Below are 115,343 nucleotides of genomic sequence, written 5' to 3' on the forward strand. Positions count from 1 at the left end.
TAGGGAACTGCGTCGCCCAACCCAAATACGGAATTGCCAACTTCATTGAGACGAAAATGACCAGATCTGTCTCACTAAACATGGCAAAACCCCACGTCAGCGTTGCCAACAATACTGAGACCGGACATCCTGTCAATTGTCCCGAAGCGACGATAGCCGAGGAGCGCTCACCGGTGCTCCCGCCTACCGAGGCTAAGTGCGGTGCCCTTACTAATGAAGCTCGGGTTCAGATCGGACGGCCGGTAGTGGCGGGATCCCTCGCCGCTCCACGTCGTGTCCGATTGCGCCACGTTGCGGGCCGATGTGTGATTGCCGGGAAACGGATCCCCTTCGGTCACAGTCATTGACGCCGGCCCACCAACGAAGGCGTTAACGAGGCTGCACTGCAACCCGGTTGATCGGGATCGACAGTATCCACTCGCCCATACCGGCCGGTCCGCCTGCAATGTGGGTCTTCAAAAATGGCGGGCACGCTCGCATACTGGGTTGACGAGACCGCTTGCGTCACGGGCGGCCGAAATGCTGGACACGTCAACGCAGGAGTCCCTCATGAACGGCAAAGACAAATCGCAGTCCATCATGCGGCGAAAGCCCATCGACGAGATCGAGGAAGAGAACAAACACAGCGGCCTGCACAAGTCCCTCGGGCTGTGGCAACTGACCGCAATCGGTGTCGGCGGCATCATCGGCGTCGGCATCTTCTCCCTGGCCGGACTGGTGGCCCACGGCAGCGGCACCGAACCCGGCGTCGGTCCCGCCGTCCTGATCTCCTTCCTGATCGCCGGACTGGCATCCGCGGCCGCTGCCCTGTCATATGCGGAGTTCGCCGGGATGATCCCACGCGCCGGCTCCGCCTACACCTACGGCTACGTGGCGCTTGGGGAAATCATCGGCTGGTTCATCGGCTGGGACCTCTTGCTGGAGTACATCGCCATCGTGGCGGTGGTGGCCATCGGCATCTCCGGCTACTTCTCCGCCTTCCTCGCCGGGATCGGCATCAACATGCCCGACTGGGCCGCCTCCACCGCCGACGAGGGCCGGGGCGGCATCGTGAACATCCCGGCCATCGTCGTCTGCATCCTGGTGACCTGGATCCTCTCCCGCGGCACCAAGGCCTTCGGACGCTTCGAATTGGTGGCCGTCGCGATCAAGGTCGTGCTGATCCTGTTCATCATCGGCCTGGGCATCTTCTACATCGACACCGGGAACTACAACCCCTTCATGCCTTCCGGGTTCGGCCCGGTGATGGCCGGAGCCGCGACGGTGTTCTTCGCGGTCTTCGGCTACGACGCCATGAGCACCGCCGCCGAGGAATCCACCGACGGCAAGAAGCACATGCCCAAGGCCATCATCATCTCGCTGGTCATCGCGATGCTGCTCTACGTCGCCGCCACGCTGGTGCTCACCGGCATGCAGAACTACCGGGACATCGACCCGACCGCCGGATTCGCCTCCGCGTTCAACGGCGTGGGGCTACCGGTCATCGCCACGATCATCTCCGTGTTCGCGGTCCTGTCCATCCTCACCGTGATGCTGACCTTCCTGCTCGGAGTGACCCGGGTCTGGTTCTCCATGAGCCGCGACGGGCTGCTCCCGGGTTGGTTCTCCAAGACCGACCGCCACGGAACCCCGCAGCGCGTCACCTGGATCGCCGGCATCGCCTCCGCGCTGCTGGCGGGAGTCTTCCCGATCAAGGCCGTCGCGGATTTGACCAACATCGGCATCCTGGCCGCCTTCGTGGTGGTCTGCCTGTCGGTGATCATCTTCCGCTACAAGAGGCCCGAGGCCCCGCGCACCTTCCGGCTGCCCTTCATGCCGGTGGTCCCCGCCTTCGGCATGCTGGCCTCCGGGTTCCTGATGCTGCAGCTGCACTGGGAGACCTGGCTGAGGTTCGTCATCTGGCTGGTGGTCGGCCTGGCCATCTACTTCACCTACGGACGCAAGCATTCGCTCATGGACCCGGACAGCCCCCGGCACGGCGAACGCGTGGTGCTGCCGCAGGCGGACACCTAGGCCGCGTTGCGGCCCAGGTGTCCGATCCCCCGCCGCGGCATCCGGCGACCACGAATCCGACAATTGAATCCCGTCACTTTCCCCGCCTGCTCAACCCCGCAAGTTTTCGGGGTTGTGCAGGCGGGTGCCGGACATCGGTTTCTTGGCACTCCCCCGGATTAATGCCGCTGGCTCCCAGAACACTTTCCCCCGGATCGGAGATGCCGTGAAGGCATCCACGGCACCGGGCCTGGTCATCGTCGTGCACGACCGCCATCTTCGTTTGGCGGCTACGCCACTGCCTCGGCCAACGGCTTCCATGTCCAACTCGGTGAGCCGTTCGCGGATGTGCGCCGATCCACGGGTTCCTGGTGGGTCAGACCGATGGCGTCGGTGACGACGTCTTCCAGTCGCCCGTTTGGTTCGTAGGATTGCCGCTGCTTGGTGGCACCTGTTCCGTGGTTGAAGATCCTGTCCAGGGCTTTTTCGACGTAGGCCGCGTCACCTGAGTCGTTCAGCGCATCCCGGACATGGTCAAGGAGTGCCGACATTACATTCCTCGCGGTGTCCGGCCTGTGGGTTGCGGGGTGGAGCAGGTCGCCGCGGACGCCCCACCGGCTGGCCATCCAGACCCCTTGGCGCAGGACGATGGCTGGAACCCTGTCGGGTTCCACTCCGGCTTCCCACTCCCGGGCGGCGGTCTCCACCAGGGCCCGCACCAGGGCTGCGATCAGGACGGTATCCCGGGGATCAAGGCAGACGTCGGACACCCGAATCTCGACGGTGGGGTGCCGGGCGGAGAGACGGGCGTCAAAATCCGGGTTGATGACCACTGTGGTGGCTGATATGTCCGCCACCAGCGCGTGGTAGGCCCGCGCCGACCCGAAGACCTCCATCGGACCGGCGGAGGACCACCGGTTCCACGCCTGGGTGCGGAAACTGGCGTAGCCGCTGTCCTGGCCGTTCCAGTACGGGGAATTCGAGCTCAACGCCATGAGCGGGGGCAGCCAGGACCTGATGCGATCCAGGACGGCTACGCCCTCCTCATCCGAGACGACCGACACGTGGACATGGAGCCCACAGGTCAGCTGCTCGCGCGCCGTCAGGGCGTACTTTTCCACCAGGGCGTCATAGCGTTCGTTCCGGGTCGGATGGGGCGAGACCGCCAGCGGAGAGGTGGCCAGCGCGACGATCCTCGCACCCGCTTTTCGGGCGAGCGAGTCGGCGTAGGCGCGCCCCTCAAGTATCTCCGTGGCAAGAGAGTCCAGGCTGCTGTGCGGGTGCGTGATGACTTCGAGTTGTTCCTGGTGCAGCTCTGCGGAGAGCATCTGCCGGGCAGAAGGGCCTGCCAACCGCATGCTTGCGCCGTGGAGGTCCATCACCTCCGCGGACAGGGGCAGGGGGACCCCGTTGACGGGGTCCACGATCAGGAATTCTTCTTCAACACCAAAGGTACGCACCTGCTAATTGTGGACCACAAATGCGACGGCGGACGCCACGCCCAGGCGACAAGCCGCCGCCGGTGCGGTGCCTCGGCGAGGAAACCGCTCCATGTCCGACACATGCAGTCCTTCCAGCAAAACCTTGCACACCCGGAACGGGGAAAAGCGGGTGGCAGAAACCAGGCATCGGGTAGGACCGATCGCCCGATGGCCTTCTTCCGCGCTTGGGGTCGACACCACCGATTCGGCCACCTAGAGTGAGCACTATCGGTTCGGCCATTGGGGCCGCATTTTCTATGTCCTTGGGGGGACTCAATGCCTAATCCGTCAAATCACTCTGCCTTCACCCGCCGGCTGGCCGCCGCCATTGTCGTGCCCGGCATCCTGACCAGCATGCTGCTGTTCGCTCCACAGGCAACAGCAGCCTCGGGTTCCACCGGCGCAGCCGCAGGGATCTGCACGGGGGTGGTGAACCAGTTGGCCCACCGCGGGACCGTGCAAGAGAACCTGCTCAAGGCCGCTTCCAAGAAAAACGCCGACATCATCGCCAAGCTCCAGGGCGAGCGGACGGCGCTGCAGGCCAACGCCGACAGCCTGAAGGCCCAGATCGCCGAGGCGGAATCAGCCATTTCGGCGCTGGACGCCGCGGGCCTGGAGCTCGATGCCCAGCTGAAGACCGCCGGTGAGGACCTCGCCGCGCTTGTGGCCGAGCAGGCCAGCACCAACGACGCCGTTCTCGCCGCGCAAGGCGCGCTCGAGGAGCTGCAGGCGCAAAAGCTGGCCACCGAAAACCAGCTGGCACCGCTGCAGGAAGCCGAAGCGCAGGCCAAGGCTGACACCGCGGAGTTGGAGCGCAGCGCCGAGGACGTCGAGGCCCGGATCGCTGCGAAAAAAGCACAGATCAGCGCCGCGGAGGACGAACAAGCAGCACTCAAGGCCGCCGCAACAACGGCAGCAGAAGCGCTTGCGGGGAAAAAGACCGAGATCGCCCAGGCGGAGCGCGAGCTGACGGAACTTTCCGACACGGCAGAGGCTGCCGCAGCCGCCGTTGGCGACGCACAGAAGGCCGTCGGTGACGCCGAGGCCGAACTACAGGATCTTGAAGGGGCAGGCACCGCCGCCCAGGCGGACCTCGACGCCCAAGTGGCCAAGATCGGGGATGCCAAATCGGCGCTGGCCGATGTCCAACGACATGCAGCCGACGCCGCGGCTGCTGTCGCTGCCCAAAACGCCGCGATCTCTGCAGCCCAGGGCGAACTGGCCGCGCTGCAGACGGCGGCGCAGGACGCCGCCGATGCACTCGCGGCCCAGAACACGGCGATCGCCACCGAGCAGGGGCAACTCGATACCTTGCGGTCCGCCGCCGACGACGCTGCCGCGGCCCTCACGGCCAACAGCGACCAGCTCGCCAGCGTGACGGCGGAGATTGCTGAACTGCAGCAGCAGGTCACTGCGAAGAACGCCGAAATCACTGCCAAGCAGGCCCAGCTTGCGACGGCGCAGCAGGAGCTTGCAGCGCTGGCCGCCGGCAAGACTCAGCTGGAAGCCGAGATCAAGGACATCACCACGCAGATCTCGGACATCAAGGGCAACAGCCCCGAGAAGACTCGTCTGCTGGCGCTGCGGAAGGCCAAGCAGGACGAGCTGGCCGCAGTGGAGACCCAGATCAGCAGCAAGAACGCCACAATTTCCGGGTACCAGGGGGACCTGGCCACGCTCCAAAAAGCGGTCAATGCCCTCAATTCCCAACTCCTGTCCAAGCAGCAGGAGAGCAGCACCCTGCAGCAGCAGGCGGCGCTGCTCCAGGCATCCCTGACCGCCGCCAATGACGCCGTCTCGACGAAGCAGGCCGAGATCGCCGCCCTCAAGAACGAAATCCCGGCCCTCCAGGAGTCCGCCACCGAAGCCAACGGTGCTGTCACTGCCAAGCAAGGCGAGCTCGCGGCTCTGCAGGGCGGGCTGGGCACGCTTGCGGACGCCGCGGCCGACGCCGCGGCTGCCGTCACGGCGCAGCAGCAGGTTTTGGCGGACCTCGAGGCGGCACTGCCGACGCTGACCGAGGATCTGGCGGCCAGCAAGGAGGCCATCGCCGCGCAGAAGCTGGTCCTCGACGGGCTGAAGGATGACCTGGCCGGTGCCACTGCTGCACGCACTGCCGCGCAATCCGCCGTCGACACGAAGGCCGCCGAGCTCCAGGGCCTGCAGGGACAGCTGCAGGACCTCGCGAAGGCAGTAACCGATGCCAACGCCGCGGTGGCTGCGAAGCTAGGTCAGATCGCGGGCCTCAATGGCGACATGGACAAGCTGGTGGCGGACCTGACCGGGCTCAACAGCCAGATCGCCACGAAGGAAGCCGAAATCCTGGACCTCCAGACGAGGGTGGCTCCGCTGCTGGCACAGCTCAACGGGCTCAACGGCGAAATCAGTGCCACCGAAAACCAATTGAAGGACCTGCAGGCGCAGCTGACCGGGCTCGACATCCAGGTGACGAACGCCCAGACGGAGCTGAGCACACTTCAGGCAAAGAAGGGCGCAAACAAGGACGCCATTGCAGCGCAGAAGAAAACCGTCATCGGCCTGCAGGACCAGCTCGGCACGGTCCAGAACCAGATCCGGGCCATCGACGGGCAGATAGCCCTCGGGGGCTGCGTCGCCTGATCGGGCGCCAGACGGGTCCGTCCTGCCGGGCGTAGCCGGCGCGTGAACGGTTCGGATGGGCAGGAAGGGATCGGCCGCAATGGCCGGTCCCTTCCTGCGTGCCCGGCGGGCCTGCCCATGACCGGTACGTGTGGCCCCGGTGGGACTGCACTCCCGGGGCCACTGGTACCGGGCCGCGGAGCATTAGCCGCAGGCAAAAGCCGCATTCCGGACCCGGAACGGTGACAGCCGCTACAGGCGGCTCTCGGGGTTGATCCACTGGCCGTTGACAATGACCTCGAGGTGCAGGTGGGGACCGGTCGAGTTGCCCGTGCTGCCGGAAAGCGCGACAACGTCGCCAACCCTGACCTTTTGACCCACGGAGACCTTCAGGACCGAGTTGTGGTTGTAGCTGGTTTCCAGCCCGTTGCCGTGGTCGATCTGCACGCGGTATCCGGAGTGGCCGGCCCATGCGGCCTGCACCACGGTGCCGGAGGCGCTGGCCTTGACGGGCGTTCCCATGGGAACGGCGTAGTCCAAGCCGTTGTGGTTCATGTACCCGGCGCCGGTCGGGTTCTTGCGGTAACCGAAGCGCGAAGTCAACCGGATGCTGTCCACCGGCTGGGCCAAGGCTCCAACGGCGGGGAGCTCGGTGACGTTTCCGCCGGCAGCGGTCGTGGTCGATCCCGGCTTGTCTGCCTTGGCGGCTTCTTTCACGGCAGCGGTGGTGACGGGTGCCGGCTTGACGTACTTGCTGGTCACCGAGGCGCGATCGACCGTGAGCTTGTCGTTGGCCGGGGCGCTGACATCGGCGACAGTGGTCTGGGCGACGCGCTGTGGAGCAGCGACAACTTCTTCGGCTTCCTGCGCGTGGGCTGCGGCGAATGCCAGGCCGGTCACGGCGGCGACCGCGGCGAGCTTGTGCGCAAACCCAAGTCGAGGGCGCCGGGTCCGGGGCGCGGACTTCAGGACGTGGTCCAGCTTGTCGGCTTCGGCAGGCATCGCCAGCGCGACCGGCCGTGCACCAAATGCGGGAGGGATCTCGGTGGCGGCGATGGACGCCGCGTCCGGGGAGGCGGCATAGCGCGGGCCTGCCACAAAGCGGCGGCCCCCGTATTGCTGGGTTTCAGGAGTCTCGGCGGAATCCGGAACCGCGCTTGATGCGCGTCGGCCGGGGCGTGGGGAAGTGCCTGCGCCGTTCGGTGCGGTGTCCACGATCTGCTCCATGGAACCGTTGGCAGGCGAAGCATCAACGGGGTTGGGCGCGCGGCGGCGCCCGGAATTTTGCTGCTGGGTCAAATGATTACCTCTCATGTGTCGCCTGCGAAGTTAGCTGTCGGATTCGAGTCATGAGATCAACTCGGCCGAGCCCGTCAAGGCGGACTCCGCTTCACCCCGAGATCCATGGTCCAAGACCAGGAACGGTTGATTGGGTCCTCCGCCCCTACCGGAAATTCTTGATCCGCGATCCGCCGGTAGGGTTGTGCGATCCGGATCGGGACTGGGTTGCGCAAATGCAACCAGAAGTAAGACCCTACGAGGTACAAGTAAAAGTTACAATTTCGTTATCAATCCATGCATCTGACAAACTCGTGGGCACCGGCTGCGGTCTCAAGCTCCAGCGCGCCTTCGATCCCTGCGCCCGCAAAATGGCGTACTACCGGCTCTCTCAGGGTGACTAGGACCCCCGGCGGACGCCGTCATCGTTGAGCCGCACCGGCGACTCCAGTTCCATCTGGATGAGTTTGGCCGGGCACTCCCCCGGGACCTCAGCGTAAACGTGATCAAGAAGACGCCCAGCCCTGGCTCGGCAATGCTTGTGCCACGACGGAATCCTTCCGGGATGGTTCCCCGAGACCGAACGCACGGAACCCCACAGCGCGTCACCTGGATCGCGGGCATCGCCGCCACGCTGCCCGCGGGAGTCTTCCCGATCAGGGCCGTTGCGGACCTGACCAAGATCGCCATCCTGGCCGCCTTCGTGGCTGTCCTCCTGGCCATCTGCTTCGCCTACCGACGCAAGCACTCCCCCCATGAACCCCCACAGCCCGCGCCGGGGTGAAGGCATGGTGCTACCGCGGCTGCGCGCTGTGGCCTCCGGTCCCCCGCCAACACACCCGTAGCCAGGCATTCGGTGGGGTTCCGGACGTCTGGGTCGCCCGGGGCGATGGAGGCGACCGGTACAAGCCGGTAAGCACGGGGGTAGGCAGGGTGTCGGAAAGTCGCCTACGGTGGGAAGTGGACGAAAGGAGCACTTCATGAAGAAAATCCTCATGGTTTTGACCAGCGTTTCCGAAATCGGCAATACGGGAGAGCAGACCGGCTACAACGTCGCCGAGGCCGCACACCCCTGGAAGGTCTTCAAGGATTCCGGACATTTCGTCGACTTCGCCTCGATCCAGGGCGGCCAGCCCCCGCGCGACACGGTCGATCCCGAAGATCCCATCCAGGTGGCCTTCACCGAAGACGAGACCACGCGCGCCGGCCTCTACAACACCGCCCGCGTCGATGTGGTCGACCCCGAACAATACGATGCCCTCTACCTCGTGGGAGGACATGGCACCATGTGGGACTTCCCGGACAGCGAAGGCCTGCAGCGCCTCGTGGCCAGCGTCTATGACAAAGGCGGCGTGGTGGGCGCGGTCTGCCACGGACCGGCCGGATTGGTGAACGTGGAACTGTCCAACGGGTTCCGCCTCGTCGAGGGCCGAAGGGTCGCCGCCTTCACCAACGACGAGGAAGTCGCCGCCGGGAAGGACAAGGTCATCCCGTTCTTCCTCGCCGACCGCCTCGAGGAACAGGGAGCCACCCACGTGCCGGCCGAAGACTGGGCGGAAAACGTGGTGGTGGACGAACGCCTGGTGACCGGCCAGAACCCCGCCTCCGCCGCCCGCGTGGCCAAGGAAATGGAGAAGCTCTTGGCCGAGGTCATCCACCAGGAAAAGGCGGAGGAACACGACGAGGCCGACGCACTGCGTGCCGAAAAGGACGCGGAAAAGGCCACCAAGAAGGCAGCCGAGGCAGCCGAGGCAGCCGAGGCAGCCACCGAACACTGAGTGCAGCGGTATTGTCCCCCGGCATATGCTGCCCGCCGCCAGGCGACAGGGGAACACCGCCGACCGGGCTCGACATGGCCCGCATGCCCACCCACGGGTGGTCACGGGCCGCGTCGGGACCTGTCCTCTCCCTTCCGGCCTCGCTGCGGCAGCTCCCTCGACCGCCGGGGAACAGCCCCCCTGCAGGCTACCGCCCGCAGGGATTCCCGGTCATGGGCCCGTCACCGGGTGCGGCACGCGCGCGGACCGGTTCCCCGGCAATGCCGCTGGTCCGGTTTGCCCACAAACACCTGGGTCGGACCGTGCGCCAGGTAGCCGGCGGCCCAGGAGGACAGGGCGCGGATCTTCTGGCGGAAGCCCGGGAGCCGCGCAAGGTGGACCGCCAGCCAGGAGACGAAGGCCATCGGGCACTGCAACTGGATGCGCCTGCGTCCGAGTTCGGCCACCGCCGCTCCCCGGCCGACCATGGCCATATGGCCCCTGTCGCTGCAGTCGAACGGCTGCCGCGTGCCACCGGTGACGTCGGCGTGGATATTGCGGGCGGCCCATTTCCCGGATTGCCGGGCCACGGACGCAAGCTGGGGCAATTTGACTCCCGCGGCATCGGTGATGTTGGCCGAGTCCCCCAACACGGAAACGCCTTCGACGCCGGCTGCCCGCAGCTCGTCGGTAACGTCGATGCGTCCGCCCTTGCCCTGCGCCACGCCCGACTCGGCGATGATCCTCCCGGTCTGCAGGCCGCCTGCCCACACCGTGCTCCTGGCGGGAATGACGGTTCCGTCGGCCAGCGCCACCCCCTCGGGATGACCTCGCTCACGCTTTGGCCCATATGCAGCCGCACATCGGGCTTCCCCAGCCGGTCACGTGCGTAGGCCTGGGGCTTCGGGGAAAAGGCGTTGAGCACGTTGGGGACCATGTCCACGAGATGGTCCCGGCAGCGGCCGGCGAGGACCGGAGAGAAATTCTTCGGCACAATGTATTTGATGTTCTCGGCCGGCGCGCCCGCGGTCTCCACCCCGGTGGGCCCGCCGCCGACGACGTCCATGCTGCCGGATTGCACGCGGTCCGCCGTTTCCAGCGTCCGGGTCAACGCGGTGCTCAGTCGCACGGGGTCGGACACCGAGCACAGCGGGTATGCGTGTTCCTCGGCACCGGGGGTGTTGAAGAAGCCTGGAACGGCGCCAGTGGCAATGACCAGGATCGGCCCCTGGGAGCGGGTACCATCCGCAGTGGTCACGGCGCGGGAGGCGGCATCGAGCGCGGTCGCCTCGGTGGTAAGCCCCCGAACGTCCTTCATGCGGCGGAATGCCGAACGCAGCGTCCTGGCCACCGCCGAAACCCCGATCTGCGATGCCGCCATTTGCCAGAGCAAGGGCTGGACCGGGCGATAGTCCTTGGCGTCGGCAAGGAGCACCGAGATCCCCTTGCGACCCAGCTCCCGGGCTGCTGCCATGCCGGCGAACCCGGCGCCGACCACGATGACCTGGTATGTGTGTTCCATACGAGCGCCATACCCGCGTGCACGTCTGCGCAACAGGCCCGCTTCTGACTGGTCAGCGACCGGAAAATCTCCCCGTCGGCGGAACCCCGGTGGACGGGTTCCCGCGGACGGGGAGCAATTCTCGCCGGGGACGGCGGCGGCCTAGTGGCCGGTTACGTCCTTGGCAGCATCCTTGAGATGCTCGCCGGCCTGCTTGGCCTTGGCCGCGGCCTGGTCCTTGGCTCCTTCCGCCTGCAGTCTTTCATTGTCGGTGGCGTCGCCGACGCCTTCCTTGACTTTGCCGGCGACTTCCTGCGCTTTGTTGCCAATCTTGTCGTCGAGACCCATCGGGGCCCTCCTTCGCTGGATGTAACAGGGACAATCCCGGCGATTGGCCCGCATGCGAACCGCTGCCGGGAGCACCCACGTTAATTGAAGAAAGGCCCGGTCGCAAGCATTCCGCAGAGGTGTCGTCTACCGCAGACCATGCCAACGACCGTTACGCTGACCCTCGCTGCGATCGAAGACGACCATACGCGGGAACATCCGGCGGCAAGACAGTACGGGGCGCGCTGGGATGGGCACGGACGCTGCACGGGCAGATAAAAGCAGGTCCCGACCTCGAAAGGCCGGGACCTGCTCTAAATGCAAATGCTATGCCCGCTTGCGCGTCAACAATCCCCAGATAACAAGGACAATCAACGACCCGCCGATAGCCAGCAGCCACGTCGACAATGACCAGAATTCGCTGATATCCACGCTGAACAACGCGGAACCAATCCAGCCACCAACAACGGCACCAACTACGCCGAGCAGCAACGTGGCGAGCCAGCCGCCACCCTGCTCGCCTGGCTTGATTGCCTTGGCAATCGCACCGGCAATCAGGCCCAGAACAATCCAACCAATGAATCCCATGACTTTTCTCCGTTCGGATGAAGTTACTTCGCTCAGCATCAGGATCGCGATGCACTCGAAAGACCATACAGGCATTTGGAAGCTCCGGCGACCGGCGACGGAACATTGGGAGAAATGTCACACCAGACCACGATTTGCCTCCACGGAGCCCTCCCGGGGATGCTCCGGGGACGGTGCGGATGCTTCGATCCAAACGTTCGAGGATCGTCCCAGGTAATAAGCCAACACCGTCTTCGGGCCGACGTACGTACCATCCGGCGGCCAACGGACGGGAGCGAGGATGGACCCGGTCCCGTTGCGCCGCAGCCTGCCGGGCCCCGGACATGGCGAGGTCCACGTGCCCGGACGCCAAGGCGCCTCATGTGCGGCACACTGGATGCCATGGAAGATACGGACACGGTGACAACCCAAGACTCGACGGTTGAGGACTGGACGCGCGCACTGGCGCAGTCCACGGGCTCGCCGGGCGGTGGAGCCGGGACGGGGCTGATGCTGGCCATTGCCGCATCCTTGGCATCGATGGTTGCCGGCTACACGGAACCCGGGGAGGGCGAGCGCGCGGAACTCCACCGCGTACGGATGCAAGCCCAAGCACTGCGCAAGGATGCACTTCGGTTGGCCGACCAGGACGCGGCCGCTTCCCGGACCTTCGGAGCCGCCTTCGGGTTGGAGCCCGGAACCGACCGGGATGATGCGATCTCCCGGGCCTCCGTGGCTGCCGCGAAAGCCTCGGCGGAGCTGGGCATCCGGGCCATCGAAGCGATCGAGGACCTGGCATGGCTCGCGATCCACGGCAACCGGGCGCTCATCGCCGATGTCGTGGTCGCTTTCGGGGCGCTCCGGGCAACGGTCGCCGGAGCACGCACCAACGTCAGCTTCGATCTCGCCAGCCTCACCTCCCACGGCAACACCATGGACCAGATCCGCGAGCAGCACCCGGAGCTCTGGGCGAAGGTCTCAGACCTCAACGCCGCACTCGAGCGGATCGACTCACTTACGGAAGGCATCGACCATCGCGCCGCTCCCACCGACGCCGTGCAGTAGTCCAAGCCCAAACCCCGGGGGTTCGGCCCGGCGCGAGGGCGCTTGGCATTGGTTCGCGGCGCAACCATGGCCCCACCAGCTTCAAACCGTCACGGCCGATACTTGCCCCCTTGATTCCAGGCATGTCGCCCGCGCCTTGCCACACGTACTTTCCAGGGCAACGGAACCAGGATCAGGTGGGTGCCGTTCCGGGGCACGGGCCTCGGCATGGCCGTCTCGTTCGCCGCCCGCGGGACTGGAAAAAAATTCCCCGGCACCCTGTGAAGGGAACCGGGGAATCTCAATCAAACCTAGTGCTAAAAAATTAGCGACGCAGGCCGAGGCGCTCGATCAGCGTACGGTAGCGCTCGATGTCGGTGCCCTTGAGGTACGCAAGCATGCGACGACGACGACCAACCAGGGCCATCAGGCCGCGGCGGGTGTGGTGGTCATGCTTGTGCATCTTCAGGTGCTCCGTCAGATCCAGGATGCGACGTGACATCACGGCAATCTGGACCTCCGGCGAACCGGTATCGCCTTCGCTGGTGGCGTAGGCCTTCATGATTTCCTGCTTGATAGCGGCGTCTAATGCCACAATAACTCCTAGAGTTGTACCGCGTTTCAAAAACACCGTCACCGGCAGGTGCGCTCGCAACCGCGGACTGCAGCGGGCACCGCAGAAAAGTCTATCAAGAACTTGGCCCCTGGCGGCACGCACCGAGACGCAACGCACATGCACCGCGGCCTGCAGGTACCTGTTCAAACCACGCAATTGCGTGCGCTGATAAGGATGTTTCCTGCCGATTTGCCTGCCAGCTCTGGTCACCGGCCCCTTGGATGCCTAGGGTTGGGGCATGGAACCAAGGCCAAAGCACCCATGTCCCGGAGACCGGGCGGTACCCGCACCCCGGGGATGGAACCAGGACCATGCGCTTCACCCCGCCATGCGCCGGCCTTCCCTTGACCCGGTGCCGTAGCCATGCTGGCCCCCGACGAATTCAGCGAAGGACAGCTCAACCCCGCCAATGCCCCGATCCCCGGTGTTGCAAAGCCATCGGGAGGTCTGATCGCCAACCTTCCTCCGGCCTCCTTTTCCTTCGTGATGGCCACCGGAATAGTCTCGACCGGCTTGGACCTCTACGGGGCACCGTTGCCGGCGTTGGTACTTTTCATCATTGCGGTGCTCGCCGGCATCGTGCTTGCCGCGGCGACACTGCTGCGATTGATCGGGACATTCGGCAGGGTGGCGCGCGATATCCGCAGTCCAGGCCGCGCCTTCGGATTCTTCACGATCGTGGCCGCCGCCAACGTGCTTGGCGCGCGATTTGAGATGTACGGCTGGATCACGACGGCCATGGCCATGGCCGTCGTGGGTGCCGTCGTGTGGGTCGTGCTCAACTACACGCTGCCAACGGAGTTGCTTGTCGCCGAGCGCAAGAACCCCATCATCGCGGAAATCAACGGCAGCTGGTTCCTCTGGGTGGTGGGAACCCAGTCCGTTGCCGTGGCAGCAGCCATGGTGGCCCGCTTGGGCGGATCGGAGCTGCTGGCCGCCGCCGCTGTCGGGCTGTGGGGAGTCGGCGTGATGCTATACCTGATCGTCGCCACCCTTGTCACGATACGGTTGCTCACCCACCCCGTGGACCCGGCGTCGCTGAGCCCCACCTACTGGATCTACATGGGTGCCACGGCCATCTCGGTGCTGGCGGGATCCCGGATCCTGCTGCTGCCCGAACGGATGCCCATCTTGGAAACCGCGGCGCCGGCCGTCGCCGGAATCAGCTTCATCCTGTGGGCCCTGGGTCTGTGGTGGATCCCGCTGTTGCTGCTCTTCGGGATCTGGCGGCACGTGCTGCGGCACCGGCCGTTGCGCTATGAAATCAGCCTATGGAGCATTGTCTTCCCGCTGGGCATGTATGCGAGCGCCAGCATGCTCTTTGGCACTGTCGAGGACCTGGACTTCATGGTGGAGATTGGCCGGATCATCATCTGGGTGGCGCTGCTGGCCTGGCTGGCATCCTCCCTCGCCATGGTCCATGCGGCAACCACTTGGCTGCTCCGCCGCCGGAACCTCCGTGGAACGCGACCGGAACCGTCCACGCCCTGAAATCGCCGCCCCGATTCCGGAAACACGGCATGGTCCATGCACCGCTCACTTCGGGCGGCGCGGGATCGTATCCACTTTGTCCCAGCCGCGCCGGTGCGCCCGCGAGCCCTCGTGGGCATCACGGCTGCGATACACGATATAGGGCCGGAAGATGTAGCCCACCGGCGCGGTGAACACGTGCACCAGGCGGGTGAAGGGCCACAGCGCGAACAGCGCGATGGCGGCAATCGCATGGAACTGGAAGCTCAGCGGGGCGCCGACCATCAATTCCGGCTGCGGGTTGAAGTAGAAGATGCTGCGGAACCAGATCGACACCCCTTCCCGGTAGTTGTACTCCCCCGCCACCCCGGAAGCGGTGTTCACCAGTCCTCCCAGGATCACGATTCCGAGCATGAGATACATGATCTTGTCCATCACGGTGGTTGCCCCCATCACCGCCTTGGTGAAACGGCGCCGGTAGAGCAGTCCAACGAATCCCACAATGGTGAAAACCCCGGCAATGGCACCCACCGAGATTGCCATGAAGTGGTAGACCCCATCCGAAATGCCCAAGGCATCCGTCCAGCTCTTGGGGATGCCAAGGCCCATGACATGGCCGAGGAAGACGGCCAGGATGCCGAAGTGGAACATCGGGTTGGCCCAGCGCAGGATGCTGCTCTCGTACATCTGGCTCGAGCGCGAGGTCCACCCGAACTTGTCATAGCGGTACCGCCAGATATGCCCCAAGACAAAGACCGTCAGGCAGATATAGGGGAAAATCAGCCACAGGAACACTGCCCATCCGTTGCCCATCACACGCCTCCTTGAATCGGTGCCAAATCCGGCATTCCATAGGTGTCCAGTCCGACCTGTTCGTCCGCCGGCCCCTCGGCAATCAGCCGCGCCACGATTTCGTGGTCCTTGCCCTTGAGCAGCGGCAGGGTGGAGCAGACCGATTCGATGGCCCCGGTCCATGGCGAACCGGTCTCGCGCAGGTGCAGGCGCAACAGCTCCAGGCCGGCCCGGTTGTCCAGGATGATCTTCAGGCCCGCCTTGGCATCGGTGAGCGCGCCGAATTCCAGGACCACGCACAGGTGGTCCGGCAGCTGCTCCGGGGCCAGTTCCAGGCCGGCCCGGGCGTAGACCTGCTTGATGCGAAGCAGCGCCAACCCCCGCTTCCTGGTCTCGCCGTTGGAGAAATAGGTCAGGAACAGGCAGCCGCGCCGACGGGTGTCGAAGGTGTCAACGTATTGGCTCTGGGTCTGCGCCACCCCGGGCCGGCGCAGGTATTGGATCGTTTCGAGCAGGCCCGTCCCGATCCTGGCCGGCAGGGACGCCGCGACCTCCTCGAGCAGGTCCAGGCGCGAAAACAACTGCTCGTCGGGATAGTCCAAAAGGATGGAGGCACACTGCCAGGCCGCGGTGATTTCCTCCGGGGAGTATTTCAGGGCCGGCACCTTGGGCGTCACGAGGTGCCTCCCGGTGCCGGCGGCGTGCCGGGGAACAACCCGGTGGGCGTGCCCTGGCCGTTCCAGTTCAGCAGGTTGATGCGCACCCGTTCGGGGCGGCCCGGGACATCCGGCCCCTGGCCGCCCGGGTCGGACCCGAAGGAATCATCCATGCCACCCATGCCTCCCATGCCCGGTCCTCCCTCGACATTCAGCGAGCAGTCCGTGGCGATGTTCTCCAGCTTGTGGGCGTCCTCGTAGTGGGCCGCCGGGATCACGTAGCGTTCCTCGTACTTGGCGATGGCCAGCAGCCGGTACATGTCCCGGATCTGCTGCCCGGTCATCCCCACCGATTCGGCGATGGATTCGTCCGGTTCCCATCCCATGTTGATGTCGCGCATGTAGGAACGCATGGCAGCAAGCTTGTGCAGCACCCGGTCCACCGGCACCGTGTCCCCCGCGGTGAAGAGCCCTGCCAGGTACTCGATCGGGATCCGCAGCTTGTCGATGGCGGCAAACAGGTTGTCCTTGCGCTCCGGGTCTTCCCCGGTCTCTCCGACCGCATCCACGACCGGGGACAGCGGCGGGATGTACCAGACCATCGGCATCGTGCGGTACTCGGGGTGCAGCGGCAGGGCCACCTTGTATTCGTTGATCAAGGCCCAGATCGGCGAGCGCTGGGCCGCTTCCACCCAGTCGTCCGGAATGCCGGCCAGCCTCGCCTCGCGAATGACCTCCGGATCCCGGGGATCGAGGAACACGTTGCGCTGGGCCTCATAGAGTCCGTGTTCATCGGTCGTGGATGCCGCCTCCAGCACCTTGTCGGCATCGTAGAGCATCAGCCCGAGGTAGCGCAGGCGGCCCACGCAGGTCTCCGAGCAGATGGTGGGCTGGCCGATCTCGATGCGCGGGTAGCAGAAGGTGCACTTCTCGACCTTGCCGGTCTTGTGGTTGAAATACATCTTCTTGTACGGGCAGCCGCCCACGCACTGGCGCCAGCCGCGGCAGCGGTCCTGGTCCACCAGCACGATCCCGTCTTCCTCGCGCTTGTAGATGGCCCCCGTGGGGCAGGAAGCCACACAGGAGGGGTTCAGGCAGTGCTCGCAGATGCGCGGCAGGTAGAACATGAAGGTCTGTTCGTATTCGAACTTGATCTTGTCCCCGACCTGCTTCAGGATCGGGTCGTTGTGCGTGTTCTGCGTCGACCCGGCCAGGTCGTCGTCCCAGTTCGAGGACCAGGTGATCTTGGTGTCCTGCCCGGTCAGCAGCGACTTGGGCCGTGCCACCGGCATGTGCTTCTGGGCCGGGGCGGTGGTCAGGTTGTCGTAGTCGTAGGTCCACGGCTCATAGTAGTCCTTGATGCCCGGCAGGTTGGGTGCCGCGAAGATGGTCATGAGGTTCTTCAGCCGCCCCCCGGCCTTGAGCTTGATCCGGCCGCGCTTGGTCAGCGTCCAGCCGCCCTTCCACTTGTCCTGGTCCTCGTAGGTGCGCGGGTATCCCTGCCCGGGCCGGGTTTCGACGTTGTTGAACCAGACGTGCTCTGCTCCGGACCTGTTGGTCCAGACCTGCTTGCAGGTGACCGAACAGGTGTGGCAGCCGATGCACTTGTCCAGGTTCATCACCATGGCCATCTGTGACATGACACGCATCAGTACTCCACCTTCTGGCTGCGGCGGCGGATCACGGTGACCTCGTCGCGTTGGTTTCCCGTGGGCCCCATGTAGTTGAAGGCGTAGGTCTGCTGGGCGTAGCCGCCAATCATGTGCGTGGGCTTGATCATCAGCCGGGTCAACGAGTTGTGGTTGCCGCCGCGCTGGCCGCTGGTCTCCGACAGCGGCATGTCGATCAGCCGGTCCTGGGAGTGGTACATGTACACGGTTCCCTCGGGCATCCGGTGCGAGACGATGGCCCGGGCGGTGACGGTGCCGTTGCGGTTGACCGCCTCGATCCATTCGTTGTCCTGCACCCCGATCTTTGCCGCATCGATCGGGCTCATCCAGATCCCCGGCCCGCCCCGGAACAGCGAGAGCATCAGCAGGTTGTCCTGGTACTCGGAGTGGATGGACCATTTGTTGTGCGGGGTCAGGTACCGCACGGTGACTCCCGCCGAGGATGTGGAACCGATCTGCGGTTCATCGAACAGCGCGGTCATGTCCAGCGGAGGGCGGAAGGTGGGCAGCGACTCGCCCAGTTCGGTCATCCAGTCGTGGTCCAGGTAGAAGTGCATCCGCCCGGTGAGCGTGTGCCAGGGCTTGAGCCGCTCGACGTTGATGGTGAACGGGGAGTACCGCCGGCCCCCGGATTCGGAGCCCGACCATTCCGGCGAGGTGATCACCGGCACCGGCCCGCGCTGGGTGTCGGCAAAGGTGATGCGCTTGCCCTCGTGTTCCGAGGCCAGGTCGTGCAGCCTGGTGCCGGTGCGCTTCTCCAGCGTCTTGAAGCCCTCGGTCGCCAGGCGCCCGTTGGTGGTGCCGGAGAGCATCAGGATCATCTCGCAGGCCTGGAAGTCCTTGAGGATGTCCGGGCGCCCGTGGGCCACACCTCCGCGCACGACACCGTTCTTCTTCTTCAGTTCCTCGATCTCGGGGCCCAGCTCAAAGGTGATGCCCTTGGTGGTGGCGCCCAGGGTGTCCAGCAGGGGCCCGACCGACCGCATCTTTTCTCCGATGGCCGTGTAGTCCCGCTCGACCTCGATGATCTTGGGCATGGTGACCCCGGGTTCGGGCTCGCACTCGCCGTACTTCCAGTCCCTGACTTTCCCGTGCGGGGCTGCCATGGCATCGGGGGTGTCGTGGGTCAGCGGCGCGGCGACCACGTCGGTCTGCGTGCCCAGGTGGCGTTCGGCCAGCTTGCTGAAGACCCGGGCGATCTCCTGCCAGGCATCCCAGTCGGTGCGCGCGAGCCAGGGCGGGGAGATGGCGGGGTTGAAGGAGTTCACGAACGGGTGCATGTCCGTGGTGGACAGATCGTACTTCTCGTACCAGGTTGCCGCCGGCAGCACGATGTCCGAGTGCAGGGTCGAACTGGTCATCCGGAAATCCAGCGTGGTCAGCAAGTCAAGCTTGCCGATCGGTGCCTTCTGGTGCCATTTCACGTCCTTGGGCCGGAAACGCTCGGCCGTTTCCTTCGCCGTGATGGTGTGCGAGGCCCCCAGAAGGTGGTTGAGGAAGTACTCGTTGCCCTTGGCCGAGGAACCGATCAGGTTCGAGCGCCACAGCGAAAGCACCCGGGGAAAATTCTCCGGGGCGTCGGGATCCTCCGCGGCGAAGGCCAGGCGCCCGGCCTTGAGCTCCTCGACCACGTAGTCCGCTGCGGTTTGCCCCTTTTCCCGGGCCTGGGCGCCGATGATCAGCGGGTTGCGGTCAAAGGTGGGGTAGGAGGGCATCCAGCCCAGGCGCGCGGACTGGGCGATGACGTCGGCGGTCGTCTTGCCGGCCAGCTGGCCCTTGCCGGTGCGGGCGGTGAGCGCGTCCGCGCCGAATTGGTCGTAGCGGAACTGGTCGGTGTGCAGGTACCAATAAGCGGTCTGCACCATGTTCCGCGGCGGGCGCATCCAATCCAGGGCGTTGGCCAGTTGCGTGTATCCGGTCAGCGGACGGACCTTTTCCTGGCCCACGTAGTGGGCCCAGCCCCCGCCATTGACCCCTTGGCATCCGGTGACCGTGGTCATGGTCAAGAAGGTGCGGTAGATGGTGTCCGAGTGGAACCAGTGGTTGGTTCCGGCACCCATCAGGATCATGGACCGGCCCTTGGAGTCCTCCGCATTTTGCGCGAACTCGCGGCCGATCCGCTCGGCCGCGGCCGCCGGGACCCCGGTGATCTTTTCCTGCCAGGCCGGGGTGTACGGGGAGTCGGCATCGTCGTAGCCGGTGGGCCACTGCCCCGGAAGCCCGGGGCGTCCCACCCCGTATTGGGCCAGCAGCAAGTCAAAAACGGTGGTCACCAGCCGGCCGGCGACCCGGCGTGCCGGAACCCCTCGGCGGATGACCCCGATGTTGCCCTGCCCGGCGTCAAAGCGCGGCATGTCCACACTCACGTTTTCGTCGGCGTTCTCGAGCAGCGTGAGCCTCGGGTCGATGTCCCCCAAATCCAGGTTCCACTTGCCCACGCCCGTTTCGCCGTAGCGATGGCCCAGGGTGCCCGGGGGCACCACCAGGGAGTCGGTCGCCGCATCCACGAGCACCGCCTTGAAGGCCGCGTTTTCCTCTTCATGGGCGATTTCCGTGGTCAGGTCCTCTGCGGTGAGGAATTTTCCGGCGGTGAAGGTGCGCGCCCCGTCCGCGTCTTGCGCTTCGTCCAGGATGACCAGGAACGGCAGGTCGGTATATTTCTTCACGTACCCGGTGAAGTAGGGGGTCTGCCGCTCGACATGGAATTCCTTGAGGATCACATGCCCCATGGCCATCGCCAGGGCGCCGTCCGTGCCCGGCTCGGCGGCCAGCCATTCGTCGGCGAACTTGGTGCTGTCGGCAAAGTCGGGAGACACCACGACCACTTTTTGCCCCCGGTAACGCGCCTCGGTCATCCAGTGGGCGTCGGGGGTCCGGGTCACCGGAACATTGGAGCCCCACATCATCAGGTATCCGGCGTCCCACCAGTCCCCCGATTCGGGCACATCGGTCTGGTCGCCGAAAACCTGCGGGGAGGCGATCGGCATGTCGGCGTACCAGTCGTAGAAGCTCAGCATCGAGCCGCCGATCAGGTTCACGAACCGGGCCCCGGATGCGTGGGAGACCATCGACATGGCCGGGATCGGCGAGAAACCGGCCACCCGGTCCGGCCCCCACTTGCGGATGGTGTGCACATGCGCGGCGGCGACGATCTCGACCGCCTCGTCCCAGCTGGCACGCACCAGTCCACCCTTGCCGCGGGCCTGCTTGTAACGCTGCGCGCGTTCCGGGTCCTCGGTGACATCCGCCCAGGCCAGCACCGGGTCCACCAGGCGCGACTTGGCTTCCCGGTACATCTCCAGCAACACCCCGCGGATGTACGGATAACGCGTGCGGGTCGGCGAGTAGGTGTACCAGGAGAAGGAAGCACCGCGCGGACAGCCGCGCGGCTCGTATTCCGGCTTGTCGGGCCCGGTGGTGGGGTAATCGACGGCCTGGGTTTCCCAGGTGATGATGCCGTCCTTGACGTACACGTTCCACGAGCAGGAACCGGTGCAGTTCACCCCATGGGTCGAGCGGACCACCTTGTCGTGGCTCCAGCGATCGCGGTAGAATGCGTCCCCGCTACGCCCGCCGACCTTGAGCAGGGTGCGTCCGTCGGGGGACACCGCCTCCTTGCTGGTAAAAAACCTTCGGGTTTTGATCAAAGCATCCGTCAAGCCGGAGTTCATGCTGGTGCCCATGATGACCCTTCTCCCCCGGTGCAAGAACGCCGGAATCAATCAGTGCATATGCCCGAACCCAAATGGCAATTACCGGTGTGACCGGGCCCAGAACCTCGAAGTCCACTCACGGTAACACGGAAGGATTGAGACCGCCATCACACCGAAGCCGCTGCCGCGGGCATCAGCCTGCGTTTCCGGCGGAGGAATGCTCCGCCGCCGCCCGGGAAATCGGTGGAGGCGCGGTACCGGGCGGGTCTCCGGGGCCGCATGAGGCGGTGATCCCCACCCGTGCCAAGCCCCCGGCGGCGCACCCTCGACCGCCACGCATGAGGACCCGGAGCACCAACATCTCGGCTCGCCGAAAGACACTCCCGCCGGCTCGAAACCGAACCGAATTCAAGGAATCCGAAGCCCCCGGCCACCGGTGCCCCTGGAGAAGGATCGCGCGTCGCCTATCCGGTACCTGTCGGCCGGAGCCCGCGCCGAGCAGCGGTCCGTGGAAAGCCCACGACCGCGGCGAGCACGACAAAGAGTCCACCTGCCCACCCGGCGACCCGTTCCCGGTAGGGCTGATGCTGGCCAAACAAAGGGGGAATCGACAGGACGAGAACGGCCCCTGCCAGGGCCATTGCCCCGAAGGCAACCAAAAATGTCCTACTCATTCAAGGTCCCGACGAGCTGCTCGCAACGACGATGTTCGGAACACCACCGCTCGCAGCGTACGCGGCGAGGCACGGGCCGGAGCCGGCCCACGGGATTCTAGCTGCGCAGCCTCGCCCGCCACGCGTGGGTCAGGTACGGCAACCCGAACGGCTCCCCCGGCGTATGGCCCAGGTGGTCGTAGAGGTACCAGGACAGGTTGTGCTCAACCCGCGCCCGGGTCGCCGCCCCGGCACGCAGGTAATAGCTGCGGGACTTGGCCAACTCGATGACCTGCTCGGCGCTCAACGACTGCTCCCAGATCCAGGAACCGGACTCGGGGGCATGGAACTCCGGGCCCACCGGCGGGACGAAGTCCGGCCGGTGCACATCCCCGGCATGCATGATCCGGGCCAGCCGATGCACCCAGGGCACCGAGACATCGAGCTGGTTCCACACCAGGGATAATTTCCCACCGGGCTTCAGCACACGGGCAGCCTCGGTGCTGGCAACGTTCGGGTCCACCCAGTGCCAGGCCTGGGCGTAGGTGATGACATCCGCGCTGGAATCCTCCAGTCCGGTCTCTTCCCCGGTCCCCTCCTGCGCCTTGACCTCGGGCAGGCGTTCGCGCAGCACCGCGAGCATGTCTGCCGAGGGCTCGACCGCCGTGACGTTCAGCCCGCGGGCCAATAGTTGTGCGGTGAATATCCCGGTTCCCGCTCCCACGTCCACGGCGTCGCGTGTGGTCGCGGGGACCATGAAGGCAAGTGCGGCATCAGGGTAGTTGGGGCGCACGGCGTCATAGTGGGCGCCGCCGACCTTGAACGCCGTGGCCAGTTCGCGGCGGCGTTTGGCGTCCATGGTGAAGGCGCGGGCGGGCAAACCGGGAACCGGCCGAGGGGCCTGCTCGCCGGTTTTCGGGGTCGAATCAGGCATCTAGCAAGACGGTCCGGGTGCGTGCGACGTCCTCACGCATCTGTTCGATGAGCGCCTCGATGCCGCGGTAGGCCACCATCGGGCGCAGGTGCTCGACGAACTCAACGATGATTTGCTGGCCGTAAAGGTCGAAGTCTTCCACGCCCTCGGCGGGACGGTCGATCACGTGTGCCTCGACCTGGCGGCTGACGCCCTCGAAGGTCGGGTTGGAGCCCACGGAAATGGCGGCGGGCCAGCGCACCTGCGCCTCGTCCACCAGCCAGCCGGCGTACACGCCGTCGGCCGGGATGATGCCGGAGGCCGCGGGGTCGAGGTTTGCGGTGGGGAAGCCCAGCTCGCGGCCGCGCGCGGCCCCGTGCACGACCTCGCCGCGCATGCGGTGCGGGCGCCCCAGGATCTGGGCGGCGGTGGCCACCTCGCCGCGGTTCAGCGCCTCGCGCACCCAGGTCGAGGACCAGCGGCGGTGCTCCCCCACGTCCTCGACGCCAATGACGTCAAAACCATACTGCTTGCCCAGGGCGACCATCACGTTGAAGTCCCCGGAATTTTCCCGGCCGAAGCGCACGTCGTGGCCCACGACCACGGCGCAGGCGTTCAGCGCGCCCACGATGACCTTGGCAACGAATTCCTCGGCGCTGGCCCGGGCGAAATCCAGGGTGTAGCGGATCATCAGCAACCCGTCGAGGCCCTCCTCGGCGAGCGTCTCGATGCGGTCCTCGATCCCCATGATCAGTTCGGGGGCATCGTCGGGGCGGTGCACCTGTGCCGGGTGCGGGTCGAAGGAAATGGCCACGGCCTTGGCATGGCGCTCCCTGGCCGTGGCAACCACGGCGGCAAGCACCTCCCGGTGACCGCGGTGGACCCCGTCGAAGTTGCCAATGGTCACTACCGACGGGCCGATGCCGGGGGGTACGGCTTCGAGGCCTTTCCAATAGTGCACGTTGCTCCTTCGCTGGTGATCCGGGCGGCCGATTCGAGCACGGCCATAACCATTATGGACGACAAATACTCCAAGTGCCGATTCTTGTCCGCAGTGCGGCCCATCGAGGTGGTGTGCGCCATAGGATGGGGCCCAGGGCCCCGAATCCACCGGTCCCCCAATCACAAGGAGCTCTCGATGGCCGACCTGAACGAACTGCTCAACATGATCCCGCTGGACCAGCTCGGGGCGAAGCTGGGGGTCGATGCCGACACGGCACGCGCGACCGCCGCCACCGCCCTTCCCTCGCTGCTGGCGGGCCTGCAAAACAACGCGGCCTCCCCCGACGGCGCCGACGCCCTGTCCGCGGCCATCGCACAGCACGACGCGACATTCCTGGACGGCGGGGTCGACATCGATGCGGTGGACACCGACGACGGGCAAAAGATCGTGCAGCACGCCCTGGGCGAGAACCAGTCTGCCCTCGCCTCCCAGCTCAGCGGAGCCGCCGGCGGCGGGGTGGATCTCGGTGCCCTGGTGCAAAAGGCATTGCCGATCCTGGCCCCGCTGGTCATGGCGTTCCTGGCCAAGAAGGCCACCTCCTCCGCCGGGGGCCTGGGCGGACTGCTCGGCGGCTTGCTCGGCGGCCAGGGTTCCTCCGGCACCCAGGCTCCCGGCGGGCTGGACCTCGGCGGCATCCTCGGCGGGCTCTTCGGCGGCGGGGACACCGCCGGCCAGCAGCAGGCGGGCCAGGGTGCCGGAGGACTGGATCTGGGAGGCATCCTCGGCGGGCTCTTCGGCAAGAAGTAACGCACCTGCCTTCACAACCCAAGCGAGCCGGGTTTCTACCGCCTTTCGTCCCTGACGAATTGGCGGGGAAACCCGGCTCGTGGTGCATCCATGTCTCTGCTTGCTTGGGGAATCTGCGTGTTGGAAGGCTACTTCCCCGCGGTTTGTTCCCGGGCCTGCGGCATCTTGTGCCTGGCCAGCCACCACAGGCCGATCAGCGGCAGCACCAGCGGCACGTAGCCGTAGCCGGAACCGAAGTGCGACCACACCGCCGGGTGGGCGAAGAGCGCGGGCAGCGCGAAGCTGAGCGTTCCCACCACCAGCACCCCGACCAGCTCAAAGAGCACCGCGTACCAGGAGAGCCTCCAGCTGCCGGGCTTCTTCGAGGCCAGCGCGAGGGTCGCGACGATGTACACGGCACCTGCCAGCGCGCTGAGCAGGTAGGCCAGCGGAGCCGCACCAAAATCCAGCAGGATCTGGTAGACGGCACGGACCGTGGCCGAGAGCGCCAGCACCCCGTACACCGCGATGATGATCCGGCCCAGGCCCGAGGATCGCCCGCCATTGGAGCGCACCGGCTTGGTGCTGTCCTTGCGGTTCGCCGCATCCACGATGCGCGAACGCTTCACCGGATTCTTTCCTTGCTCGCTCATGCCGGCAACGCCCCGTCCCAAATCTGTTCCATCCTGTACAACATGACAAAGACTATGGCCCCGGAGACCGCCAGCACGGTGTTGGACCACCGAGATTTGTCGGTCACCGCCCAGACGAAGGCCAGCGCCGGGATCAGCAGCGCGGTGAGCAGGTAGCCCCAGAACTCCCAGGGCTCCCCGTTGATCGCCTGTCCCCCGGCCTGCCGGATGGCCGCGGCGATCCCGTAGACCACCAGGAACACCTCCAGCAGCGCGACCGCGACCAGCGCGAAGTCATCCGGGTAGGTGCGGATGATGGTGGCCAGCACGCCCAGCAGCACGGCCACGGCGCACAGGATGGCACCGGCGATGAAGAATCCGTCAACGATCACGGCGGAAGTTACCCCTTAAAAGTCATTCGTTCACACATGGGTGCGCTGCCAGCCTAGGAAGCGGTGGCGAACACGAGTTCGGGCTTGGCTTCCTTGCCCTTGTTCTTCAGCAGTGCCACCAGGGTCCCGTCGGGGGCGAAGGCCGCCGTCATTTCCTCGGTCTCGTTCGCGCTGATCCGCCGGCCGAAGGAAAGTTCGGAGCGTTCGTGCTCGCTCAAATCCCGGCGGGTGAACAGCGCGTCGGCGGCCAATTCCAGCGGCAGGTACTCGAAGTCCTTGGCCAACTGTTCCAGCGTCCGGGCCCGATCCAGCGTGTAGGGCCCGACCTCGGTGCGGCGCAGCGCTGTCAGGTGCCCGCCCACGGCCAGGTCCTCGCCCAGGTCGCGGGCCAGGGCCCGGATATAGGTGCCCGAGGAGCACTCGACGGTCACATCGATGTCCTGGACCTTGCCGCCGCGTTCGCGGCGGATGTCGTGCACCTCAAAGCGGTGGATGGTCACCGGGCGGGAGGCAAGCTTCACGTCTTCCCCGGCACGCACGCGGGCGTAGGCACGCTCGCCGTTGACCTTGATGGCGCTCACGGAGGAGGGCACCTGCTCGATCGGGCCGGTGAGCTTGGCAATGGAGGCGCGGATCTGCTCCTCGGTGAGCGCCGCGGCGATCCGGGTCTGCACGATCTCGCCCTCGGCGTCGTCGGTGATCGTCGACTCGCCCAGGCGGATGGTGGCCGTGTAGGTCTTGTCGGCGCCCACGATGTAGGTCAGCAGGCGAGTGGCCTTGTTGATGCCCAGCACCAGCACGCCGGTGGCCATCGGGTCCAAGGTGCCCGCGTGCCCGACCTTGCGGGTCCCTGCCAGCCGGCGCGTGCGCCCGACCACGTCGTGGCTCGTCCAACCCTGAGGTTTGTCGACGATGACCAGGCCTGAGCCAATGGCTTGGGTGGGGTTCTCCGGGGCAGTTTTCACGCCCTCCAGTATAGGCCGGTTCGCTGGGGGCTTTTTCCCCCGGAACTTCCGCGATCCTCGGATTTCCGGCCTTCGGGGACCAGCGGGCCGTTGTTGCGTGCCCGGCGACACATGTCCATCGTTCGGCTTGCCATTGACTTGCCCGGGGCCCGGCTCCTACGGTCGGGGCAAAGGCGCCTAGCCCAAAGGGGAGGAAGATCGTGAGCCGGCATGAACGAATCGTGCTGTGGGTGGCCATCCTCTCTTCCTTCGTTGCCTTCCTGGACGGCTCGATCGTCAACGTGGCGCTGCCGGCCATCGCCCGGGACCTGGGCGGAGGCATCACCACCCAGCAGTGGGTGCTTGACGGCTACCTGCTCACGCTCGGGTCCCTGGTCATGGTCGCCGGAAGCCTGTCGGACATCTTCGGGCGGGTGCGGATCCTGCGCACCGGGCTCATCCTTTTCGGCATCGCCTCGCTTCTGTGCGCCGCGGCGCCGACAGGAACCGTGTTGATCGCAGCCCGCCTGCTGCAGGGCGCCGCGGCGGCCCTGCTGGTCCCCGGTTCCCTGGCGCTGATCACCTCCACCTTCGAGGAGGGCCCCCGGGCGGGCGCCATCGGAACCTGGACCGGGTGGACGGGCACCGCGTTCGTCGCAGGTCCCCTGCTTGGCGGCCTGTTGGTGGACACCGTCTCCTGGCGGCTGGTGTTTGCCATCAATGTCGTTCCCATAGCGACCACCCTGGTGCTGTTGGCCCGGCTCCACGACCCGGCCAAGACCGAGGCCCGGACGCCGATCGATTTTCCCGGTGCCCTGCTGGTGGCCTTCGGGCTCGCCGGGACGGTCTTTGCCCTGATCATCCAGGATGGGCCCGGCTGGGCGGAGCCCCTGGCCTACCTGCCATTCACGTTGGGATGTTGTGCCTGGCCGCCTTCATCCGGCGCGAGGCGCGGGCCCGGCATCCGATGATGCCGTTGCACCTGTTCCGCGAACGAAACTTCGGCATCGGGAACCTGTCCACCGCCGCGTTCTATGCCGGCATCTCGCTGGGAACATTCATCATCCCGGTCTTCCTGCAGGAGGCCGCGGGTTTCACCGCCTTGGCCGCCGGGCTGGCAACGATCCCGCTGACGCTCATGTCCCTGGCGCTATCGGCGCTCTTCGGGACGCTGGCAGGCAAGTACGGTCCGAGGCTGTTCATGTCCGTGGGACCGGCGCTGGCAGGAACGGGCTTCGCGCTGATGCTCTTCACCGCGGACCCGTTGGACTACTGGTGGCAGATCCTGCCCGGCGTCGTGGTCTTCGGGCTGGGCCTGGCGGTGACCGTTGCGCCGCTGACCGCCGCGATCCTCGGTGCCATCGACCCGGCGCAGAGCGGCATCGGTTCGGCCATCAACAACGCGGTGTCCCGGGTGGCCGGGCTGCTCGCGATTGCCGCGGTCGGACTGGTCACCGGGCCGGTGCTGGATACCGCGGGCTTCCACCGGGTGGTGCTGGTGACGGCACTGCTCCTGGTCGCCGCCGGCATCGTCTCGGCCCTTGGCATCAGCAACAGGTTGCACGCCGGCGCACCGCCCATCCCGCCCGAGGCCACCGCCGCATGCCACGACCGCATCGTGCCCGACGGACCCGGGCGGGGCCTCAAGCCCAGGTGATCTCGCCGTTCGGCACATGCCCGGCCCGACCACTGCACCCCCTGCGGCAACCAGGCGGCTCGTGGCCGGTAAAGTCCGGAATACTGCTGCAACAACACCGAATCGCTGGCAAAAACTAATAGCGCACGCTTTCCATTGACTTCCTTGCATCCTCGTCCTAGCCTTCTGACTATCTGGCCATGGCCGGATCACATGTGTCGGGCAAGGTGCAGCTGGGGGCGCCAACACCCTCGTCCCGTTTTCACGGCATCCACTCGTAAGATTCTTCATCGGCGTCACTCGCCCGCCATTGACGTTGCCCCGCACCGCCAAATTCCGGCAGCGGCCCTCGGCCCGTTGCCCTGGGCCCTGTCGCGTGATGAAACGAGCCAGTTCAATAGTCCACGCACCGCAACCAAGCGGCGCGTCCAGTTCTCTTGACTAGGACACCCCATCATGAAGTTTCGCGTATTTGCGGCAGTAGCCGCCGCTTCGGCCCTGACGGTGACACTCGGTGTCGCCCCCGCCCAGGCCCACAACAACAAGCACCATCCGCCGGCACCGGCCATCACCAACGTCAAGACCCTGGCCACCGGGCTCGGCGGCCCACTCAAGGTCGCCTTCGGGCCACACGGCAACATCCTGGTTGCCGAATCGATGGCCGGCATGGTCACCTCCGTTTCGCCGTCCGGCAAGAAGACCACGCTCGTCTCGGCACCGGGCAAGGAAATCGTCGGACTCTCCTACGCCCGAGGCACCACGTACTACTTTGAAAACGCGGGATCCGACGGTTCGGAACCGCCGGCCGGTCTCACGCCCGCATTGCTGAAGACCCTCAACCACAAGGGCAAGACCCGCACCGTCACCGACATGGCCGCCTTCGAAAAGAAGCACGATCCCGATGGCAAAACCGTTTACGGGGTCCGGGATGTCTCCAAGTCGTGCCTGGACCAGGCCCCGTACCTGCGTTCCACCGGTGAGCTCTACTCGCACCCGTACTCCAGCGTCCCGGCCCGCAACGGCCTGTACGTCGGTGACTCCGGCGCCAACGCCATCCTGCACGTGAACAACCACGGCAAGGTCTCCCTGGTCAAGAAGGTTCCGGCCGAACCCATCCTCATCACCAAGGCCGTGCAGGCCGCCGGTGCCCAGATGGGCATGGTCGTCCCCGATTGCATGCTAGGCCACAAGTACTGGGCCCAGCCTGTTCCCACCGACATCACGGTCAATGGCAACTGGCTCTACTACACCGTGCTGCCGGGGGTACCGGGCGAATCCATGTCCGTGGGCAAGGTCTACAAGATGAACCTGCATTCGAAGAAGACCTACACCGTCGCCACCGGGCTCAACGCCCCCACCGGCATCGCCCTTGATAACAAGGGCAGTGTCTACGTGACCGAGCTCTTCGGCGGTGGCGTCGCGAAGATCATCAAGGGCAAGGCCGTGACGGTGCTGCCGGCACTGCTGGCCAGCGATGTCGCCATCCACAACCACAAGCTGATTGCCAGCACCGAGGCACTGACACCCTCCGGGAAGCTGGTGACGGCCCGCATCAGGTAGCTCGTGCGTCGTCGCCACAAGGTTGATGTCGCACTGGAGGATCCCCGGCGGAGGTCCTCTCACCAAGGACCGCCTCCGGGGCTTCGTCCTGTCCGAAATCTCTTTCGGGCCGGACGCCCTCTGGATTCCAAGGCCTTGAGGCGAGACGGGCTTCCCGACCTGTCGCGCATCGATTTCTCGACATGACTTGCACCAGGTCCGGGTACACCGCTCGCTCCATGGAACGGGACGGCGCCAGCCACGTTCCGCCGAACTCACCCTGTCCCATGGCTCCCAGATCCCTGGCATCCCACGCGCAGCTGGTGCACGGTAGGGCCGGAACCCACTGTTGCACTGCGTTGCCATTGACAATTCGCCGTCCATTGCGGGCCTTCGGCCAGACCGTGGCCCGCTTCGTGTATCGCTTCATGGGCGTCCCGGAACGCCCGTTGACCTTTCTCAAGGCTTGTGGATACATTGGAGGCAGCTCGTGATATACCCGGCAGGGTTTGGTTTTTATACCCGCCGGGGCTCCACCCCTCAACCCACATAAGAGTTTGAAGGATGTTCACTTGAGTAACGTCGGCCTGCTGTACGTCGGAGCTGTCCTTTTCATCAACGGCCTCATGCTCATTGGCAAGGTGCCCGGGAAGTCCGGCGCCCTGATGAACCTCTTCGTCGGAGGCATGCAGACGATCTTCCCCACCATCATCATTGCCCAGGCCAACGAGGACCCGGCTGTCATCTTCGGTGCCTCGGGGCTCTACCTCTTTGCCTTCACCTACCTGTACGTGGGCATCAACCAGCTGTACGACCTGCCCGGTGACGGGCTGGGCTGGTTCTCCCTTTTCGTTGCGGTGTGCGCCGTCGTCTTCGGCACGGTCTTGGCCGTGCACTTCCAGGATCCGGTCACGGCCGTGATGTGGTATCTGTGGGCGGTGCTGTGGTTCATGTTCTTCCTCCTCCTGGGGCTCCACATGGACAACCTGACCATTGCAACCGGCTGGTTCACGTTGACCGTGGCACACATTTCCGCCACGATTCCCGCACTTTTGCTGCTGACCGGAGCTTTCAAGTCCACCGTTCCCAACGCGCTGTGGATGGCCGCCGCCGGGCTCGTCGCCCTGGGTTTCTCGTTCGCCATGGGCCGCCGCGCATCCAGCAACGCTCCGGCCGAACCGCCGGTCCCTGCGCCCCGGGCCGGTTGATTCCATTCGGCCACCACCACGCACCTGTTCCTTCCGTCCCATCCCACCCGTGTCCACACCAGGAGGTCCACCCATGCCGCTGTATGAGTTCCGTTGTCCCGAAGGCACCCGGTTCGAGGCCTCGTTCTCGATGAGCCAGGCCCCACAGGTGCTGGACTGTCCCTCGTGTGGGCAGGAATCGCGGCGCCGGATCAGTGCACCGAAGCTCTCGATATCAGGCTCGGCGGAGTTCAAGCTCATTGATTCAACCAAGCGCAGCGCACATGAACCCGAGGTGGTCTCAAGCCGGCTTCCCGCCGGCGGCAAGGCGCAGCCCTCCCGGTACACGCACAACCCGCTGCACCAAAAGCTTCCCCGGCCCTAAGCCGCGAAGAACATACCCAGCAAGCAAAGTTCGTTAGGAGAAATGCAATGCCCGAAGTATTGTTCCCTCTCGATTCATCCAAGAAGTTCGAAGACCAGGAGAAACTCGGACACAACCGTTGGCACCCGGAGATCCCGCCGGTGGCCGTGGTCAAACCCGGCGACGTCTTCCGCGTGGACTGCCGCGAGTGGTTCGACGGCGCCATCAAGAACGACGACTCCGCCCAAGACATCCTCGATGCCCCGCTCTTGACCGTGCACAAGCTCTCCGGGCCCTTCCGGGTCGAAGGCGCCCAGCCCGGTGACCTGCTGATCGTAGACATCCTCGATGTGGGTCCGATCCCGCAGGAAGACTCGGGTCCGCTGGCCGGACAAGGCTGGGGCTACACCGGAATCTTCTCCAAGAACAACGGCGGCAGCTTCCTCGTCGACCAGTTCCCCGACGCCTACAAGGCCATCTGGGACTTCACCGGGCAGGTGGCCACGTCCCGGCACGTCCCCGAGGTCAAGTTCGAGGGCATCATCCACCCCGGGCTCATGGGCACCGCACCGTCCGCGGCGCTGCTGGCCAAGTGGAACAAGCGCGAAGGGGACCTGATTGCCACCGACCCGCACCGCATGCCGCCGCTGGCCCTGCCGCCCGAGGCCGAACACGCCATTCTTGGAGGGCTGCCCCGTGACCAGTGGGCCCGGGTGGGAGGGGAAGCCGGACGGACAGCACCACCACGGGAAAACGGCGGAAACCAGGACATCAAGAACCTCTCCAAGGGGTCGCGGATCTTCTACCCGGTGTTTGTCGACGGCGCGAACCTTTCGGTCGGAGACCTGCACTTCTCACAGGGGGACGGTGAAATCACCTTCTGCGGCGCAATCGAGATGGGTGGGTTCATCGACCTGCGCGTGGACATCCTCAAGGGCGGTATGGACACCTACGGCGTATCCGAGCACGCGATCTTCATGCCGGGCCGTGTGGAGCCGCAGTTCAGCGAATGGCTGGCATTCTCCGGAACCTCGGTGACCTTGGACGGGGAGCAGAAATACCTGGATTCGCACCTCTCCTACCAACGTGCCTGCTTGCACGCCATCGACTACCTGTCGAAATTCGGGTACGCCCCGGAGCAGGCCTACCTGTTGCTGGGCGCCGCACCGATCGAGGGCCGGCTGTCCGGCGTGGTTGACATCCCGAACTCGTGTTCAACGGTCTACCTGCCCACGGCGATGTTCGACTTTGATGTGAGGCCGTCGGCATCCGGTCCGCACCAGATCAATCCGGGCATCGGGGCACCGCGGGCGGTCAACAACGGATAGTGCGGCCGAAGCTGGTGACGGCCCGCATCAGGTAGCACCACGGCCGCAGCCTTGCGCACCGAACGCAGAAACCCCGCAACGGGTCCCTGGTTTCCCAGGATCCCGTTGCGGGGCTTCTTGCTGCCCGGGGAACCGGGCGGACGGGATGACGCCTAGGCGTCGTCCTCTTCTTCTTCGTCACGCTTGTACGGGTCGGCGTCGCCGGCGAAGTTCTTGCCTTCCGCCAGCGCGGCAACCTCGGCGTCCTTGGCCTTGGCAACCCGAAGCAGCGCCTCGAGGTTCGAGGCGTTGACCGGGATTTCGTCTGCGACGAATTCCAGGGTCGGGGTCAGGCGAACGGTGACGTTCTTCCCGACCTCCTTGCGCAGGACGCCCTTGGACTTCGCCAGGGCCGCCGCTGCATCGGCCTTGGCTTCGTCGTCGCCAAAGACCGTGTAGTAGATGGTGGCATGCTGCAGGTCGTTGGTCACCCGTGCGTCGGTGACCGTGATGGCCTCCACGCGGGGATCCTTCACGGCCTTGCCCAGTGCCTGGGCTACAACCACCTTGATGCGTTGGGCCAGCTTTGCGGCGCGAGCCGAATCAGCCATGATCACTCCTTCTGTTGACACGTTTTGCGGAACTACGAGGTAATGCGGTTGACGGCAAGGGCCGCAGCCTTTTGGGCTGCGGCCCCCACCGTCAGGGTCTATGCCTTGCGGGGCTTAGACGCGGGGCTTTTCACGCATCTCGTAGGTCTCGATCGTGTCGCCGTCCTTGACGTCGTTGAACGAGCCCAGGCCGATACCACACTCGAAGCCCTCGCGGACCTCCGTGGCGTCGTCCTTGAACCGCTTGAGCGAGTCCACCGTCAGACCCTCGCCGATGACCTTGCCATCGCGCAGGACGCGTGCCTTGGTGTTTCGGCGGATGGTGCCCGAGCGAACGATCGAGCCGGCAATGTTGCCGAACTTCGATGAACGGAAGACCTCGCGGACCTCCGCGGTGCCCAGCTGGGCTTCCTCGTACTCCGGCTTGAGCATGCCCTTGAGGGCCAGCTCGATGTCATCGATTGCAGCGTAGATGACCGAGTAGAAGCGCATGTCGACGCCTTCCTTGTCGGCCATTTCGGCAACGCGCTCGGCAGGCTTGACGTTGAAGCCAATGATGATCGCGTTGTCAACGGTTGCAAGGTTGACGTCGTTCTGGGTGATTGCGCCAACGCCGCGGTGGATGACGCGCAGCTGCACGCCTTCTCCCACGTCGATCTTGAGCAGCGAATCTTCCAGGGCTTCCACGGCACCGGAAACGTCACCCTTGAGGATGAGGTTGAGGGTGTCGATCTTGCCGTCGGCAACGGCCTGGTCGAAGTCTTCCAGGGTGATGCGCTTGCGACGCTTGGCCAGGGCCGCATTGCGGTCCGCGGCTTCGCGCTTCTCGGCGATCTGGCGAGCGGTGCGCTCGTCGTCGGTCACCAGGAAGGTGTCGCCTGCACGCGGCACCGAGGACAGGCCAAGGACCTGGACCGGGCGCGAGGGCAGTGCGACGTCGAGGTTCTCGCCGTTCTCGTCGAACATGGCACGCACACGACCGTGTGCGGTACCGGCAACGATGGTGTCGCCGACGGCCAGGGTACCGGACTGGACCAGCACGGTTGCCACGGCGCCGCGACCCTTGTCGAGGTTCGCTTCGATGGCAATGCCTCGGGCGTCCTTGTCCGGGTTGGCACGCATGTCCAACGCGGCATCGGCGGTCAGCAGCACCGCGTCAAGCAGCTCGTCGATACCGAGCTTCCGCAGTGCAGAGACCTCGATGAACATGGTGTCGCCACCGTATTCCTCCGGAACCAGGCCGTATTCGGCCAGCTGGCCCTTGACCTTGTCAGGGTTCGCGGCTTCCTTGTCGATCTTGTTCACTGCCACGACAACCGGAACACCGGCGGCCTTGGCGTGGTTGAGCGCCTCAACGGTCTGCGGCATGACGCCGTCATCCGCTGCAACAACCAACACGGCGATGTCGGTGACCTTGGCACCACGTGCACGCATGGCGGTGAACGCCTCGTGGCCCGGGGTGTCAATGAAGGTGATCGCACGATCGATGTCTTCGTGGACGTGGTGGATCTGGTACGCACCGATGTGCTGGGTGATGCCGCCGGCTTCGCCCTCGATGACGTTGGACTTGCGGATCGCATCCAGCAGGCGGGTCTTACCATGGTCAACGTGACCCATGATGGTGACCACCGGCGGACGTGCCTCAAGCATGTCATCGGTCTCGGCCTCAAGCTCGGCGTCAAAGTCGATCGAGAACGAGGCGAGCAGTTCGCGCTCTTCGTCCTCGGGGGACACGACGGTGACGACGTAGCCGAGCTCGGCACCCAAGACGTCAAAGGTTGCCTCGTCCAGGGACTGGGTGGCGGTGGCCATTTCTCCCAGGTGGAAGAGCACCGTGACAAGAGCTGCCGGGTTGGCGTTGATCTTGTCGGCGAAGTCGGTGATCGACGAGCCACGACGGAGGCGAACCTCGGTCGTGCCGTTGCCGCGGGGCACACTGACGCCGCCGAGGCTCGGAGCGCTCATCTGCTCAAGTTCCTGGCGCTTGGCGCGCTTGGACTTGCGCTGCTTGCCGCGGCCTGCGCCGCCCTTGCCGAAGGCACCCTGGGTTCCACCGCGACCGCGGTTCGGACCGCCGCCGCCCTTGTAGCCGCCGCCGCCTCCGGCTGCTCCCGGAGCGCCGCCGGCGCCTGGTGCGCCACCCGGACGTGCCGGGCCGCCACGGCCCGGACCACCCGGACGTGCACCGGCCGGAGCCGGACGCTCGGTGCGGTTGGGCATCATGCCGGGAGTAGCGCGAGCGCCTCCCGGGGTGCGCGGACCTGCGCCTGCGGGGCGCGGTCCACCGGCACCGGCCGGACGGGGGCCGCCTGCACCGGCTGCCGGGCGGGGACCGCCGGCGCCTGCTGCGGGACGGGGACCACCGGCAGCGGCCGGGGGACGCGGGCCACCCGGGCGGGGACCGCCGGGACGGGGGCCGCCTGCACCGGGGCCGCCGGAGCGCATGCCCTGCTGGGATGCGAACGGGTTGTTGCCCGGACGCGGTCCACCTGGCTTGGCACCCGGACGCGGGGCCGAAGCCGGGCGGTCCGAACGCTCGGTGCGCTCGGGGCGCGCGTTCTCACCGGCGGGGCGCATGCCCTGCTGGGAAGAGAACGGGTTGTTGCCCGGACGCGGTGCGCCGGGCTTGGCACCCGGACGCGGTGCGGCCGAGGCCGACGGTGCTGCTGCGTCGGCGGCCGGGGCCGGTGCTGCCGGGGCGGCTGGCGCCTCGGTTGCGGCCGGGGCTGCTGCTGCCGGGGCCGGTGCCGGAACGGTGCCGGCCGGCTTCGGTGCGGCTGCGCCCGGGGTCACCGGTGCGGCCGGAGCCTTGGCGGCCGGGGCTGCCTTGGGTGCTGCCGGGGCAGCGTTCGGGAACGCGGTGCGCAGCTTGCGCACGACCGGTGCCTCGATGGTTGAGGATGCGGAACGGACGAACTCGCCCATTTCCTGCAGTTTGGCAACTGCATCCTTTGAAGTGATTCCGAGCTCTTTGGCGAGCTCGTGTACGCGGACCTTAGCCACATTTCTCCTGTCTGAAGGTCCGCACCACTTCTCAAGAAGTTTTTGGCACGAACCAACGTTTGCTGTCTAGCCCAGCATCCAAAACGGATGCCACAGGCGCTGCGACGCATAAGCGATTTTTCATCGTTAGGCGCTCATCGCTTGGAACTCATCGGGTTTCCATCAGATTTCTGACCCGCTTTCAGGTTGGACGTTTGTGAAGGCCGGTTTCCCAGGTTGGGTCCTGTCCTTGGCCCGCCGCTCCGCCACAAGTGAGGAGACATCCACGTTGGTCCGAAAAGACCGAGCGAATGCCCCGCGTTGCACGGCACGTTGGGCACATTCCGGGTTGGGGTGCAGCCAAGCACCCCGCCCGGCGAGACGACGGGTCGGATCGGGCACCGGGACGGATTTGCCGTCCTTCGCCCTCAAGACCCAGCGCGTCAGCTGGTTCTGGTCCACCACGATGCGGCAACCGATGCACGTGCGCTGCGGCTGTTGCTGCAATGACACGTTGGATCTTCTCCCGCATTCGATTTACCACTATGCATAGTGGACCACAGACAAGTCTAGCGCGTTTCGGCATTTCGTGGAGCGTGCCGTGGGACACGTGGACCTCGCTTCGAAGCCGATGGCCCGCAGGCCCTGTCAGGCAAGCAAAAGACCGCCGGCCCCGGGCGGTTGGCTCCCCCCGCGGGGGGTGTCAACGGGCCTGCGGGCGCGGCGGCCTGATGGCTGGATGCTGCTACTCGGCCGGGACGGCGTCCGAGACGATGTCGATGCGCCAGCCGGTGAGCTTGGCCGCCAGGCGGGCGTTCTGCCCTTCCTTGCCGATGGCCAGCGAAAGCTGGTAGTCGGGAACCACGACGCGGGCCGAGCGGGTCGACTCGTCGATGATGGTCACCGAGACGACCTTGGACGGGGACAGCGCCGAGGCGATGAACTTGGCCGGATCGTCGTTGTAGTCGACGATGTCGATCTTCTCGTCGTTCAACTCGGTCATCACGGCGCGCACGCGCGAACCCATTTCACCGATGCAGGCGCCCTTGGCGTTCAGGCCCGGGACGTTGCCCTGCACGGCGATCTTGGTGCGGTGGCCGGCCTCGCGGGCCAGCGCCATGATTTCCACGGCGCCGTCGGCGATCTCCGGGACCTCGAGCTCGAAGAGCCGGCGGACCAGGTTCGGGTGCGAACGCGACAGGGTGACTGCCGGGCCCTTGGGGCCGCGGTTGACGTCGACCACGTAGCAGCGGATGCGGTTGCCGTGGGTGTACTTCTCCCCCGGCACCTGCTCGGGCGGCGGCAGCAAGGCCTCGACGACGCCCAGGTTGACCTGGACCATGATCGGGTTGTTGCCCTGCTGGATCTGCCCGGAGACGATCTCGCCGATCTTGTTCTTGAACTCGCCCACCACGTTGTCGTCCTCGGCGTCGCGCAGGCGCTGCAGGATGATCTGGCGTGCGGTCGAGGCGGCAATGCGGCCGAATCCGGTGGGGGTGTCGTCGAACTCGCCCACGACCGTGCCGTCTTCCTCGGTCTCGGTGGCAAAGATCGTCACGTGGCCGTTGCGGCGGTCGACCTCGGCGCGTGCCTGCGGCATCGCACCCGGGGACTTCTGGTAGGCAATGAGCAGGGCCTGCTCAATGGTGGGGATCAGCACGTCGATCGGGATTTCGCGCTCTTTTTCAAGCATGCGCAGCGCGCTCATATCAATGTCCAACTCAGGCCTCCGCGTTTTCGTCGTCTTCTGGATCAAGCTCTAGTTCTTGCAGTGCCGCGGCCTCGGCCCGGGTGAACTCCACCTCGACGTTGCCGCGGCGGATGGACGAGAAGCCAATGGTGCGGGTCTCGCCCTGCTTGGGCTTCATGCCCTTCTTGACCTCGATCTCCGGGACGATGGTGATGCCGTCCCCGTCCACGGCGGTCAGCCTGCCCAGCAGGTTGTCCTCGCCGATGACGTTGACCTTCACCATGCGCCCGACGTTGCGGCTCCAGTGGCGCGGCAAGGTCAGCGGACGCGAGGTTCCGGGGGAAGATACTTCAAGTTCGTACGGATCCGCGGTGTCGTGCGGGTCCTTGTCCAATGCCTCGGAGATCGAGCGGGAAACCTCTGCCACCGCGTCGAGTTCGATGCCGTCGGTGCCGTCGATCAAATCGACCACCACGTGCACGATGCGCTGGTCCCCGGCGCGGCGCACCTGGACTTCTTCGAGCACCAACTGGTGGGAGGCAACGGTGGGCTCCAGTAGTTCGGTGAGGCGGGCCGCCTCGAGCTGGATGTCTGCCGGCTTGCCGGTCATGAAAGTCCTCCCACATTATTCGATGTTGTGAATCCTAGGGTAGCGACTTTTGGGGCCATCCGTCTGCCCGATTCCCGGTTGCCGCCCCGCGGCCCGGGTCCATGGGATGATCGGTGGTGATGGATCAGCACCCAATGGACCCCAGGCACCCCGTTTCCCCCGCACCCCGCAGGCCCCGCACCACGGTCCGCGTGCTGGCCGTGGCGGCGGTTGTTGCCGTAGCCGCGGCCACCCTCGGCACCGGGGTCTACCTGAACCGGGAATCCCCTACATGGCAACGGATTCTTGGCACCGAACCGATCATCGAGGTGCCTCCGCAGGCCACCGACGAACTGCCCGTGCTGCTCGATTCCGTCGACTACATGCTCGAGCACGCTGCCACCTCCACCGGTGCCAAGACCACCGCCGCGCTGCAGGGTGCCCGGTCCATGCTGGCGGGGCATGTCGAATTACTCACACCCGGCGCCTTGGAGGCCGCAGCGGCCTCAGCCGGCGCCGCTGCGGGCACCGATGCCCCACCCTCCGCGGTTCCCCCGTTGACGCCTGCCGAGTTTTCCTCGCGCCTGGCCGGTGCCGGCAACGGCCTGCTGCACGAGGCGCTGACCGCCCCGGAGCAAGAGGCGCGCAGGCTCTCCGGTGCAGGGTTCGAACTGGTGCTGCAGGCCCGTACCGTGCTCTCCGCCGCGGGGGCCCCGCAGGCGGCCATCGACGCGTTGCCCACCCCGGCCATGGAACTGGCTTCACAGGCAACGGCTCCCTCCTCGGAGGCTTCCCCCGCTTCGGCCTCCTCCACGGGCGCTCCCGCCGCGGGGCCCACCGTGGACAAGGCCGCCGCGGCGAAAATGCCCGGGTTCACCTTCTCCGCCTGCCCGGCCCCGGACCCGGCCGACAGCAAGGCCACCGGATCAACGGATTCGGGGCAACTGCTGGGCGAGGTCATCGATGCGGCCTACCGGATGGGATACGCCTATGACGTTGCCGGCGCACGAACCAGCGCCGGGCTGCGCACCGCTGCCTGGAACAGGTCCGAGGTGCTGGTGGTATTCGCCGACGCCCTCGAGAAGCAGCTTGATGCCGCCCACGACTGCAAACCCTTGCGGCAGCCTGCCTACCAGCTGCCGGCCGATGCCATCTCCAACCCCATGGATGCCGCCCGCAGCGGCGAGGCGCAACTGGCGCTGTTGTTGCGGGACGCCGCCGCCAGCCAGGCCGGGGAACCCCGGGCCTACCTGTTCAACGCCGCCTGGGCCCAGGGCCTGCAGGCCAGGCAGGTCACCGGCAAGGTTCCCGACTTCACCGCCGTGGCCGGAGCACCGAAGCCCGCGGACGGAAGCCCCCCTGCCGGATAGCCGCCGGGGCGGCAATAATCCAGAACGGTGCCACCAAGGCCAGACCCGAATCCTGACCCAGGGACCCCACCTACTGCTGCTGCGTCATGGCCAACTTGGTTTTCTCCCTGCGCCGGCCGTCCACGAATGCGGGCTCGGAGCTTCCGCGTCAAGCAACGTCCCGATTGCCCACCGGCAGGAAAGACTCCACTGCGAAAATTCCTGAGGACCAGGATCCTGAAGCCGGCTCCTTCACATGCCCCAAATCATCTGTGCTCGGGGCTATGGTCGCTGTAGGAGCTCCCGGGGGAAATGGGAGCTCCGATTCGAAACCGTCATCAGCGGGAACCATGTCTGTTCGTTTCAATCCGCCACCGCTCTGGCTGCAGTACCTTCCGGCCGATTTCAAGCCCGCGCCGTCGTGGGTTCCGGAACCGGCTTGGGGTGCCCCGCCGGCCGGTTGGCCCATGTGGGTGGACAATCGCACCGGCCACCCTGCGATGCCGCCTCCCGGGTTTTCGGCCAATCCGTACCTGTACATGTCGGTGATGCCCGGAGCACCCTCAACCGGTGCGGTTCCTTCGCCGGCACCCGGCCCCTCGGATTTCGGACCTTCCGTCAGCGGATTCTCGGCCCCTGCTCCGCAGAAACCGAAGAAGCCGCTGGGTCGGGGTAGGAAGATTGGCATCGGCGTCGTCGGCGTCGTCGTCCTTTCATTCATCGTGGGCTCCTGTGGTGGCAGCGGCGATCCGTCGTCCCCTGCACCTGAAACCACGGCAGCTGCCGTTGCGTCGCCTGGCGTCACCCAAGCCGCTGAGGCTGAGGCCAGTGCAAAGGCCGAAGCCGAAGCCAGCGCCAAGTCGGAAGCGGAAGCCAACGCCAAGGCCAAGGCCAAGGAAGAGGCGAAGGCAGCGGCCAAGGCGGAAGCCGACGCCACTGCCAAGGCCCAAGCGGAAGCCAGCGCCAAGGCCAAGGAAGAAGCGAAGGCCGAGGCCGCAGCCAGCGCCAAGGCAGAGGCGGAGGCTGGAACCGTGAGTCAGCAAAACGCACTTCGGGCCGCCGAAAGCTATCTCGAGTACACCGCATTTTCGCGCAAGGGGCTGATCTCGCAATTGAAGTTCGAGGACTACTCGACCAAGGACGCCACGTGGGCAGTAGACCGTGTGAAAGTGAATTGGAACGAGCAGGCTGCGAAGGCCGCCGAAAACTACCTCGACTACACGGCGTTCTCCCGAAACGGGCTGGTTGAACAGCTGATTTTCGAGGGCTACACGCGGAAGCAGGCAGAACACGGGGTGAGCAAGACCGGCCTGTAGCGATCCTCGGCCGGTCGATCGGCATATCCGTCGATGTCCTTGGTTCCGAGGGCTCCCGCTCTTCACAGGAAGTCCACCCGCTCGTAGCACCGGTCATGTCGCCAACGGTATGACCGGTGCTACCAGCAGCTTCAGGACCGAGACTCCACGCGATACGCGCATGTTGGTCGGGGCGAACCTTCTGGATCCGGCCAAGCAGCCGGGAACAACCCGTCTGAGCCGGGCGTGCAGGACCAGCGCGCACACAGTCGGACGCGGCATTGGCTAGCGGAAGTCCCGCCCGTTCGTACGCTGCCTAATGCCGGCCACGACAAGCACTGCGCCCAGTGGAACCAAGGCCCACAGCCACGTCTCGGGCATGAACACTTCGGGATCCTCAACGCCGGCCACGGCATTCGCGGCCATGGTGGCCAGCGCCCAGATCGGCGCCAAGAATGCCCACCCCAGGATCGCACCCATGACGGGGGCGCGGGTTGCGCAATTCCAGTGCAGGCGCGCGAACAAGCGGGCGGACGCGAATGCAACCACGAAAAAGGGAACTGAAATGCATGTGACCCAGATGGTGTGCAGCACGAATCCGGCCAACAGCATGCCGGCAGAAATCAACAAGGTGAGCCACACTCCCAGTCCGAGGGTAACCATGTAGCTGTCGTCGCGAATGCGCGGGCCGCGGGTCCCCATCGGGTACGCGGCCTTCTCGCCTGCCAAGGCCATCTGCTGCTCCCGGTCGTGCGTCGTGGACCAATCTGGCGTTGCAAGCCCAGCCTACCGAGCGCACCGGATATCCGGTACCTCCCCGGGGCCGGTCAGGCAGCGGGGAACAGCACGTCGTAGCCTAGCTTGAGGATCAGCGCACCCACCACGGACAGGAACACGATCCGGATGAACTTGCTGCCCTTGGTCACGGCCATGCGCGCGCCCAGGTAGCCGCCGCACATGTTGGCCACGCCCAGGACCAGCCCGAGCCCCCACAGCAGGTGCCCGGTGGGCAGGAAGAACGCCAGCGCGCCGAGGTTGGTGGCCATGTTCACGATCTTGGCCTTGGCGCTGGCGGCAAGGAAGTTGTAGCCCATGAACGCGACCATTGCGATGATCAGGAACGACCCGGTGCCCGGGCCGATCAGCCCGTCGTAGCCGCCGATGACCAGCCCGATCACCCCGGCCACCGCGTAGTGCCGGCCTCCGGTGTAGCGCAGCCGGGTCAGTTCCCCCGCGGTTGGCTTGAACAGCGTGAACAGCCCCACGGCGATCAGCGCGGCAATGATCACCGGCTTGATCACCTCCGGAGGCAGCAGCGTGGCCAGGATCGCCCCGCCGAAGGACCCGGCCAGGGCGACCGTCGCCATCGGGATGGCCGTGCGCAGATCCGGGGCGGCGCGGCGGTAGTAGGTGATGGCGCTGGTGGTGGTGCCGAAGATGGAACCCATCTTGTTGGTGGCCAGCGCCTGCACCGGGGAGATGCCCGGCACCAGCAGCAGGGCGGGAAGCTGCAGCAGTCCCCCGCCGCCCACCACCGCGTCGACCCAGCCGGCGGCAAAGCCGGCCAGCACGATCAGCGCAATGGTTCCGGCCGTGAGTCCTTCCAGGCCGGAACCATCAAGCAGCGCCGCCGCGTCGAACATGTCTAGCCCTTGACGAGCGCGATGAGCTCGGACACCACGGTGTCCACTGCCACATCGGTGCGCTCTCCCGTGGCGCGGTCCTTGACCTCCACCACTCCGTCGGCCAGGCCGCGGCCGATGACCACGATGGTCGGCACGCCGATGAGCTCCGCGTCGGAGAACTTCACGCCGGCAGAGACCTTGGGCCGGTCGTCGTAGATGACCTCGACGCCGGCTGCGTGCAGCTCGTCGGCGATCTTCTGCGCGGCCTCGAAGAGCTCGGCCTGCTTGCCGGTGACCACCAGGTGCACGTCGGCCGGGGCGACGTTGCGCGGCCAGACCAGTCCGTTCTCGTCGTGGTTGGACTCGGCCAGGGCGGCGACCGCGCGGGTCACGCCCACGCCGTAGGAGCCCATGGTGACGATCTTGAGCTTGCCGTTCTGGTCAAGCACCTTCAGGTCCAGGGCCTCGGCGTACTTGCGCCCGAGCTGGAAGATGTGCCCCATCTCGATGCCGCGGGCGGTTTCCAGCGGGCCGGATCCGTCCGGTGCCGGGTCCCCTGCGTGGACCTCGACGCATTCGATGGTGCCGTCCCAAGCGAAGTCGCGCCCGGCCACCAGGCCGAAGACGTGCTTGCCCGATTCGTTGGCGCCGGTGACCCAGGAAGTGCCCGAGACCACGCGCGGGTCGACCAGGAACAGGATCTTGGAGGAACCTTCCAGGCCCAGCACGGCGTTGTCCAGGCCCAGGGCCGGGCCGATGTAGCCCTTGATGAGGGTCGGGTGCTTCTTCAGGTCGTCCTCGGTCGCTGCCTCGAGCTCGACCTCGCCACCGGTTTCCAGGTGGGATGAGATGTTGGCCTCGACGCGCTTGAGGTCCACGTTGCGGTCCCCGGGCAGGCCGATGGCCACCAGCCGGCGTTCGCCGGTGGGCAGCTTGGCGGCCAACACCACGTTTTTCAGGGTGTCGGCAGCGGTCCAGGCGCCGTTGGCGCGCGGGGCGACCTCGTTTGCGCAGGCGACCAGGGTCTCGATGGTCGGGGTGTCGGGGGTGTCCTTGACATCGAAGGCCGGGGCGTCGGTGAAGTCGATGTCCTCGGGCACGATCGTGGTCACCGCCTCCACGTTCGCCGCGTAGCCGCCGGCCGAGCGCACGAAGGTGTCCTCGCCGACCGGGGTCGGGTGCAGGAATTCCTCGGACTTGGACCCGCCCATGGCCCCGGCGGTCGCGAAGACCGGCAGGATTTCCAGGCCGAGGCGCGCGAAGATCTTGATGTAGGCGGCGCGGTGGGCCTGGTAGGCCTCTTCGAGGCCCTCGTCGTCGATGTTGAAGGAGTAGGAGTCCTTCATGATGAATTCGCGGCCGCGCAACAGGCCCGCGCGCGGACGTGCCTCGTCGCGGTACTTGTTCTGGATCTGGTACAGGTAGGCCGGCAGGTCCTTGTAGGAGTTGTACAGGTCCTTGACCAGGAGCGTGAACATTTCCTCGTGGGTGGGGGCCAACAGGTAGTCGGCTCCCTTGCGGTCCTGCAGGCGGAACAGGCCCTCGCCGTACTCGGTCCAGCGGCCGGTCGTCTCGTAGGGTTCGCGCGGCAGCAGGGCCGGAAAATGGACTTCCTGGGCACCGATGGCGTTCATTTCCTCGCGGATGATGGCTTCCACCTTGCCCAGCACGCGCAGGCCCAGCGGCAGCCAGGTGTAGATCCCGGGTGCGGCACGGCGGATGTATCCGGCGCGGATCAGCAGCTTGTGGCTGGCGACCTCGGCATCGACCGGGTCTTCGCGCAGCGTGCGCAGGAACAGTGTGGAGAGCTTGAGGACCACGCTAACTTTCCATTTCCGCGGCCTGTTTCCAGACCACAACATAGTGGTGGGAGTGCAAATCTTTGGTGCACCGGCAGGCCGTGGCGGCCGACTCGGGGCCGTGCGCGCTTCGGGCAGGCGGACCATGTCTTGCGCGCACGGCAAGCCGCGGGCGAAGCATGGTGCCACAAGGCACTTGTCCCATCTTACGTGGCCCACCCGGTGCGCCTTGGCATCGAAGTCCGCCCGGCCCGGTGCATGTGCCAACTTCCCCGGCGGCGGCCGTCCGCCGGTGGCGCGTTCTGCGGGCGGGTGCCTATTTGCCTTCCATCTGCAGCAGTGCGAGGTCGATGTAGTTCTCGGATTCCTTGACCGCCTTGGAAAGGTTCTTGGCATTGGAGATGTTGACCGTGACGTTGCTTTGTCCCTTGTACCCGGTAACCGTGAGGGTCTGCATGTTTTGGCCCATCATTTCCACGTTGGTGACGGTAGCCAGAGTCGTGGTCGCCGAGGTGTTGGCCTTGGCTGGTTCCACGACCGCCGAGACTTCCTGGCCCTGCATGGAGAGGGTGAATTCGCTGCACTTGGTGCTGCTCTCATCGGACTGGGCCAACGCCTGCTCGATGACATCGGCGGAGTCGTAGGAACCGAGGTTCACGCTGGTCGACAGGTCATTGGCGTCGGCGGGAAAAACGACGGCGGCCATGTTGACCCGGTCCATCATCTCGCTCACGCCGGCCAAGGCGAATGAACCGCATTCGGCCGGGTCCACCTGCATTCCCGAAAGGATATCCTCGATCATCGGCGCGCTGGCCCGCAGTTCGGCATCATCGAGGATCTTGGTGCCGTCCTGGCCGCCCGCCTTGCGGATTGCCTCGGCCACCTTGCCCAGTTCCTTCACCGTGAGCTGTCGGCCGGGGGTTGCCTTCGATTCCCGGGAGCCCTTGGGGCTCTGGGTGGTTTCGGCCTCGGCGCTGCTGCTTGGTGCAGGGGGCTCGGCCGCTGCCTGATCGGCGGCCCCCGGTTCAGCGGATGGTGCCGGTGTGCTCGGCGTCGCTTCGTCGCCGGAGGTTTGGCTGGGCTGCGCGGCCACTTCGGGAGCCGCTGCTCCCCCGCACCCTGAGACGGCTAGCGTTGCGGCGATGGGCAAGGCCCACCAGTGTGTTTTCTTCATTTTCTCCCCCGAAACGTGTGCGTGGAACACGGTGCCGGCCACCTGGTTTGCGGCCCCGGGCAACACAATACACATTAAAGCCAGTCAAAAGATGAATTCTTCGGCAAAGGTTCCCAGGTGGTTGGGCCCGGTGCCTAGGAAGTCTTTTCTTCCACCAGCTTGAGCACGGTGTCGGCGAGTTCCTGGGCCTGGGCGATGTCCTGATGGGTGTCGGTTCCGCCCATAACGGCGACCGTGATGACGTTTTGCCCCTCCAGCGCATTGACCGACACCGTCGAGATCGTGGTGTCTGAGGCGCTGGTGCTGGTCTGGATGGCGGAGGTCTTCGACGCGGTGGTCTTGGCCGACAGCGGCTTGACGCCCATTGTGGTTTCCTGACCCTGCAACGAGAAGGAGAAATTGGCGCAGTCCTTGAGGATCTCATCGGCCTGGGCCATGTTGGCCGCCGCATCCGCCGGATCGCTGTAGGAGGCCAGTCCCACCTGGACTCCTTGGAGCGGTGTGGCTCCGGGCAGCGACACCGAAACCACGTTCATCTTTTCCAGTTCCTCGGCGATGTCGCCACCGACGAATTCCGTGCAGGATTCCGGGGTGACCTTCATGGCCTTGCGGGCCTTTTCGGCCAGCGGAATCTGGGCCTTGAGCGATTCCCCGTCGATGATGACCGCCTTGTTGTTGTCCCCGGTGACCTCGTTGGCGATATCGGACAAAGCCTGGGCGTCCAGCTGCCCGGCCGCCGCGGCGGTGGAGCCGGCCTCGGCGCAGCCGGTGAGCAGCAGGGCGGCGGCGAGCGGGAACAACAACAGGGCGCGTTTTTTCACGAAAAATCCTCATCAAGTGCGGGGCAATGCCGGCGGCAACGGATGCGGATGCTCCGTCGGCCAAAACCCAAGCCTAGGAGAAGTGGGTGACGGTTGGGGAACCCGCGCCGGTGCCCGGGCGAGCCGCCATGGACGATTGTTGCGGCAACCGCAACGCAAGCCCCTACTGGGCCGCAGCCGCCACGGGCCCGATGCCGCGCAGGATCCCCAGCATCGATTCGACGTCGGCCAACGCGAGGGCCGTGGTTTCCTCCACGGTCCCCTTCACGGTCCTGGTGGCGGTCATCATCGTGTGCCCGTCAATGGCCCGCACCGAGACCCGCCGGGATTTGGCCTTGCCGTTGACGCTTTCGAGCATGCTCGCCGAGGTGTACGGGGCCGAACTGGTGGCGTCCAGGCGTGAAAGCGTGGAGGTGATCTTCTGGCCGTCCGCCGAGACGGTGTACTTGCCGCAGGACTCGTCCAGGTGCTGCTGCGCGGCCACGTCGGCCACCAGGGCGTCGCGGTCCCGGTAGGAGGCCACCGTCAGGTCCCCGCCGGCCTCGGGCGGAAGCACAGCTGCCGCCATCGCGGCCTGGTCCAGCTGGTCCTTGAGGCTGCCGATGCCGTAGAGCCCGCACTTGGCCGGGACCACGGTGATGCCCTCGAGCCACTTCTCGGCCGCCGGCAGCTGGCCGCGCAGGGCCTCCTGGTCGTTGACCTTCGTGCCCGCGGTGGCATCGGCCCATTGCTGCACGGCATCCTTCAGCGCCTCGGCATCGAGGAACGCCAGCTCCGTGGTGCCGCCCGGCTCCCCGGTGGTGGCCCCCGACGCACCGGGGCCCGGGACGGTCACCGGTCCCTGGTGCGTCGGGGTCGGGGTGGCGGGGTCCGGTGCGTTGGTGCAGCCGACCACCGCCAACAGCAGGCAGGCGGTGGCCAGGGCGGTGATGGCCCTGGGGCGGGATTCGTTGGTCCGTGGTGGTGGGGACGTCACGTCTGGCTTTCCGGTCGGCCGCCCACGGTTTGGGGCGCTGTGTCGGTGGTCGGTGGACGCCGGAGGTGCCGGCGGGTCAGAAGAGGATGGTGGCGAATTCTCCGACCTCTTCAAACCCGACCTTGCGGTACGTCGCAATGGCCGGGGCGTTGTAGTCGTTGACATAGAGGCTGGTGGTGGGGGCCAGGCGCAGGGCATAGTCGGCGACTGCCGCCATGTAGCCGGCCGCCAAGGACTTGCCGCGGTGCTCCGGGTTCATCCAGACGCCCTGGATCTGAGTGGCCCGCGTGGTGACGGTGCCCAGCTCGGCCTTGAAGCGGACCGCACCGCCCTCGTCGAGGTCGATGAGCGAGTGCCCGGAATGGATCAGCGAGCGGACCCGGGAGCGGTAGAACGACCCGCCGTTGGCCAGCGGCGAGTAGCCGAGCTCTTCCTCGAACATCTTGGCGCAGGCCGGCAGGACCAGCTCGTACTCCCCCGCATGGCTGGCGCGCAGCGTCCGGTTCGGTTCGATCGCCGGGGTGCCCGTCAGGGTCATCAGCGGCTGGCTGGGGCGGACGCTGAAGGCCTGCTGCGGGCCCTCGGCCAGCACCTTCCACATCCCCATCACGGCATCGGCGGGGCCGAAGCAGGAGGCAAAGGTGCGGTTCAGCGACCTGACGGCCAGCCCGAATTCCTCGGCGTCGGCGTCGGTGATGTTGATCGGGACGATATTGGCCCCGATCCAGCAGGCCGAGACCAGCAGGGCCCCCTCGAAGCGGCCGATGACCAGCGAGCCGCCCAGGCCCGGGCGGGCCGAGCCGGTGACCGAAAGCTGCGCGTCCATGAAGATGTTCGCCACCGGGTCGGCGGAGACGAGGGCACGGAGAGAGGCGGTGTCCGCGTCGTCAAGGACGCGGATACCTGGTGCCAGCGGCTCTCCTGCCCCCGGGTTACGTCTAGCCGACGGTAACCACGGGGCCACTTTGGACAGGATTTTCTCCATCCGCGTTCCCCATTTCCTCGGCGATGCGCATCGCCTCTTCAATCAGTGTCTCAACAATCTGGTCTTCGGGCACGGTCTTGATGATTTGGCCCTTCACAAAGATCTGGCCCTTGCCGTTGCCGGAGGCCACACCGAGGTCCGCCTCGCGGGCCTCGCCCGGCCCGTTGACGACGCAGCCCATGACGGCCACGCGCAGCGGGACCTCGAGTCCCTCGAGCCCGGCGGTGACCTGGTCGGCCAGCGTGTAGACATCCACCTGGGCGCGGCCGCAGGAGGGGCAGGAGACGATTTCGAGCTTGCGCGGGCGCAGGTTCAGCGACTGCAGGATCTGCGCACCGACCTTGACCTCCTCGATCGGCGGGGCCGAGAGCGAGACGCGGATGGTGTCGCCGATGCCCTTGGACAGCAGGGCGCCGAAGGCGGTGGCCGACTTGATGGTTCCCTGGAAGGCGGGTCCGGCCTCGGTGACGCCCAGGTGCAGCGGCCAGTCGCCGCGTTCGGCCAGAAGCTCGTAGGCGCGCACCATGATGACCGGGTCGTTGTGCTTGACCGAGATCTTGAAGTCGTGGAAGTCGTGTTCCTCGAAGAGCGAGGCTTCCCAGACGGCGGACTCGACCAGTGCCTCGGGGGTTGCCTTGCCGTACTTCTCCATCAGGCGCGGATCCAGCGAGCCGGCGTTGACGCCGATGCGGATGGAGGTGCCGGCGGCCTTGGCGGCGGCGGCGATCTGCTTGACCTGGTCGTCGAACTTGCGGATGTTGCCCGGGTTCACGCGGACCGCGGCGCAGCCGGCGTCGATCGCGGCGAAGACGTACTTCGGCTGGAAGTGGATGTCGGCGATCACCGGGATCTGCGACTTCTTCGCGATGATCGGCAACGCCAGGGCGTCGTCGGCCGAGGGGCAGGCAACGCGCACGATGTCGCAGCCGGTGGCGGTGAGCTCGGCGATCTGCTGCAGCGTGGCGTTGATGTCGGTGGTGGGAGTCGTGGTCATCGACTGGATGGAAATGGGGCTGTCCGAGCCTACTCCGACGGAGCCCACCTTGATTTGGCGGGTCTTGCGTCGCGGGGCAAGGATCGGTGGCGGTGCCGATGGCATGCCGAGGCTGACCGGGATCGAGGTCAAGATTTCCTCCGTGATGTTGAGTGTTGAAGGTTTTTCCATTATCCCCCCTGCGTGCCCGCTTGCGGGGCCCAAATCTCGCAGGGCGAAGCCCCCGGCGCGGGCACGGCGCCAAACGGCCGTGATCACGCGGGGTTTGGAGGATCAGGCGTGGTGAGCGAGCTCACCGGTCACGGGGCTCCATTCGGTGATCCGCAGCACCGCAATGGCGCCATGGATCGCGAAGGGGTCGTTGGCCAGGGTCTCGGCCAGGGCGGCCTGGGTCGGGGAGGAAATCAGCAACAGGGCGCCGGAACCATCGACGTAGGGGCCGGAGGCGACCAGGGCGAGGCCGTCTCCGTTGGCGCCAAGGCCGGCCAGGAATTCACGGTGCTTGGGGCGATGCTCATCGCGCGTGGCTTCGGAACCGGCGGCGTACACGTATTCAACTGCGAAAACACTCATGGGGTCCAGCCTAAACCGTGGGGCCATGAAACGCGTCCTTCCGGGTCCCGGGGCCCGCCTCCTCGCAGGCAGAACCGGCGGGATCCGAATCGGTCAGGATGCGAGAGGCCACCGGGACACATCCTCCGTAGGATGGATTTGCAGGAACAGCCAGACAACCCCACGAAGGAACAAGACCATGTCCGACGCAGATTCGGCCACCGCCGACTCAAGCTTCTCCGCCCAGGAACGCGCGGCCATGAAGTCCCGCGCCAGGGAACTGAAGACCGAGGCCAAGCGGGCCAGTGCCGCCCAGCAGCCCGCAGCGGATGCCGCCGACGTGTCGGCCAAGATCGCCGCGATGCCCGAGGGCGACAGGCAGATGGCCGAGTGCCTCCATTCGATCGTCGCCGAGGTGGCCCCGGGTCTGGCCCCGAAGCTCTACTACGGCCAGCCCGGGCATGCCCGGGACGGGGCCTCCCGGCTCTGCCTGATGCAGGAGCCGGTGCTCTCCAAGGACGTGGGCGCCGGCGACCCGCACGTCGGCACCTCCCGAGTGACGCTCACGCACCATGCCGCTTCACCCGGAGAAGCGGAGCGGATCCTTTCGGCCGCCGTCGCCGGCGGCGGCACGCAAACCGGCCACCAGGACCCGGGCTCGGCCACCATCACGGACCCCGATGGCCACCGCTGGCTCATCTCTGCCCCGCGTCCCTGAGCCAAGGGAAGCTCCAGTCCCGCCTCCCGAAGAAAAGAATCCCCGTGGCAGCAAAAATCGACTTCAAGAAGACCCTCGAGGGCTACCGGGCGAAACCCGGTGAATTCCGGGTCGTGGACGTTCCCGAGATGGACTACCTGGTGGTTGACGGGCACGGCGACCCGAACACCTCCCCGGGCTTTGCCCAGGCGCTCGAGGCGCTGTACCCGGTGGCGTACAAGCTGAAGTTCGCCAGCAAGCTGGAGCTGGACCGCGACTACGTCGTCCCACCCCTGGAGGGCCTGTGGTGGGCCGCGGACATGGACTCCTTCACGGTGTCCCGGGACAAGTCCCGGTGGGACTGGAGAATGATGCTCATGGTGCCCGACTGGATCGAGCGGGACATGGTCGGTGTCGCGCTGCAGAAGGCCGGTGCGAAGAATCCTCCGCCGCGGCTGGGCGATGTCCACCTGCGCTCGCTCGCCGAGGGCCTGTGCGTGCAGACCCTGCACGTGGGCTCCTTCGACGACGAGGGGCCGGTCCTGGAACGGATGCACCACGAGTTCATCCCGGGGCGCGGGTTCCGGCTCGAGGGCAAGCACCACGAGATCTACCTCAGTGATTTCCGCAAGGCCTCCCCGGAGAAGATGCGCACCATCCTGCGCCAGCCCGTTACCGCGGCGTAGCCGGGCAGCGGCGCCCGCCCGCCGGGAGCCCCGTGGCGGGCGGGCACCCCGGGCACGAGGCCGCGGGTGTTCGCCGCCCGAAACCGGGCGGGCGAACACCCGCGGAATCAGGTGGGTCGGCCGCGCATGGTTGGCTAGGTGAGCTGAAGCGTGGTCAGGCAGGTCGCGTCCTCGGTGGAGGAAGTTGAAATCGGTGTGCTGGCTTTCTTGCCCTGGGCTTCGACGGTCAACGTTGCCTCGACCCCCCGCGGCAACCACAACCCGACAAAGCCGTTGTCGAAGGTGCTCATGGTCTTGTCCACGAGCGTCTCTCCGCTCTTGGCATCGGTGACGACCACCTTCACTTCCTCATTCTGCATTTCCCCCAGGCACGTGGTGAGGCTGTGGAAGTGGCAGTCGTGGGTTTGTGTACGGAAGGGGGCAAACGACAGGTAGAACTGGTCATCGGGGATCGGCAGCGCTGCCTGGCGTTTGAGGTCGTCGGTCAGCATCAGCTGGTCGGGCCGCACGGAGGCCATCAGGTTCTGCGGGCGCTGCTCCACGGGCAGGGAATCCAGTCGGTCGATCACTTGGCGCGCATTGAGCCCGGCGAGGCCGTGGTCTGCCATGAAGGCCTCGGCATCAGCGGCGGGAGCGGAGGTGGTTGCCAGGGGTTCAGCTGTGTTGCCGGCACACCCGGTGAGTACCAGGGAGCCGATGGCCAGCGGTGCCAGCAGGTAGACGGACAGCGGTGTGCGCCGCTTCGCGGAGACGGTGGAAGTCATGGGAATGGTCCTTATGGATGAGAGTTGTTGGGCATCCGGGCCCGGGCGGCGTCCACCCGTGGGCGCGCTGCCAAACCCGGCGGAGGGATTCTGTGTGCTGGGGTGAAGGGCACCGCGGACCGATGCCCCGGGCAAGGCCGGGTCCGCTGGTGGCCGGATCCGCAGGCCTCGGGCCGCCGGTGGCCGGCCAGCACATTCGGAGCCACCCTCACGTGCGGCTGATGCAAAGCTCGTGCAGGGAGGGGGTGCGCGGGCGGCTACTCGCGATGACGCTCATAGCCGGAGCCGCGCGGGTCGGCCAGGTCCCCCGAAGGCGCTTTTCCGCAGGGCGCCTGAGCAGCACGAGCGTGACGAAGAGGGCAAGCACGCATGCGGCTGCGGTTCCCGGGTGGTGGCCATCGTGATCGCAAGCTTCACAGGCGGCGGCGTTGGAGCCGACGGACGCATTTGGCTCGCCGTGCCTCAGGTCGGCAGCGTTCATGCCGGTGGGAATGGCCGAAACCACGCCCTGGTGTTGGGCTGCGGGCGTGCCATGCAGATTCAGTCCATGCATCAACAACAGGCCGACGATGACCAAAGCCGCGGCCAGGCTTCCGAGGAGCACAAAGCCGGGCAGGGGCCCATGGCCGTGCCCACGCAGTGACGCTGGCATGAAGGTCATCGCCGCCAGCCTACTGCCCATTCCTGTGGAAATGACAAGTGGTTCAGGGCAGCGTGGTGCATGGGGGGCGTGGCTCTCCAAATCGATCCCGACAAGGCCGGTTAGGATAAATTCACAACATCGGGAGGCCCGGTAGGCATGATGCCGACGCATCGTCAGTGAGCAGGACGTGCCTGGCCCATGATGATCAGCAATGGAAAAGCAGCAGGTGTGCTCTTTGGGCTGTTCGTCATCGCCATCCTGCTCGACTCGTTCGCCTGGATGGGAATCCTCGGAGTAGCCCCGCCCTTCCCTGTCTTCATGCTTGGCTTTTCGCTGATCCACACCTTCGTCACCAGGTCCGCTGTTGCGGAAGCGTGGGGATGGTACGCGTCCATCGCCATGTCGTGGCGTTGGCTGCTCCGTTCTCGTCCTGGCTGGACAACGCCATGGTGCAAGCAGATCCGCACGTGCAGCCGCCCGGCCCACCGGAATTCAATGCTGCGCCCTGGTATTGGGTGCTCATCCCGGTGGCGGTTTACGCAGCGGCGGGAACGCTCGGGTATTGGCGGTTGGCCGGAAACGTGCGCACGGCAGCCGGGCAATAGGGTTTGGGCAGCCATCCATCTTGAACGGCGGCGGGAGGAAACCTCGGCAATTGGCTCGATTGCGTGGAATCCCGCGCGCCACCGATGCCGCGGCCGGTTGACCCGCACCCCGGCCAAACCCATCGGCTGCTGCCTACTATGTGGGCTCCGGCGCGTCTATCCGTTGGGCCAGGTTGTTCAGGCCGGCGAGGATCATCTTTCCGTAACCGTCGTTGTTCAGCGCGTCGGCGTGCGCCAGTCCCTGGTCCAGGTGCTCCCGGGCAAGAACGGTCCTGCCCTGGCGGTGGTACCCATCGGCGAGATTCAGCTGCAGCGATGGCTGCAATCCCTGTGCCGAGGCGATGCCGAGTGGGGCAAGATCGCCGTCCGCCAGGAAGCCGTGTTCATCAAGTGCGGTCTGGTCCCAGGCGACTTCCTTGTCCAGTTCCATCTGGGTGTCTGCCAGGTAGTGGGCCAAGATGCATCGATGGGCATGGTCATCAGGGCCTGTGGCATGCCAGCAGTCCATCAGGAGTTCTTGCCCGCGCTCCTTGTCGCCGCCCAGTGCCATTGAGATGGCAGCGGTGATTGTTGTCCAGTCGCTCATGCCCGGTCCTTCGCGCTTGAATCTTCTTGTTGCTTCCAACGCTACCGACCGGTCCCTCGGCGCACACTCATCCAAGAACAACGGGCTCTTCCAGCTACCTCATCGGCGGGCCGGTCCGGCCAGTCCCAAGATGTGCGGATCTCCCATCAAAAATCATGGGAGTCGGTTCCGCATCGGTTTGGACTGGGCCCGGTGGCCTCCCTTCCCGGCCCGGGGCAAGGCGGGGAAACAAGAGCGGCCCCTTGCCCACCCCGGTCGGGGTGGGCAAGGGGCCGAGTCAAGTCGCTTGACCGGGTCAGCCGAAAATGGACACCGGCTTGACGATGTCGGCGTAGATCAGCACCGCGCCCATGACCATCATGCCGACCGCGACCACGTAGGTCAGCGGCAGCATCTTGGCGATGTCCACCGGCCCCGGGTCCGGGCGCTTGAGGAGCTTGGCGAAGAACCGGCGCACCGACTCGAAGAGCGCACCGATCACGTGCCCGCCATCGAGCGGCAGCAGCGGGATCAGGTTGAAGACGAACAACGCGATGTTCAGCCCGCCGATCAACGAGAACATCGAAGCGACCTTGTCCGCCACCCCGATCTGGTCCATCGCGCTGATCTCCCCGGCGATGCGTCCCACGCCCACCACGGAGATCGGGCCGTTGGGGTCGCGCGGGGCATCGGTGAAGGCGGCCTTGCCGACCGCGGCGACACGCGCCGGCAAATCGAGCACCACGGCGGTGACGCCCTTGAGCTGGGTGCCCACCGCGGGCAGCACCGAGGAGATCGGCTGGGAGATGCTTTCCACCTTCGAGCCCATGCCGATGAAGCCGACCTCGACGGTCTCGCGCTTGCCCGAGGCATCGGTGACGACCTGGCCGGAATCGTTGATCAACGGGCGCTCGGTCTTGTAGGGGGTGATGGACGTGGAGTGTTCCTCCCCGTCGCGCTCAAAGGTCAGCGGGACCGATTCCCCCGCATGGCCGCGGATGGCCTGGGTCAGCGGCACCCAGTCGGTGTTGCCGACCGGCTTGCCGTCGAAGGAGGTGATCGTGTCCCCGGGACGCAGGCCCGCTGCATATGCCGGGCCGGGTGCGTCCGAGGGCAGGCAGCCGTTGTTGACCGACGCGTCCCGGGTGGTTTCCTGACCCAGGGGCACCACGCACTGGTAGACCTCGTCGACGGTGCTGGTCTGGGTGGGCAGGCCGAAGCCGACGGTGACGATGCCGATCATCACGATGCCGATCAGCAGGTTCATCACCGGGCCGCCGAGCATGATGATGATGCGCTTGTAGACCGGAAGCTTGTAGAACAGCCGGTTCTCGTCGCCGGGCTGCAGCTGCTCGGCCGCCGCGTGCCGCGCCTCGTCGGCCATCTGCTGGAACATGCCGGTGGAGGACTTGCGCAGGATCGGGGCGTCGGTGGCGCCCACGACCCCCTTGTTCTTCGCCGGCGGGTACATCCCGATCATGGAGATGTAGCCGCCCAGCGGGATCGCCTTGAAACCGTATTCGGTGTCCCCGCGCTTGAAGGACCACATCGTCTTGCCGAAGCCGATCATGTACTGGGGCACGCGCACGCCAAAGCGCTTGGCCGGGATCAGGTGCCCGACCTCGTGCAGGCCGATGGACACGCCGACGGCGACGACCATGACCAGCACGCCGAGGATGAAAAGAAGGATGCTCACAGTGATTCCAAACGTTTGGCGGCGGCGGATCGTGCCCAGGTCTCGGCGGCCAGCACCGTCTGAAGGGTCGGTGCCCCGGCTTCGGGGGTGTAGGTTTCCAGGATCGCCTCTATGGTCTCGACGATATCGGTGAAGCGGATGGCCCCGGCGTGGAAGGCCTCCACGGCCTCCTCGTTCACCGCGTTGTACACGGCCATGTGCGTGGGCGAGGCTGCGGAGGCGGCCTTGGCCAGCCTGATCGCGCCGAAGGCCTCCTCGTCCAGCGGCTCGAAGGTCCAGGACGCGGCGGTGGACCAGTCGCACGGCGTGGCCGAGCCCGGCACCCGGTGCGGCCAGCCGATGCCCAGGGCGATGGGCAGGGCCATGTCCGGCGGGGAAGCCTGGGCGATGGTGGAGCCGTCGATGAACTCCACCATGGAGTGCACGATGGATTGGGGGTGCACCACGGCCTCGATGCGTTCCAGCGGCACGTCGAAGAGCAGGTGCGCCTCGATGACCTCCAGGGCCTTGTTGACCATGGTCGCGGAGTTGGTGGTGATCACCTTGCCCATGTCCCAGGTGGGGTGCGCGAGCGCCTGGGCGGGGGTGACAGAGCGCAGCGCCTCGGCGGACCAGCCGCGGAAGGGGCCTCCCGAGGCGGTGACGATGAGCTTGCGGACCTCGTCCGGGGTGCCGGCACGCAGCGCCTGGGCCAGCGCGGAGTGCTCGGAATCCACCGGCACCAGCTGCCCCGGCGCGGCGGCGGCCTTGACCAGCTGCCCGCCGACGATCAGCGATTCCTTGTTGGCCAGGGCCAGCAGGTGGCCCGCATTCAGCGCGGCCAGCGTGGGTGCCAGTCCGATGGACCCGGTGATGCCGTTGAGCACCACGTCGGCGTCCGGGAAGCGGGCGATCTCGGTGGCCGCATGCGCGCCGGCGAAAAGTTGCGGGGCGTACCCGGGCACGCCCGCGGCATCTGCCGCCTGGCCGATGGCCGCGGCCAGCGCATCGATGTCAGGGTGTGCGCAGCCCACCGCCGGGGCCAAGGTGGCCACGGCCTGGGCGGCCAACAGCGCGAGGTTGTGCCCGCCCGAAAGCGCGGCGACGGCGAAGCGGTCGGGAGCCGAGGCAATGACCTCAAGGCCCTGGGTGCCGATGGACCCGGTGGATCCGATCAGCGTGATGCGTCGGATCGTTCCGGGGCTCGGGGCGGTGAATGCCGTGGCCTGGGTCTGGGTGGAAAACTGCGCGATGTTCACCTGACCCATTATGTCCGCTGTTGCTGTGGCTCACCAATGGGCGGGCGGTTCCGGTGACCAGCACCACCGGGTCCGCTCCGGGGCCTTAAGCAGGTGTGGCCCGCGTTTCCCTTCGCAAGCCGGGATACGCGGGCCGCACCTTGCGGTGGAGCATCTTGCTAACTGCGCGGTCGAGAACCGTTGCCGGTGTCGTGGTGCTCGTCGGCCGGCACGTCTCCGGCCTGGGGAATCGCGTTCGCCCCGGTTTGCCCGGCAACAGCCTCGTTGGCTTCGGGTTCCGCGAATGCGGGCTCCACGAGGCTATCGAAGCCCAACGCCGTCTTGGGGAACATGCGGCGAAGCACCATGTTGGCCAGCGGCCAGAGCAGGACCAAGGCAATGATCAGGTAGGCGGCCACGGCGACAGGTTCGCTGAACAGTCCCGCCGGGTCGCCGGAGCTCAGCTGCAGGGACTTGCGCAATTGTGCCTCGGCCCGCGGGCCAAGGATCACGCCGATGATGAGCGGCAGCACCGGGATGCCGAAGCGGCGCATTGCAAAGCCCAGCAGGCCCAGCACCAGCAGCAAGACCAGGTCGAAGGCCTGCTTGTTCACCGCGTAGGCACCCAGCGTCGCAAAGAACAAGATGCCCGCGTAGAGGTACGGTCGCGGCAGCTGCAGCAGCTTGGCCCACAGCGGTGCCATGGGGAGGTTGATCAGCAGCAGCAGCGCGTTGCCGATGAACAGGCTGGCGATCAGCGCCCAGACCAGCACCGGCTCCTCCTCGAAGAGCAGCGGGCCTGGCTGGATGCCGAATTGCATCAGCGCCAAGAGCATGACCGCGGCGGTGGCGTTGGTCGGCAGGCCAAGGGCCAACATGGGGGTCAGCGTACCGGCCGCGGCGGCGTTGTTTGCCGCTTCGGGACCCGCGACACCTTCGATGGCACCGTGCCCGAATTCCTCCGGGTGCTTGGAAAGCTTCTTCTCGGTGACGTAGGACAGGAAGGTGGGGATCTCCGCGCCGCCCGCAGGCAGGGCGCCGAACGGGAATCCGAAGGCGGTTCCGCGCAGCCACGGCTTCCAGGACCTCTTCCAATCGGACTTGCCCATCCACGGGCGTCCCACGGGAATCGTGTGGCTGCTGGTCTTGCGCAGGTGCGCGGCGATCCACAGGGCCTCGCCGATGGCGAAGATGGCCACGGCGACCACCACGATGTCCAAACCGTCGGTGAGCAGAGGCTGGCCAAAGATCAACCGGCCCTGCCCGCTGACCGGATCCATGCCGACCAGGCCAATGGCCAAGCCGAGTCCCAGCGAGGCAAAGCCGCGCAGCTTGGAGCTGCCCAGGACGGCCGTCACGGCGATCAACGCCAGCAGCATGATCGCCAGGTAGCTGGGGTTGCCCAGGGACACGGCAAACTTCACGACCCACGGTGCGATGGTGGCCAGCAGCGCGGTGCCGATCGTGCCGGCAACGAAGGACCCGATGGCTGCCGTGGCCAGTGCCTGGGCGGCGCGTCCGGCCTTGGCCATTTTGTGGCCCTCGATGGCGGTGATGACCGTCGAGGATTCGCCCGGGGTGTTGAGGAGGATCGAGGTTGTCGAGCCGCCGTACATGCCGCCGTAGTAGATCCCGGCGAACATGATCATCGCGGCCGTGGGTTCCATCCCGTACGTCACCGGCAGCAGCAGCGCGATGGCCATGGCAGGTCCGATGCCCGGCAGCACGCCGACCGCGGTGCCCAGCAGCACGCCGATCACGGCGAAGAGCAGGTTGATGGGGGTAACCGCGGTGGAGAACCCCTGCATCAGCATGTTGAATGTATCCACTTACAGCACTCCCTTGAGCAGGCCGGCAGGCAGGTGGATGCCAAGCCCCAGATAGAAGCCGTAGAACGTGCCCACGGCCAGGGCCACGGAAATCAGTCCGTCGCGGATGTAGTTGCGGCTGCCCAGTGCCAAGACGCTGCCCCAGAAGAGGATGGTTCCGGAAATGACCCAGCCGAGCGTGTCAATGAAGATGATGTTGGTGATGAACACCAGGCCCAGGGGCACCACGGTCTTCCAGTCGATGGGGGTCCCGATCTCGATGTCCTCGCCGTCCTCGGGCTCAGCCGCCCCGCCGCGCAGAACATTGATGGCCAGCATGACGGCACAGACCAGAAGCAGGGTGGCGACAATGTAGGGAACCGTCTTGGGTCCCAGGCCGTCGGACTGCTGGTAGGGCACCTTCAGTCCGATGGCGTCGACCAGCACAATGGCCCCGACCGCCCCGAGCAGGGCCGCGAAGCCCAGCTCGGAACGGCCCTTGAGCCATGCGGCTACTGGTTTCATGCCAAACCAAGTGCCGTCAGGACGTCGGAAACCCGCTTGTCCTGATCGTGCAGGAAGGTGGAGAACTCATCCCCGGTGATGAATGCGTCGGTCCAGCCGTTGTCCTTCAGGGCCTTCTTCCATTCCTCCGTGCCGTGCATCTTCTCCAGCGTGGCGATCCAGCGGGCCTTGGCCTCGTCGCTGATCTCCGGCGGGGCCACCAGGCCGCGCCAGTTGCTGAATTCGAGGTCGATGTTCGATTCCTTCAGGGTGGGGGCGTCAACGCCCTCCAGGCGCTCGGCACCGGAGGTGGCCAGGACGCGCACGTCCCCGGATTCGATCTGCTTCAGGAACTCGCCGGCGCCCGATGCCGCAAAGCCCAGCTTGTTGCCCAGGATGGCGGGCAGCAGGTCGCCGCCGCCGTCGTAGGAAACGAAGTTGACCTTGGTCGGGTCGATGCCCACGGCCTGTGCCAGCTGCATCGGGAGCAGGTGGTCCGGGCCGCCCGGGGAGGAGCCTCCGCCAACGGCGACCTTGGAGGGATCCTTCTTCCAGGCCGCGACCAGGTCATCGATGGTCTTGTACGGGGAGTCCTTGGAAACCATGATGGCGCCCGGCTCCTGGATGAGGCGTGCGATGGGGGTGGTGTCGGTCAGCCGTGCGGCGGTGTCGTTGGTGTAGCTCGCACCGACAACGCCCAGGCCCATCAGCATCCCCAGGTCGGCATTGCCCTTTTCGTTCACGATGCGGGCCAGGCCCACGGTGCCGCCGGCGCCGGCAAGGTTGAAGACCTCAACCGACTTGGCAATGCCGGTTTCCTCCATGACCTTCGCACCGACCCGGGCGGTGGTGTCGTAGCCGCCGCCGGGGCTGTTGGGGACCATGATGCGCAGGCCCGTGACCGGGCCGGATGCCGAGGCGCTGCCCGAGGTCCCGGCGTCGGTGCCGGTCACCCCGCAGCCGGTGGCGGCGAGCATCAGGCCGGCGGCGACGGCTGCCAGGCGAAGGAACTTTGAAGGTGCCATGGTGATTCCAATCCCAAATACGAATGAATGATGTGGACCACATTAGGACGCCTTGGCCGCGGACCAATTCTTGTGTTCGCAAAGAAAGTTGTGTTCATTGTGTTCACGCTCACATTCGGTGACCGGGCGTGCCTTCGGTAGAGTTCTCCCGGCCGGCACGTGACGGATCGGGCGATCGGCGCCCCGACCTGCCGGGCACGGAAAGGACCGCAGGTGTCCAGGCAAACCCTTGGCCCACGCTTTGGCCGCACCACGAAGCTGTCCCTTGCCGGGCAGTTCCTTGGCCTGCAATTGCTGATCCTGCTGGCCGTGCTGGCCGGGGTGCTGTCAATGTCCCTGGCCCAGTCCACACAGACCTTTGAACGTGTCGAGTCCCGGCGTTCGCTGTCCGCGGCCGAGAACCTTGCCGCGATCCCGGTGGTGCGGGCCCTGCTGCCGGAGGCCAGGCCCCGCTACGGGGCAACGCTTCCCGCCATCGCCGAATCGGTGCGGTCGGTGTCCGGAAGTGGCGAGTCCCTGCTGGCCAACGCCCAGGGCATCGTGGTGACATCATCGGATCCCTCCCTGCTCGGGGAGCCGTTCCCGCTGGGCGAGTCCACGGTACTCCGGGGCCGGGCCTGGACCGGAGCAACGGTGAGAAGCGGCATCAAGATGCTCGAGGCCCACGTCCCGGTGCTGGCCGACAGCGGAAAACTCGTGGGCATCGCGGTGGTGGGCCGGACCTATCCGTCGATATTCGAACGCCTCCTGGAGGCAACCCCCAACCTCTTGGTCTATCTGGGGGTCTCCGTGGCCCTGGGAACCGTTGGGTCGCTGCTGCTCTCGCGCAGGGTCAAGCGCCAGACCCTGGGCCTGGAACCGGAGGAAATCACCGGATTGGTCGAGCACCGCGATGCGATCCTGCACGGCGTGAAGGAGGGTGTCGTGGCCATCGACCTGCGTGAACGCATTACGCTGGCCAACGACGCGGCACGCCAGCTGCTGGGCTGGCCCGATGACTGCGAGGGCCGCACGCTGACCGAACTGTCCATCGAACCTCCCTTGCGCGAGGTGCTGACCATGAAGCAGCGGGATGCCGACCGGCTGGTGCTGGTCGGCGAGCGCCTGGTGGTGCTCAACCGCCAGCCCATGGAATCCCACGGCCGGGTGGTCGGGTCGGTGACCACGCTGCGGGACCGCACCGAGTTGACCACGCTGGAAAAGGAACTCGGTGCCACCCGGATGACGACCGAGACGCTGCGTGCGCAAACCCACGAGTTCGCCAACCAGCTGCACACCATCTCCGGGCTGATCCAGCTGGAGGAATACGACGAAGTGGTCTCCTACGTTGACGGGGTCAGTTTCAGCCGCACCCGCCTGCTCGATGACGTCACCACCCGGATCGCCGATCCCACGGTCGCCGCCCTGCTCATTGCCAAGTCCGCGCTGGCCTCCGAACGGGGCGTGGGCATCGACCTTGACCCCGGTTCACGGCTTGGCCGTGTCGACGAGACCCTGTCCCGGGACCTGACCACGGTGGTCGGCAACCTGGTGGACAACGCCATCGATGCCGTGGCCGGCCTTCCCGACGGCCGCGTTCGCATGCGCCTGTCGGAAGACGCGAACACCGTCACCGTGCGGGTGCACGACTCCGGCGCGGGCATCGAATCGCTGGACATCGGCAAGATCTTTGTCCAGGGCTATAGCACCAAGACCTCAGCGTCCGCGGCCGGCCGCGGATTCGGCCTGGCCTTGACGCGTCTGGTGTGCCTGCGGCGCGGGGGCGACGTCACCGTGGCCAATGACCAGGGAGCCGTTTTCACTGCCCACCTCGGGAAGAAGGGACAGTCATGATCAAGGTCCTGATCGTCGACGACGATTTCATGGTTGCCCGGATCCATTCCGGGTTCGTGGCCCAGATGCCCGGCTTCGAGGTCGCGGGGGTGGCACGCAACGGGGCCCAGGCCCTCGTAGAGGCAGCCCGCATCACCCCCGACCTGGTCTTGCTGGACATCCATCTTCCCGACATCTCCGGTTTGGAGCTGCTGGGCCAGTTGCGCGCCGCGGTCCCGGATTTGGACGTGCTGGTGATCAGTGCCGCCCGCGAGGCCGACACCGTGCGCAGGGCCCTGCGCGGGGGCATCGTGCACTACCTCATGAAGCCGTTCACGCAGGAGGACCTGCACCAAAGGCTGGAGCACTACCGGCGCACCTACCGATCGCTGGAGTCCGTCGACACCGCCGAGCAGTCGGACGTGGATGCCGTGTTCGGCATGGCGGGATCCGACAAGCCACTGCCCAAGGGGTGCGGACCCGAGACCATGAACAGGGTTCAGTCCACCCTGAGTTCTTCCGAGGCCGATTTCTCGGCCCTCGAAGTCGGGGAGCTGCTGGGCCTGTCCCGGGTCAGCGCGCGGCGCTACCTGGAGTACCTCAACGAGATCGGTGCGGCGCAGGTGAACCTGCGCTACGGTTCCGGGCGCCCCGAACGGCGCTACATCTGGAAGGGCCCGCGTGGCTGACTGTGCCTAGAGCCAGTCGTCCACGCCGAAGGACCCGTTGCGAAGCTTCTCGTGGGCCTCGCGGGTGAACATCAGGCACACCCGGGTCGCCTCGGCCACGGTGATGCCGTCCTGGTTCCGGCCCACGTGGGCGAAGGTCGCCACCCCGAGCCCGGGCCGGGAGTTCGAGGGACGCAAATCAACGATGTGCGTCTGGGTGTAGAGGGTGTCCCCCGGGAACAGCGGGTGCGGGAAGCGCACGTCGGTCAGCCCCAGCTGGCCCATCAGCGTGCCCTGGGTCAGCTGCGCCACCGACTGGCCCACCATGGTGGCCAAGGTGAACATCGAGTTCATGACCCGGCGGCCGAAGGGCTGGGTGGCCGCGTAGGCGGCGTCCAGGTGCAAGGCCTGGGTGTTCATGCTCATGGTGGTGAACAGGACGTTGTCCGCCTCGGTCATGGTGCGCCCGGGCGAGTGCACATAGACCGCGTCGGCCTCCAGTTCCTCGAAGTACAGGCCACGCTGGTGGATTTCGTGTACGTCGCCCTGCTCGGCCATGGCCATCACGCATCCGATCGGTTCATTGCGGTTCGCTTCGGCCTGCACCGCGCCGGTGTGCCGGCCGGCCGAGGCAACCCCTGGAGGTCTCTTGTTCTCGTATCCTACAAACTTTTCGCCCCGTGCGTCCCGGATTCGCCTTGGAGTCCCAGGGAGCGGGCGATCAGCAGCAGCTGGACCTCGGTGGTGCCCTCGCCGATTTCCAGGATCTTCGAGTCCCGGTAGTGCCTGGCCACCAGGGATTCGTTCATGAACCCGTAGCCGCCGAAGATCTGCGTGGCGTCCCGGGCGTTGTCCATGGCCGCCTCGCCGGCCACCAGCTTGGCGATCGCGGCCTCGGTCTTGAAGTCCTGGCCCGCGAGCATCTTGGCTGCCGCCGCATAGTAGGCAAGCCGCGAGGTGTGCACGCGGGCGGCCATGCGCGCGATCTTGAAGGAGATGCCCTGGTTCGATCCGATGGACTTCCCGAAGGTCGTCCGGGTCTTGGCATAGGCGGTGGCCTCGTCCAGGCAGCCCTGGGCGGCCCCGGTGCCCAGCGCCGCAATGGCGATGCGTCCCTCATCGAGGATGGACAGGAAGTTCGCGTAGCCGCGCCCGCGCTCCCCCAGCAGGTTCTCCTCGGGGACCTGCGCGTCCTCGAACCTCAGCGGGTGGGTGTCCGAGGCACGCCAGCCGACCTTGTCGTAGGCCTTCTCCACGGTGTAGCCGGGGGTGTCGCGCGGCACCAGGATGGTGGAGATTTCCTTGGCGGTGGTTCCGTCGGGCTTCTGTCGGGTCCCGGTGACTGCGGTGACGGTGACCAGGGTGGAGATGTCGGTGCCGGAGTTCGTGATGAATTCCTTGGAGCCGTTGATCGTCCAGGTTCCATCCGCCAGGGCCGCTGTGGTCGCGGTGCCGCCGGCATCGGAGCCGGCATCGGATTCGGTCAGGCCGAACCCGGCCAGCTCGGACCCGGAGCACAGGGCCGGAAGCCAGCGTTCCTTCTGCGTCTGGGTCCCGAAGCGGTGGATCGGCATGGCCCCCAGGGAAACCCCTGCCTCCAGGGTGATGGCCACCGACTGGTCAACCCGGGCCAGTTCCTCGATGGCCAGGGACAGGGCGAAGTAGTCCCCGCCCATGCCACCGTATTCCTCGGAAAAGGGCAGCCCGAACAGGCCCATCTGGCCCATCTGGGACATGACATCGTAGGGGAAGGAATGTGCTGCGTCGTGCTTGGCCGAGACCGGGGCGACGACCTCGGTGGCGAACTCGCGCACCGTCCTGGCCAGTTCCTTGTAGTCCTCGTTGAGTTCCAGGTTGATCATTTTCCCCGGTGCCCCTTTCGCTGGTAGGCATGGATGCGGGATTGCCGGTTGTCGGTCCGCTGGCCGCGTGTTGCCGGCGCCGGCCGGCCGGTCCTGCGCGCCCGTCCGGTCCGCGGTTACGGGCCGCTTGGGCTTTGTCCGGCGACCACGTATTGTTAGTGATCATTAACTGAGTTCGAGGCTAGTGGCGTAAGGCACACTTGTCCAGTGTCCCAGGAGCACCAAGAACCGCCCGGCTTTCGCCGGCTCGCGGGACCTTGGCAGGAAGGAGCGGTGAAGGCGTGAAGGCACACGGCAAGGACCCGGCTGCGACCGATCGCGACCGCGCCAAGGCACAACGACGCGAAGACCTCTTGGCCGAGGCCACCAGGCTCTTTGCCATCCACGGCTATGCCGGGGTGTCGCTTGAGGACCTCGGGGCGGCCTGCGGAATCAGCGGCCCGGCGGTCTACCGGCACTTTTCCGGAAAGCCCGCGGTCCTCATTGCCCTGTTGGTGGGCGTCAGCCAGGACATGCTCGACGGCGGGCAGAAGGTCACCGCGGCCGGAGGCGGAGCCGAGGACATCCTCCGGCGGCTGATCGCCTTCCACACCGATTTTGCTCTGGCCCGTCCCGACATCATCCAGGTCCAGGACCGCCACCTGGTGACGCTGCCGGCCGCGGAGCTGCAATTGGTGCGCAAGCTCCAGCGCGCCTACATCGCCCTGTGGACCGAACAACTGCACCAGATCCACCCCGAGGAAACCAACGCCGTCATCCGCTTCCGGGCCCACGCGGCCTTCGGTTTGCTGAACTCCACCGCGCATTCGGCGCACTCCCCGCGCACCTCCAAGGCGGGCCTGCGCAAACTGCTGAACCAGATGGCGGCATCCGCCCTGTTCACCCGGGTAGGCTAGGACATAGACGACCATCACAACTAGAGAGGCAGTGACCGTGCATCTACGGCCTTTGCAGCCCGAAGACCTGGATCAGTTCTTCGAACACCAGCAGGACCCCGAAGCCAACCTCATGGCCGCCTTCACCGCCCGGAACCCGGCCGACCGCGGGGTTTTCGACCACCACTGGGGATTGATCACCAACGACCCCAAGGTCATCGTGCGCACCATCGAGCACAACGGCGAGGTTGCCGGCTCCATCCTGGTGTTCGAAAACGAAGCGGTTCCGGAAATCAGCTTCTGGACGGCAAGCCGCTTCTGGGGCCAGGGCATCACCACCTCCGCCGTGGATGCGTTCCTCGCCGAGTACTCGACCCGGCCGTTGCGTGCCCGCGTCCCGCAGGACAATATCGGCTCCATCAAGGTCCTGGAACGACGTGGTTTCAAGGTCATTGACGAGGCAGCCGACTTCTCCAACGCCCGCGCCGCGGTCGTGAAGGAATTCATCATGGAGCTTGCCTAGGCTCCCGAAGTTTCACCCCAGGCCCCGCCTCGCGGGCAGCGCAAAGGCCGGGAAACCAAGTTGCTTGGTTTCCCGGCCTTTGTCGTGTGCAGAACCTCAGCTGTCCGGGTTTTCCAGCTCCATCAGCAGCCGGCGCGCCTCGCGGCGCACCGCCTGTTCCCGGGGCTCCGGCACCGGGGCGGCGGCCAGCAGCCGGCGGGTGTAGTCGTGCTGCGGGGCATGCAAGACGTCGGAGACCCGTCCCTGTTCGACCGACTTGCCGTCCTTCATGACCACCACGTTGTGCGCCAGCAGGTCCACCACGGCCAAATCGTGGCTGACGAACAAGCAGGCGAACTCGTAGCGGGCCTGCAGTTCCTGGATCATCTCCAGCACCGCTGCCTGCACCGAGACATCCAGTGCACTGGTCGGCTCGTCGGCGATCAGCAGTTCCGGGTCAAGGGTCAGCGCGCGGGCGATGCAGATGCGCTGGCGCTGGCCGCCGGAAAGCTCGTGCGGGTAGCGGTTGATCACCGAGCTGGGCAGGTGCACCGCGTCGAGCAGTTCCTCGGCACGCCTGATGCGCTCGGCACGGTTGCCGACCTTGTGCACCACCATCGGCTCGGTGATGCAGTCGCCGATCGGGAAGCGCGGGTTCAGCGACGCGGCAGGATCCTGGAAGATCACCCCGATCTTGGCACGGATGGCACGGGCGGCCCTGGGCCGCAGCGAGGCCAGGTTGGTGCCCTGGACCGCCAGCACCCCGGAGGCCACCGGCAGCAGCCCCAAAACGGCCTTGGCCACGGTGGACTTGCCGGAGCCCGACTCCCCCACGATGCCCAGGATCTGGCCGCGGGCCAGCTCGAAGGACACGTCGTCCACGGCCCGGAACTTGGAGCCGCGCATATCGTATTCGAGCACCAGGTTCTTGGCCTCGAGGACCAGCTTGCGCTCCGGGTCCACCACCTCCGCCGGTTCCGGCTCCCAGGTCCCGGTGACATCAACGGCCTCGAGCCGCGGGACCGAGGAGAGCAGCTTCTGCGTATACGGATGCACCGGGTGGTTGAGCACCTGGTCCACGGTGCCGGTTTCCACCAGCGAGCCGCGGAACATCACCGCGACGCGGTCGGCCAGGTCGGCCACCACTCCCATGTTGTGCGTGATCAGCAGGATCCCGGTGTTCAGCTTGTCCTTGAGCTCGCGGAGCAAGTCCAGGATCTCGGCCTGCACCGTCACATCCAGCGCGGTGGTCGGCTCGTCGGCGATGATCACCTTCGGGTCACAAGAGATCGCCATGGCGATCACGATGCGCTGGCGCTGGCCGCCGGAGAACTGGTGCGGGTACTGCTTGACGCGCTTGCGCGGCTCGGGGATCCCGACCATCTGCAGCAGCTCGATGGCGCGCTTGGTCGCTTCCTTGCCGTAGGCCAGTCCGTGCAGTTCCAGGGACTCGGTGAGCTGGCGCTCGATGGTCAGCACCGGGTTCAGCGCGGTCATGGGTTCCTGGAAGACCATGGCGATGTCCGTGGCGCGCATCTTGCGCATCTTGCTCTCGGCCAGGCCCACCACGTTGACGCCGCCCACCAGGGCCTTGCCGGTGATGTAGGCGTTGGGCGGAAGCAGCCCGATGGCGGCCGTGGAGGTCACGGATTTCCCCGAACCCGATTCACCCACCAGGGCCACGACCTCCCCCGGGTACACCTCAAGGGACAGGCCCTTGACCGCATGCACGTCGGAGAACTCGGTCTCGAAGGAAACGGAAAGGTTCTGGAAGCTCAGGGCGGTTGCGGTTTCGCCGGCATGTGCCGTGGGGATGCTCATTCGGATACCTCTTCCTTCTTCGTGCGGCGCCGGGTCTTCTTGGTCTGGCGCGGGTCAAAGGCATCGCGCAGCCCGTCGCCCAGGAAGTTCACGCTCAACGCGATCGCCACGATCAGCATGCCCGGCCACCAGAACAGCCAGGGCCGGTTGGTGAATGCGTTTTGGTACTGGCTGATCAGCAGGCCCAGCGAGGACTCGGGGGCCTTGACCCCGAAGCCCAGGAAGGACAGCGAGGTTTCCAGCAGGATCGCCCCGGCGATCGCAAAGGTCGCGTTGACCACGATCACCCCGATCGTGTTGGGCAAGAGGTGCTTGAAGATCACCCGGGAGGTCTTCGAGCCCATGGCCTGGGCCGCGGCGACGTATTCGCGCTCGCGCAACGAGAGGATCTCGCCGCGCACCAGGCGTGCCAGTCCGGTCCAGGTCAGCAAGCCCAGCACCAGGGCCAGGGCGAAGATGGAGCCACCCAGCTTGGAGCCGGCCAACTGGCCCAGCACGGCGGCCAGCACCAGCAGCGGAATGACGATGAACAGGTCGGTCAACCGCATCAGGACCTCGTCGACCCAGCCGCGGAAGTATCCGGCCACGGCGCCGATGATCGCTCCGATGAAGGTTGACAGCGCTCCGACGGTCACCGCGATGATGATGGATTTCTGCGTCCCGCGCATCACCAGGGCGAAGTAGTCCTTGCCGGTGTTGTCCTGCCCGAAGGGGTGGTCCCCGATGGCGAACCCGGGCCCGCCGAGCCAAGAAGGCCACAGGCTCAACGTGGGTGCCCCGCCGTTGACCACGGAAGAGGACTTCAGGTAGCTCTGTCCCCACCAACCCGGTATGCCGGCAAATCCGATGGAGGTGAATGCCGTGAGCGTGATGACCACGAGCACCACGGTGGAGATCATGGCTGCCTTGTGGTTCAGGAAACGCCGGCGGACCAGTTGGCCCTGGCTCTTGGACTGGCTGGACTTGCGGGCCAGTTCCGCGTCCTCGACCTCAACCAATGAGACAAGTTCCTGCTCGTCGGGTTCGATATCAGATTTCATGCTCGATGGACCTCGTAGTTCCTCGTTGTCCTTGATCTCGCTCATACCCGGATCCTCGGGTCGAGCAACGCGTAGAAGATGTCGGCCAGCATGTTGAACAGGACGGCCGCGGTTCCGGTAACCAGGAAGAATGCCATGACCGGTGCGGGGTCCACGGCATGCAGCCCGGTGGTGAACATTTGGCCCATGCCCTTCCAGCCGAACACCGTCTCGGTGATCACCGCGCCGCCGATCAGCCCGGCGAAGTCGAATGCCGCGATGGTGGCGATGGGGATCAGCGCGTTGCGGAACGCGTGGCGGAAGATCACGGTGCGTTCGCTCAGGCCCTTGGAGCGGGCCGTGCGGATGTAGTCCTGCTGCCCGACCTCCAGCATCGAGGCACGTGTGTAGCGCGAGTACGACGCGAGCGAAATGATTGCCAGCAGCAGCGTGGGCAGCAGCAGCTGCGCGCCGCGGTCCAGGAAGGTCTCCCAGAAGTCCCCGGTGAAGTTCGGGGTTTGGGATCCGATGGTGCCGATGGGCCGGGGCTTCAGGGCCAGGAATCCGGGCCAGGCGCGGAAGATGTGGTCAATGACCGTCAACCCGCCGAAGGCCAGCCCGGTCAGTGCACTGACGGTCATCGCGGTCTTGCGCAGGCGCCCGCCCATGAAGTGGCCGATGGCTCCGGGTACCGCCACGGAGAGGATGCCCCCGACGATCAGCACCCAGGTGTTGGGTTCTTTCAGCAGCGAGAAGGTCGCGTAGTACATGACCAGGCCCAGGCCCACCGTGACCAGTGCGGGGTAGAGGACCAACTTGTTGCGGATCCCCACCGACATCGCGGTTCCGCTCAGCGCCACAGCCAGGGAAAGGACCACGATGGCGGCCGGGCCCAGCTGCGGGTAGCGGAAGAAGTTCAGCCACAGCAGGTAGGGGATCACGACGGCGACGAAGGCCGCGGAGACGGCGAAGGTGGCCAGCCGCCGGCGTATGCTCCCGGCGAGGAACACCTGCATCAGGAAGCCGAAGAGCAGGGCGATCAACACGATTTGGACCGTGGAGAACGAGGGGTCCTTCATCCAGTCGTTGTAGCCGATGGCCATGTATTCCTTGAGCATCACCGCCGCCCAGAAGACCGGCAGCGAGAAGAAGAGGAAGGTCAGGAAGGTGACGCCGTAGTCGAGGCCTGAATATTGGCGGATGGCCGACAGGACGCCGACGGCAATGCCGGCGATGGCTGCCAGCACGGTGGCCAGCACGACCAGGCGCAATGTGGAGGACGCCGCGGCACCCAGCAGCCCGGTGACCTCGATGCCCTGGATGTTCGTTCCCAGGTCGCATTTGAGGGCGAAGCAACCGCCCACGCCCACGAGCCAGGTCCAGTAGCGCTGGAACCAGGGCATGTCCAGGTTCATGTAGTCGCTGCGTTGCTGCATCAGGTAGTCGCGGTTGTCGGCGATCGATTCGCGGAGGTCCGACAGCGGGTCCCCGGAGTTGATCACCAGCACGTACAGGAGGAAGGATGCGGCAAACAGGATGCCGATGGAGGCTCCCAGCCTCTTGAGGATAAATTTCAGCACTGCGCGGTTCTTGCCTTTCCGTCTTGAGTGCCCTCGAAAGGGTTGCTAACAAGGGCGTGTGGGGTCCGGCTGGTATGCCGGACCCCACACTAAGACGCTGGTATTGCCGGTGGGCAATTACTCAGCGCGTACCCACTGCTCTGCGTTCCAGACGATCTGCGACTGGGTGGCGGTGTGACGCACGTTCTTGACGTCAGCCGAGGAGGCGGACAGTCCTGGGTGCGCGAACACCGGGATGCCGAAGAGGTTGTCCCACAGCAGCTTCTCGATGTTCTTGGTCTCGGCAAGGTGCACGGCCGGGTCCATCGAGGTTGCCAGGCGCTCCCACGCGGCGTCGACATCCTTGTTGGAGAACTCGGTGTAGTTCTGCGGCTTGCCCGTGCCATAGATGTTCTGGCCCGAGGTGATCTGGCCGGAACCGGCCCAGGCGAACAGTGCTACGTCGTAGTCGCCGCGTTCCTGGGTTCCGCCCGGTGCAAAGAACTTCGGGTCGCCGGCGTCAACGACTTCGAAGCCCGCCTCCTTGCAGGAGGACTGGATCATGGCGACTTCGTCGGTGCGGCGCGGGTTCGGAGCCGAGTAGCCGATGCGCACCTTGGTGCCCACTGCGTTCTGCTCCTCGAGGATCTTCTTGGCGCCGGCAATGTCCACCGCGTCGTAGCGTCCGTCGTAGGAAGCCGAGACGACCTCGTCATAGGTGTCCTGGAACGGGAAGACCTCGCGTGCATTGAGCACCTTGGCCTCCGGGTTCAGCGGCTTGATCAGGTTGTCAACGATTTCCTGGCGTGGAACGCACATCGCGAACGCCTGGCGCAGTTCCAGGGAATCCTTGAAGACGGCCTTGTCGCGGAAGTTGAAGTCCAGGTGCTCCCAGGTCAGGGTGTCGCCCTGCTGGATGTTCACCGCGTCGCCCAGGGCCTTGAGCTGTGCCAGCGTGTCAACGGTCGGCTGCGGAGCAATGACGTCGAGGTCCTTGTTCTGCAGTGCCTGGACCATTGCGCCGTCATCGATGAAGCGGAAGGTCAGCGTCTTGGTTGCTGCCGGGGTGCCGTAGTAGTTCTCGTTGGCTTCAAGGGTCACCGACTGTCCGGCGCTCCAGCTCTTGAGCTTGTACGGGCCCGAGGACGGAATCAGCTCCGCGTCCGGCAGGGTTCCGGGCTTGGTGGTCCAGCCGGTGTTCCAGAACTCGGCGGCCTTGGTGATTGCCTTGGCATCGCCGGCGCGGACCGCGTCAACGAACTCCGCGGTGGACATGCCGCCCTGCTTGGCCACGACGTGTGCCGGGGCACCCATCCAGCTCTGGATCTGCCAGTCCGGATCGGGGTTCTTGAAGGTGACGGTGAATTCCTTGGAATCCGCTGCGCCCTCCGGGCCCTTCGGGACGGTGTCGCCCAGGTCGGCGGAGACCGAGTCGAAGAGCTGCTTGCCCTTGGCGTTCTTCATGTTCGCGTTCTGCGTGGCCCAGGCCAGCACGGCGTCCGCGGTGGTGATCTGGGTTCCGTCGGACCACTTCGCATCCGGGTTGATCGTGTACTTGATGGTCAACGGATCGTCGCTGGTCTTCTCATAGGAGACCAGCTCCTTGTTGGGGTAGATCGCCCCATCGGTGCCGAAGTATGAGAACCCGGCGAGCACCCGGTCCACGATGGCGGAGTTGTAGGTGGAGTAGGTCTGCGGGGTGTTGGTGTTGTAACCAATGAATTCAGGGGCGCCGACAGTGACCTTGATTTCACCGTCCTTGGTCGTGATGTCGCCAAGATCGGCGAGACCCGAGTTTGCCGGTTCGACGGTGTTGGTGCCGCTGCTGGTTGCAGACGTCGTAGCCGATTCGCTGGGGGCGTTTCCGCCACCCGGCGCACACGCAGTCAGTGCCAGTGCGAGCGCAGCACCAACTGCAACAGCCTTGGAAATACGCTGAACACGCATTTCTCCTCCTAATTAGCTTGAGCTTCATGTAACCGAGCTTTCGCTCGAATGCGGTCCATGCAGTGTGCGATGCCCCACAATCTAGAACCATAGCCGCGATTGCTCCGCTTGGATATAAAAACACCGCTTCATATTTGGTGTGTCATTCGGGCCGCAACACGGTGGCCAAAGCCACCCCGGGGGCGCCCGCAAACGTGATGGGCGCTACAGCCGCGAAAACTCAAGGATCTGCTTCACATTGAACTTCGCCAATTACTACTCGCAAGTAGCCGCATGTGGTGTGGCTGGATTTATAACAGTTTGGAAACATCGCCCAACATGACGTTCGGCCCGGCACCGACTGCCCGCCACTAAACCATTGTGATAAGCCAGTGGAGGGGCAAGCCTTTTGGCTTACCCCTCCACTTTTTGCATATCAATTCCCAATTATCATTGGGATCCAACGTTCCCTAAAGCATCAACGTGGCTCCGGGAATCGCCCGAAGCAGGTTCTTGGTGTACTCGCTCTGGGGATTGTTGAAGACCTCGTCGGTTGTCGAGTGCTCAACGATCCGCCCATGTTCCATGACGCAGACATCGTCTGCGATCTGGCGCACCACCGCCAGGTCGTGGGTGATGAACAGGTACGTCAGGTTCAGTTCTTCCTGCAAGCTGCTGAGCAGGTTCAGGATCTGCGCCTGCACCAGCACATCCAGTGCCGAGACAGCCTCGTCGCAGATGATCACCTCGGGATTCAACGCCAGCGCCCGGGCAATGGCAATGCGTTGGCGTTGCCCGCCCGAGAGCTCGTTGGGGAACCTGTGCATCGTGGAGGAGGGCATCGCGACATGCTCGAGCAATTCCTTGACCCTGGTTTGCCTGGTCTTGGCATCCCCGATGCCGTGGATACGCAGCGGCTCCTCGATGGTCCGGTAGATGCTGTACATCGGGTCCAGGGACCCGTAGGGGTCCTGGAAGATCGGCTGCACGCGGCGGCGGAACTTGAACAGCTGGTTCTCGCTGCGATTGGTCATCACCTGTCCATCGAACGTGATGGATCCACTGGTGGGCTTGAGCAGGTTCAAGACCATCTGGGCGACAGTCGACTTGCCGGAACCGGACTCCCCCACGATGGCCGTGGTGGTGCCGCGCTTGACCGAGAAGGACACGTTGTCCACCGCGGTGAAGTCGTCGCTGCGGCCCAGGCCCCGGCGGATCTTGAAGACCTTGGTCAGGTCCTTGACCTGCAGGATGTCGTCACCTGCAACCACATGTTCGGTCCTGACCACCGCGTTGATGTCCTCGGCGACTTCGGTGGGTTGGGACTGCAGCCGCTTGGAGGCCAGGGACGGCGCCGCGGCAACCAATCGCTGGGTATATGGATGGACCGGATTGCGCAGGATCTCCAGCGCCGGGCCGGATTCCACCACCTGGCCCTTGTACATCACCACGATCTTCTCGGCGCGCTCGGCGGCCAGGCCCAGGTCATGGGTGATCAGCACCACCGCGGTGCCCAGTTCGCTGGTCATGGTGTCCAGGTGGTCCAGGATCTGCTGCTGCACGGTGACGTCCAGGGCACTGGTGGGCTCGTCTGCGATGAGCAGGCGAGGCCGACAGGCCAGGCCGATGGCAATGAGCGCACGCTGGCGCATGCCGCCGGAGAACTCGTGGGGGTACTGCCCGGCCCGCGCGGCGGCGTTCGGGAGCCCCGCGTCGGCGAGGACCTGGGCGACGCGTTCCTTGGAGTTGTTTCCGGCCAGGCCGTTGGCCTTCAGGGTCTCCTTGACCTGGAAACCGATTTTCCACACCGGGTTGAGGTTGGACATGGGATCCTGCGGAACCATGCCGATGGAGCTGCCGCGCAGCGCAACGATCCGTGCCTCGGTGGGATGGGTGATGTCTTCGCCGTCAAAGATGATCTGCCCGCCGGTGACCTTGCCGTTGCCCGGCAGCAGCCCGATGGCGGCAAGCGCCGTGGTGGACTTTCCGGAACCCGACTCCCCCACGATCGCCACGGTTTCCCCGGGCATCACGGTCAGCCGACCGTTGCGCACGGCGTGGACCGGCCCCTCGGGGGTTGAGAAGGTGATGGCCAGGTCCCTGATTTCAAGCAGTGGGCGTTCTTCGTCGGATGACCCGTTCACGGATGGTCCCTTCAATAGTTGGCTCATGGTGCTATCCCTTGCGCGATTTCGGGTCGAGCGCATCGCGGACCGCGTCGCCGAGCATGATGAAGCTCAACACCGTGATGGACAGCGCGAGTGCCGGCCACATCAGGATTGCCGGATTGTTGCGCAGCGAGATCTGTGCGTTGGCAATGTCATTGCCCCAGCTCATGATGCTGGGTGGAAGGCCCAAGCCCAGGAACGAGAGCGTCGCCTCGGCAACGATGTAGATGCCCAGCGAAATAGTGGCGATCACGATGATGGGAGCCAGCGAGTTGGGCACCACGTGCTTGACCAGGGTCTTGAACTTGGACAGGCCCAGCGAGCGCGAGGCCATGACGTAGTCGGCGCTCTTGGCCTCGATGACCGCTCCCCGGGTGATGCGGGCCATTTGCGGCCAGCCAAAGATCGCCAGGGTGATGATGACCGTCCAGATGCTCTTGTTTTCCCGGAATGCGGGCAGCTGCATGATGATGATGGCGCCAAGGATCAGCGGCAGGGCGAAGAAGATGTCGGTGATGCGGGCCAGGACGGCATCGAGCCAGCCTCCGTAGTAGCCGGCCAGCGCACCGAAGGTGCCGCCGATGATGAGCACGGCAATCGTGGTGAAAAGTCCGACCAGAACCGAGGCCTGGGCGCCGTAGATGACGCGCGAGTAGATGTCGCAGCCTTGGAAGGTGAAGCCCAGCGGGTGGCCAGCCGACGGGCCCTGGCGTGCAAAGTCCAGTTTGCAGAAGGTGGGGTCTGCCTTGGCAAAGAGACCCGGGAAGACCGCCACCAGGATCACCAGGATGATGAGCAGTGCGGAAATGATGAACAGCGGTTGGGTCCGCAGGGATCGCCAGGCCTGCGCCCACATGCTCAGTGGCTCGGCGGTCTCGTCGACCTTGTCCACGGACTGTAGCGGGGTTTCAGCCAGCGGGGCCACGTAGTGCTCGATGTGGCGGCTGGAGATTTTTCCGGCGCGTACCTTGGGTGCGGGGACGGCCGGTTCAATGATTTCGGGAGTTGGGTTCTCAGACAAGGCGGATCCTTGGGTCGAGCCACGCGTAGAGCAAATCAACGACGAGGTTGGCGATAACAAATACAAGCACAAGCACGCTGACGACGGCCACCACGGTGGCGCTCTCGCCCTTCAGGATGGCTTGGTACAACAGGTTGCCGATGCCGGGGACGTTGAAGATGCCCTCGGTGACGATCGCGCCGCCCATCAGCGAGCCGAGGTCGGCTCCCAGAAAGGTGACCACGGGGATCAGTGAGTTGCGCAAGATGTGGACCACGACCACGCGGCGCCGGCTCAGTCCCTTGGCGGTTGCCGTGCGCACGTAGTCTGCGCTCTTGTTCTCCATGATCGAGGTGCGGGTCAAACGGATCACGTATGCCAGGGACACCAGCCCCAGCACCACGGCCGGCAATATCAAGTCCCCCCAGGGGGCGCCGGAGCTGACGGTGGGTTTGGCCCAGGAAAGTTTCACGCCCACGACGAACTGGAGCACGAAGCCGAGGACGAAGGTGGGAACGGCGATGACCAGCAGCGAGGCGACCAGGACGGTCGAATCGAAGAGCTTGCCCTTTTTCAGGCCGGCGAAGACGCCGAAGACCACACCGAAAATGGCTTCGATCGCCAGGGCCATCACGGCAAGACGTGCGGTCACCGGCATGGCCCGAGCAATGACGTCCGAAACCTGCTGGCCGGAGAAGGTCTGTCCGAGGTCGAAGGAGACCAGGTTCTTGAGATAGAGGAAGTACTGCACCCAGAAGGGTTGGTCAAGGTTGTACTGGGCACGCAGGGCATCCGCAACGGCCGGGCTCATGGGCTTTCCGCCGGACAGTGCCGCAATCGGATCGCCCGGTGTGGCAAAGACGAGGAAATATACGAGCAACGTGGCCCCGAAGAACACCGGGATCAGCTGGAGGATCCTTTTGAGGGTGAACGTGATCATGGAGCTGCCACCGGGGGTGTTGTGGTTGTGATCGAGTCGATCAAGGAACTACTCCTTGTAAGGAAGTTTTTGCGGGAGATGGGGAACGTTTGATTGCCGTTTCACGCAAGGAAGGGGGACCCGGGTCGGGCCCCCCTTTCTCACGTGTCAGTTCAAGCGGTGGTGTGGGCTACTTGCCGGTGATGGCGTTGTAGATCGGAACACCGTTCCAACCGAACTTCACGTCGGTGACATTGTTGCTCCAGCCGCCCTGGACCGCCTGGTACCACAGCGGCACGACCGGCAGGTCCTCGAGGAGGATCTGCTGGGCCTCGTTGAAGATCTTGTTGCCTTCCTCGACGGAGGTGGCGGCAAGACCTTCTGCCAGCTTCTGGTCGAACGCGGGGTTCGAGTAGTCGCCGTCGTTGGAGCCGGCGCCGGTTCCGTAGAGCGGGCCAAGGAAGTTGTACAGCGACGGGTAGTCGGCCTGCCAGCCGGCACGCGAGGCGCCGGTGAGCTTCTTCTCGCCGACCAGCGTGCGCATTTCCTTGAACGTCGGAATCGGGTTCAGCTCGGCCTTGATTCCCAGGGTGTTGGAAATCTGGTTGGCCATGGCCGTGATGTATTCCTTGTTGCCCGCGCCATCGATGTTCGAGGTGATGGTGAAGACCTTGCCGGCCGGCCACGGATCGATCTTGTCGGCCTGGGCCCAGAGTTCCTTGGCCTTGTCGGCGTTGAAGGTCAGGACCTCGTTGCCCGGAAGGGAATCGGAGTAACCGTCCAGGACCGGGGAGGTGAAGTCCTTGGCAACCTGCTTGGCACCGAAGAAGATGTTGTCAATGATCTGCTGGCGGTCGATCGCCATGGAGATCGCCTGGCGGCGCAGCTGGCCTGCCTCGCCCTTGAACTCCGGCAGGTAGCTCGGGATCGTCATGGTGGCGTTGCCCGCGTAGGCCTGGTTGACCCAACGGTCGCCCAGGTCGGTCTTGTAGTTCTGCAGGGCGCTTGGCGGAACCTGGTCAAGCACGTCCAGGTTGTCGGCCAACAGGTCTGTGTAGGCGGCGTCGAAGGAGTTGTAGATCTTGAACGTCACGCCACCGTTGGCCGGCTTGCGTGGGCCTGAGTAGTCGGCGTTCGGCACGAGGTCGACCTCGACGTTGTGCTTCCAGCCGCCCTCGGCCAGCTTGTACGGGCCGTTGCCTGCGGGGTTTTCGCCGAAGGCCTTGATGTCCTTGTAGGCCGACTGCGGCAGCGGGTAGAAGGCGGTGTAGCCCAGGCGCAGCGGGAAGTCGGACTCGGGGTTGGTCAACTCGACGGTGAAGGTGGTGTCGTCGACGACCTTCAGGCCTTCCATCTTGTCCAGCGTGGACTTTTCCGCGCTGACCTTGTCGTAGCCCTTGATGGATTCGAAGAAGTACGAGTTCAGCTGCGCGTTCTTGGCTGCGGCACCGAAGTTCCAGGCATCCACGAAGGACTTGGCCGTGACGGGCTCGCCGTTGGTGAACTTCTGGCCGGTCTTGATCTTGATGGTGTAGTTCTTGGCGTCGGTCGTCTCGATCGAGTCGGCCAGCTCGTTGACCGGCTTGCCGGTCGCGTCGTAGCTGACCAGACCGGTGAAGATCAGGTCCATCACGCGTCCGCCACCAACCTCGTTGGTGTTTGCCGGCAGCAGTCCGTTCTGCGGTTCGGTCGAGTTCGCGGTGATGACCTTCGACGCGTCTCCACCGGAGCTTGCGCTGGGGTTTTCTCCGCCGCCGCCGCCACAGGCAGTCAGGGTCAGGGCAAGAGCTGCGGAAAGCACAAGTGCCTTCGAGGTGCGGTTGTAACGCATTCTTTCTCCTCAACGAGTTTGTTGGCCGGCGGGGAACGAGTTTTCCAACCTCGCCGAACCATGGTGAGTCTCATCACTCATAGGTGAGACTACTCATAAATCTCTGAAACAACTAATGAACGACTGGCCCTATGCAGAATCTTTATGAACCTGCAACTTATGACCAGACAGCGTTCAACAACTTTCATTGTCAACAAGCACCTACGGACCGGGGAGACTCCCGGCCCGTATCGCTTAAGCCAAACCCATGACCAAGGCCGGATCCTCAAGGATCGCTCCGACTTCCGAGAGGAACCTGGCGCCCTGTTCGCCATCGACCAGCCGGTGGTCAAAGGACAGTGAAAGCACCATGACTTGCCGCAGCGCGATCTTCTCAAGGTGCTCCCACGGCATCTTGCGCACCTGGCCCACGGCCAGGATTCCGGCTTGGCCGGGCGACAGGATCGGGGTTCCGCCATCGATGCCAAAGACACCCACGTTGCTGATGCTGAAGGTCCCGCCACCCAGCTGGGCCGGGGTGATCGTCCCCTCGCGGGCGGCCCGGGTCAGTTCCCCCGAGGCGGCAGCAAGCTGGGCCAGATCGAGGTCCTGGGCGTTGTGGATGACAGGGACCATCAGCCCGCGTCCGGTGGACGCGGCGATGCCGAGGTTCACGTGCCTGAACTCGACGATTTCGCCGTGCTCCTCATCCCAATGGGAGTTCAGCGTGCGGTGCCTGGCCAGGGCGAGGGTGACCACCTTGGCCACCAGGGTGGTCACGGTGATCTTCACGTCGGCAAAACGCCTCGAGGCGCGCAATCGCTCGAGCAACGCCATGGTCTCGGTGACGTCCACGCTCAGGAACTCGGTGGCGTGCGGGGCGGTGAAGGCGCTGGCGACCATGGCCGCGGCGGTGGCCTTGCGCACGCCCCTGATCGGGGTGCGCGTCTCCCCCGCGGTGGATGCCGGCGGAACGGGCCCCTGCGGCAATGCCTCCGGGGAGGCCGCTGCCTCGAGTGCTTGCACCACGTCCTGGCGGGTGACCAGCCCATTGGTGCCGGTTCCGCGCAGCGCACGCAGGTCGATGTTGTGGTCGCGGGCGAGCTTGCGCACCGGAGGGGTGGCCCGCAGGTAGCCGATGCCTTGCGGGACCGGGTCGTGGGGCTCGACCAGGCGCAGGCCCGGGCCGGAATCCGCGGAAACCGGGGCAGCTGCCTGCGAAGCCCGGCCGGTCGGAACCGGATCGGATGCCGCCGCGGCCACGGGCGCCGGGGCACCTCCGCGTGCACGTCGGGCCGGACGCCCCGAGGGTTCCGCGGCCGCCCCGTAACCGACCAGGGTCGGCTGGCGCCGGGCGGCGTCCCCCGCAGGTTCCCCGGGCACGGCGACGGTGGCGCCGGAGTTGTCCGGCACGTCAAAGGAAATCAGCGGGCTGCCGACATCCACCACGGCACCCACCGGCTCGTAGAGCCGCTTGACCACGCCGAAAAACGGGGAAGGAAGTTCCACGACGGCCTTGGCCGTCTCGACCTCTGCAATCACCTGGTTCAGCGCCACGGTGTCGCCCTCGGCCACGCGCCAGGACAGGATCTCGGATTCGGTCAGGCCCTCGCCAAGGTCAGGCAGGTTGAATAGTTTCTCCATGGTGTTGCTCATCCGTCCTCTCCCAGCAGGGGTGCATTGCGCCGCATGGCCCGGTCGACCCCGTCAAGGATCCGGTCAAGATCGGGCAGGTGGTGGTTCTCCAGCTTCGCCGGCGGGTAGGGGATGTCGAATCCCGTGACCCGCACCGGGGCGTGGTCAAGGTGGTCGAAGCAGCGCTCGGTGAGGCTGGCGGCAAGCTCGGCCCCGACTCCGGCGAACTTCCCGGCCTCGTGGGTGATGACCACCCGCCCGGTCTTGCGCACCGAGGCGCTCAGCGTGGCGAAGTCCACCGGTTCGATGCTGCGCAGGTCGATCACCTCGATGTCGATGCCCTCCTCCGCCGCGGCATCGGCCGCGTCCAGGGCCGTCTTCACCAGCGGGCCGTAGGCGATCAGGGTCAGGTCGGCACCCTCGCGTGCCACCTTGGCCCGGTAGAGGGACCCGGGCTCCGGAACCAGGTCCGTGTCCACCTCCCCGCGCACGTGGTAGCGGCGCTTGGGCTCCAGGAAGATCACCGGGTCGTCGTCCGCGATGGCCTGGGCCAGCATGGTGTAGGCGTCCTGCGGGTTTGACGGTGAGACCACGCGCAAACCGGCGGTGTGGGCGAAGTATGCCTCGGGCGATTCGGAGTGGTGTTCCGGGGAACCGATGCCCCCGCCGAAGGGGATGCGGATGGTCACCGGGAGCTTGACGTTGCCGCGGGAGCGGAAGTGCATCTTGGCCAGCTGCGAGACGATCTGGTCGAAGGCCGGGTAGACGAATCCGTCGAACTGGATCTCCACCACCGGGCGGTAGCCGCGGAACGCCAGCCCGATCGCGGCACCCACGATGCCGGACTCGGCCAGCGGGGTGTCGATGACCCGGTGCTCGCCGAAGTCTTTTTGCAGCCCGTCGGTGATGCGGAAGACGCCGCCGAGCTTGCCGATGTCCTCGCCCATGAGCACGACCTTCGCATCGTGCTCCATGGAGTCGCGCAGCGAGGTGTTCAGGGCCTGGGAGAAGGTGAGGGTCTTCATTTGGAGGCCTCGGCATTCTCGGCAAAGCCGGCAAGGTAGTTGGCGTAGTTCTCGCGTTGTTCTTCAAGCCAGGGATGCGGATGGCTGTAGACGTGGGCGAAGAGGTCATCGACCTCGGGGTCGGGCATCGTGGTGATGGCCTCGCGCAGCCCGGCGGCCATGTCGTCGGTGGCCTGCTGTGCCCGTTCCTTCAGCGCCTCCAGGTCGGCACCCAGGCTGTCCAGGTGCGCGGCAACCCGGTCCAGCGGGTCCTTCGCGGCCCATTCCTCGAGTTCCAGGGCGTCGCGGTAGCGCGTGGGGTCATCGGCCGTGGTGTGTGCGCCCATCCGGTAGGTGACTGCCTCGATGAATGCCGGGCCGGTGCCGGTGCGCACGTGGGCCAGGGCCGCACGGGTGGCGGCCAGCACGGCGATGACGTCGTTGCCGTCCACGCGCCAGGTGGCCAGGCCGAAGCCCTTGGCCCGGTCGGCGATGTAGCCGGCGGTTTGCCTTGTCACAGGTTCGGAGATGGCCCAGTGGTTGTTCTGGCAGAAGAACACCACCGGTGCCTGGTAGCTGGCTGCGAAGACCATGGCCTCGCTGACATCCCCCTGGCTGGTGGCCCCGTCGCCGAAGTAGGTGATCGCCGCGGCATTGGAACCGTCGAATTTCAGTCCCATGGCGTAGCCGGCCGCATGCAGGGTCTGCGCCCCGATGACGATCTGCTGGTTGGCCATGTTGACCTCATAGGGGTTCCAGCCGCTGGGCGCCGCGCCGCGCCACATGCGCAGCAAATCGTGCGGGTCGATGCCGCGGCAATAGGCCACGCCGTGTTCGCGGTAGGAGGGGAAGATGAAGTCGTCGTGTTCCAGGGCCCGGCCGGAGCCGATCTGTGCGGCTTCCTGCCCGAGCAGCGGTGCCCAGAGTCCCAGTTCGCCCTGGCGTTGCAGGGCGGTTCCCTCCGTGTCGAGGCGGCGGATGCAGGCCATGTCGATGTAAAGGTTTTCCAGGTCTTGGATGCCAAGGTCCTCCACCCAATGGTCAAGCTCGGGGCACGGGTGGCGGGTGCCGTCGGGGGCCAGGACCTGGAGGTAGTCCTCGGTTCCCTCGGGGGTCGAAGAGTCAAACGTGATGGACACGGTCAGCATCCTTTGCGTCGATTGCGGATTCAGGTCCGGCATTCCGGTGGGACGTGCCGTGCCTGAGGATGCGGCCTCATCGCCGGCACCTTACTTGTGATGCTACTCACTCAATGCAGTGCGCACAATCCTTGCCTTCGAAACTGCGCAACTTGCACTATCGGGCGCGGTGAGACGGTGCTAATCTTGCGCATTATGCAACAACTAGACGCCACAGACCTGCGGATCCTCTCCGCGTTGTGCCAACGACCCAAGGCCAGTGCCGTGGCGCTGGCCACCGACCTGGGGCTGAGCCGCAACACCGTGCAGGCCCGCCTGGTCCGCCTGGAATCCAGCGGTGCGCTGCTGCCCTTCGAACAACGGGTGAACCCGGCGGCCCTGGGCTTCGGGCTGGTCAGCTTCGTGCACATCCACCTGCAGCAGCGGCTGCTGGGCAGGATCGTCGAGCAGCTCAAGGCGATCCCGGAGATCATCGAGGCGCACGGGGTGACCGGGTCCGCGGACATCCTCGCCCGCGTGGTCGCCGGAGGGGCCGAGGAACTGTTCCGCGTCAACGGCCAGATCCTGGCCATCGAGGGGGTGGAGCGTGCGGACACCTCGCTGTCGATGGCCGAGCTCATCCCGCACCGCACCACCTCGCTGATGGACCTGCGCCTGGCCAACGGCCAAGGCAACGGCTCCAGGGCCTCCGGCCCCGGCTCCCCCGCGGCCGGCTGAACCTTCCTTCAAAGGAACCCCGGGCAGCTTTTCCCCGACGTGGTCCCCGGGCATGGCACAGGCGGTGCCGCTTCCCCATCGGGAAAACGACACCGCCTGTGCGGCCCGGTGGGGGGCGGGACGCTGCCCGCCCCCACCCGGGGGTATGCCTGCCTGCTAGTGGTCGACGGCCTTTTCGGCGCCGACGCCGGTAAGCGAGCGTACTTCCATTTCCGCGGCCTTGACCGGGTCCTCGGTGTTCTTGTCCAGCACCGAACCCAACCAGCCCAGTGCGAAGGCCAGCGGGATCGAGACGATGCCGGGGTTGGCCAGCGGGAAGACCGCGAAGTCGGCGCCCGGGATCATGGAGGTCGGAAGGCCCGACATGACCGGGGAGAAGACAATCAGCAGGATTGCGGATCCGAGGCCGCCGACCATGGACCAGACGGCGCCCTGGGTGGTGAACTTCTTCCAGAACAGCGAGTACAGGATGGTCGGCAGGTTGGCCGAGGCGGCGACCGCGAAGGCGAGGGCCACCAGGAAGGCAACGTTCTGGCCCTGGGCGCCGATGCCGCCGACGATCGCGAAGATGCCGATGACGACCACCGTGCGGCGTGCCACCTTCATTTCCTTCTCCGGGGTGCTCTTGCCCTTGGCGATGACCGAGGCGTATACGTCGTGGGCGAAGGATGCCGCCGCGGTGATGGTCAGCCCGGCAACCACCGCAAGGATCGTGGCGAAGGCGACAGCGGAGATCAAGCCCAGCAGCAGCGGACCGCCGAGTTCGAAGGCCAGCAGCGGGGCCGCGGAGTTCACGCCGCCCGGGGCGGCCTTGATCTTCTCTGCACCGATCATGGCACCGGCTCCGTAGCCCAGCACCAGGGTGAAGAGGTAGAAGCCACCGATGAGCCAGATCGCCCAGACCACCGAACGGCGGGCCTCCTTGGCAGTCGGAACCGTGTAGAAGCGCATCAAGACGTGCGGCAGGCCGGCGGTGCCAAGCACCAGGGCCAGGGCCAGCGAGATGAAGTCGAGCTTCGAGGTTCCGGACTTTCCGTACTGCAGGCCCGGGTTCAGGATCTCGGGGGTGCCCGCGGATTCAACTGCCGCACCGAGCAGGGCGGAGAAGTTGAAGCCGTAGGCGGCCAGCACCATGATGGTCATGATGAATGCGCCGGCGATCAGCAGGCAGGCCTTGATGATCTGCACCCAGGTGGTGCCCTTCATGCCGCCGATCAACACGTAAACGATCATCAGCGCGCCAACCACGACGATGACCAGGGACTGGCCCAGCTTCCCGTCGATGCCCAAAAGCAGGGAAACCAATGCACCGGCACCGGCCATCTGCGCCAGCAGGTAGAACACGCAGACCGCGAGGGTCGAGATCGCCGCGGCGATGCGCACCGGTCGCTGCTTCAGGCGGAAGGAAAGCACATCGGCCATGGTGAACTTGCCGGTGTTGCGCAGCAGCTCGGCGACCAGCAGCAGGGCCACCAGCCAGGCGACCAGGAAGCCGATGGAGTAGAGGAAGCCGTCGTAGCCGTTGATGGCGATGGCCCCGACGATGCCCAGGAACGATGCGGCCGAGAGGTAATCGCCGGCGATTGCGGTGCCGTTCTGGGTTCCGGTGAAGGAACGCCCGCCGGCGTAGTAGTCCGCGGCGGTCTTGTTGTTGCTCGAGGCCTTGAGCACCACGATGAGCGTGATGCCCACGAAGAGGCCGAAGATGCCGATATTGACCCACGGGTTGCCGACCTTGGTCGCTTCGGGGGCCGCGGCGAGGATGGCTGATGAAAGAACGTTCATGGCTTACTCTCCTGCCTGGGCTTCGAGGCGCTTGCGGATGGCCGCGGCCTTCGGGTCAAGCTTCCTGTTGCTGTAGGACACGTATGCGGCGGTGATGCCGAAGGTGGAAACAAATTGCAGCAGGCCCAGCAGCAGGCCGACGTTGACATTGCCCCACACCTTGATGGACATGAATTCGTGCGCGTAGTCGGCCAACAAGACGTAGGCGAAGTACCACAACAGGAAAATGACGGCCATCGGGAACACGAAGCTGCGGTGCGTCTTGCGCAGCTCGGTAAACTCCTCCGAGTCCTGTTCCGCCGTGAAATCAATGCCGGTTCCAAGATCCGACTCTTCGGTGGTGCTCATGATTCCTCCTTCTCAAGGGATTCAAGGCGCCAGGCGCGGAGCCTACTGCTTAATGAACCGGCTCATCCCGGCCTGCGAGGCGCGTCACCTGGCATGGTGACTGAGATCACTGTGTGCCACGCGGGTGCCCGGCGGGAAGGGGGCTGGTCGGAACTACCGCCAAGCGGTCATCCGGATGCGCCAAGCGGCACCGCGCAGCGACGAACGGCATGCCGGTTTCCGGCCCGCGTAAGCTATTGCCCATGCTCTCCACCGCACTGCAAATGACCCTGATTGTCGCCACCGTCGTGGTCGGTGCCGCCCTGGTGGGCTACCTGGGATTCAAGATCGCCCGTTCCACCCGCGACCTGGGCACGGATGCGGAAAAGGCCACGTTCGAGACGCTGCACCGGGTCTCGGTCGCGGCCCCGCACCTGGCCCAGGGGCTGACCCCGGAGGGCGCGGCCACCGCCTCCAAGCACCTGCGTGCGCTGCTGGCCGCCCAGGCCCTGATCATCACCGACACCTCCGCGGTGCTCGCGCTGGACGGCACGCTCCCGGTCACCGAGGAGCGCGGCAGCGCCGCAGCGCTGGAACTGGCCGCCGCGGCGCTGGCCGCCACCCGGACCCAGGTCAAGCGCTCCGAGGGCTTCGACATGGTCTGCGCCCCGATCATGGTCGGGGACACCCCTGTGGGCACCGTGTGCGCGTACATCCCGCGGGCCGGGGCCGGGTTCGTGCGCGCGGTCGCCGAGGTCGCCGCCTGGGTCGCGGCCCAGGTGGGCCTGGCGGAGCTGGATGCCTCCCGCGCGCTGCTCATGGAGGCCGAGGTCCGCGCGCTGCGCGCCCAGATCTCCCCGCACTTCATCTACAACTCCCTGAACGCGATTGCCTCGTTCATCATCACCGATCCCGCCAGGGCCCGGGAGCTGGTGGTGGAGTTCGCCGACTTCACCCGCTACTCCTTCCGCCGGCACGGGGATTTCACCACGTTGTCCGAGGAATTGACCGCCATCGACAGGTACCTGCTGCTGGAGAAGGCGCGCTTCGGCGAACGCATCAGGGTCTCCCTGGCCATCGCCCCGGAGGTGCTGTCCACCGCCATCCCGTTCCTGTCCCTGCAGCCGCTGGTGGAGAACGCCGTGCGCCACGGGCTCGAATCCAAGCCCGGCGGCGGGCGCATCACCATCAGTGCTTCCGATTCCGGGGAGTACGCGCTGATCACCGTGGAGGACGACGGGGTCGGCATCGACCCCGAGGCGCTCCGATCGGTGCTGGCCGGAACCACCGAGTCGATCCACGTGGGGCTGCGCAACGTGGATGTGCGGCTGCGCCAGGTCTACGGGGACGCCCACGGGCTGGTCATCGACACCGCCCCGGGGGCCGGCACGCTGATCACCATGCGCATCCCCAAGTTCCGTCCCGGTGTGGAGCCCAGCGCGCCGGCCCTCAGCCCGCATTAGCGCGCCACCAGAGAACTTTGCGCACGTGGCCGGGTAAAATGTCATCCATGATTAATGTGGTCGTGGCCGACGACGAATTGCCTGCCGTTGCGGAGCTGGCGTATCTGCTGTCGCTCGACTCGAGGGTGGGCACCATCCACCGCGCCAACTCAGGGGCCGAGGCCCTGAAGGCGCTGGAGGAATTCGAGGTCGACGCACTCTTCCTGGACATCCACATGCCCGCCCTGTCCGGACTGGACATCGCCCGGGTCATCTCCCGCTTCACCCGTCCCCCGGCGGTCGTCTTCGTCACCGCCGACGAGGACCAGGCCCTGGAGGCGTTCGAGCTGGCCGCCCTGGACTACGTGCTCAAGCCCGTGCGCCCCGAACGCCTGGCCGAATCGATCCGCCGGATCTGCGAGCTGGCCGAGGAAGGAACCGCCACGCCCGAGGTCGTCACGGTGGACCAGGGCGGGATCACCAAGATGATCCGCCGCGACGAGATCCGCTACGTGCAGGCCCAGGGCGACTACGCCCGGCTGCACACCAAGGACGCCAGCTACCTGATCCGGGTCCCGCTCAACGACCTCGAACAGCAGTGGGCCTCGGCCGGGTACATCCGCATCCACCGCTCCTACCTGGTGGCCATGGACAAGATCGACACCGTGAAGCTGGCCACCGGCAAGGCCGCGGTGCTCATCGGCGGGATCGAGCTGCCGGTCTCCCGCCGCGCACTGCCCTACCTGCGCGAGCGCCTGGCCGCGAACCGCGTCCGGCCGCTGTGACCGCACCGGGCCCCGGCACCCCTCCTCCGCCAACCGGCGAGCCGGTCCCGGCGCCGATGGACCGGAGGCTGCCCCCGCCCACCGGCACCCGCGTGCGGGTCAGCGCCCCGGCCGGCACCATGCTGAACATCGCCCGCCGCTCGACACCCGATGCCGCCGACACCTTCTACGTCCATTCGCTGATCCGCTCGCAATTGCGCCTGGCGGTCTCCGTGGCCCTGGGCTTCCTGCTGCTGCTGGTCGGCCTGGCCGTGATGGTGTTCACCTGGCCCGAAATCAACAACATCCGCCTGGCCACCGTCCCGCTGCCCTGGTGGATCCTGGGCGTGGGCGTCTACCCGCTGATCCTGATCTCGGCGTTCCTCTACAACAAGACAGCTGCCCGCAACGAGGCCAAGTACCGGAGCATCGCCAAGCCATGATCAATCCCGCCGTCGCCCTGCTTTCGGTGCTGCTCGTGTCGGTGGCCACGGTGCTCATCGCCGTCAACGGGCTGCGCCTGTCCCGGACCACCGGGGACTTCTACGTGGCCTCGCGCACCGTCAAGCCCTGGTGGAACGCCAGCGCCATCGGCGGGGAATACCTCTCGGCCGCATCGTTCCTGGGCATTGCCGGGCTGATCGTGGTCTCCGGGCAGGACGGGCTCTGGTTCCCCATCGGGTACACCGCCGGGTACCTGATGCTGCTGCTTTTCGTGGCCGCCCCGCTGCGCCGGTCGCGCGCCTACACCATCCCCGACTTTGCGCAGATCCGCTTCGGCTCGATGAAGCTGCGTCGGCTCACCAGCTTCCTGGTGGTGGTCATCTGCTGGCTCTACATCGTCCCGCAGCTGCACGGCGCCTCGCTGACCCTGGGCATCAGCACCGGGCTGCCGGGCTGGCTGGGCTCGGTGCTGGTCATGGGGATCGTGTGCCTCACGGTGCTGGCCGGCGGGATGCGCTCGATCACCTTCGTCCAGGCGTTCCAGTACTGGCTCAAGCTCGCCGCACTGGCGATCCCGGCGGTCTTCCTGCTGCTGCACCTGGGGCTGAACGGGGAATCGGCAACCCTTGACGGGGCGGTCTTCGATACGTCCACCGACCCGTCCGCCAACCGGGGGCTGTACTACAACATCTCGCTGCTGGTGGCCCTGCTCTTTGGCACCCTGGGTCTGCCGCACGTGTTGGTGCGCTTCTACACCAACCCCGACGGGCCCTCGGCCCGCAAGACCACCGCGATCGTGCTGGGCCTGCTGGCCCTGTTCTATCTCTTCCCCACGGTGCTGGGAATCCTGGGCCGGGCCTACACCCCGGAGCTGGCCACCAACGGAAACGCCGATGCCACGGTGCTGCTGCTGCCCGGGCGGATCCTGGGCGGGATGGCCGGGGACGCGCTGACCGCGATCATCATCGGAGGGGCGTTCGCCGCGTTCCTCTCCACCTCCTCGGGCCTGGTGGTCTCGCTGGCCGGGACCATCTCCCAGGACCTGTTCCGCGGCACGGTGCGGGGCTTTCGGATCTCCACGCTGATCGCCACCGCGGTCCCGCTGCTGCTGGCCCTGGGCACCTCCAGCTTCGCGCTGGCCGGGGCCATCGGGTCGGTCTTCGCGTTCACCGCCTCGACCATCTGCCCGTTGCTGCTGCTGGGCATCTGGTGGCGGGGTCTGACCGTGGCCGGTGCGGTCTCGGGGATGCTGGCCGGGGCCCTGGCCTGCGGGTCGGCGCTGATGTTGGCGGCCGCACTGCCCAACGAGCCCGATTCCTTCCACGCCCTGGTCTCCCAGCCGGCCGCCTGGTGCGTGCCGCTGGCGTTCCTGGTGATGATCACGGTGTCCCTGTGCACCCGGCACCGGGCACCCGGGCGCATCGATGCGGTCATGGCCCGGCTGCATGTTCCCGAGGCGCTGGACGAACCGCTTCCCTGAACCGTCGTCGGGCAACGATTCCACGGTCCAAGCCCAGCCACAAAAAATGCGGCCGATTACCGGGGAATCCCCGGCAACCGGCCGCATCCTTGTCTCTTTTTCCTGTGTCGGCGATCCCCAAGGGATCAGTCGATGGAAGCCATCAGCTCCACGACGCGGTCAAGGAACGCGTCGACCTGCGATTCCTCGTAGCCGTGCTCGCCCTCGGCGCGGCGGAATTCCGCGCGGCGCACCGCATCCACGCTCATCGGGACGTCCTTCTCGAAGTAGTCGATAAGCTGGCCGCAGAGCTTGTCGACGTCCTGGACGTTGTAGCTCGAGGCGTTGGCGCGCGAGGGGCGGCGGAAGCGCTCGCCCGGGGAGCGGTGCAGCCGTCCGCGCAGGATCGCCGAGAGCCGACCAACCTGCTGCAGCCAGGCTTCCTCGCCGTTGGTCTGGATCAGTGCGTCGCGCTCGCGCTGTGCGAAGACGTCCTCGAGCCGGTCCAGGGCGCCGTCGACCTCGCGGGCGCTGTAGCCGCCGCGCTGGGCCGGGAAGACGGTGCGGCGCACCATGTGGCTGGTGACAATCGAATCGTCGTCCCCGTCGCCGTTGAACGTGGCGCGGGCGCGGGCGAGGAACACATCCACCTGTTTGGTGTTGTAACCGAATTCCTTCTCCCCCACGCGCTCAAAAGGGGCGGGGACCGGCTGTGCCTTTTCCTGACTCACAATTCTTTCCTTGATCTCGGTAATGCGTACCGGCGAACCGGCGCTGTGGTGCTGCGGGTGGCGCGGGGCCCCGGACGGGGCGGCACCTTCCTGCACCTCCATCTTAGGGAGGCGCGGGCGGCCACGGGCCTAAAGCGCGCCGGGGATCAGCAAAATGGTGAGGATATACGTCACGGGGATCGCGAAGACCACCGAATCGAGCCGGTCCATGACCCCGCCGTGCCCTGGCAGGATGTTGCTCATGTCCTTGATGCCCAGTTCGCGCTTGACCATGGATTCCGCCAGGTCCCCCGCCGTCGCCGCGGCAACCGTGGCCACGGCCAGCGGGATCCCGACCCACCAGGGATGATCCAGCAGGAACACCGCAGCTGCAATGCCCACGATCGTGGCACCGGCGACCGAGCCGGCAAAGCCCTCCCAGGACTTCTTCGGGCTGATCCGCGGTGCCATCGGGTGCTTGCCGAAGAGCACGCCCACCAGGTAGCCGAAGGTGTCGTTGGAGACCACCAGCAGCAGCATCGTGGTCACCAGCAGGTGCCCGCGCGGTTCGTTCAGCAGCAGCACCGCGAAGGACAGCATCAGCGGAACCCAGGCGAGCACGAACAGGCTGCCGGTGATCGAGGCCACGGACTTGGCCGGGCCCTCGATGATCCGCCAGAGGAACACCAGCAGCGCACTGGCGGTGAAGGCCATGCCCAGGGCCTCGAGCCCCCCGTAGTAGGCGGAGAACGGCATGGCGATCCCGCCCACGGCCAGCGGCACCAGCGGGGTGTCGATGCCGGTGCCGTTCAGCGCACGGGAAACCTCCCAGCATCCCACGACGCCGAAGACGGCCACCGTGGCGACGAATGCCAGGGGCAGCCAGAACAGCCCGGTGAGCACCACGGCCAACAGCAGCACGCCCACGACGATGGCCGCCGGGAGGTCCCGGCCGGCCCGCGAGGCCGTCTTGGTGGTGGCCTTGCTGCTTCGCCGCGTCTGTGGTTCAAGCCCGCCGGAATCCGGCGACGGCTCCGGAAGGGGCCCCGCGGCTCCCTCGCTCGGCTCGGTGGGGTTGGACATTAGACTTCCAGCAGCTCGGTTTCCTTGCGCTTGAGCAAGTCGTCGATGCCGTCGGTGTGGGACTTGGTCAGTGCATCGAGTTCCTTTTCGGCGCGTGCGCCTTCGTCCTCGCCGATCTCGCCGTCCTTGACCAGCTTGTCGATGCCGTCCTTGGCACGGCGGCGCACGTTGCGCAGCGCGACCTTGGCGTCCTCGCCCTTGACGCGCACGACCTTGACGTATTCCTTGCGGCGCTCCTGGGTCAGCACCGGCATGATCACGCGGATGGTCTTGCCGTCGTTGGACGGGTTGGCGCCGACCTCGGAGTCGCCCAGGGCCTTTTCGATGGCACGCAGCGCGGTGACGTCGTAGGGGTTGATCAAGATGGTGCGGGCGTCCGGGACCGCGAAGGATGCCAGCTGCTGCAGCGGGGTCGGGGTGCCGTAGTACTCAACCATGACCTTGGCGTACATTCCGGGGTGGGCGCGGCCCGTGCGGATCGCGGAGAAGTCTTCCTTCGCGTTCTCGACGGTGCTGTCCATCTTGTCGGCTGCCTCGACGAGGATTTCCTCAATCACGTTCTACTCCTTTGAGTTCGGCCAGGTAAGCGTACGGTGGCCGGTAGTTTCTGGGCTTGTGAACAATCCTATGCCACGCGGGGACGTGGCACGGGGCACCTAGACGGTGACGCGGGTGCCGATCTTTTCACCAAGGATGGCGCGGGTGACGTTTCCGTCGCCCTCCATGCCGAAGACCATCATCTCCAGCTTGTTGTCCTTGCACATGGTCATCGCGGTCTGGTCCATCACGCGGATGTCCTTGATGAGGGCCTCGTCGTAGGTGAGGTGCTCAAGCTTGGTGGCCGTGGGGTCCTTCTTCGGGTCCGCGGTGTAGACGCCGTCGACGCCGCTCTTGGCCATCAGCACCACGTCCGCGTCGACCTCGAGGGCGCGCTGGGCGGCCACGGTGTCGGTGGAGAAGTACGGCAGGCCGGCGCCGGCGCCGAAGATGACCACGCGGTCCTTCTCCATGTGGCGGATGGCGCGGCGCGGGATGTAGGTCTCTGCGACCTGGGCCATGGAAATGGCCGACTGCACGCGGGTGTCAACGCCGGCCTGTTCCAGGAAGTCCTGCAGGGCCAGGCAGTTCATCACGGTGCCGAGCATGCCCATGTAGTCGGCACGCGAACGGTCCATGCCCGAGGCCGAGAGCTCGGCGCCGCGGAAGAAGTTGCCGCCGCCAACGACGATGGCGACCTCGACCTTGCCCACGGTGGCAGCGATCTGCTCGGCCACTCCGCGCACCGTGATGGGGTCGACGCCCAGCTTGCCGCCGCCGAAGACCTCTCCGGAAAGCTTCAGCAGGACCCGGCGGCGGCGCGGGGCGTGGGTGTGTTCAATCGGTTCGAGAGTTGCGTCCATGGGGGTGTGATTCCTCCTGCGTGCGGGTCGGTGCCGGCCCACGTCGATGCTGTTGGGGGGGCGGCCGTCGCGCGCGTGCGCGCGGCCTGGTGCTGGCAGGAAAAAGGGGCGGCCACCTTGAAGTGGCCACCCCCTTTACCTTGGTGTGAAGCAATCGGTCATCGGGGCTTATGGCCCGGGAACCAATTTACCTGCTGTTGGAGCTACTTATGCACCAACGCGGAAGCGTGCGAAAGCGATGGCGTTGACGCCTGCTTCTTCCAGCACCTTGCCCACGGTCTTCTTGGCATCCTTGGCGAATGCCTGGTCAACCAGCACCTGCTCCTTGAAGAAGCCGGTCAGGCGTCCTTCAACGATCTTGGTCAGTGCGGCTTCGGGCTTGCCCTCGGCAACGGCGGTCTCCATGGCGATGCGACGCTCGGACTCGACGATCTCCGGGTCGATCTCGTCGCGGGACAGCACGGTCGGTGCCATGGCGGCGGTGTGCACTGCCACGTCGTGTGCAACGGTGAAGGCAGCGTCTCCGGCGCCGTCGACGGCCACGAGGACGCCGACCTGGGCCGGGAGGTCCTTGGAGGTCTTGTGCAGGTATGCATCAACAGTTGCACCCTCGACACGGGACAGGCGGCGGACGATGACCTTCTCGCCCAGCACTGCGCCCTCTTCGGTGACGACGTCGGCAAGGGTCTTGCCGTTGACGTCGACGGCCAACAGGGTTTCCAGGTCGGCTGCGCCGGAGGAGACCGCAACGTCCAGGACCTGGGCGGCCAGGCCGATGAACTTGTCGTTCTTGGCTACGAAGTCGGTCTCGCAGGAAAGCTCGATCATGATGCCGACGGTGCCGTCGATGACCTTGGCGGCAACGAGGCCTTCCGAGGTCGAGCGGCCTTCGCGCTTGGTGGCGCCCTTGAGGCCCTTGATGCGGATGAGCTCCATGGCCTTCTCGGCGTCGCCGTTGGCCTCGTCGAGAGCGTTCTTGACGTCCATCATGCCAGCGCCGGTGCGCTCGCGCAGTGCCTTAATGTCAGCAGCGGTGTAGTTTGCCACGTGCAACCCCATTCATAAGTGGTTTTGAGCTTTTTCGCCGAAGGACGGGCCGAATGTGGCCCGTCCCGCGGTTTGTTCCCGGGGCCGGCGCTCCCCCGTGAGGGGAAACACCGGCATCCGGAATCCTGGTTTTGTGACTACTCGGCCGAAGCGGCCGGTGCCTCGTCTGCAGCCGGGGCTGCTTCAGCGGCAGGTGCCTCTTCGGCTGCCGGGGCAGCTTCAGCGACGGGTGCCTCTTCGGCTGCCGGGGCAGCTTCAGCGACGGGTGCTTCTTCGGCTGCCGGAGCAGCTTCAACAGCAGCCTCGGCGGCAGGCGCCTCGGTCTTGGAGGCCTCGAGCAGTTCGCGCTCCCACTCGGCCAACGGCTCGGCCGGGGCTTCGGTGTTGCCGGCAGCCTTGTTGTTGCGGGCGATGAGGCCAGCGGCAACGGCGTCTGCAACAACGCGGGTGAGCAGGTTGACGGAGCGGATGGCGTCGTCGTTGCCCGGGATCGGGTACTGGACTTCGTCCGGGTCGCAGTTGGTGTCGAGGATGGCAACAACCGGGATGCCCAGCTTGTGTGCCTCGTCGATGGCCAAGTGCTCCTTCTTGGTGTCAACAACCCAGATGACCGAAGGGGCCTTCGTCAGGTTGCGGATGCCGCCAAGGTTGGTCTGAAGCTTGGTCAGCTCGCGCTTGAGCAGCAACAGCTCCTTCTTGGTGTGGCCCGAACCGGCAACATCCTCGAAGTTGATTTCTTCCAGTTCCTTCATGCGCGAGATGCGCTTGGAAACGGTCTGGAAGTTGGTGAGCATGCCACCGAGCCAGCGCTGGTTGACGTACGGCTGGCCAACGCGGGTTGCCTGGTCGGCAATTGCTTCCTGGGCCTGCTTCTTGGTACCGACGAACAGAACGGTGCCGCCGTGGGCAACAGTCTGCTTGACGAAATCGTAGGCGCGGTCGATGTACGACAGCGACTGCTGCAAGTCAATGATGTAGATGCCGTTGCGCTCCGTGAAGATGAAACGCTTCATCTTCGGGTTCCAACGACGGGTCTGGTGTCCAAAGTGAACGCCGCTGTCGAGCAGCTGGCGCATGGTTACGACTGGCATGTCGCAACTCCTTCCGGCAGTAGCTGGCCGGCCCATCGCTGGACCGCGGTAACTGCCATTGTTATCGGTTGATGGTGCGCATCCGGAATTGGAGGCAACCCCTGGCATGAAAGCAACGGAAGAACCGTCAGGCCAAACCTCAACCGAAGTGAATCGGACCGTGGGCCTGGCCATCGCACGCGGCCATCCGCCACAAACGTGTCGGTGATTGGCTGCATGGATCATTCATGCGCGAAGTCGGTTTCGTGTGTTCCGCTTTTCGCGCAGGCGAGAAGAAGGCACAGAGAACCGCGTGTTCCAGTGTACTACAGGCCAAGGACCGGGAAATTGACCCTTCCGCACAGAACCAGGGGACGTGCATCACATCCGGCCGGCGCTCCACAGGACGACGGCAACCCGCCGTGGAGTGCCGGGTTGCCGCCCATGCTCGGGGACATGAAAACCGTTTCCGCCATCTCAAGCCTCATCGTGGGCGCGGCCGTGCTGCTGGCCCCGGTCGGAGCCTCCCCGCTGTCCCCGGTTCCCGCAAACCCGGCCCGGGCAGCGCCCGGTTCCTGGAGCTGGCCGCTGCCGCCGGTGCCCGAGGTGGTTCGATCCTTCGACGCGCCGGCCGAGCGCTGGCTCAGCGGACACCGCGGGGTCGATCTCGCCGGGTCCCCCGGGGACACCGTCAGCGCCCCGGCTGCGGGCATCGTTTCGTTCGTGGGGCACATCGTAGATCGACCTGTCATCGTCATCGACCACGGATCGGGCCTGCTCACCAGCTTCGAGCCGGTGCGCAGCACCCTGGGGGTCGGCGCGATCGTCGGGGTCGGCGACGAGATCGGGATGATCGCCACCGGCGCCCACTGCGATGCCCGCTGCCTGCACTGGGGTCTGCGGCTGGACGGGGAGTACATCGACCCGCTGCTTACGATCCGTGACACCCGGCCCTCGATCCTGCTGCCGCTGGGTTAGGTGCTTGGGCGGTCTAGGCGCCCGGGCGGGACCCGGCGGCAAAGTCCGTGATGGCCCCCTCGTAGACCGTGGCCATGAGCCGGGTTTGCCGGCTTTGCAGGAATGACCCCGGGTCGAAGGATTCCGTCCGCGGTCCGCCGCCGTTCCGCACCTGGGCAACGCATCGCCCGAGGGCCTTGGCCAGCGCCTCGATCGAGTCGTCTTCCGTGAGCCAGTAGACGCCCTGCGGCAGGTCCTCGGCGATGGCCCGGTCACTGAGCAGCGACGGGGTGCCCAGCGCGGCAGCCTCGTAGACCGTCATGCCCTGGGTCTCGAATCCCTGGGAGGTCTGGACCAGGGCGTCGGCTTGGCGCAGCTCGGCGAGCATTTGCTTGTAGGGGACCTTTCCGCGGATCAGCACGGTTGGCTTGTCCATGGCAGCGGCCTTGGATTCGGCCTTGGCCCGGTCCGCGCCGTCCCCGAAGACATGGATCTCGGCGTCGATGTTGGCCAGGGCCACCGCGTCCAGGAAGGGAAGCAGGCGTTTTTCGGCGCTGAACCGTCCCACCCACACCAGACGCGGGCGCGGGTTGCGGGCAGCCGGCGGCTGGGCCAGGAGGTCGGCGGCGATCTCGTCGTCCATCCCGTTGGGCACCACGTCCACGGTGCCAAAGACCCCCTCGTGTTCCAGCATCCGGGCGAAGTGGCTCGAGGGCGCCGTCACGCGCAGGGCATGGTCGGTGAAGCGTGCCAGATACGTCCAGGCCGTGGCCGCCACCGCCCGGCCGGTGTGCAGGAAGGCCTTCTGGGCCAGCCCGAATCCGCGTTGGACCAGCCCCGGGAACGGCATGGTGGCCGCAATCCCGACATCGAGGCGGTTGTGCATGGTGTGGACCACCGGCAGGTTCTTTTCCTTGGCGAAGCGGTAGCCGATGATTGCCTGCCAGAAATCGGCCTGGATGTGCACCACGTCCGCCGGGCCGCGGCCGGCGATCGCCCGTGCCAGCGCCTTGTCGCCGTGCTTCCCGGGGATGCACAGCGAGTACTCCCCCGGCCCCAACGGAATCGAGGGCAGTTCGATGACCGCCGGGTCGGATGCGTGCTTGCCGCGGTGCCGCGGGCAGACAATGGTGACCCGGTGTCCTGCCAGTTCAAGAAAGCGCCGCTGCAGCCGCACGGAAGTCTGCATGCCCCCGAGGGTGTCGGGGTGTTGGTCGACGAAGATGACGCAATGCATGGACCGGTCTCGTCCTTTCGGCGGTGATGCGTGGACTTAAACTTGTTGCGGGCGCCGCTTGGGCGAAGTCGCTGCCTCGGGATCGATTCCCCCGGGCCTTTCGAGCCTAACGGAGTCCGCAGGCGCCGCCGCGGAGGGCTGCGGGGTGCGCCTGGTCCCGTTTGGTTGCCCGTGGTGGCCGGCATCCGCGTAAGCTACCCCCAAAACTACCCCCAAACGCCAAACGGCCTAGCCAGAATCCCTGGTTGCAGGGTCTGACTAGGCCATCCATGTGTAGGGCGGGTGGGGCTTGAACCCACGACAAAAGGATTATGAGTCCTCTGCTCTGACCAACTGAGCTACCGCCCCAATACCGGGTGAACCAGCAATCTTTCCGCCATGGACGGCGATCGCTGAAACATCTCCAGCCATCCTAATGGATTCCGGCGCAGGTTTTCATCTTCACCAACCGAAAACCCTTGGCCATCGCCAAGTTCAGGGCAGGAAGTCCTCGGCGCTCGCGCCCCGATAGATCGCTTCGAAGGTGTCCATGGTCTTGCTGTGGCTGTGCAGGGCGACCTTGGCATGGCCTGCCTTGCCCATCACGGCCAGGTCCTCGGGTGCCATCGCCAGGATCGAGTCCAGCTTGCCGGCCAGGTCGACGCGGTCCCCCGGTTCGAACAGGTAGCCGTTGACGCCGTCATCGACCAGATGGGGCAAAGCCATGGCGTTGGCCAGGACCACGGGCTTGGAAGCGGAGAGTGCCTCCAACGTCACCAGCGACTGCAGTTCCGCGGTCCCCGGCTGGCAGAATACGTCGCAGCGCAGGTAGGCGCTGCGCAGTTCCTCGTCATCGACGTGCCCCAGGAAGCGCACGCGGTTGGCAACGCCTTTTTCGCGCGCAAGCTTTTCCAGCGGCCCCCGCTGTTCGCCGCCGCCGATGACCTCCAGGTGTGCGTCCGGGACGGTCTTCATCAGGGTCAGGGCGTCTATGAGTTCGTTGACGTTCTTCTCCACCGCCAGCCTGCCCACGAACAGGATCGTGGGGTACGGGTTGCGGTCGATCGATTCGGCTTCCCCGAGCTCGTAGTTGCTGGAGTCGATGCCGTTGGACAGCGGGAGGACCTTGCCCAGGCGCGCGTATTGGGTCATGGCCCGGGCGGCCAGCGGGGTCGGGGTGGTGACGACATGTGCCTTGCCCATGATCTTGCCCATGTCGCGCCAGGAGTTGCGAGCAACGATCCGCTTGAACCACTTGGGGAACGGCAGGAACGGATCCAGGTTTTCGGGCATGAAGTGGTTGGTGGCCACGGTCCGGATGCCCTGCTTGCCCGCGTAGGCCAAGGCTCCCTGGCCGATCATGTAGTGGCACTGGGCGTGGACGACGTCCGGCTTGATCTCGTTGATCAGCGCCTTGATCTCCGGGTTGACCTCCCAGGGGAAGCAAATGCGGAAATACTCGTGCGTTGGCACACCATGCGAGCGCAGCCGGTGGACGGTCGCTTCGGGCAGGACCTCGGTGACCGTGGGCCCCTTGTCCGGACGGGTGGCCATGACGTGCACCTGGTGCCCGCGCTCGGTCATGGCCGTGGCCAGGCGATAGCAAAAGACTGCGGCGCCGTTCACGTCCGGATGATAGGTATCGGCCGCAATCAGGATCTTCAATGGTTTCTCGCCCGTCACGGGGTGTGTTCACTCCTTGACATGACCGCATTTCGAGGCCACGGTTGTCGTTTCATTGTCTTGGTTGGGCTGTCGCAGGAAATCGTTGCCACCTATTTGCCGTCGGTGATCCTGGTTCGTCGCTTGGCTTCTGCCTTGCGTTCGAGCACGTCCGGATGATGTCGGGACAAGGCGATCACCCCCACGATAGCAATGCATCCGGCACCAACCATGCTCAACGCCACGGCGGGTTGGACATTGGGATCGAGTTCACCAAATATCGCGATCCCGATGGAGATGCCGACGATCGGATCGATCACGGTCAAACCGGCAATCACCAGGTCGGGTGGTCCCTTGGAATACGCGTTCTGCACGAAATAGGAGCCCAGCAGGCCCGCGACGATCACGGCCAGGATCGAGTACCAGGAAACATTGGCGATGAATCGGCCGTTGGGGTCGAGCAGCGCCACCGAAATGGTCCTGACCAAGACCGCCACGAATCCGAAGAGGACCCCGGCCCCAAGGATGTAGAAGAACGCGCTGAGCCGGTGCGGGAACAGCACCACGGCGCCGCCGAAGACCGCCACGGCGATGGCCAGGATCATGATCGTGAGCAGCTCCTGGCCGCTGGTGATCAGGTGTTCCTTGGCGCTGACCTCGATGGCCAGGAACACAAATCCCGCGCTGCCCACCATGCAGGCGGTGATCGCCAGGATCGTGGGTCGGTTCATCTTGATGTGGTGCTCCCTGGCGTTGACCACCGTGGTGATGACCAAGGCAATGGCGCCAATGGGCTGGACCACGGTCAAGGGTGCGCTTGCCAGGGCGTACACGTTCAGGCTCATGCCCATCCCCAGCAAGACCAGCCCGAACACCCAGCGGGGCGTACGGAAGAGTCGCAGCAGCCCCAAACCCGTGACGTTCAACCCGCCGGCGCTCGCACGCACCGCGCTGGATTGCCGTTGGGTGCCGAAGGCCAGAAAGAACGCCCCGGCGATCGCGGCGGTGACCGCTAGCCAGACCATTCAGTTCCCGACTTCAGCGCCTTGGCCTTGCGGTGGCCCAGTATGAAATAGTGGACCGCCGCAATGACGTGCAGGACGCAGGCCAGGGCCAGGCTCCAGGTCGCGATGTCCCCCAGGATGGTTCCCTTGCCCCAATCGGTGTTTCCCATGAGCAGCAACGGGGTTCCCACCAGCAGCAAGGCGGTGCGGATCTTTCCAAGGTTGCTGACCGGGAGATTGGGGTTGCCGCGGAAGAGCACCCACGTGTTGATGATCAGGGCGATATCGGGAATGACGATCGAGAACACCAGCCACGCCGGGGCGATGCCGGTGGCGACGAAGGTCGTGGCGATGACGACCAGGGCCAACCTGTCGGCGACCGGATCCAGCCATTTGCCAACGGTGGATATCTGGTCCAGGCGGCGGGCCGCATAGCCGTCGATCCAGTCCGAGGAACCCAGGACCACCAGGGTGAGCGTCGCCCAGCCGTAGTGCATGTCCAGGGCCTGCCAGACAAACAGCGGAACCAGCAGGAACCTGACAACGGTGATCAGGTTCGGGACCGTCCAGAAGGTGGTGAGCAAGCGGTATTCGAAATTGTCGCGTGTCCCCGCTCCAATGATGCGCATGCTCGCCTCCTTCGTGGGTCTGCGTGGTCCTTGAACAGATTTTTCGGTTGTGGGGGGCCCGTCCTGCCCGCCGGTTCCCGTCCACCGGGGGGGAAACGGAATCAGTGGGTGGGCCGTTGGCTACTTGCGCAGCAGCTTGCGCAGGAAGACGACGAACATTGCCATCGAGCCGGCCATGATGGCCAACGGACGCCAGCGTTCACGCAGGGCTTCCTTGGCGTTCTCGCCTTCGACGCCACTGAGCGAAGCAAGCTTTTCCGTGGCCCGCTCCATGCCTTCGGTGACCTTTTCCGATGCGGTGTCCGCGAGGTGGCGGGCCTGGCCAGCGGCCTTGCTCACGGCTTCCCCGGCAGCCTGTCCGGCGTCGGAGATCTTCTCGCCCAGGTGCAGGGGCACTTCCAGCTTCTGTCCCAGCCCGTCGCGGTGCAAGGCAATTTCCTCGCGGCGCTCGCGGGTGCGGATGATCAATTCGTTGTGGCTCGGCTTCGGGGCCTTGGGCTCCTTGTCCCCGGCCAGCTCGGCGTCCTGCTCGTCCTTCTTCTTCGAAGTCCGTGGCTCGTCAAGCGTCGACACGTCGAAGGCGCTGCCTTCCTTGACCACGCCGAGATCGTGCCGGAATCCGCGGATTGCTTCCTCGGGCAGCAAGGGCATGGCCTTCTTGACCTTCAGGAACGCGAACAAGCCAAGGACGACGGCCAGGACCAGGAATCCGGCGGCCACCAGCAGCGCGGCAAGCCACGGTGCGATGACGGTGCCGATGCCCATGACCAGCGCGACGACCAGTGCGATCAGCGTGAGGCCGAGCAAGGCGAGCGCCAGGATTCCGGCGCCGGCGGCAACACCGACGTTGATGCCCTTTGACTTCAGGACGTTGGCTGCAATGCGGGCTTCGTCGGCCAGTTGGTTCGGGATCAGGCGGCTGAGTCCGCTCACTTGTCCCTTTAAAGTTGTTGGCGCTGACTGGTACTGGCTTCCAGTCGATTCCGATCCAGACATGCTGTCTCCATTTCATGCGGCCCCGGCCCGGTCCGCTCAACCCAAAACTACCACCCGGACGTGCTTAAACGGCTCAACCCGAAGGGGTACACCTACGGTATGAGATTGCCCGGACACAAGAAATCCCCGCACTCCTAAGGAGGGCGGGGAATCTGTATTGCGCTCCCCCGAATGGACTTGAACCAGTAACCTTCCGATTAACAGTCGGACGCTCTGCCAATTGAGCTACGGGGGAATGAAGCGAGTTATACGTTACCAGAGCACCAAATGGAACCCAAATCAGGGTCCGGATTTTCCGGCCGTGTCCTTGCACACAGCCGGAAAACCGCCCCCCTTACCGGTCCCGCTGCACGCGGGTCTCGTCCCAAACGGGCTCCGTGGATTCGTAGACCTTCCCGTTGGAGCCGAACACCAGGAAGCGGTCGAACGACCTGGCGAACCAGCGGTCGTGGGTCACCGCCAACACGGTTCCCTCGAAGGATTCGATGGCCCGTTCCAGTGCCTCCCCGGAGTGCAGGTCGAGGTTGTCGGTCGGCTCGTCGAGCAGCAGCAGCGTCGCACCGGAGAGTTGCAGCAACAAGATCTGGAAACGCGCCTGCTGGCCGCCGGAGAGCGAATCGTACTTCTGCTCGGCCTGGCCGGCCAGGCCGTACCCGTCCAGCGCTCCCGAGGCCGCTTCCCGGGCAAGGCCCGAGCGGTGATCGTCGCCGCGGTGCAGGATGTCCAGCAGGGGCCGGCCCATGAGGTCGGGGCGGCTGTGGGTCTGGGCAAAGAACCCGGGGCGGATGCGCGCGCCGAGCTTCACGGTGCCGTTGTGCGGGACCTCGGCTATCTCGAAGTCGGCCACCGGCTGGTGCTCACGCTCGGGATCCGTGCCGCCGGAGGCCAGCAGGCGCAGGAAATGGGACTTTCCCGAACCGTTCGAGCCCAGGATCGCCACGCGGTCCCCGAACCAGATCTCGTTGCTGAAGGGCTTCATCAACCCGGTGAGCTCAAGCTTCTGCGCGACGATGGCCCGTTTGGCGGTGCGTCCGCCCTTGAGCCGCATGTTGACGTTCTGCTCCAGCGGGATGGCCTGGGGCGGGCCGGCCTCGAGGAACTTGGCCAGGCGCGTCTGGGCCGCGTGGTAGCGGTTGGCCATGTCGGAGCGGAACGCCGCCTTGTTCTTGTACATGTTCACCAGCTCCTTGAGCTTGGCGTGCTCCTCGTCCCAGCGCTTGCGCAGCTCCTCGAAACGTTCGTTGCGTTCCCGGCGCGCCTCGACGTAGGAGCCGAACGCGCCGCCGTGGATCCACGCGGTGGCGCCCGAGAGTCCAGGCTCCAGGGTGACGATGCGGTTGGCCGCGTTGTTGAGCAATTCGCGGTCGTGGCTGATGAACAGGACGGTCTTGGGCGACTCGTTCAGCGTTGCCTCGAGCCACCGCTTGCCCGGGACATCAAGGTAGTTGTCGGGCTCATCGAGCAGCAACAGTTCGTCCGGGCCCTCGAAGAGCGCTTCGAGCACGAGGCGCTTTTGCTCGCCGCCCGAGAGCGTGGAGGCCAGGCGGTGGGATGCGCGGTCGAAGGGAACCCCGAGGGCGGCCATGCAGACCTTGTCCCAGGCGGTTTCCAGCTCGTAGCCGCCGGCATCCCCCCAATCGATGATGGCCTGCGCGTAGCGCATCTGGACCTTCTCGTCGTCGGATTCCATCATCAGCAGCTCGGTCTCGTCGATGGCCTTGGCCGCCGCCGCCAGGTCGGCCGAGGCGGTGGAGACCAGCAGGTCGCGCACCGTGGACTGGTCCCGGACCTGTCCCACGAACTGGCGCATGATGCCCATGCCGCCGGAACGGGACACCACACCCTCATCGGATTTCAGGTCGCCGGCGATGATCTTGAACAGCGTCGTTTTCCCGGCGCCGTTGGGGCCGATCAATGCGGTCTTGCTGCCGCTGGTCACCTTGAAGGTGACACCGCCGAGCAATTGGGTGCCGTCGGAAAGGAAGTAATGGATGTCGGATACGTCGATATGAGCCACCGTCCCATCCTACTGACACCCGACCCGGTGGACCCGCAGTCATCCCCCGGCCATCCGCTGCCGGTGCGCGCCCCTCGGAGGTGGCCGTTCATTGCCGTTCGATCGGACCGATCGCCAACCGGCGCTGGTCGCGCACCCACAGGGCCCCGGTGCTCCGGTGCTGGGCCGGGCCGGCAAAACGGTAGCGGTAGGTCAGCACGCGGATGAAGCGTGGTTTCCTGCCGGAGAACGGGTCGTGCCGCAAGAGCGCCAGGGTCCGGGCATCGGCCTCCAGCAGCCGGGCCAACAGCGTGTAGAACCAGCGCTGGTGGATCGAGCCCAGCGGCAGGAACCACATCATCCAATCCAGGCGGAGGTGGTAGGGCGCGAACTGGCGTGGCCGCCTGGCCACGTCCCCGGGTTTGCCCTTGAACCCGTATTCCTGCCAGGTGGCCCCGGTGGCCGATTCGTCCTCGGTGCCTTCGATCACGACCTCGATCCGTTCCCGGGTGACGGTGCCGAAGGCACCGTAGGCGTTGCCCAGCTGCCATTTGTTGAACGCGGCATTCATGAGCTGGGCCGGGGTCAACAGGTTCCGCAGCGCCGGGATCGAGAGCACCACCAGCAGCAGCGTGGCCGCCAGCACCAGCACGGTCCACCAGATCGGGGCCTCGGTACGCACCCCGGCTTCGGGCGGCAGCCACGGCAGGATCTTGCGCAGCACCGGGTCGCTGATCCGGCAGGTGGCCAACACGATGGTGAGCCAGTTCAGCCAGGCGAAGTTCCCCGTGGCCACCAGCCACAGCTGCGTGGCGATGACGATCCCGGCGGCGACGGAAGCGATCGGCTGGGGCGCAAAGAGCAGGAACGGGACCAGCAGCTGGGCACCGTGGTTGCCCGCCGCCTCGATGCGGTGCCACCATTTCGGCGCCAGGTGGGCCCGGCGGCTGAACGGTCCGGGCATCGGCTGGGTCTGGTGGTGGTAGTACATGGCGGTGAGGTTTCGCCAGGCCGGGTCCCTGCGCCACTTGATCATTCCGGCACCGAATTCCAGCCGGAACACCAGCCATGCCACCAGCAACAGGATGGTCTGCGGTGGCGGGACCTGCCGGGAACCGAGCAGGCCCACGGTGAACCCGGCCTCCAACAGCAGCATTTCCCAGCCGAATCCGTAGAAGACCTGCCCCACGTTCACAATCGACATGTACAGGCCCCACAGGGCCAGGAAGGCGGCCAGCGGCAGCCACGGGGGCCCGGCCTGGGGAACCCCGGCGACCAGCACCGCGGAGATTCCGATCCCGGCGGCGCACACGGCCACCAGTTTCCGGTCCGAATACCCGATCCTGCTGAACAGCGTAGGCCGGCGGGCGCCGGGCCCGCCAAGCAGCCTGGGCACCGGAAGCAACCCGTGCTCGCCGGCCAGGGCCGGGAACTGGTTCAGCGTGGAAATGAAGGCAACGAGGTAGAGCAGTGCGACCCCGCGCTGCAGGATTTCGCGGGCCATTCCGTAGTCGTATGCCGCCAGCCACTCCATGGCACCAGCGTAGATTCACGCGGCGGTTCCGGCCATGCCTTGAACTGCGAAAACCCGTGTTAAACCAGGGAATCCCGGACCAATTGGTCCGGGATTCCCTTCTCTGGCTCCCCCGAATGGACTTGAACCAGTAACCTTCCGATTAACAGTCGGATGCTCTGCCAATTGAGCTACGGAGGAATGCAACGAGAGATACTCTACACAAGGTTTCGGGAAAACAAAAATCGATCCCGGCCCCGTTGGCGGCTACTCCTGGCGAAGTGCCCGGCGACGCAATTCCAGCTCCAAAAGCTCGCGGTTGATGCGCTGGAACCCCTCGGGATCGCCTTCCGGATCCATGCGCTGGAGCTCGCCCATCTTCTCGGCCTTCAGGTGCGTGATCTGCAGCTCGAAGAGGCGGTTGATGATGTCGTTGCAATAGCGCAGCAGGGCGTCGGTGGTGCTCGCCGGCAACGGGGTGACGGCAAGCTCGGAGACGAATGAGCGCAGCGGCTCGGGAACCTCCTGCCGGATCGCCTCGACCCACTGCGCGGGGGTGGCACCGGCCAGCCCGGCGGCTCGCACGGCGTCGTGGACCGCGGCATGGGCCGGGGCCATGAACCGGGCGTCGTAGAACGCCTGCCACTGCTCGGGGGTCAGCTGCGCCGGCTGCTGCAGCACCACTTCCAGGGCCTCACGTTCCATCCGCGATACGGGGTCGCGCGGGTCCGGGCGGGAGTAGACGGGGGCGGCGGGTTGCTCCTGCGCCGCATGGCCCGTGTTCCCGTGGATCGGCTCGGCGCTCTTGGGCATCCGGTTGCGACGCACCGAGGCGCCCACGGCACGGTTCACGTCCTCCATGTCCATACCCAGCCAGCCGGCCAGTTCGCGGGCGTAGGCCGGGCGGATGGCCGAATCTCGGATCTCCGCCACGATGGGGGCGCTGACACGCAGCGCCTGCACCCGCCCCTCGACGGTGTTGAGGTTGAAGTTCTTCAGCCCGGCCTTGATGGCGAACTCGAACAGCGGGCGCTTGGAATCGATGAGCTCACGCACGGCCTCCGGGCCGCGTCTCTGGCGCAGGTCGCACGGGTCCGCGCCGGTGGGCTCGACCGCGACGTAGGTCTGCGCAATGAACTTCTGGTCTTCCTCAAAGGCGCGCAGCGCGGCCTTCTGGCCGGCGGCGTCCCCGTCGAAGGTGAACACCACCTCGCCGCCCGATCCGTCGTCGCGCAGCAGTCGGCGGGCGATCTTGATGTGGTCGGTGCCGAAGGCGGTGCCGCAGGTGGCCACGGCGGTGCCGATGCCCGAGAGGTGGCAGGCCATCACGTCGGTGTAGCCCTCGACCACGACCAGTTGGCGGGTCTTGGTGATTTCGCGCTTGGCCAGGTCCACCCCGTAGAGGACCTGGGACTTCTTGTAGAGCTGGGTCTCGGGGGTGTTCAGGTACTTCGGGCCCTGGTCGTCCTCGTAGAGCTTGCGCGCCCCGAAGCCGATGGTGGCCCCGGTGAGGTCGCGGATGGGCCAGATGAGCCGGCCGCGGAACCTGTCGTAGATCCCGCGGTTGCCCTCGGAGAAGATGCCGGTGAGCTTGAGCTCCTCGTCCTGGAACCCGCGGCCGCGCAGGTGCTTGAGCAACGAGTCCCAGCCCTGCGGGGCGTAGCCCACGCCGAAGTGCGCCGCGGCCTCGGCATCGAAGTCGCGCTCGGAGAGGAATTTCTGGCCGGCGGCCGCACCGGGAGTGGTCAGTTGTTCGCGGAAGAACTCCTCGGAGATCTTGTGGGCGTCGAGCAGGCGCTGGCGGCGGCCGGTCTCCTCGCGGCGCGGGCCGGTGCCCCCGTCCTCGTAGTGCAACTCGATGCCGACGCGGGCGGCCAGCTGCTCCACGGTCTCGGAGAAGGTGCCGTGGTTGATTTTCTGCAGGAAGGCGATCACATCGCCCGATTCCCCGCAGCCGAAGCAGTGGAAGGAGCCGACCTGCGGGCGCACGTGGAAGGACGGGGAACGCTCGTCGTGGAAGGGGCACAGGCCCTTCCAGGAGCCGACACCGGCGGATTTCAGCGTCACGTATCCGTCGATGACTTCCTTGATGTCCGTGCGGTTGCGGACTTCGTCGATATCTTCACGCTTAATCAGGCCTGCCATGCATCCAGTCTAGTGACCATTCACCGCTGGCAGGTGCCGCCGGGCCCCGGGCTGTGGATGCCGCGGGGCTGGTCTAGAAGAGCCGCTCGGAAAAGCTCTTGCCCAGCACCAGGGTGGCATGCCATTCAATGGCCGAGGCGTCGGTGAGCGAGGCCACCTGGTCGATCACGGTGCGCAACCGGTCGGTGTCGTCGGCAGCGTCGCGCCAGTCGGCGGCGAAGAGCGGTTCCAGGTACCTGTCCCCGGTCTCATTGAGCAGCGTCACCAGTTCCATGAGGGTCTCGCGCTGCCGCGCGTAGATGGGCTTGCGTTCATCGCTGGTCATCACGTACGCGGTGGCCAGGCCCTTCATGGCGGCGATCTCGTGCTCGGTGGATTCGGGGACGATCAGCGCGGCATTGAAGCGGGTCAGCTCCCCGTGGCCGAACTGCCCGCGGGTCGCATCGATCGCGGACTGGCAGAAGCGGCCGATGAACTGGCTGGTCATGTCCTTCAGTGCTGCCATGGAGCGGCGCGAGCCGTCGGTGTGCGGCACCCATTCCGCGGTGGCCTCCAGGCGCTTGAACGCCGCGTCGATCACCGCGTCATCGACGTGCGGCAGGTACCACTGGCGGGTGAAGGTGATGACGCGGGCGCGCTGGTCCGGGTCCTTGATCCAGCGCAGCTGGAATCGCCCGGCGTTGATGGCGTCCTCGACGTCGTGCACCGAGTAGGAGATGTCATCGGCCAGGTCCATCACCTGGGCCTCGATGCAGGTCTGCCGGGCCTTGGCGCCGGATCCGGAGCGCAGCCAGTCAAAGACCGGGGCGTCGTCGGTGTAGACCCCGAACTTGGAAGTCTTCTTCCCGTTTTTTTCCGGGGCGTCGGCGCGCAGCCAGGGGTATTTGCATGCGGCATCCAGCGAGGCGCGGGTGAGGTTCAGCCCGGCCGAGGCGCCGTTGTGCCGGAAGGTCTTGGTCTCGATGCGGGTCAGCAGGCGCAGGGTCTGGGCGTTGCCCTCGAACCCGCCGATGTCGCGGGCCAGCTCGTTCAGGGCTGTCTCGCCGTTGTGCCCGAAGGGCGGGTGGCCCAGGTCGTGGGACAGGCAGGCGGTGTCCACCACGTCCGGGTCGCAGCCCAGGGTGGCCCCCAGCTCGCGGCCCACCTGGGCGACCTCCAGGGAGTGGGTCAGCCGGGTGCGCACGAAGTCGTCGGAGGACGGGGCGACGACCTGGGTCTTGGCGCCCAGGCGGCGCAACGCCGAGGAGTGCAGCACCCGGGCGCGGTCGCGTTCGAACGCGGTGCGGTAGGCCTTCTTGGGCGGTTCGGGGGCCCAGCGTTCGGCATCCGCTTCGGTGTATCCGGGAATCTGCAACATGGGGCTCCTTAGCCGCCGGAAATGTCTAGTTCGGCCGCGGCAATCATGGCCTTGTGGCTCTCGTTCATTTCACGGGTCGAAAGCCAGCCGTCGGGCAGGTGCGTCTTTTTCGGGGAGCCGGCGCGCCCGCGTTGGCCCTCGGCATCCTTGCCCGGGTAGGGCATGTCCAGGTCCAGCTGAGCGAGCAGTTCGCGCAAGACCTCCAGGGTGGGGACCTGGGCAAGCGCGGAGCGGATGTCCCCGCCGACCGGGTAGCCCTTGAAGTACCAGGCCATGTGCTTGCGGATATCGCGCAGGCCCTTGAATTCGTCCTCGAAGTACTCGGTGAGCAGTTCCGCGTGGCGGTAGACGGTCTCGGCGACCTTGCCCAGACCGGGGGTGTAGCGCTTGTCGGTCCCTTCGAAGGCTGCCTGCAGGTCCCCGAAAAGCCAGGGGCGTCCCATGCAGCCGCGGCCCACGACGATGCCGTCGACGCCGGTCTGCTGGACCATGGCCACGGCGTCCTCGGCGCTCCAGATGTCCCCGTTGCCCAGCACCGGCATGTCCGGCAGGGCTTCGCGCAGGCGTGCGATCGAGTCCCAGTCGGCCTTGCCGGAGTAGTACTGGCTGGCGGTGCGCCCGTGCAGGGCGACGGCCGCGACGCCGTGGTCGCGGGCGATCTTGCCCGATTCGATGTAGGTGAGGTGGTCCTCGTTGATGCCCTTGCGCATCTTGATGGTCAGGGGCACCTCGCCGCGGGCGGCCTCGGTGGTGGCGGCCTTGATGATGGCGGTGAACAGGTCGGTCTTCCAGGGAAGCGCCGCTCCCCCGCCCTTGCGCGTGACCTTGGGCACCGGGCAGCCGAAGTTCAAGTCGATGTGGTCGGCGCGGTCTTCCTCGACGATCAGGCGCACCGCGGCGCCGACGGTCTTGGGGTCCACGCCGTAGAGCTGGACCGAGCGCAGGGATTCGTCGGCATCGTGGGAGATGATGCGCATCGACTCGGTGTTGCGTTCCACCAGTGCCCGGGAGGTGACCATCTCGGTGACGTACACCCCGCCGCCGTATTCGCGGCAGAGCCGGCGGAAGGCCTTGTTGGTGATGCCGGCCATGGGGGCAAGGATCACCGGGGTGTCAATGGTGTGCTTGCCCAGTTTCAGCGGGGGCAGCTCAAGCTTCGCCGGGGTGGGCGCGGCGTTTTCGGTTACATCGGCAATTGCAGTCACCAACCCATTCTCTCAAACCCGGCCAAATCGTCCACCATGGGGATGCTCCCCGCCGGTTCCGGGGTGCCGCGCCACGGCCTACATTGCCGGCACCCCCTGCCCCAGCGCATCGAGGACCTTGCCGGGGTTCAGGATCCCGTCCGGGTCGAAGACCGCCTTGATTTGGCGCTGGAGCAGCAACTGCGTGTCACCGAGCTCGTCGCCCAGCCAGCGCTTCTTCAGCACGCCGATGCCGTGTTCCCCGGTGAGCGTCCCGCCCAGTTCCAGCGCATGGCCAAACAGCTCCCCGGCTGCCTCCCAGACAGCGTCCGGGACCTCGGCCCCCTGGAACACAAAACACGGGTGGAGGTTTCCGTCTCCCGCGTGCGCGCTGGTGGGGATGACCAGCCCGTGCTTCTCCTCCAGCTCGGTGATCTTGGCAAACATCGCCACCATGGCATCCCGGGGCACCGAGACGTCTTCGACCAGTAGCGTCCCGGCTGCCTCCAGGGAGGGGAACACCTGCCGGCGGACCTCGACCCATGCCCGTGCGGTTGCCTCGTCGGTGGTGGACTCGGCTCGCGCCCCGGCGGCATGGATGATGTCCATGATCGCGGCGGCCTCGTCCCGCGCTGCAGGTCCGTCGCACTGGATCAACAGGTAGGCGTTGCCGCGACGGGTCAGGTCTTGCCCGATGTGATCGCCGAGGCAGAGCAGCGAGCGGCGGTCCAGCAGTTCCATCAGGGCCGGCTGCAGCCCGGCCGCGCCGATCCCGGCGGCCAGTCCCGCGCCCACTTCCACGCTATCGAGGTAGGCGGCGATGGTGGACACCTCCCCCTTCACCAGGTGGCGCAGCTTCAGCGTTGCCTCCACTATGATGCCCAAGGTCCCCTCCGAGCCGATCATCAGGGCACACAGGTCATAACCGGTCACGCCCTTGACCGTGCGGTGGCCCACCGAGATCAGCCGGCCGTCGGCCAGGACGATTTTCAGGGCCAGCACGGCCTCGCGTGTCACACCGTACTTGGCGCAGAGCAGTCCCCCGGCGTTCATGGCGATGTTGCCGCCGACGGTGGAGATGTCCTTGCTGGCCGGATCCGGCGCCCACCACATCCCGTGCTTGGCGAGCGCCCGGTTCAGCTCTCCGTTGAAGATCCCGGGCTGGACGACCGCCAGTTGGTTCGCTACCGAAACCTCCAGGATCTTGCCCATGGCCAGGGTGGACAGGACGATTTCCCCGGCTCCGGCGATGGCGCCCCCGGCCAGGCCGGTTCCCGCGCCGCGCGAAACCACCGGGGTGCCGGTGCCGGTGGCGATCCTGCAGACGGCCTGCACGTCTTCGATGGAGGTGGCCTCCACCAACACCAGGGGGCTGCCCGGTGCCACGTGCCCGGAGCGGTCGGTGCGGCAGGCCCGCAGCACCTCCGGGTCCGTGATGACGGTGCCCGCGGGCAGCGCGGTCCTTAGTTGTTCAATGACATCCATTGGGGATCCTTCCCTTCCGGGGCGGGGTGCTGGCTCCGCACGGCGGAAATGGCCGTGCGGGAGGGGTCCGGGCAGTGGAGGAGCTCGGGACCGCGGGCACGCAGTTCCTGCACCGAGCCAACTCCAAGAAGTTGCATGGTCCGGGTGAACTCCTCGGTGAGCATGCGCACCAGGTGGCCCACGCCTTCTTCTCCCCCGGCCACCAGTGCCCAGAGGTACGGCCTGCCCACGAAGCAGGCATCGGCACCCAGGGCAATTGCCGTGGCGATGTCCGATCCGTGGCGGACCCCGGAGTCGACGAAGATCCCGAAGGAATCGCCGACCGCCGAGCGCACCGGTGACACCAGGTCCACCGGTGCCACCGTGCGGTCCAGCTGGCGTCCTCCGTGGTTGGACAGGTGCACCCCGTCAACCCCCAGTGCCCGGGCGCGCATCGCGTCCTCGGGACCCAGGGGGCCCTTCAGGACCAGTGGCCCGTCCCAGTCGTCGCGGATCCGGGCCAGGTCCTCCCAGCTGACCGTCGGGTCAAACTGGTCCGAGATTCCCTCGATGGTGTGCCCGCCTCCGGGTGCGTCCGAACGCACATTGGCGAAATCCAGTTTTTCCCCGCGCAGCATGCCCATCCAGTAGTTGGGCCGCGAGGCAATGTCCAGGAGGCTGCCCAGGGTCAGTGCCGGGGGTATCGTCAGTCCGTTGCGCACGTCCCGCAAGCGCTTGCCTGACACCGCGGTGTCGACCGCCACCTCCAGCACCCGGTAGCCGTTGGATCGGGCGCGGGAGACCAGCCCGCGGGTCAGCTCGCGGTCCTTCCAGACATAGAGCTGGAACCACCTGTCCGCGGCGTCTGCGCCGGGGACCGCGGCGAGGTCTTCCAGCGAGGTGCTGGCCATCGTGGAGAGCACGTAGGGAATGCGGTGCTCCGCCGCTGCGCGCGCCACCGCCGGTTCACCCTGCGGATGCATCATTCGGGTGTAGCCGGTGGGGGCAAATCCCAGCGGCATGGCGGCCGAACGGCCAAGAAAGCTGCCGGTGGTGTCCGGGCTTCCGACGTCCCGCAGGACCTGGGGCAGGTAGCCGTAGCGTTCGAAGGCACTGGAGTTCGCCTCGAGTGACAGCTCCTGGTCCGCACCGCCGTCAACGTAGTCGAAAACCGCGGCGGGCAGCAGGCGGCGGGCGGCGGCCCGCAGATCCTGGACGGTGTGGCAGGCCCCGAGCCGTCGCTGCCGGAGCGTTCCCGTGGGCAGCCGGGGTGAGATGAGTTCGAGCGCATCGCCGATCTTCATGCCGGTCGATTTCCCGGCCGGCCGGTGCTGCCCGGGGCGCCGGTCACTGGTTCATTCATGCTGTTCCCTGCCTGGTTCCGCTGGGTTGGATGGATGGATGAAATGCATGGTGCCGGCTTCTAGTCCCGGTATCCCAGGACCTCGCTGGCCCGACGGGCGGCACGCACCACGCCGTCGATCACTTGTTGGTCCTGCAAGCTTGAACCGCGCAGGTAGCTGACCCCAATGGAGCCGGGGGGCCCGGAGGGATACCGCACGGGCGCCGCAACGCAGCGTACGCCCTGGGCGGTCTCGCCGTCGTCGCTGCTGAATCCCAGGGCCCGGATGCCGCCCAGTTCCCCTATCAGCCGGTCCACCGTTTGGCGTTGCGAAACAGCAGCGCGGATGGCATCCAGGTGCCGTTCGAGATCGGCCTCCGGTAACCAGGCCAGGGCGGCCTTGCCCACCGCCGTGGTGTAGGCCGGCAGCCTGGCCCCCACGGAACTGGCCAATTTCAGGCCCAGCCCCGGAGGGTCCTCCTTGCACAGGTACACGGCGTCGGACCCGTCGAGGATGGCGTAGTGGGAGGTTATTCCCAGGTCGCGTGTGAGTCCGACAAGCTGCGGGATCACCACCTCCACCGCATTGGTTGAGCGCAGGTGCGAGGCACCGACCTCGAAGGCCTTGAGCCCCACCGCATAGTTCTGGTATTCGTCGAGGCCCAGGAACCCGCGGCCGACGAGGGCCTTGAGGATGGAGTGGGTGGTGCTTTTCGGGATCGAGAGCTCTTCGGCAATGGAGGTCAGTGTCATGGGCTTGGCCGCCCCGGAGAGCAACTCCAGGATCCTCATTGCCCGGACAACCGAGGTACTCATGGATTGCCTTTCATTTTCCGACTACAGGACCGCGCCAAGGAACGCCTTGGTGCGTTCTTCACGGGGGCTGCCGAGCAATTGCGTTGGCGAGCCCGATTCAAGAACGCGGCCCTCGTCCATGAAGACTATGCCGTCTGCAACCTCCCGGGCAAAGCCCATCTCATGGGTCACCACGACCATGGTCATTCCCGACCTGGCCAGATCCCTCATGACATCGAGCACCTCGCCGACGAGTTCCGGGTCCAGCGCGGATGTCGGTTCGTCAAAGAGCATCAGCTTTGGCTCCATGGCCAGGGCACGGGCAATGGCCACGCGTTGTTGCTGGCCACCGGACATCGCCCGGGGATACGCATGGGCGCGATGGGCCAGCCCGACCCGCTCGAGCAGGGACAGGCCTTGTGCGATGGCCTTCTTCTTGTTCGTGCCCTTGACCTGGATCGGTCCTTCGATGACGTTTTCCAGGGCGGTCTTGTGGGCGAACAGGTTGAAATGCTGGAAGACCATGCCGATATTGGCCCGTTCCGAACACACGGCCCGGTCGGGCAGCTCGTAGAGTTTCTCGCCCACCTCGCGATACCCCACCAGTGATCCGTTGACGATCAGGCGACCGCCATCGATCTTTTCCAGGTGGTTGATGCAACGCAGGAAGGTGGACTTGCCCGACCCGGAGGGGCCGATGATGCACAGCACCTGGCCGCGGGAGACCTCCAGGTCGATGCCCTTGAGGACCTGCAGGTCCCCGAAGGACTTGGTGACCTGCTCGGCGCGGACAATGACATCGGTGTTCATGAGGCCCTCCTAAGGGATAGGTTGCGGCGCAGCCGGTCCAGGAACCCGGTCCTGGCCCCCGGCACGCCCCGGCTCAGCCGATCTTCGAGCAATTGCTGGAAGAGACTGAACACCGTGGTCAGCGCTATGTACCAGAGCGCTGCGGTGAACAGCAGCTCTATCACCTTGAAGTTCGCGGTGTAGATCTTGTTCGCCGAGTGCAGCAGTTCGCTGTAGGAAATGGTGTAGGCCAGCGACGTGAATTTCAGGCAGGCAATGAACTCATTGCCCAGCGGGGGGACGATGACCCGCATCGCCTGCGGGAGCACGATCCGGCGCATGGTCTTGGCCCGTGACATCCCGATGGCCGAGGCCGCTTCCCGTTGCCCGTGGTCCACCGAGAGGATGCCGCCGCGCACGATCTCGGAAATGTAGGCCCCCTCGTTGATTCCCAGTCCCAGCAGGGCTGCGACGAACGGGGTCATCAAGGTGTTCATCGGGATGGAGAACAGGCCCGGGATGGAGAAGTTCTCGAAGATGATGGACAGGTTGAACCAAATCAACAGCTGGACCAGCAGCGGGGTTCCGCGGAACAACCAGACATAACCGCCGCCGACCCAGCGCAGCACCGGGTTCGGGGACTGGCACATGACGGCAGTCAGGACACCCAGCACCAGCCCCACCCCCATGGAGGCCAGCAGCAGCACCAAGGTGTTGCGGACCCCCGCCAGGATCCCGGCGCTGGTCAGGTACTTGAGGACCACCGCGTAGTCGATGTCGGCGGCCAGGAAGGCCTTCCCGACGAAGCCCAGCACCGCCAGCACCAACGCCGCCGTGATCCATCGCCAAGGATGGCGCAGCGGGATGACCGTGTATGTCTTGGCCGGGGCGGGTGCGGCCACCGGGGGCGGATCAGTTTGGGTTTGGTTCTCAAGCACGCTGTGCTCCGTTTCCTTCACGTGGGCCGGCAGGCGGGGTGTCATCGGTGGCTACGGTTCAATGCCTGCGCCCACCGGGTTGACCACCGATTCCTTGATGCCGATCGCGCCCAGCTCCCATTTCTCCAGGATGGCATCGTAGGATCCGTCATCGATGATCGCCTGCCAGGCCTTTTGCAGGGCGTCGCGCAGCTGTGTCTGGTCCTTGCTGACGACCATCGAGAAGAAGCGCTTCTCCACCTGCAGCCCGTCAATGACTTCGAGGGACCCCTCGGAGTTCGTGGCGAAGAACGCAGCGGTTGGATAGTTTTCCAGCATGGCCGCCGCGCGCCCCTGCTTTACGGCCAGCTGTTCCTGCGCATTGCCGTCGAAGGTCAGCACATCGATGGCCGCCATGCCCTCCTTCACGCAGACCTTGGAGCGCTCCTCCAGGTATTGCGGCTGTACGCCGCCGCGCACCGCGGCGATGGCCTTGCCACAGAGGTCCTCGACCTTGGTGATGCCCGTGTCCGTTCCCGCCTTGGCGACAAAGCCCTGGGACGACTGCAGGTAGGAGACCATGTCGAAGCTCTCCTCGCGCTCCTTGGTGTCATTCACGGCCCCGAAGATCACGTCGTAGCGCTTGGTGGTCAGGGCCGGCAGCAGGGTGTCAAAGCCGGCGTTGTTCCACGTGAACGGAACCCCGAGATGCTTTTCCAGTTCCTTGGACAGCTCCACCTCGAATCCGGCCAGATCGCCGTTTTCCTCGTAGAACTCAAATGGCGGGTAGTCGATGGCCGATCCGATCTGGATGGTCCCGGCCTTCTGGATCGAATCGGGAAGTTGCGAGAACAGCGGTGCGGAGCTGCTTGTGCCCTCCGCCGCGGCCGGGGCGGCCGGGGTCTCGGTCTGGGCGCATCCCGCGAGCAGGAGCCCGGCAACGAGGGGCAGCGCGCAAAGTGCAGACATCCTGTACTTGGGTGACTTCGGGGTGGTGTGCATGGGTGGTCCTCCGGGGTGCGAGCGAAAAAAACCAACTTGTTCAGATATGTGAACCGTG

The 115,343-nt window shown here is 65.9% G+C and carries 99 protein-coding genes, 3 tRNA genes, 2 pseudogenes and 1 riboswitch; of the genes and pseudogenes, 27 read left to right on the top strand and 77 right to left on the bottom strand.

Features of this window, described 5'->3' with window-relative positions; all coding sequences use genetic code 11:
• Positions 1 to 549 precede the first annotated feature (549 nt).
• Positions 550 to 2,013: an amino acid permease gene (locus tag DQ353_RS02640; protein WP_113761252.1), complete on the top strand. Its 1,464-nt coding sequence runs from the start codon at positions 550 to 552 to the stop codon at positions 2,011 to 2,013.
• Positions 2,014 to 2,282: 269 nt separating this feature from the next.
• On the opposite strand, the gene DQ353_RS02645 is transcribed toward DQ353_RS02640, so the two are convergent.
• The gene (locus DQ353_RS02645; RefSeq protein WP_113761253.1) at positions 2,283 to 3,452 is read right to left on the bottom strand and encodes a glutamate--cysteine ligase; all 1,170 of its coding nucleotides are present in this window, start codon (positions 3,450 to 3,452) and stop codon (positions 2,283 to 2,285) included.
• 297 nt (positions 3,453 to 3,749) lie between these two features.
• Here DQ353_RS02645 and DQ353_RS02650 point away from each other — a divergent pair, with 297 nt between their 5' ends.
• Positions 3,750 to 6,092, top strand: coding sequence for a coiled-coil domain-containing protein (locus DQ353_RS02650; RefSeq protein WP_113761254.1), 2,343 nt, complete (start codon positions 3,750 to 3,752; stop codon positions 6,090 to 6,092).
• A gap of 231 nt (positions 6,093 to 6,323) precedes the next feature.
• Here DQ353_RS02650 and DQ353_RS02655 read toward each other — a convergent pair whose 3' ends face one another.
• Positions 6,324 to 7,286 (bottom strand): M23 family metallopeptidase, encoded by a 963-nt coding sequence (locus tag DQ353_RS02655; RefSeq protein WP_286166565.1) that lies wholly within the window; start codon positions 7,284 to 7,286, stop codon positions 6,324 to 6,326.
• 87 nt (positions 7,287 to 7,373) lie between these two features.
• Positions 7,374 to 7,548, bottom strand: a riboswitch (cyclic di-AMP (ydaO/yuaA leader).
• A gap of 340 nt (positions 7,549 to 7,888) precedes the next feature.
• Between DQ353_RS02655 and DQ353_RS21535 the strand changes: the two are divergent.
• Positions 7,889 to 8,103, top strand: a pseudogene (locus tag DQ353_RS21535) (amino acid permease); the annotation flags it as partial.
• Positions 8,104 to 8,329: 226 nt separating this feature from the next.
• Entirely contained in the window at positions 8,330 to 9,127 is a 798-nt protein-coding gene (locus tag DQ353_RS02665; RefSeq protein WP_113761256.1) for a type 1 glutamine amidotransferase domain-containing protein, read from the top strand.
• 221 nt (positions 9,128 to 9,348) lie between these two features.
• Here DQ353_RS02665 and DQ353_RS02670 read toward each other — a convergent pair.
• From DQ353_RS02670 to DQ353_RS02680, 3 genes and pseudogenes are all read right to left on the bottom strand, one after another.
• A pseudogene (locus tag DQ353_RS02670) lies at positions 9,349 to 10,628 on the bottom strand (NAD(P)/FAD-dependent oxidoreductase).
• A gap of 141 nt (positions 10,629 to 10,769) precedes the next feature.
• On the bottom strand, positions 10,770 to 10,955 hold the full coding sequence (locus tag DQ353_RS02675; protein ID WP_113761257.1) for a CsbD family protein: 186 nt from the start codon (positions 10,953 to 10,955) through the stop codon (positions 10,770 to 10,772).
• Between the two features lie 306 nt (positions 10,956 to 11,261).
• Positions 11,262 to 11,522, bottom strand: coding sequence for a GlsB/YeaQ/YmgE family stress response membrane protein (locus tag DQ353_RS02680; protein ID WP_113761554.1), 261 nt, complete (start codon positions 11,520 to 11,522; stop codon positions 11,262 to 11,264).
• A 381-nt stretch (positions 11,523 to 11,903) separates the two neighbouring features.
• Here DQ353_RS02680 and DQ353_RS02685 point away from each other — a divergent pair, with 381 nt between their 5' ends.
• Positions 11,904 to 12,566 carry a cyclodeaminase/cyclohydrolase family protein gene (locus DQ353_RS02685; protein ID WP_113761555.1) on the top strand — a complete coding sequence of 221 codons (663 nt, stop codon included), beginning with the start codon at positions 11,904 to 11,906 and terminating at the stop codon, positions 12,564 to 12,566.
• 304 nt (positions 12,567 to 12,870) lie between these two features.
• Here the strand turns inward: DQ353_RS02685 and rpsO are convergent, their stop codons facing one another.
• Positions 12,871 to 13,140 (bottom strand): 30S ribosomal protein S15, encoded by a 270-nt coding sequence (rpsO, locus tag DQ353_RS02690; protein ID WP_113761258.1) that lies wholly within the window; start codon positions 13,138 to 13,140, stop codon positions 12,871 to 12,873.
• A gap of 384 nt (positions 13,141 to 13,524) precedes the next feature.
• Between rpsO and DQ353_RS02695 the strand changes: the two genes are divergently transcribed.
• The gene (locus DQ353_RS02695) at positions 13,525 to 14,652 is read left to right on the top strand and encodes a tellurite resistance/C4-dicarboxylate transporter family protein (protein ID WP_113761259.1); all 1,128 of its coding nucleotides are present in this window, start codon (positions 13,525 to 13,527) and stop codon (positions 14,650 to 14,652) included.
• Positions 14,653 to 14,697: 45 nt separating this feature from the next.
• On the opposite strand, the gene narI is transcribed toward DQ353_RS02695, so the two are convergent.
• The 6 genes from narI to DQ353_RS02725 all read right to left on the bottom strand — a co-directional run bounded on the left by narI (position 14,698) and on the right by DQ353_RS02725 (position 23,929).
• Complete coding sequence (gene narI, locus DQ353_RS02700) at positions 14,698 to 15,444, bottom strand: respiratory nitrate reductase subunit gamma (RefSeq protein WP_113761260.1); 747 nt, start codon at positions 15,442 to 15,444, stop codon at positions 14,698 to 14,700.
• Positions 15,444 to 16,100 carry a nitrate reductase molybdenum cofactor assembly chaperone gene (narJ, locus tag DQ353_RS02705; protein WP_113761261.1) on the bottom strand — a complete coding sequence of 219 codons (657 nt, stop codon included), beginning with the start codon at positions 16,098 to 16,100 and terminating at the stop codon, positions 15,444 to 15,446. Before narJ ends, narI begins: the two co-directional genes overlap by 1 nt.
• Complete coding sequence (gene narH, locus DQ353_RS02710; RefSeq protein ID WP_113761262.1) at positions 16,097 to 17,728, bottom strand: nitrate reductase subunit beta; 1,632 nt, start codon at positions 17,726 to 17,728, stop codon at positions 16,097 to 16,099. Before narH ends, narJ begins: the two co-directional genes overlap by 4 nt.
• A complete protein-coding gene (locus tag DQ353_RS02715; protein ID WP_113761263.1) occupies positions 17,728 to 21,432 on the bottom strand; it encodes a nitrate reductase subunit alpha in 3,705 nt (1,234 codons plus the stop codon). Before DQ353_RS02715 ends, narH begins: the two co-directional genes overlap by 1 nt.
• 741 nt (positions 21,433 to 22,173) lie before the next feature.
• Positions 22,174 to 22,989: a class I SAM-dependent methyltransferase gene (locus DQ353_RS02720; RefSeq protein ID WP_113761264.1), complete on the bottom strand. Its 816-nt coding sequence runs from the start codon at positions 22,987 to 22,989 to the stop codon at positions 22,174 to 22,176.
• Positions 22,982 to 23,929: a bifunctional riboflavin kinase/FAD synthetase gene (locus DQ353_RS02725; protein WP_113761265.1), complete on the bottom strand. Its 948-nt coding sequence runs from the start codon at positions 23,927 to 23,929 to the stop codon at positions 22,982 to 22,984. Before DQ353_RS02725 ends, DQ353_RS02720 begins: the two co-directional genes overlap by 8 nt.
• 177 nt (positions 23,930 to 24,106) lie before the next feature.
• Between DQ353_RS02725 and DQ353_RS02730 the strand changes: the two genes are divergently transcribed.
• Positions 24,107 to 24,718, top strand: a complete 612-nt coding sequence (locus DQ353_RS02730; RefSeq protein ID WP_113761266.1) for a DUF937 domain-containing protein — start codon at positions 24,107 to 24,109, stop codon at positions 24,716 to 24,718.
• Positions 24,719 to 24,846: 128 nt separating this feature from the next.
• Here the strand turns inward: DQ353_RS02730 and DQ353_RS02735 are convergent, their stop codons facing one another.
• From DQ353_RS02735 to truB, 3 genes are read right to left on the bottom strand one after another with little or no spacing between them, the layout of a single operon-like run.
• Positions 24,847 to 25,350, bottom strand: coding sequence for a hypothetical protein (locus DQ353_RS02735; protein ID WP_113761267.1), 504 nt, complete (start codon positions 25,348 to 25,350; stop codon positions 24,847 to 24,849).
• Positions 25,347 to 25,721 (bottom strand): hypothetical protein, encoded by a 375-nt coding sequence (locus DQ353_RS02740; RefSeq protein ID WP_113761268.1) that lies wholly within the window; start codon positions 25,719 to 25,721, stop codon positions 25,347 to 25,349. The genes DQ353_RS02735 and DQ353_RS02740 overlap by 4 nt, the downstream gene beginning before the upstream one ends.
• A 53-nt stretch (positions 25,722 to 25,774) precedes the next feature.
• Entirely contained in the window at positions 25,775 to 26,653 is an 879-nt protein-coding gene (gene truB, locus DQ353_RS02745; protein ID WP_113761556.1) for a tRNA pseudouridine(55) synthase TruB, read from the bottom strand.
• A gap of 233 nt (positions 26,654 to 26,886) precedes the next feature.
• Here truB and DQ353_RS22490 point away from each other — a divergent pair, with 233 nt between their 5' ends.
• The 6 genes from DQ353_RS22490 to fmdA all read left to right on the top strand — a co-directional run bounded on the left by DQ353_RS22490 (position 26,887) and on the right by fmdA (position 32,719).
• Positions 26,887 to 27,636, top strand: a complete 750-nt coding sequence (locus DQ353_RS22490) for an MFS transporter (protein ID WP_353616657.1) — start codon at positions 26,887 to 26,889, stop codon at positions 27,634 to 27,636.
• Positions 27,636 to 28,322, top strand: a complete 687-nt coding sequence (locus tag DQ353_RS22495; protein WP_353616658.1) for an MFS transporter — start codon at positions 27,636 to 27,638, stop codon at positions 28,320 to 28,322. The genes DQ353_RS22490 and DQ353_RS22495 overlap by 1 nt, the downstream gene beginning before the upstream one ends.
• Positions 28,323 to 28,757: 435 nt before the next feature.
• A complete protein-coding gene (locus tag DQ353_RS02755) occupies positions 28,758 to 29,861 on the top strand; it encodes a ScyD/ScyE family protein (protein ID WP_113761269.1) in 1,104 nt (367 codons plus the stop codon).
• A 551-nt stretch (positions 29,862 to 30,412) separates the two neighbouring features.
• Complete coding sequence (locus DQ353_RS02760) at positions 30,413 to 31,048, top strand: AmiS/UreI family transporter (protein ID WP_113761270.1); 636 nt, start codon at positions 30,413 to 30,415, stop codon at positions 31,046 to 31,048.
• Positions 31,049 to 31,121: 73 nt separating this feature from the next.
• The gene (locus tag DQ353_RS02765; RefSeq protein WP_113761271.1) at positions 31,122 to 31,412 is read left to right on the top strand and encodes an FmdB family zinc ribbon protein; all 291 of its coding nucleotides are present in this window, start codon (positions 31,122 to 31,124) and stop codon (positions 31,410 to 31,412) included.
• Positions 31,413 to 31,459: 47 nt separating this feature from the next.
• Complete coding sequence (gene fmdA, locus DQ353_RS02770) at positions 31,460 to 32,719, top strand: formamidase (RefSeq protein ID WP_113761272.1); 1,260 nt, start codon at positions 31,460 to 31,462, stop codon at positions 32,717 to 32,719.
• 152 nt (positions 32,720 to 32,871) lie between these two features.
• On the opposite strand, the gene rbfA is transcribed toward fmdA, so the two are convergent.
• From rbfA to rimP, 5 genes are all read right to left on the bottom strand, one after another.
• Positions 32,872 to 33,309 carry a 30S ribosome-binding factor RbfA gene (gene rbfA, locus DQ353_RS02775; protein ID WP_113761273.1) on the bottom strand — a complete coding sequence of 146 codons (438 nt, stop codon included), beginning with the start codon at positions 33,307 to 33,309 and terminating at the stop codon, positions 32,872 to 32,874.
• Between the two features lie 114 nt (positions 33,310 to 33,423).
• Positions 33,424 to 36,312 (bottom strand): translation initiation factor IF-2, encoded by a 2,889-nt coding sequence (infB, locus tag DQ353_RS02780; protein WP_113761274.1) that lies wholly within the window; start codon positions 36,310 to 36,312, stop codon positions 33,424 to 33,426.
• A 162-nt stretch (positions 36,313 to 36,474) separates the two neighbouring features.
• On the bottom strand, positions 36,475 to 36,804 hold the full coding sequence (locus DQ353_RS02785) for a YlxR family protein (RefSeq protein ID WP_286166566.1): 330 nt from the start codon (positions 36,802 to 36,804) through the stop codon (positions 36,475 to 36,477).
• A 232-nt stretch (positions 36,805 to 37,036) separates the two neighbouring features.
• Positions 37,037 to 38,011 (bottom strand): transcription termination factor NusA, encoded by a 975-nt coding sequence (nusA, locus tag DQ353_RS02790; RefSeq protein ID WP_113761276.1) that lies wholly within the window; start codon positions 38,009 to 38,011, stop codon positions 37,037 to 37,039.
• Between the two features lies 1 nt (position 38,012).
• Entirely contained in the window at positions 38,013 to 38,591 is a 579-nt protein-coding gene (gene rimP, locus DQ353_RS02795) for a ribosome maturation factor RimP (RefSeq protein WP_113761277.1), read from the bottom strand.
• A gap of 119 nt (positions 38,592 to 38,710) precedes the next feature.
• On the opposite strand from rimP, the gene DQ353_RS02800 reads away from it, so the two are divergent.
• On the top strand, positions 38,711 to 39,940 hold the full coding sequence (locus DQ353_RS02800) for a hypothetical protein (protein WP_181578215.1): 1,230 nt from the start codon (positions 38,711 to 38,713) through the stop codon (positions 39,938 to 39,940).
• A gap of 452 nt (positions 39,941 to 40,392) precedes the next feature.
• A complete protein-coding gene (locus DQ353_RS02805) occupies positions 40,393 to 41,235 on the top strand; it encodes an Ltp family lipoprotein (RefSeq protein WP_286166567.1) in 843 nt (280 codons plus the stop codon).
• 264 nt (positions 41,236 to 41,499) lie between these two features.
• On the opposite strand, the gene DQ353_RS02810 is transcribed toward DQ353_RS02805, so the two are convergent.
• The 9 genes from DQ353_RS02810 to DQ353_RS02850 form a co-directional block, all read right to left on the bottom strand.
• Positions 41,500 to 41,949: a hypothetical protein gene (locus DQ353_RS02810; protein WP_113761279.1), complete on the bottom strand. Its 450-nt coding sequence runs from the start codon at positions 41,947 to 41,949 to the stop codon at positions 41,500 to 41,502.
• A gap of 92 nt (positions 41,950 to 42,041) precedes the next feature.
• Complete coding sequence (locus tag DQ353_RS02815) at positions 42,042 to 42,857, bottom strand: sulfite exporter TauE/SafE family protein (protein ID WP_113761280.1); 816 nt, start codon at positions 42,855 to 42,857, stop codon at positions 42,042 to 42,044.
• Positions 42,858 to 42,859: 2 nt separating this feature from the next.
• The gene (locus DQ353_RS02820) at positions 42,860 to 44,659 is read right to left on the bottom strand and encodes a proline--tRNA ligase (RefSeq protein ID WP_113761281.1); all 1,800 of its coding nucleotides are present in this window, start codon (positions 44,657 to 44,659) and stop codon (positions 42,860 to 42,862) included.
• 295 nt (positions 44,660 to 44,954) lie between these two features.
• Entirely contained in the window at positions 44,955 to 45,812 is an 858-nt protein-coding gene (locus DQ353_RS02825) for a hypothetical protein (protein WP_146755185.1), read from the bottom strand.
• Positions 45,813 to 45,946: 134 nt separating this feature from the next.
• Complete coding sequence (locus tag DQ353_RS02830; RefSeq protein ID WP_113761283.1) at positions 45,947 to 46,633, bottom strand: sensor domain-containing protein; 687 nt, start codon at positions 46,631 to 46,633, stop codon at positions 45,947 to 45,949.
• Positions 46,634 to 46,796: 163 nt separating this feature from the next.
• Positions 46,797 to 47,609 carry a hypothetical protein gene (locus DQ353_RS02835; RefSeq protein ID WP_113761284.1) on the bottom strand — a complete coding sequence of 271 codons (813 nt, stop codon included), beginning with the start codon at positions 47,607 to 47,609 and terminating at the stop codon, positions 46,797 to 46,799.
• Between the two features lie 76 nt (positions 47,610 to 47,685).
• Positions 47,686 to 48,594 carry a GNAT family N-acetyltransferase gene (locus DQ353_RS02840; protein ID WP_113761285.1) on the bottom strand — a complete coding sequence of 303 codons (909 nt, stop codon included), beginning with the start codon at positions 48,592 to 48,594 and terminating at the stop codon, positions 47,686 to 47,688.
• Positions 48,548 to 49,693, bottom strand: coding sequence for a flavodoxin-dependent (E)-4-hydroxy-3-methylbut-2-enyl-diphosphate synthase (ispG, locus tag DQ353_RS02845; RefSeq protein WP_502696370.1), 1,146 nt, complete (start codon positions 49,691 to 49,693; stop codon positions 48,548 to 48,550). Before ispG ends, DQ353_RS02840 begins: the two co-directional genes overlap by 47 nt.
• Before the next feature lie 168 nt (positions 49,694 to 49,861).
• Positions 49,862 to 50,161 carry a YciI family protein gene (locus tag DQ353_RS02850; RefSeq protein ID WP_113761286.1) on the bottom strand — a complete coding sequence of 100 codons (300 nt, stop codon included), beginning with the start codon at positions 50,159 to 50,161 and terminating at the stop codon, positions 49,862 to 49,864.
• 178 nt (positions 50,162 to 50,339) lie between these two features.
• Between DQ353_RS02850 and DQ353_RS02855 the strand changes: the two genes are divergently transcribed.
• Together DQ353_RS02855 and DQ353_RS02860 are read left to right on the top strand one after the other, a co-directional pair.
• Positions 50,340 to 50,858 carry a hypothetical protein gene (locus tag DQ353_RS02855; protein ID WP_113761287.1) on the top strand — a complete coding sequence of 173 codons (519 nt, stop codon included), beginning with the start codon at positions 50,340 to 50,342 and terminating at the stop codon, positions 50,856 to 50,858.
• A gap of 44 nt (positions 50,859 to 50,902) precedes the next feature.
• Positions 50,903 to 51,523, top strand: a complete 621-nt coding sequence (locus DQ353_RS02860; RefSeq protein ID WP_113761288.1) for a GyrI-like domain-containing protein — start codon at positions 50,903 to 50,905, stop codon at positions 51,521 to 51,523.
• 134 nt (positions 51,524 to 51,657) lie between these two features.
• Here DQ353_RS02860 and DQ353_RS02865 read toward each other — a convergent pair whose 3' ends face one another.
• From DQ353_RS02865 to DQ353_RS02910, 8 genes are all read right to left on the bottom strand, one after another.
• On the bottom strand, positions 51,658 to 52,287 hold the full coding sequence (locus DQ353_RS02865; protein ID WP_113761289.1) for a CueP family metal-binding protein: 630 nt from the start codon (positions 52,285 to 52,287) through the stop codon (positions 51,658 to 51,660).
• Positions 52,288 to 52,495: 208 nt separating this feature from the next.
• Complete coding sequence (locus DQ353_RS02870) at positions 52,496 to 52,948, bottom strand: DUF6153 family protein (protein ID WP_113761290.1); 453 nt, start codon at positions 52,946 to 52,948, stop codon at positions 52,496 to 52,498.
• Positions 52,949 to 53,671: 723 nt separating this feature from the next.
• Positions 53,672 to 54,121, bottom strand: coding sequence for a hypothetical protein (locus DQ353_RS02885; RefSeq protein ID WP_113761293.1), 450 nt, complete (start codon positions 54,119 to 54,121; stop codon positions 53,672 to 53,674).
• 295 nt (positions 54,122 to 54,416) lie between these two features.
• Positions 54,417 to 55,796 carry a M50 family metallopeptidase gene (locus DQ353_RS02890; protein WP_286166568.1) on the bottom strand — a complete coding sequence of 460 codons (1,380 nt, stop codon included), beginning with the start codon at positions 55,794 to 55,796 and terminating at the stop codon, positions 54,417 to 54,419.
• Positions 55,793 to 56,968 carry a 1-deoxy-D-xylulose-5-phosphate reductoisomerase gene (dxr, locus tag DQ353_RS02895; RefSeq protein ID WP_286166599.1) on the bottom strand — a complete coding sequence of 392 codons (1,176 nt, stop codon included), beginning with the start codon at positions 56,966 to 56,968 and terminating at the stop codon, positions 55,793 to 55,795. Before dxr ends, DQ353_RS02890 begins: the two co-directional genes overlap by 4 nt.
• 224 nt (positions 56,969 to 57,192) lie before the next feature.
• Positions 57,193 to 58,827 (bottom strand): tripartite tricarboxylate transporter permease, encoded by a 1,635-nt coding sequence (locus tag DQ353_RS02900; RefSeq protein WP_502696371.1) that lies wholly within the window; start codon positions 58,825 to 58,827, stop codon positions 57,193 to 57,195.
• Positions 58,828 to 58,842: 15 nt separating this feature from the next.
• Positions 58,843 to 59,346 carry a tripartite tricarboxylate transporter TctB family protein gene (locus DQ353_RS02905; RefSeq protein WP_113761296.1) on the bottom strand — a complete coding sequence of 168 codons (504 nt, stop codon included), beginning with the start codon at positions 59,344 to 59,346 and terminating at the stop codon, positions 58,843 to 58,845.
• Positions 59,343 to 60,350 (bottom strand): Bug family tripartite tricarboxylate transporter substrate binding protein, encoded by a 1,008-nt coding sequence (locus DQ353_RS02910; RefSeq protein ID WP_113761297.1) that lies wholly within the window; start codon positions 60,348 to 60,350, stop codon positions 59,343 to 59,345. The genes DQ353_RS02905 and DQ353_RS02910 overlap by 4 nt, the downstream gene beginning before the upstream one ends.
• Positions 60,351 to 60,608: 258 nt before the next feature.
• Here DQ353_RS02910 and DQ353_RS02915 point away from each other — a divergent pair, with 258 nt between their 5' ends.
• Positions 60,609 to 62,183, top strand: a complete 1,575-nt coding sequence (locus tag DQ353_RS02915; protein ID WP_113761560.1) for a sensor histidine kinase — start codon at positions 60,609 to 60,611, stop codon at positions 62,181 to 62,183.
• Positions 62,180 to 62,851, top strand: a complete 672-nt coding sequence (locus DQ353_RS02920; protein WP_113761298.1) for a response regulator — start codon at positions 62,180 to 62,182, stop codon at positions 62,849 to 62,851. Before DQ353_RS02915 ends, DQ353_RS02920 begins: the two co-directional genes overlap by 4 nt.
• Before the next feature lie 6 nt (positions 62,852 to 62,857).
• Here DQ353_RS02920 and DQ353_RS02925 read toward each other — a convergent pair whose 3' ends face one another.
• Positions 62,858 to 63,388: a MaoC family dehydratase gene (locus tag DQ353_RS02925; RefSeq protein WP_113761561.1), complete on the bottom strand. Its 531-nt coding sequence runs from the start codon at positions 63,386 to 63,388 to the stop codon at positions 62,858 to 62,860.
• Positions 63,389 to 63,492: 104 nt separating this feature from the next.
• Positions 63,493 to 64,692, bottom strand: coding sequence for an acyl-CoA dehydrogenase family protein (locus DQ353_RS02930; RefSeq protein WP_113761299.1), 1,200 nt, complete (start codon positions 64,690 to 64,692; stop codon positions 63,493 to 63,495).
• 281 nt (positions 64,693 to 64,973) lie between these two features.
• Here DQ353_RS02930 and DQ353_RS02935 point away from each other — a divergent pair, with 281 nt between their 5' ends.
• Both DQ353_RS02935 and DQ353_RS02940 read left to right on the top strand, forming a co-directional pair.
• Positions 64,974 to 65,588 (top strand): TetR/AcrR family transcriptional regulator, encoded by a 615-nt coding sequence (locus tag DQ353_RS02935; protein ID WP_113761300.1) that lies wholly within the window; start codon positions 64,974 to 64,976, stop codon positions 65,586 to 65,588.
• A gap of 37 nt (positions 65,589 to 65,625) precedes the next feature.
• Entirely contained in the window at positions 65,626 to 66,090 is a 465-nt protein-coding gene (locus DQ353_RS02940; RefSeq protein WP_113761562.1) for a GNAT family N-acetyltransferase, read from the top strand.
• 96 nt (positions 66,091 to 66,186) lie between these two features.
• On the opposite strand, the gene DQ353_RS02945 is transcribed toward DQ353_RS02940, so the two are convergent.
• The 11 genes from DQ353_RS02945 to pdhA form a co-directional block, all read right to left on the bottom strand.
• On the bottom strand, positions 66,187 to 67,890 hold the full coding sequence (locus tag DQ353_RS02945) for an ABC transporter ATP-binding protein (RefSeq protein WP_113761301.1): 1,704 nt from the start codon (positions 67,888 to 67,890) through the stop codon (positions 66,187 to 66,189).
• Entirely contained in the window at positions 67,887 to 68,975 is a 1,089-nt protein-coding gene (locus DQ353_RS02950) for an ABC transporter permease (protein ID WP_113761302.1), read from the bottom strand. The genes DQ353_RS02945 and DQ353_RS02950 overlap by 4 nt, the downstream gene beginning before the upstream one ends.
• Positions 68,972 to 70,489 (bottom strand): ABC transporter permease, encoded by a 1,518-nt coding sequence (locus DQ353_RS02955; protein WP_113761303.1) that lies wholly within the window; start codon positions 70,487 to 70,489, stop codon positions 68,972 to 68,974. Before DQ353_RS02955 ends, DQ353_RS02950 begins: the two co-directional genes overlap by 4 nt.
• A 117-nt stretch (positions 70,490 to 70,606) precedes the next feature.
• On the bottom strand, positions 70,607 to 72,415 hold the full coding sequence (locus tag DQ353_RS02960; protein ID WP_113761304.1) for an ABC transporter family substrate-binding protein: 1,809 nt from the start codon (positions 72,413 to 72,415) through the stop codon (positions 70,607 to 70,609).
• A gap of 449 nt (positions 72,416 to 72,864) precedes the next feature.
• Positions 72,865 to 74,565: a dipeptide ABC transporter ATP-binding protein gene (locus DQ353_RS02965; RefSeq protein ID WP_113761305.1), complete on the bottom strand. Its 1,701-nt coding sequence runs from the start codon at positions 74,563 to 74,565 to the stop codon at positions 72,865 to 72,867.
• Between the two features lie 4 nt (positions 74,566 to 74,569).
• Positions 74,570 to 75,556 (bottom strand): ABC transporter permease, encoded by a 987-nt coding sequence (locus DQ353_RS02970; protein WP_286166600.1) that lies wholly within the window; start codon positions 75,554 to 75,556, stop codon positions 74,570 to 74,572.
• A 19-nt stretch (positions 75,557 to 75,575) separates the two neighbouring features.
• Complete coding sequence (locus tag DQ353_RS02975) at positions 75,576 to 76,502, bottom strand: ABC transporter permease (RefSeq protein WP_113761307.1); 927 nt, start codon at positions 76,500 to 76,502, stop codon at positions 75,576 to 75,578.
• 169 nt (positions 76,503 to 76,671) lie between these two features.
• Positions 76,672 to 78,312 (bottom strand): peptide ABC transporter substrate-binding protein, encoded by a 1,641-nt coding sequence (locus DQ353_RS02980; protein ID WP_113761308.1) that lies wholly within the window; start codon positions 78,310 to 78,312, stop codon positions 76,672 to 76,674.
• 234 nt (positions 78,313 to 78,546) lie between these two features.
• Positions 78,547 to 79,947 (bottom strand): dihydrolipoamide acetyltransferase family protein, encoded by a 1,401-nt coding sequence (locus DQ353_RS02985; protein WP_113761309.1) that lies wholly within the window; start codon positions 79,945 to 79,947, stop codon positions 78,547 to 78,549.
• Positions 79,944 to 80,951: an alpha-ketoacid dehydrogenase subunit beta gene (locus tag DQ353_RS02990; protein ID WP_113761310.1), complete on the bottom strand. Its 1,008-nt coding sequence runs from the start codon at positions 80,949 to 80,951 to the stop codon at positions 79,944 to 79,946. Before DQ353_RS02990 ends, DQ353_RS02985 begins: the two co-directional genes overlap by 4 nt.
• Complete coding sequence (pdhA, locus tag DQ353_RS02995; RefSeq protein ID WP_113761311.1) at positions 80,948 to 82,078, bottom strand: pyruvate dehydrogenase (acetyl-transferring) E1 component subunit alpha; 1,131 nt, start codon at positions 82,076 to 82,078, stop codon at positions 80,948 to 80,950. The genes DQ353_RS02990 and pdhA overlap by 4 nt, the downstream gene beginning before the upstream one ends.
• A gap of 186 nt (positions 82,079 to 82,264) precedes the next feature.
• Between pdhA and DQ353_RS03000 the strand changes: the two genes are divergently transcribed.
• On the top strand, positions 82,265 to 82,786 hold the full coding sequence (locus DQ353_RS03000) for an Lrp/AsnC family transcriptional regulator (protein ID WP_113761312.1): 522 nt from the start codon (positions 82,265 to 82,267) through the stop codon (positions 82,784 to 82,786).
• A 156-nt stretch (positions 82,787 to 82,942) separates the two neighbouring features.
• Here DQ353_RS03000 and DQ353_RS03005 read toward each other — a convergent pair whose 3' ends face one another.
• Both DQ353_RS03005 and DQ353_RS03010 read right to left on the bottom strand, forming a co-directional pair.
• Positions 82,943 to 84,571, bottom strand: coding sequence for a monocarboxylic acid transporter (locus DQ353_RS03005; RefSeq protein ID WP_113761313.1), 1,629 nt, complete (start codon positions 84,569 to 84,571; stop codon positions 82,943 to 82,945).
• Between the two features lie 3 nt (positions 84,572 to 84,574).
• A complete protein-coding gene (locus tag DQ353_RS03010) occupies positions 84,575 to 84,919 on the bottom strand; it encodes a DUF485 domain-containing protein (RefSeq protein WP_113761314.1) in 345 nt (114 codons plus the stop codon).
• Positions 84,920 to 85,161: 242 nt separating this feature from the next.
• On the opposite strand from DQ353_RS03010, the gene DQ353_RS03015 reads away from it, so the two are divergent.
• Genes DQ353_RS03015 through DQ353_RS03030 form a run of 4 tightly spaced genes read left to right on the top strand, consistent with a single transcriptional unit; the run spans position 85,162 to position 89,028 of the window.
• Positions 85,162 to 86,361 (top strand): sensor histidine kinase, encoded by a 1,200-nt coding sequence (locus tag DQ353_RS03015; RefSeq protein ID WP_113761315.1) that lies wholly within the window; start codon positions 85,162 to 85,164, stop codon positions 86,359 to 86,361.
• Positions 86,362 to 86,408: 47 nt separating this feature from the next.
• Entirely contained in the window at positions 86,409 to 87,125 is a 717-nt protein-coding gene (locus DQ353_RS03020) for a LytR/AlgR family response regulator transcription factor (RefSeq protein ID WP_113761316.1), read from the top strand.
• Positions 87,122 to 87,547: a hypothetical protein gene (locus DQ353_RS03025; RefSeq protein WP_113761317.1), complete on the top strand. Its 426-nt coding sequence runs from the start codon at positions 87,122 to 87,124 to the stop codon at positions 87,545 to 87,547. Before DQ353_RS03020 ends, DQ353_RS03025 begins: the two co-directional genes overlap by 4 nt.
• The gene (locus tag DQ353_RS03030; protein WP_113761563.1) at positions 87,547 to 89,028 is read left to right on the top strand and encodes a sodium/solute symporter; all 1,482 of its coding nucleotides are present in this window, start codon (positions 87,547 to 87,549) and stop codon (positions 89,026 to 89,028) included. Before DQ353_RS03025 ends, DQ353_RS03030 begins: the two co-directional genes overlap by 1 nt.
• Positions 89,029 to 89,153: 125 nt before the next feature.
• Here the strand turns inward: DQ353_RS03030 and DQ353_RS03035 are convergent, their stop codons facing one another.
• The 6 genes from DQ353_RS03035 to rpsB all read right to left on the bottom strand — a co-directional run bounded on the left by DQ353_RS03035 (position 89,154) and on the right by rpsB (position 94,338).
• A complete protein-coding gene (locus DQ353_RS03035) occupies positions 89,154 to 89,738 on the bottom strand; it encodes a DivIVA domain-containing protein (protein ID WP_113761564.1) in 585 nt (194 codons plus the stop codon).
• A gap of 129 nt (positions 89,739 to 89,867) precedes the next feature.
• Positions 89,868 to 90,800, bottom strand: a complete 933-nt coding sequence (locus tag DQ353_RS03040) for a phosphatidate cytidylyltransferase (RefSeq protein ID WP_113761318.1) — start codon at positions 90,798 to 90,800, stop codon at positions 89,868 to 89,870.
• Positions 90,800 to 91,357 carry a ribosome recycling factor gene (frr, locus tag DQ353_RS03045; protein WP_113761319.1) on the bottom strand — a complete coding sequence of 186 codons (558 nt, stop codon included), beginning with the start codon at positions 91,355 to 91,357 and terminating at the stop codon, positions 90,800 to 90,802. The genes DQ353_RS03040 and frr overlap by 1 nt, the downstream gene beginning before the upstream one ends.
• 99 nt (positions 91,358 to 91,456) lie before the next feature.
• Complete coding sequence (pyrH, locus tag DQ353_RS03050) at positions 91,457 to 92,200, bottom strand: UMP kinase (protein ID WP_113761320.1); 744 nt, start codon at positions 92,198 to 92,200, stop codon at positions 91,457 to 91,459.
• Between the two features lie 207 nt (positions 92,201 to 92,407).
• Positions 92,408 to 93,247 (bottom strand): translation elongation factor Ts, encoded by an 840-nt coding sequence (tsf, locus tag DQ353_RS03055; protein ID WP_113761321.1) that lies wholly within the window; start codon positions 93,245 to 93,247, stop codon positions 92,408 to 92,410.
• A gap of 137 nt (positions 93,248 to 93,384) precedes the next feature.
• Positions 93,385 to 94,338: a 30S ribosomal protein S2 gene (gene rpsB, locus DQ353_RS03060; protein ID WP_113761322.1), complete on the bottom strand. Its 954-nt coding sequence runs from the start codon at positions 94,336 to 94,338 to the stop codon at positions 93,385 to 93,387.
• A 435-nt stretch (positions 94,339 to 94,773) separates the two neighbouring features.
• Between rpsB and DQ353_RS03065 the strand changes: the two genes are divergently transcribed.
• Positions 94,774 to 95,295, top strand: a complete 522-nt coding sequence (locus tag DQ353_RS03065) for a M23 family metallopeptidase (protein WP_113761565.1) — start codon at positions 94,774 to 94,776, stop codon at positions 95,293 to 95,295.
• Positions 95,296 to 95,308: 13 nt separating this feature from the next.
• Here the strand turns inward: DQ353_RS03065 and DQ353_RS03070 are convergent, their stop codons facing one another.
• The 19 genes from DQ353_RS03070 to DQ353_RS03160 form a co-directional block, all read right to left on the bottom strand.
• Entirely contained in the window at positions 95,309 to 96,511 is a 1,203-nt protein-coding gene (locus DQ353_RS03070) for a glycosyltransferase (protein ID WP_113761323.1), read from the bottom strand.
• Between the two features lie 274 nt (positions 96,512 to 96,785).
• Positions 96,786 to 96,859: transfer RNA gene (locus DQ353_RS03075), tRNA-Ile, on the bottom strand.
• Between the two features lie 126 nt (positions 96,860 to 96,985).
• Positions 96,986 to 98,173: a glycosyltransferase gene (locus DQ353_RS03080; protein ID WP_113761324.1), complete on the bottom strand. Its 1,188-nt coding sequence runs from the start codon at positions 98,171 to 98,173 to the stop codon at positions 96,986 to 96,988.
• A gap of 92 nt (positions 98,174 to 98,265) precedes the next feature.
• Complete coding sequence (locus DQ353_RS03085; protein WP_113761325.1) at positions 98,266 to 99,177, bottom strand: DMT family transporter; 912 nt, start codon at positions 99,175 to 99,177, stop codon at positions 98,266 to 98,268.
• Positions 99,165 to 99,785 (bottom strand): CDP-alcohol phosphatidyltransferase family protein, encoded by a 621-nt coding sequence (locus DQ353_RS03090; protein ID WP_113761326.1) that lies wholly within the window; start codon positions 99,783 to 99,785, stop codon positions 99,165 to 99,167. Before DQ353_RS03090 ends, DQ353_RS03085 begins: the two co-directional genes overlap by 13 nt.
• Positions 99,786 to 99,905: 120 nt before the next feature.
• Positions 99,906 to 100,718, bottom strand: coding sequence for a phage holin family protein (locus DQ353_RS03095; RefSeq protein ID WP_181578216.1), 813 nt, complete (start codon positions 100,716 to 100,718; stop codon positions 99,906 to 99,908).
• A 225-nt stretch (positions 100,719 to 100,943) separates the two neighbouring features.
• Positions 100,944 to 101,016 (bottom strand) — tRNA-Asn (locus DQ353_RS03100).
• Positions 101,017 to 101,115: 99 nt separating this feature from the next.
• Positions 101,116 to 102,798, bottom strand: coding sequence for an ABC-F family ATP-binding cassette domain-containing protein (locus DQ353_RS03105; protein WP_113761328.1), 1,683 nt, complete (start codon positions 102,796 to 102,798; stop codon positions 101,116 to 101,118).
• An 88-nt stretch (positions 102,799 to 102,886) separates the two neighbouring features.
• Entirely contained in the window at positions 102,887 to 104,311 is a 1,425-nt protein-coding gene (locus tag DQ353_RS03110; RefSeq protein WP_113761329.1) for a lipase maturation factor family protein, read from the bottom strand.
• Between the two features lie 104 nt (positions 104,312 to 104,415).
• A tRNA-Asn gene (locus DQ353_RS03115) sits at positions 104,416 to 104,491 on the bottom strand.
• A gap of 66 nt (positions 104,492 to 104,557) precedes the next feature.
• Entirely contained in the window at positions 104,558 to 106,435 is a 1,878-nt protein-coding gene (gene dnaG, locus DQ353_RS03120; protein WP_113761330.1) for a DNA primase, read from the bottom strand.
• Positions 106,436 to 106,508: 73 nt separating this feature from the next.
• Positions 106,509 to 107,792, bottom strand: a complete 1,284-nt coding sequence (locus tag DQ353_RS03125) for a deoxyguanosinetriphosphate triphosphohydrolase (protein WP_113761331.1) — start codon at positions 107,790 to 107,792, stop codon at positions 106,509 to 106,511.
• A gap of 8 nt (positions 107,793 to 107,800) precedes the next feature.
• Positions 107,801 to 108,997 carry a tRNA dihydrouridine synthase DusB gene (gene dusB, locus DQ353_RS03130; protein WP_181578217.1) on the bottom strand — a complete coding sequence of 399 codons (1,197 nt, stop codon included), beginning with the start codon at positions 108,995 to 108,997 and terminating at the stop codon, positions 107,801 to 107,803.
• Between the two features lie 78 nt (positions 108,998 to 109,075).
• Positions 109,076 to 110,461, bottom strand: coding sequence for an FAD-binding oxidoreductase (locus DQ353_RS03135; protein WP_113761332.1), 1,386 nt, complete (start codon positions 110,459 to 110,461; stop codon positions 109,076 to 109,078).
• Positions 110,440 to 111,744, bottom strand: coding sequence for an alpha-hydroxy acid oxidase (locus DQ353_RS03140; protein WP_113761333.1), 1,305 nt, complete (start codon positions 111,742 to 111,744; stop codon positions 110,440 to 110,442). The genes DQ353_RS03135 and DQ353_RS03140 overlap by 22 nt, the downstream gene beginning before the upstream one ends.
• A 119-nt stretch (positions 111,745 to 111,863) precedes the next feature.
• The gene (locus tag DQ353_RS03145; RefSeq protein ID WP_113761334.1) at positions 111,864 to 112,598 is read right to left on the bottom strand and encodes an IclR family transcriptional regulator; all 735 of its coding nucleotides are present in this window, start codon (positions 112,596 to 112,598) and stop codon (positions 111,864 to 111,866) included.
• Positions 112,599 to 112,619: 21 nt separating this feature from the next.
• Positions 112,620 to 113,387, bottom strand: coding sequence for an amino acid ABC transporter ATP-binding protein (locus tag DQ353_RS03150; protein ID WP_220093957.1), 768 nt, complete (start codon positions 113,385 to 113,387; stop codon positions 112,620 to 112,622).
• The gene (locus DQ353_RS03155; RefSeq protein ID WP_220093958.1) at positions 113,384 to 114,304 is read right to left on the bottom strand and encodes an amino acid ABC transporter permease; all 921 of its coding nucleotides are present in this window, start codon (positions 114,302 to 114,304) and stop codon (positions 113,384 to 113,386) included. Before DQ353_RS03155 ends, DQ353_RS03150 begins: the two co-directional genes overlap by 4 nt.
• Positions 114,305 to 114,355: 51 nt before the next feature.
• On the bottom strand, positions 114,356 to 115,285 hold the full coding sequence (locus DQ353_RS03160; protein ID WP_113761336.1) for an ABC transporter substrate-binding protein: 930 nt from the start codon (positions 115,283 to 115,285) through the stop codon (positions 114,356 to 114,358).
• Positions 115,286 to 115,343: the final 58 nt, after the last annotated feature.

This window comes from Arthrobacter sp. AQ5-05 (assembly GCF_003287975.1).
In the GTDB taxonomy this organism is placed as follows: domain Bacteria; phylum Actinomycetota; class Actinomycetes; order Actinomycetales; family Micrococcaceae; genus Paeniglutamicibacter.

What these genes read in the sequence shown, in the direction of transcription:
- DQ353_RS02640 (WP_113761252.1), top strand. Translation starts at nt 550, where the DNA reads ATGAACGGCAAAGACAAATCGCAGTCCATCATGCGGCGAAAGCCCATC.
- DQ353_RS02650 (WP_113761254.1), top strand. Translation starts at nt 3,750, where the DNA reads ATGCCTAATCCGTCAAATCACTCTGCCTTCACCCGCCGGCTGGCCGCC.
- DQ353_RS02665 (WP_113761256.1), top strand. Translation starts at nt 8,330, where the DNA reads ATGAAGAAAATCCTCATGGTTTTGACCAGCGTTTCCGAAATCGGCAAT.
- DQ353_RS02675 (WP_113761257.1), bottom strand. Translation starts at nt 10,955, where the DNA reads ATGGGTCTCGACGACAAGATTGGCAACAAAGCGCAGGAAGTCGCCGGC.
- DQ353_RS02680 (WP_113761554.1), bottom strand. Translation starts at nt 11,522, where the DNA reads ATGGGATTCATTGGTTGGATTGTTCTGGGCCTGATTGCCGGTGCGATT.
- DQ353_RS02685 (WP_113761555.1), top strand. Translation starts at nt 11,904, where the DNA reads ATGGAAGATACGGACACGGTGACAACCCAAGACTCGACGGTTGAGGAC.
- DQ353_RS02695 (WP_113761259.1), top strand. Translation starts at nt 13,525, where the DNA reads ATGCTGGCCCCCGACGAATTCAGCGAAGGACAGCTCAACCCCGCCAAT.
- narI (WP_113761260.1), bottom strand. Translation starts at nt 15,444, where the DNA reads ATGGGCAACGGATGGGCAGTGTTCCTGTGGCTGATTTTCCCCTATATC.
- narH (WP_113761262.1), bottom strand. Translation starts at nt 17,728, where the DNA reads ATGCGTGTCATGTCACAGATGGCCATGGTGATGAACCTGGACAAGTGC.
- DQ353_RS02715 (WP_113761263.1), bottom strand. Translation starts at nt 21,432, where the DNA reads ATGGGCACCAGCATGAACTCCGGCTTGACGGATGCTTTGATCAAAACC.
- DQ353_RS02720 (WP_113761264.1), bottom strand. Translation starts at nt 22,989, where the DNA reads ATGCCTGATTCGACCCCGAAAACCGGCGAGCAGGCCCCTCGGCCGGTT.
- DQ353_RS02730 (WP_113761266.1), top strand. Translation starts at nt 24,107, where the DNA reads ATGGCCGACCTGAACGAACTGCTCAACATGATCCCGCTGGACCAGCTC.
- DQ353_RS02735 (WP_113761267.1), bottom strand. Translation starts at nt 25,350, where the DNA reads ATGAGCGAGCAAGGAAAGAATCCGGTGAAGCGTTCGCGCATCGTGGAT.
- DQ353_RS22495 (WP_353616658.1), top strand. Translation starts at nt 27,636, where the DNA reads ATGCCGTTGCACCTGTTCCGCGAACGAAACTTCGGCATCGGGAACCTG.
- DQ353_RS02755 (WP_113761269.1), top strand. Translation starts at nt 28,758, where the DNA reads ATGAAGTTTCGCGTATTTGCGGCAGTAGCCGCCGCTTCGGCCCTGACG.
- DQ353_RS02765 (WP_113761271.1), top strand. Translation starts at nt 31,122, where the DNA reads ATGCCGCTGTATGAGTTCCGTTGTCCCGAAGGCACCCGGTTCGAGGCC.
- fmdA (WP_113761272.1), top strand. Translation starts at nt 31,460, where the DNA reads ATGCCCGAAGTATTGTTCCCTCTCGATTCATCCAAGAAGTTCGAAGAC.
- rbfA (WP_113761273.1), bottom strand. Translation starts at nt 33,309, where the DNA reads ATGGCTGATTCGGCTCGCGCCGCAAAGCTGGCCCAACGCATCAAGGTG.
- rimP (WP_113761277.1), bottom strand. Translation starts at nt 38,591, where the DNA reads ATGACCGGCAAGCCGGCAGACATCCAGCTCGAGGCGGCCCGCCTCACC.
- DQ353_RS02800 (WP_181578215.1), top strand. Translation starts at nt 38,711, where the DNA reads ATGGATCAGCACCCAATGGACCCCAGGCACCCCGTTTCCCCCGCACCC.
- DQ353_RS02810 (WP_113761279.1), bottom strand. Translation starts at nt 41,949, where the DNA reads ATGGCCTTGGCAGGCGAGAAGGCCGCGTACCCGATGGGGACCCGCGGC.
- DQ353_RS02815 (WP_113761280.1), bottom strand. Translation starts at nt 42,857, where the DNA reads ATGTTCGACGCGGCGGCGCTGCTTGATGGTTCCGGCCTGGAAGGACTC.
- DQ353_RS02825 (WP_146755185.1), bottom strand. Translation starts at nt 45,812, where the DNA reads ATGAAGAAAACACACTGGTGGGCCTTGCCCATCGCCGCAACGCTAGCC.
- DQ353_RS02840 (WP_113761285.1), bottom strand. Translation starts at nt 48,594, where the DNA reads ATGGAGAAAATCCTGTCCAAAGTGGCCCCGTGGTTACCGTCGGCTAGA.
- ispG (WP_502696370.1), bottom strand. Translation starts at nt 49,693, where the DNA reads ATGCCATCGGCACCGCCACCGATCCTTGCCCCGCGACGCAAGACCCGC.
- DQ353_RS02850 (WP_113761286.1), bottom strand. Translation starts at nt 50,161, where the DNA reads ATGAGTGTTTTCGCAGTTGAATACGTGTACGCCGCCGGTTCCGAAGCC.
- DQ353_RS02855 (WP_113761287.1), top strand. Translation starts at nt 50,340, where the DNA reads ATGTCCGACGCAGATTCGGCCACCGCCGACTCAAGCTTCTCCGCCCAG.
- DQ353_RS02865 (WP_113761289.1), bottom strand. Translation starts at nt 52,287, where the DNA reads ATGACTTCCACCGTCTCCGCGAAGCGGCGCACACCGCTGTCCGTCTAC.
- DQ353_RS02870 (WP_113761290.1), bottom strand. Translation starts at nt 52,948, where the DNA reads ATGACCTTCATGCCAGCGTCACTGCGTGGGCACGGCCATGGGCCCCTG.
- DQ353_RS02885 (WP_113761293.1), bottom strand. Translation starts at nt 54,121, where the DNA reads ATGAGCGACTGGACAACAATCACCGCTGCCATCTCAATGGCACTGGGC.
- DQ353_RS02900 (WP_502696371.1), bottom strand. Translation starts at nt 58,827, where the DNA reads ATGCTGATGCAGGGGTTCTCCACCGCGGTTACCCCCATCAACCTGCTC.
- DQ353_RS02905 (WP_113761296.1), bottom strand. Translation starts at nt 59,346, where the DNA reads ATGAAACCAGTAGCCGCATGGCTCAAGGGCCGTTCCGAGCTGGGCTTC.
- DQ353_RS02910 (WP_113761297.1), bottom strand. Translation starts at nt 60,350, where the DNA reads ATGGCACCTTCAAAGTTCCTTCGCCTGGCAGCCGTCGCCGCCGGCCTG.
- DQ353_RS02920 (WP_113761298.1), top strand. Translation starts at nt 62,180, where the DNA reads ATGATCAAGGTCCTGATCGTCGACGACGATTTCATGGTTGCCCGGATC.
- DQ353_RS02925 (WP_113761561.1), bottom strand. Translation starts at nt 63,388, where the DNA reads ATGGCCGAGCAGGGCGACGTACACGAAATCCACCAGCGTGGCCTGTAC.
- DQ353_RS02930 (WP_113761299.1), bottom strand. Translation starts at nt 64,692, where the DNA reads ATGATCAACCTGGAACTCAACGAGGACTACAAGGAACTGGCCAGGACG.
- DQ353_RS02945 (WP_113761301.1), bottom strand. Translation starts at nt 67,890, where the DNA reads ATGAGCATCCCCACGGCACATGCCGGCGAAACCGCAACCGCCCTGAGC.
- DQ353_RS02950 (WP_113761302.1), bottom strand. Translation starts at nt 68,975, where the DNA reads ATGAGCGAGATCAAGGACAACGAGGAACTACGAGGTCCATCGAGCATG.
- DQ353_RS02960 (WP_113761304.1), bottom strand. Translation starts at nt 72,415, where the DNA reads ATGCGTGTTCAGCGTATTTCCAAGGCTGTTGCAGTTGGTGCTGCGCTC.
- DQ353_RS02965 (WP_113761305.1), bottom strand. Translation starts at nt 74,565, where the DNA reads ATGAGCCAACTATTGAAGGGACCATCCGTGAACGGGTCATCCGACGAA.
- DQ353_RS02975 (WP_113761307.1), bottom strand. Translation starts at nt 76,502, where the DNA reads ATGATCACGTTCACCCTCAAAAGGATCCTCCAGCTGATCCCGGTGTTC.
- DQ353_RS02980 (WP_113761308.1), bottom strand. Translation starts at nt 78,312, where the DNA reads ATGCGTTACAACCGCACCTCGAAGGCACTTGTGCTTTCCGCAGCTCTT.
- DQ353_RS02985 (WP_113761309.1), bottom strand. Translation starts at nt 79,947, where the DNA reads ATGAGCAACACCATGGAGAAACTATTCAACCTGCCTGACCTTGGCGAG.
- DQ353_RS02990 (WP_113761310.1), bottom strand. Translation starts at nt 80,951, where the DNA reads ATGAAGACCCTCACCTTCTCCCAGGCCCTGAACACCTCGCTGCGCGAC.
- pdhA (WP_113761311.1), bottom strand. Translation starts at nt 82,078, where the DNA reads ATGCTGACCGTGTCCATCACGTTTGACTCTTCGACCCCCGAGGGAACC.
- DQ353_RS03000 (WP_113761312.1), top strand. Translation starts at nt 82,265, where the DNA reads ATGCAACAACTAGACGCCACAGACCTGCGGATCCTCTCCGCGTTGTGC.
- DQ353_RS03005 (WP_113761313.1), bottom strand. Translation starts at nt 84,571, where the DNA reads ATGAACGTTCTTTCATCAGCCATCCTCGCCGCGGCCCCCGAAGCGACC.
- DQ353_RS03010 (WP_113761314.1), bottom strand. Translation starts at nt 84,919, where the DNA reads ATGAGCACCACCGAAGAGTCGGATCTTGGAACCGGCATTGATTTCACG.
- DQ353_RS03015 (WP_113761315.1), top strand. Translation starts at nt 85,162, where the DNA reads ATGCTCTCCACCGCACTGCAAATGACCCTGATTGTCGCCACCGTCGTG.
- DQ353_RS03020 (WP_113761316.1), top strand. Translation starts at nt 86,409, where the DNA reads ATGATTAATGTGGTCGTGGCCGACGACGAATTGCCTGCCGTTGCGGAG.
- DQ353_RS03040 (WP_113761318.1), bottom strand. Translation starts at nt 90,800, where the DNA reads ATGTCCAACCCCACCGAGCCGAGCGAGGGAGCCGCGGGGCCCCTTCCG.
- pyrH (WP_113761320.1), bottom strand. Translation starts at nt 92,200, where the DNA reads ATGGACGCAACTCTCGAACCGATTGAACACACCCACGCCCCGCGCCGC.
- rpsB (WP_113761322.1), bottom strand. Translation starts at nt 94,338, where the DNA reads ATGCCAGTCGTAACCATGCGCCAGCTGCTCGACAGCGGCGTTCACTTT.
- DQ353_RS03065 (WP_113761565.1), top strand. Translation starts at nt 94,774, where the DNA reads ATGAAAACCGTTTCCGCCATCTCAAGCCTCATCGTGGGCGCGGCCGTG.
- DQ353_RS03070 (WP_113761323.1), bottom strand. Translation starts at nt 96,511, where the DNA reads ATGCATTGCGTCATCTTCGTCGACCAACACCCCGACACCCTCGGGGGC.
- DQ353_RS03085 (WP_113761325.1), bottom strand. Translation starts at nt 99,177, where the DNA reads ATGGTCTGGCTAGCGGTCACCGCCGCGATCGCCGGGGCGTTCTTTCTG.
- DQ353_RS03090 (WP_113761326.1), bottom strand. Translation starts at nt 99,785, where the DNA reads ATGCGCATCATTGGAGCGGGGACACGCGACAATTTCGAATACCGCTTG.
- DQ353_RS03110 (WP_113761329.1), bottom strand. Translation starts at nt 104,311, where the DNA reads ATGGAGTGGCTGGCGGCATACGACTACGGAATGGCCCGCGAAATCCTG.
- dnaG (WP_113761330.1), bottom strand. Translation starts at nt 106,435, where the DNA reads ATGGCAGGCCTGATTAAGCGTGAAGATATCGACGAAGTCCGCAACCGC.
- DQ353_RS03125 (WP_113761331.1), bottom strand. Translation starts at nt 107,792, where the DNA reads ATGTTGCAGATTCCCGGATACACCGAAGCGGATGCCGAACGCTGGGCC.
- DQ353_RS03135 (WP_113761332.1), bottom strand. Translation starts at nt 110,461, where the DNA reads ATGGATGTCATTGAACAACTAAGGACCGCGCTGCCCGCGGGCACCGTC.
- DQ353_RS03140 (WP_113761333.1), bottom strand. Translation starts at nt 111,744, where the DNA reads ATGAAGATCGGCGATGCGCTCGAACTCATCTCACCCCGGCTGCCCACG.
- DQ353_RS03145 (WP_113761334.1), bottom strand. Translation starts at nt 112,598, where the DNA reads ATGAGTACCTCGGTTGTCCGGGCAATGAGGATCCTGGAGTTGCTCTCC.
- DQ353_RS03150 (WP_220093957.1), bottom strand. Translation starts at nt 113,387, where the DNA reads ATGAACACCGATGTCATTGTCCGCGCCGAGCAGGTCACCAAGTCCTTC.
- DQ353_RS03160 (WP_113761336.1), bottom strand. Translation starts at nt 115,285, where the DNA reads ATGCACACCACCCCGAAGTCACCCAAGTACAGGATGTCTGCACTTTGC.